Source organism: Pseudomonas sp. GM79, assembly GCF_000282495.1.
Taxonomy (GTDB): Bacteria; Pseudomonadota; Gammaproteobacteria; order Pseudomonadales; family Pseudomonadaceae; genus Aquipseudomonas.
The window spans coordinates 1-91332 of the sequence record NZ_AKJE01000114.1 but is presented as its reverse complement, the minus strand read 5'-3'; the positions used below and the strand labels follow the sequence as shown (position 1 = coordinate 91332).

The following is a 91332-nucleotide window of genomic DNA, read 5'->3' as shown; positions in this document are numbered from 1 at the left end:
CGGCACAGTCAACATTGATGTTGCCTGACACATCGCCTTCGCGAGCAAGCCCGCTCCCACAGGTTTCGCACCTTAACTGACTGGCATTAGGCTATATCAGCCGGTTTTTTTACGTCCGAAATAAACTTATGCACCTTTTTCGACGTTTTATTTGCTTAAGAAATATGTATGTAAATCATAAGCTTAAAAACTAAAAACGACGTTTTTCAACAAAACGGTACACAGGTTATCCACAGAATCTCAGACAGCCACTTGATCGGTCGCATTCGGGGCCGCCGGGGCTGCTGGCAGCGAGCCCATCTCGCGCTGCATCTGTTCGTTCCAGGCCTGCACCCGATCATTCAGGTCGGCAATGGCTCGCGGCCCGTTACCCTCGGCGTACATCGGCGCGCCAATGATCACGGTGATCACGCCTTGCTTCTTTGCCCAACCGGTTTTTGGCCAGAACTTGCCGGCATTGTGCGCAATCGGCAGTACCGGTAATGACGCATTGACGGCCAACGCGGTGCCACCGCGGGAAAACTTGCCGATCGTGCCATAGGGAACGCGAGTCCCTTCCGGGAAGATCAGTACCCAGACCTTGTCCTTGAGCAGCTCATCGCCCTTCTTCGCCACATGCTTGAGCGCAGCTTTTGGATTGCCACGGTCGATGGCGATCGGTCGCAGCATGGCCATGGCCCAGCCGAAGAACGGAACGTAGAGCAGTTCGCGCTTGAGCACCTGGCTCAGCGGCTCGAAGTAGGCCGAGAGAAAGAATGTCTCCCAGGTGCTCTGGTGGTTCGACTGAATCACGCAGGGCTGGTCAGGCACGTTCTCGGCACCCTTCACTTCGTAACGGATACCCAGAAAGACTTTGCTCAGCCATAAGGCGCAGCGGCACCAGTACACGTTGATAAAGCGATAGCGCGCCTTGAACGGCAGAAACGGCGCGATAAAAAAGCTCAGGGTGCACCAGAGCAAAGAGCTGGTGCCCAGCAGCAGGTAAAAGAGGAAAGTTCTGATGGCCTGCAGTATCGACATGGCGACATTTACCGTTGCGGGCATTGCCCGCCTATTCAAGCGCACTCCCGATCAGTCCTTGGTCAGGATGTCAGAAGAGCCTTAGTTGTGGATAAGTTCCGCGGCAATCGCCGCCAGATCGTCAAAAATCAAGGTGCCTGCCGGTAGGGTCTTGCCCTGAGTCTTTTCGCCTTTCCCGGTCTTTACCAAAACTGGCTGACAGTCGACGGCTTTGGCGGCTTCCAGGTCACCGAGAGTATCGCCGACGAACCATAGATTCGTCAGCGAAACGTTGTAATGCGCGGCGATGGTTTTCAACATCCCGGGTTTTGGCTTGCGGCAATCGCAGCCATCGTCTGGGCCGTGCGGGCAATAGACAATTAGCCCGACTTCACCGCCCTGCTCCGCCACCAGCTCGCGCAAGCGAGCGTGCATGGCATCCAGGGTGGCGATGTCGTAATAGCCGCGAGCGATGCCCGACTGGTTGGTAGCGACCGCCACCGTCCAGCCGGCCTTGCTCAACTGCGCGATCGCTTCGATCGAACCGGGGAGCGGAATCCACTCCTCCACCGACTTGATGTACGCGTCGGAGTCGTAATTGATCACTCCGTCCCGATCGAGAATCAGCAGTTTCAACAGCAGCCCCTTAGCCCAGCAGCGAAATGTCGGCGACGCCGAGGAACAAGCCACGCAGACGCGCCAGCAGCGCATAGCGGTTGGCTCGCACCTTGGCATCTTCGGCGTTGACCATCACCGCTTCGAAGAATGCATCTACCGGCTCGCGCAAGGCGGCCAAACGTGCCAGCGATTCGCTGTACTGACGCGCAGCGGCCATTGGCTGAACAGCCTGGTCAGCCTGCTGGATCGCCGAATACAGGGAGAACTCGTTGGCGTTGTCGAAGTATTTGGCTTCAACGACCGAAGGAACGGTGCCTTCGACCTTGCTCAGCAAGTTCGAAACGCGCTTGTTCACAGCGGCCAGGGCTGCGGCTTCCGGCAATTTGCGGAACGCTTCTACCGCTTGTACACGCTGATCGAAGTCCAGCGCCGAACCCGGCTTCAGGGCACGGACCGACAGGTAAGTCCCGACATCAACGCCTTCGTCTTCATAACGGGCACGCAGACGATCGAAGATGAATTCCAGCACCGAGTCATTCAGGCCGGCAGCTTTGACCTTGGTACCGAACGCATTCACGGCAAACGCCACGGCGTCGTTCAGGTCGAGGTCGAGCTTCTTGTCGATCAGGATCCGCAACACACCCAGAGCAGCACGGCGCAGGGCGTACGGGTCTTTGCTCCCGGTTGGCAACATGCCGATACCGAAAATACCCACCAGCGTGTCGAGCTTGTCGGCGATGGCCACGGCCGCACCGGTGAGGGTCGTCGGCAATTCAGCGCCGGCACCGCGGGGCATGTACTGCTCGTTCAGCGCCAGGGCGACTTCTTCCGGCTCGCCGTCGTTGAGGGCGTAGTAGTAACCGGCGACACCTTGCATCTCCGGGAACTCACCGACCATCTCGGTCGCCAGGTCGCACTTGGACATCAGGCCGGCACGGGAAGCCCACGCCGGGTTGCCACCAATGCGTTGAGCGATGAACGCGGCGAGCCTGGAAACGCGCTCGGCCTTGTCGTAGACGCTGCCGAGTTTTTCCTGGAACACCACGTTCTGCAGACGCAGGTTGAAGTCTTCGAGTTTCTGCTTCTTGTCTTGCTTGAAGAAGAACTCGGCGTCGGTCAGGCGTGGGCGAACCACTTTCTCGTTACCGGCGATGATCTGCTGCGGGTCTTTGCTTTCGATGTTGGCCACGGTAATGAAACGAGGCAGCAACTTGCCGTCGGCATCCAGCAGGCAGAAATATTTCTGGTTGTCCTGCATGGTGGTGATCAGCGCTTCTTGCGGCACGTCGAGGAAACGTTCTTCGAACGAGCACACCAGCGGCACCGGCCATTCAACCAGCGCGGTCACTTCGTCGAGCAGGCTCGGCGGCACGATCGCCGTACCTTCCTGCAGGGTCGCCAGTTCTTCGGTGCGCTTGCTGATCAGCTCGCGACGCTCGTTGGCGTCGGCCAGCACATAAGCCGCACGCAGATCGCTCAGGTAGTTGGCCGGCGAGGTGATGCGCACGCTTTCAGGATGGTGGAAGCGGTGACCACGGGAATCGCGGCCGGACTTCTGGGCAAGGATGGTGCAGTCGATGACATGGTCACCAAGCAGCATCACCAGCCATTGGGTCGGGCGAACGAATTCTTCTTTGCGAGCACCCCAGCGCATGCGCTTGGGGATAGGCAGGTCGTTCAGGGAGTCTTCGACGATGGTCGGCATCAGGCTCGCGGTCGGCTTGCCGGCGATGCTTTGGCTGTAGCGCAGTTTTGGACCGCTCTGATCGATTTCGCTCAGGTCGACGCCGCACTTCTTGGCGAAGCCCAGGGCTGCTTGAGTCGGGTTGCCTTCGGCATCGAACGCGGCCTGACGTGGCGGGCCGTCGAGGTTGATGCTGCGATCCGGCTGCTGGGTCGCCAGCGCGGTAATCAGCACGGCCAGACGACGTGGCGCGGCGTAGACGGTTTTGGTTTCGTAGTTCAGGCCGGCAGCTTGCAGGCCTTTGTCGATACCGGCCATAAACGCTTCGGCCAGGGTGTTCAGGGCTTTGGGTGGCAGTTCTTCGGTGCCCAATTCAACCAGAAAATCTTGAGCACTCATTGTGCAGCCTCCAGCTTGGCCAGTACTTCATCACGCAGGTCCGGGGTCGCCATCGGGAAGCCCAGCTTGGCTCGAGCCAGCAGGTAGGCTTGCGCAACGGAACGCGCCAGGGTGCGTACACGCAGGATGTATTGCTGACGCGCGGTCACCGAGATCGCCCGGCGCGCATCCAGCAGGTTGAAGGTGTGGGAAGCCTTCAACACCATTTCGTAGCTCGGCAACGGCAATGGCTGATCAAGTTCGATCAGGCGCTTGGCTTCGCTTTCATAGAAGTCGAACAACTCGAACAGCTTCTCGACGTTGGCGTGTTCGAAGTTGTAGGTCGACTGCTCCACTTCGTTCTGGTGGAACACGTCGCCGTAGGTCACCTTGCCGAACGGACCGTCAGCCCAGACCAGGTCGTAGACCGAGTCCACGCCTTGCAGGTACATGGCCAGGCGCTCCAGACCGTAAGTGATCTCGCCGGTCACCGGGTAGCACTCGATGCCGCCCGCTTGCTGGAAGTAAGTGAACTGCGTCACTTCCATGCCGTTGAGCCAGACTTCCCAGCCCAGACCCCAGGCGCCCAGCGTTGGCGACTCCCAGTTGTCTTCGACGAAACGGATGTCGTGCACCAGCGGGTCGAGGCCCACGTGCTTGAGGGAGCCCAGGTACAGTTCCTGGAAGTTGTCCGGGTTCGGCTTCAGGACTACCTGAAACTGGTAGTAGTGCTGCAGACGGTTCGGGTTTTCGCCGTAGCGGCCGTCAGTCGGGCGACGACTGGGCTGCACATAAGCGGCGTTCCAGGTTTCCGGGCCAATGGCGCGCAGGAACGTGGCAGTGTGGAAAGTGCCGGCGCCTACTTCCATATCGTAGGGCTGAAGTACCACACAACCTTGCTCGGCCCAGTATTGCTGGAGGGCGAGGATCAAGTCTTGGAAGGTACGCACGGCTGGCGTAGGCTGGCTCACGAAATTCACCTGTTTCTTGGGCTGCGATTTAAAGAGCGGGAGTATACCCGATTCGGTCCTGCGCACGCCCCCTGGAGCCTTATGCCACGCTGCTTTTGGTGTACCGAAGATCCGCTGTACATGGCTTATCACGATCAGGAGTGGGGCACGCCGCTACGCGATGCGCAGGGTTTGTTCGAGTTGCTTTTGCTCGAAGGGTTCCAGGCCGGGCTTTCCTGGATCACTGTGTTGCGCAAACGAGAGCGTTATCGCGAGGTGCTGTTTGGCTTCGACGTACAGCGTGTGGCACAGATGAGCGACGCGGAAATCGATGAATTGATGCTCGATCCGGGGATCATCCGCAATCGCCTCAAACTCAATGCGGCCCGGCGTAATGCCCAAGCCTGGCTGGCGCTGGAGGACCCGGTGGTGTTTCTCTGGTCGTTCGTCGGCGGAGCGCCGGTGATCAATCATTTCAAGGATCGCAGTGAAGTGCCGGCCGTGACACCGGTTGCCGTCGAGATGAGCAAAGGCCTGAAAAAAGCCGGATTCACGTTCGTCGGCCCGACCATTTGTTACGCGTTGATGCAGGCCTCGGGCATGGTCATGGACCACACCCGGGATTGCGATCGCTACGCCACCTTGGCGAACGGCGGTTAGAATAGCCGCCTCGCGCACAGCACAAGATCAGGAGTGACCTGTGGATAAGTTGAAAGGCGCCTTGCTGGTAGGCGCTCTGCGTCTGTTTGCCCTGCTTCCTTGGCGGGCCGTGCAGGCGGTGGGTTCAGCAATTGGCTGGATCATGTGGAAAACCCCCAACCGTTCCCGCGACGTGGTGCGGATCAACCTCGCCAAGTGCTTTCCGCAGATGGACCCGGCCGAACGCGAGCGTTTAGTCGGACAGAGCCTGAAAGACATCGGCAAGTCCCTGACCGAGAGCGCTTGCGCGTGGATCTGGCCGGCCCAGCGTTCCATTGATTTGGTGCGTGAAGTCGAAGGTCTCGATGTGCTTAAAGACGCCCTCGCCTCCGGCAAAGGCGTGGTCGGCATCACCAGCCACCTGGGCAACTGGGAAGTGTTGAACCACTTCTATTGCAACCAGTGCAAACCGATCATTTTCTACCGTCCGCCCAAGCTCAAGGCGGTGGATGAGTTGCTGCGCAAGCAGCGGGTGCAATTAGGTAACCGGGTGGCCGCTTCCACCAAGGAAGGCATCCTCAGCGTGATCAAGGAAGTGCGTAAAGGGGGGGCAGTGGGCATTCCGGCTGACCCGGAACCGGCCGAATCCGCCGGGATCTTCGTGCCGTTCTTCGCCACTCAGGCCCTGACCAGTAAATTCGTGCCGAACATGCTGGCCGGCGGCAAAGCGGTCGGCGTGTTCCTGCATGCCCTGCGGCTACCGGACGGTTCGGGTTACAAAGTGATCCTCGAAGCCGCCCCGGAGGCTATGTACAGCACCGATACCGAAACCTCCTGCGCGGCCATGAGCCAAGTGGTCGAGCGCTATGTGCGGGCTTATCCGAGCCAGTACATGTGGAGCATGAAGCGCTTCAAGAAGCGTCCGCCGGGCGAAGAACGCTGGTACTGAGGCTGCTGTGGATAATCCCCGGTAAAAATCAAAAGATCGCAGGTTTCCGTAGGAGCTGCCGCAGGCTGCGATCTTTTGATCTTTTGATCTTTGGCCTGAGTTGCCTCTGATCAGTGCGCCTGACGCTCAAGCTTTTTCAAAAACACCGTCATTTCCTTCTCGGCCTGTTTGTCGCCATGGTTGCGGGCGGCTTCCAGGCCCTGGTCCCAGGCCTGACGTGCCGCCGCGTAATCCGCCAGCGCCAGATGGGCCTTGCCCAGTAGCTTCCAGGCCGCCGAATACTTCGGATCGAAATCGACGCAGCGCTGGAAATGCTCTGCGGCTTTGGCATTTTCACCCAGATCCAGATAACCCTTGCCCAGACCGAAGCGCAGCAGGGAGTTATCCACACCCTTGGCGAGCATTTTTTCCAGGGATTCGATCATGGTGGATTCCTATTGAGGTTATTCAGGGATGCCTGTTTGTTCTTGAGATTGCTTTCGCGGGCAAGCCCGCTCCCACAGGAATCTCGGTCGTACACAAGATATGTGTTCAGTGCAAAACACTGTGGGAGCGGGCTTGCCCGCGAAGAGGCCCGTCCAGCCACTGCAAATTCCGGATCAGAAGAAGCTCAACCCCACATGGAACAGCTTTTCCACATCCCGAATATGCTTTTTATCCACAAGGAACAGAATCACATGGTCGCCGGCTTCGATCACTGTGTTGTCGTGGGCGATGATCACTTCTTCGTCGCGGATGATCGCGCCAATGGTGGTTCCTGGTGGCAGGCCGATGTTTTCAATGGCCTTGCCGATCACCTTGCTCGACTTCGAATCACCGTGGGCGATGGCCTCAATGGCTTCCGCCGCACCTCGACGCAATGAGTGCACGCTGACGATATCGCCGCGCCGCACGTGGGCCAGCAACGTGCCGATGGTCGCCAATTGCGGGCTGATGGCGATGTCGATGTCGCCACCCTGGATCAGGTCGACGTAGGCCGGGTTGTTGATGATCGTCATCACCTTCTTCGCGCCCAGGCGCTTGGCCAGTAGCGACGACATGATGTTGGCTTCGTCGTCGTTGGTCAGCGCCAGGAAGATATCGGCGTCGGCGATGTTCTCCTCGATCAGCAGGTCGCGGTCGGAGGCACTGCCCTGCAACACCACGGTGCTGTCGAGGGTGTCCGAGAGATGGCGGCAGCGGGCCGGGTTCATCTCGATGATCTTCACCTGATAACGGCTTTCGATGGCCTCGGCCAAGCGCTCGCCAATCTGCCCGCCGCCAGCGATGACGATACGTTTGTAGCTCTCATCGAGGCGGCGCATTTCGCTCATCACCGCGCGAATATTCGCTTTGGCGGCGATGAAAAATACTTCATCGTCGGCCTCGATCACCGTATCGCCCTGGGGCAGGATCGGCCGGTCACGACGGAAAATCGCCGCAACGCGGGTTTCGACGTTCGGCATGTGTTCACGCAACTGGCGCAATTGCTGACCCACCAGCGGACCGCCGTAATAGGCTTTCACTGCCACCAGTTGCGCCTTGCCTTCGGCGAAGTCGATTACCTGCAACGCACCCGGATGCTGGATCAGGCGCTTGATGTAGTTGGTAACGACTTGCTCCGGACTGATCAGCACGTCGACCGGAATCGCTTCGTTATCGAACAGTTCGGCGCGGGTCAGGTACGCGGCTTCGCGGACCCGGGCGATCTTGGTCGGTGTGTGAAACAGAGTGTGAGCGACCTGACAGGCCACCATGTTGGTTTCGTCACTGTTGGTCACTGCAACCAACATGTCGGCGTCGTCGGCACCGGCCTGACGCAGGATAGTCGGCAGCGAACCGCGACCTTGCACGGTGCGGATGTCCAGCCGATCACCGAGGTCACGCAGGCGTTCGCCATCGGTGTCGACCACGGTGATGTCGTTGGCCTCGCTGGCCAAGTGTTCCGCCAGCGAACCGCCGACCTGCCCTGCGCCGAGGATGATGATTTTCATCCAGTCACTCCCTTAAAACCGGTTAACCGCGCGCGGCGGCAATCTTGATCAGCTTGGCGTAGTAGAACCCGTCGTGGCCGCCTTCCTGGGCCAGTAATTGGCGACCGTGAGGTTGCTTGATACCGGCTTGAGTCGCGAGGTCCAGTTCACGGGCGCCCGGCGTGCGAGCAAGGAACGCTTCGATGACTTCGGTGTTCTCGGTCGGCAGTGTGGAGCAAGTGGCGTAAAGCAGAATGCCGCCCACTTCCAACGTTATCCACATAGCGTCAAGCAATTCGCCCTGAAGCACCGCCAATGCGGCAATGTCGTCGGGTTGGCGAGTCAGTTTGATGTCCGGGTGACGACGAATCACACCGGTAGCCGAGCATGGCGCGTCCAGCAGAATGCGTTGGAATGGCTTGCCGTCCCACCAGGTCGCGGTGTCGCGGCCGTCGGCGGCGATCAGTTCGGCGCTCAGGCCCAGGCGTGCAAGGTTTTCCCGCACCCGCACCAGACGCTTGGCTTCCAGATCCACCGCCACCACGCCGGCGAGTGCCGGCTCGGCTTCAAGGATGTGGCAGGTCTTGCCGCCCGGTGCGCAGCAGGCGTCCAGCACCCGTTGGCCTGGCGCCAGGTCCAGCAGGTCGGCAGCCAGTTGCGCGGCTTCGTCCTGCACGCTGATCCAGCCTTCGGCGAAACCCGGGAGGCTGCGCACGTCGGCCGCTGCTTCGAGGATAATGCCGTCCTGACTGTAAATGCACGGCGTGGCAGCGATGCCCGCTTCGGTCAGCAACCCGAGATAAGCATCGCGGGTGTGATGGCGACGGTTGACCCGCAAAATCATCGGCGGGTGAGCGTTGTTCGCCGCGCAAATGGCTTCCCACTGCTCAGGCCAGAAGGCTTTGAGGGATTTTTGCAGCCAGCGCGGGTGAGCGGTGCGCACCACCGGGTCGTGCTCCAGCTCGGCCAGCAGCGCTTCGCTTTCCCGTTGGGCGCGGCGCAAAACGGCGTTGAGCAAGGCTTTGGCCCACGGTTTTTTCAGTTTGTCGGCGCAACCGACGGTTTCGCCGATGGCCGCGTGGGCCGGAACCCGGGTGTAGAGCAGTTGGTAGAGGCCGACCAGCAATAGCGCCTCGACATCGGCATCAGCCGCTTTGAACGGCTTTTGCAGCAACTTGGCCGCCAGCGCCGACAAACGTGGCTGCCAGCGAGCCGTGCCAAATGCCAGGTCCTGGGTGAAGCCGCGATCGCGGTCTTCGACCTTGTCCATTTGCGTCGGCAGAGAACTGTTGAGTGAGGCTTTTCCGTTAAGAACAGCGGCCAATGCCTTGGCGGCGGCCAGACGTGGATTCATTGAGCGTCCGCCGCTTGACCGAGAACGGTGCCGAGGGCGAATTTCTCACGACGGCTGTTGAACAAGTCGCTGAAGTTCAGCGCCTTGCCGCCGGGCAACTGCAGACGGGTCAGGCACAGTGCCTGTTCACCGCAGGCGACGACCAAGCCGTCCTTGCTGGCGCTGAGGATTTCACCCGGCGCGCCCTGCCCTTCGGCCAGGCTCGCAGCCAACACTTTCAGCGCTTCGCCGTTCAGCGTGCTGTGGGTAATCGGCCAAGGGTTGAAGGCGCGAACCAGACGCTCCAGCTCAACCGCCGGGCGGCTCCAGTCGATGCGCGCTTCGTCCTTGTTCAATTTGTGTGCGTAGGTGGCGAGGCTGTTGTCCTGCACTTCGCCTTCTAGGGTGCCCGCAGCCAGGCCGGCAATCGCCTGCACCACGGCCGGTGGGCCCATTTCTGCGAGGCGATCATGGAGGCTGCCACCGGTGTCTTCGGCACTGATCGGCGTGGTGACCTTGAGCAGCATCGGCCCGGTGTCGAGGCCCAGTTCCATACGCATCACGGTCACGCCGCTCTCGCTATCGCCCGCTTCAACGGCGCGCTGGATCGGCGCCGCACCGCGCCAGCGTGGCAGCAATGAAGCGTGGCTGTTGATGCAACCCAGGCGCGGGATATCCAGCACTACTTGCGGCAGGATCAGGCCGTAGGCGACCACCACCAGCAAATCCGGTTTCAGTGCGGCCAGTTCAGCCTGAGCGTCTTCGTTGCGCAGGGTCGGTGGTTGCAATACCTGGATGTTGTGCTCCAGAGCCAACTGCTTGACCGGGCTCGGCATCAGCTTCTGCCCACGGCCTGCCGGACGGTCCGGTTGGGTGTAGACCGCAACGATCTCGTAAGGACTGTCGAGCAGAGCCTTGAGGTGTTCGGCGGCGAATTCCGGGGTACCGGCAAAGACAATGCGCAGTGGCTCAGTCATGGGAAGCTCTCAATTACAAAGCAGTCGCAAAAGAAAAAGGCTTGCCGCAGCAAGCCTTTGAAAGAAGGGCATCAAGCGTTCTGGCGATGGAGCTTTTCCAGTTTCTTCTTGATCCGGTCGCGTTTGAGCGTGGACAGGTAATCAACGAACAATTTGCCGTTGAGGTGGTCGCATTCATGCTGGATGCATACCGCAAGCAGGCCTTCGGCGATCAGTTCGTACGGTTGGCCGTCGCGGTCCTGGGCCTTGATCTTGACCTTTTGCGGGCGATCGACGTTTTCGTAGAAGCCCGGCACCGAGAGGCAGCCTTCCTGGTACTGGTCCACCTCGTCAGTCAGGACTTCGAACTCGGGGTTGATGAACACTCGCGGTTCGCTGCGGTCTTCGGAGAGGTCCATTACGACGATACGTTTGTGCACGTTGACCTGGGTCGCGGCGAGGCCGATGCCTGGCGCTTCATACATTGTTTCAAACATATCATCGACCAACTGACGCACTTCGTCGTCCACTACAGCCACTGGTTTGGCGATAGTACGCAGGCGCGAGTCGGGGAATTCGAGGATGTCTAAAATGGCCATAAGCTCAATTGCTGCACGTGTGAGGTAAAGTCGGGTCGATGGCCTGGCGAGTCCGAGGATGCAGGCTACCGTTGTGAACGTAGCTTCCCGCTTTTCAATAATGAGCCGGAAGCGAGCCACGAGGGCTCTGGCGTTTCACGCGAACGTACATAATAAAGGGATTCACCGCATGAGGAAATCACTACTCGCCTTGCTCCTTCTGGCCTCGGCCGGTTTTGCGCATGGGCAAGTGCAACTCAGGGAAGGTTTTCCACAGCAATACACCGTAGTGGCAGGGGACACACTCTGGGACATTTCCGCCAAATACCTGCGTGAGCCGTGGGAATGGCCGCAGCTTTGGCAGGCCAATCCACAGATCGAAAACCCCAATCTCATCTATCCGGGCGATACGCTATCGCTGGTCTACGTCAACGGTCAGCCACGCCTGACCCTTAATCGCGGCGCTTCCCGGGGCACCATCAAGCTTTCGCCACGAATCCGCAGCTCGCCGGTGGCCGATGCCATTCCGAGCATCCCGCTGAAATCGATCAACAGCTTTCTGCTGAGCAATCGCATCGTCGACAAGGCGGAGGATTTCGACAAGGCGCCCTACATCGTCGCTGGCGATGCCGAACGGGTGCTCAGTGGCACCGGTGATCGAATATTCGCGCGTGGCCATTTCGACCCGGCACAACCGGTGTACGGCATCTTCCGTCAGGGCAAGGTCTACACCGATCCGCAGAGCAAGGAGTTTCTGGGGATCAACGCCGACGACATCGGTGGCGGCGAGATCATTGCCACTGAAGGCGACGTCGCCACCCTGGCCCTGCAACGCACCACTCAGGAAGTGCGACTCGGCGACCGCTTGTTCGGCGGCGAAGAACGCTCGATCAATTCGACCTTCATGCCCAGTGCGCCGGCAACCGAAATCAACGGCTTGATTATTGATGTGCCGCGTGGGGTCACCCAGATCGGCGCGCTGGATGTCGTCACGCTCAACAAAGGGCAGCGCGATGGCCTGGCCGAAGGCAATGTGCTGGTGGTGATGAAAACCGGTGAAACCGTGCGTGACCGGATTACCGGTCAGCCATTGAAAATTCCCGACGAGCGGGCCGGGCTGCTGATGGTATTCCGCACCTACGACAAGCTCAGCTACGGGCTGGTCCTTAACGCATCGCGCTCCCTGGCGGTGATGGACAAGGTGCGAAATCCTTAAGCCTGCTAACAAGTTACCAACAGAGTTATCCACAGCTTATTCCCGATTCGACGGGACTATATAACGATCAAGGATGATCCATGTCGCTGTCTGCCTGTACGTCCATTTCCCCTGCGGAACTGGAAGCCCGTTTACGCCTGCACCGTTTGCCGGAACTCGGCCCTGCGCGTTTCAAGAAGTTGCTTGAGGCCTTTGGCTCTGCCTCCAAAGCCATCAGCGCACCGGCTAGCGCCTGGCGTGCATTGGGCCTGCCACTCGCCTGCGCGGAAGCCCGGCGCTCCAGCGAAATTCGTGACGGCGCCAGTCATGCATTAGCCTGGTTAGAGCGCCAGGGCCAGCATTTACTGATGTGGGACCAACCTGACTACCCCGCGTTGCTGGCGCAAATCAGTGATGCGCCGCCGCTGTTATTCGCCGCAGGCGATCCGGGAATACTGGAAAAACCACAGCTGGCGATGGTCGGCAGCCGTCGTGCTTCGCGACCGGGCATGGACACCGCCGCCGCGTTTTCCCGCACGCTGGCCGGCGCCGGTTTTGTCATCACCAGCGGTCTGGCCCTGGGCATCGATGCTGCGGCGCATCAGGCGGCTCTGGACGTTGGCGGGCAAACGGTCGGCGTACTTGGCACGGGGCTGGAAAATTTTTATCCACAGCGAAACCGGCGACTGGCGGACGCCATGATCGCCTCGGGCAGCGCGGTCCTTTCGGAGTTCCCGCTGGACGCCGGCCCTTCCCCCAGCAACTTCCCCCGGCGCAATCGAATCATCAGCGGTTTGTCCCTCGGCGTGCTCGTGGTCGAGGCGAGTGTTGCCAGTGGTTCGTTGATCACCGCGAGGCTGGCGGCGGAACAGGGGCGTGAGGTGTATGCGATTCCAGGGTCGATCCATCACCCAGGGGCAAAGGGTTGCCATCAGCTGATCCGCGACGGTGCGGTGCTGGTGGAAACCATCGAGCACATCCTCGAAGCCTTGCGCGGCTGGCAACGGCTGCCGTTATCCACAGAAACACCGACGGAAACTCACCCGCTGCTCATATTGCTCCATGCAGCGCCCCACACCAGTGAAGCCTTGGCGGTCACCAGTGGCTGGGCGTTGTCCAAAGTGCTGGCAGCGCTGACGGAACTGGAAATGGACGGTCGGGCGGTCTGCGAAAGCGGCCGATGGTTTGCGCGGGTAAACTAGGTTTTATAAGCAAGATCGGTAAACTGCGCAGAGCCTTATTCCGGAGAATCTTTCATGGTCAATAGTTGGCGTGTGCAACAAGCCGCACGAGAAGTTCGCGCCGGGGCGGTCATTGCCTATCCAACCGAAGCTGTCTGGGGCCTGGGTTGCAACCCGTGGGACGAAGAGGCAGTGGATCGTCTGCTGCTGATCAAGGGACGGTCTGTGGATAAAGGCCTGATTCTGGTGGCCGACAATATCCGCCAGTTCGACTTCCTCTTCGAAGACTTCCCTGAATTGTGGATGGATCGCATGGCCAGCACCTGGCCAGGCCCGAACACCTGGCTGGTGCCGCATCAAAATATGTTGCCCCAGTGGATTACCGGAGTGCATGAAACGGTGGCGTTGCGGGTTAGCGATCACCCACTGGTGCGGGATTTGTGTGCGTTGGTCGGGCCGTTGGTTTCAACCTCGGCCAACCCTCAGGGGCGGCCGGCGGCGCGAACGCGGATTCGCGTGGAACAGTATTTCCGCGGGCAGGTTGATTGGGTGCTGGGTGGCAATCTGGGTGGGCGCAAGAATCCGAGCGTGATTCGCGATCTGGCGACCGGCCACGTGGTGCGCCCGGATTGAGACCTGAGGTGGTGCCATTCGCGAGCAAGCCCGCTCCCACAGTAGATCTTCAGTGAACACAAATTTTGTGTTCGACAATAATCGAGTGTGGGAGCGGGCTTGCTCGCGAAGAGGCCCCTATAGACACCAAAGATCTCAAGGCAACAAAACAGTCGAGCCAGTCGTGCGCCGCGCCGACAATTCGGTCTGTGCTTTCGCCGCTTCTGCCAATGGATAGCGCTGGCTGATGTCCACCGTAAGCTTCCCGCTGATGATCATCTCGAACAACTCATCGGCCATGCTTTGCAGGTTTTCAGCGTTGTTGGCGTAGGTCGCCAGGGTTGGCCGGGTCACGTACAGCGAACCCTTCCCCGCGAGAATCCCCAGGTTCACTCCGTCTACTGCGCCCGAAGCATTACCGAAACTCACCACCAGCCCCCGAGGCGCGACGCTATCGAGCGACGTCAGCCAGGTGTCTTTGCCTACGCCGTCGTACACCACCGGCACTTTTTTACCGTCAGTCAATTCCAGCACGCGTTGTGCGACGTTTTCATGGCTGTAATCGATGGTCGCCCAGGCACCATTGGCTTTCGCCAGGGTGGCTTTCTCTGCTGAACTGACCGTGCCAATCAGCTTCACGCCCAAGGCCTTGGCCCATTGGCAGGCCAGGGAACCGACGCCCCCCGCCGCTGCGTGAAACAGGATGGTTTCGCCACCCTTGAGTTCATATGTCTGACGCAGCAGGTACTGCACGGTCAGGCCTTTGAGCATCACGCCGGCGGCTTGTTCGAAGCTGATGGCATCTGGCAGATGTACCAGATTGGCTTCCGGCAATACATGAACGTCGCTATAAGCGCCCAATGGGCCACTGCCGTACGCCACGCGATCGCCAATTTTGAAGCGGGTGACTTCGCTGCCGACTGCTTCGACCACGCCCGCGCCTTCAGCGCCCAGGCCCGACGGCAAGGTAGGTGGCGCATAAAGGCCACCGCGGTAATAGGTGTCAATGAAGTTCAGGCCGATGGCCTTGTTGGTCACGCGCACCTGCAGCGGGCCGGGTTCGGCGGGCTGGTAATCGACATGCTCGAGTACTTCGGGGCCGCCATGGGCGCGGAACTGGATACGCTTTGCCATCTGCACTTTCCTTGGGTCTTGGATTCTAGAGTTGTAGCGCGAAGCGTTCTATCGAACTCCCAAGCTTGACCTTCGTCAACTGTGGCGGCACAAGGTGCAGTGTTATCCTACGCAGCAATTTGCCGCCGGCCTGTATGAGCGCCGCGTAGCTTTGCCCGATTCAAGGTGATGCCATGACTACCCGCACCGAGGCCGTAAAAGCCTACCTGCTCGACCTGCAAGACCGCATTTGCGCTGCCCTGGAAGCTGAAGACGGCGGCGCGCATTTCGTCGAAGACGCCTGGACCCGCCCTGCCGGCGGTGGCGGTCGCACCCGGGTGATCGAAAACGGCGCGGTCATCGAAAAGGGCGGCGTCAACTTTTCCCACGTCTTTGGCAGCGGACTCCCACCCTCCGCCAGTGCTCATCGGCCAGAACTGGCCGGCCGAGGCTTCGAAGCCTTGGGCGTGTCTTTGGTAATTCACCCGCACAACCCCCATGTACCGACGTCCCACGCCAATGTGCGCTTTTTCATCGCTGAAAAAGAAGGTGAAGAGCCGGTCTGGTGGTTCGGTGGCGGCTTCGACCTGACCCCTTATTACGGTAATGAGGAGGACTGTGTGCACTGGCACCGCGTCGCCGAACAGGCCTGCGCGCCGTTCGGGCCAGACGTCTACCCGCGCTACAAGGCCTGGTGCGACAGTTACTTCCACATCAAGCATCGCCACGAGCCGCGTGGCATTGGCGGCCTGTTTTTCGATGACTTGAACGAGTGGGACTTCGACACCAGCTTCGCCTTCATGCGCGCCATCGGCGATGCATTCATCGACGCGTACCTGCCGATCGTGCAGCGCCGCAAGAACGATGCGTTCACGGCCAAGCAGCGTGAATTCCAGGAGTTTCGCCGTGGCCGTTACGTCGAGTTCAACCTGGTCTATGACCGCGGCACGCTGTTCGGCCTGCAATCGGGCGGGCGTACCGAGTCGATCCTGATGTCGCTGCCGCCGCAAGTGCGCTGGGCCTACGACTGGAAGGCCGAGCCGGGCAGTGAAGAAGCGCGCCTGACCGAGTACTTCCTGCAAGATCGCGATTGGTTGGCCAAGGCCTGATTCCAGGGTTTGAGTTTTTGCATCGTCGGGGTTGCCGTCAAGATCGCAGCCTTCGGCAGCTCCTACGGTTGAGGAATGTAGATGGATCGTTACGTCGTATTCGGTAACCCGATTGGCCACAGCAAGTCGCCGCTGATCCACCGTTTGTTCGCCGAGCAGACGGGGCAAAAACTGGACTACAGCACTTTGCTGGCGCCCCTCGATGATTTTTCCGGCTGTGCCCAGGAATTTTTCCGTGAAGGGCGTGGGGCGAATGTGACGGTGCCGTTCAAGGAAGACGCCTATCGTTTGGCGAACAGCTTGACCAAGCGGGCGCAGCGGGCTGGCGCGGTGAATACCCTGAGCAAACTGGCCGATGGCAGCCTGCTGGGCGACAACACCGATGGCGCCGGGTTGGTACGGGACCTGACGGTCAATGCCGGATTCAGCCTTGCAGGTAAACGCATCCTGCTGCTCGGGGCCGGCGGTGCGGTGCGCGGTGCGCTGGAGCCGCTGCTAGCGGAGCAACCGGCGTCAGTGATCATCGCCAACCGCACGGTGGAAAAGGCCGAATTGCTGGCCGAATTGTTCGCGGATCTGGGGCCGGTATCGGCCAGTGGTTTCGATTGGTTGCAGGAGCCGGTGGACCTGATCATCAACGCTACGTCGGCGAGCTTGTCAGGCGATGTACCGCCGATTGCCAGCAGCTTGATCGAGCCGGGCAAGACGGTTTGCTACGACATGATGTACGGCAAGGACCCGACCTCCTTCTGCCGCTGGGCCAGCGAGCACGGCGCGGCGGTGGCGATGGATGGCTTGGGAATGTTGGCCGAGCAGGCGGCGGAAGCTTTTTACCTGTGGCGCGGCGTGCGCCCGGACACAGCGCCGGTGCTGGCCGAGCTCCGACGCCAGCTAGCCGCTTAGTTCTCTGTGGCGAGGGAGCTTGCTCCCGTTGGGTTGCGAAGCGACCCTAAAATCTGCGGGCGCTTCGCACCCGAGCGGGAGCAAGCTCCCTCGCCACAGTGGTTGGTGTTTATTCCAGGGTTGGGTGTTTCAATCCTCGAAGCGTATCGGGCATTTCTCCGCGCCTTCGAGCTTTCTCAACTCCTCCACCACCTGCGGCCGCGCCCGCCGCAGGGTCAGGCTGCGATCCTGGCGCAACAGCCGCCGCGCTTCCTGATGCAGCATCTCCACGCCCGAATAGTCGATGAAGTTGATCTGCTGCGCCTCGATCACTACCCGCGCGCCGTGCATCCGTTGCAAACGCACTTGCAGGTAATGGCTGGCGCCGAAAAAGATCGAACCGCCGACTCGCAGAATGTCTTCGTCGCCCTCACGCCAATGCTGCACCCGAGGTTGCGAGGTGCGTTTGAGGTAGAAGAACAGCGAGGCCAGCACGCCGGCGTAGATCGCTGTTTGCAACTCCAGCAACAGCGTCGCGACACAGGTCAGCGCCATGACCAGAAACTCGGCACGGCTTACCCGCAACAGCGCGCGAATGCCGCGATGGTCGACCAATCCCCAGGCGATCAACAAAATGCTACCGGCCATGGCCGGGATCGGGATGTGCGCGATCAATACCGCGCCGAAGATCGCGAACAGTGCCACCCACATCGCGGAAAAGACTCCCGCCAACGGTGAGCAGGCACCGGCGTCATAGCTCAGGGCCGAGCGGGTGAAGGAACCGGCTGACAGCGAGCCGGAAAAAAACGCACCGACCATGTTCGAAAAACCCTGGGCGCGGACTTCTTGATTGGCGTCGAGCAGCTGTTGCGAACGCGCCGACAAGGAGCGGGCAATCGACAGGCTCGTCACCAGCCCGAGCATGCCGACCGCCACCGCGCTGGGCAGCAGACGCAACACCAGATCCAGATCCAGCGGCAACGGGCTGAAGGGCGGCAGCCGCCCGACAAAGGCGCTCACCAACTGCACATGGCCGAACATCGCTGGCCACAGCCACACCAGCAATCCGCTCAGGGCCAGAGCGATCAACAACGTCGGCCAGCGCGGCACCAGCAGTTTCAGCGCGATGCCCACCCCGACCGTGGCCAGACCCAGTACCAGCGAGGGTTTGTCCACCTCACTGAGATGACTGAACAACAGCAGCAGGCTGTTCAGCGCCGTGGCCTGGTTGGGCACATCCAGCCCAAGCAAGTTCGGCAGTTGCCCAATGGCAATCACCACCGCTGCGCCGAGGGTGAAGCCCAGCACCACCGAGTGAGAGACGAAATTCACCAGGGCGCCGAAACGCAGCAAACCCAGCAGCCACTGGAAAATGCCCGCCAGGAGTGTCAGAAGCAGGATCAGCGTGACGTAGTCCTGCGACGCGGGGACGGCCAGAGGACTGACGCTGGCGTACAGGACGATGGAAATGGCCGCCGTAGGACCGCAGATCAAATGCCACGACGAACCCCAGAGGCAGGCGATCAGCACCGGGATAATCGCGGCGTACAACCCGTATTCCGGTGGGAGACCGGCGATCAGGGCGTAGGCAATGGATTGTGGCAACGCGAGAATCGCACCGCTCAGGCCGACGATCAGGTCACGACCGACGCTGGCGCGGGTTTGCCGGGGCAACCAGGTCAGGAAGGGGAAGAGTGAATGGCGGCTGGGGAAGGCCATGGGTCCTCTCGGGTGGGATTTTGCGCAAGGGTATCAGGACCGACGCGGATCGTTCTCACTGTGGGAGCGGGCTTGCTCGCGAATGCGGGGTGTCAGTCGACACAAATGCCGGATTTGATGACCCCTTCGCGAGCAAGCCCGCTCCCACATTAACTTAGAGTTTGGCTTTCACTGCCGGCAACGCATCCTTCCCATCCACGGTCTTCACACCGTCCAGCCACTTATCCAGCACCGCCGGATTAGCCTTGATCCACGCCTTGGCCGCCTCGGCATTGCTGACCTTTTTGTTCACCACCTCGGCCATGATGCTGTTTTCCATTTCCTGGGTAAAACTCAGGTTGGTGAGCAACTTGCCGACATTCGGGCAGGCCTGTGCATAACCTTTGCGGGTCAGTGTATAAACGCTGCCGGTGTCACCGAAGTACTTCTCGCCGCCCTTCAGGTAATGCATTTTCAGCTGCACGTTCATCGGGTGGGGCGTCCAGCCGAGGAAGGTTACGAACTTCTGTTTCTTCACCGCGCGAGACACTTCGGCCAGCATCGCCTGTTCGCTGGACTCGATCAGCTTCCACTGACCCAGGTCGAAGTCGTTCTTCTTGATGATCTCTTGCAGCGAAATGTTCGCCGGGGCGCCTGAGCCGATGCCATAGATCTTCTTGTCGACTTCTTTTGGGTGTAGCTCGGCGTACTTGTTCAAGTCATTAAAGTTATGCACACCCGCGTCCCAAACGTAATCCGGGACCGCCAGCGTAAACTCGGTGCCGTCGAGGTTCTTCGCCAGTTGAGTAACGTCGCCATTGGCCACGAACTTGTCGTAGAAGCCCTGCTGCGCCGGCATCCAGTTACCCAGGAACACGTCCACCTGGCCATCCTTCAGGCCGCCAAAGGTGATTGGCACTGCCAGCGTGTCGACCTTGGCCTTGTAGCCCATGCCGTCCAGCAGAAACCCGGTGATGGCGTTGGTTGCAGCGATGTCGCTCCAGCCAGGGTCGGCCATTTTCACCGTCTCGCAGCTTTGCTCGGCGTAGGCCGAGGCACTGCCCAGAGCCAGAAGCCCGACCGTCAGTACTGTGGATAACCTTTGCATGGACTTCCCCTTAACGTTATTGGTTTTGGCAGGGTTGTGGATAACGTGCTTTACGTTCCAGATCGTCGAGGTCGATGTGGTTGCGCATGTATTGCTGACTGGCGTCTACCAGCGGCTGGTGATCCCAGCTCTTCAGCTTGCCGATGGTCAGGGCGTCGGCGACGAAACGCCGGCGTCGCTGACTGGCGAGCACCTGTTGGTGGATCGCCGGGATATCCCATTTGGCCCGCGCTTCGGCGAGAAACTCATCGAAAAGCTGCCGATATTGCGGCGATTGGCTGAGTTCTTCCTGTTCCTTCGGGTCGTTATGTACATCGAAGAGTAGGCACGGGTCGTCTTCGCTGTAGATGAATTTGTAGGCGCCACGGCGAATCATCATCAACGGGCTGATGGTGCCTTCGGCCATGTACTCACCGAAAACTTCGTCGTGACCGCCCTGCCCTTGCAGATGCGCAACCAGCGAGCGGCCGTCCAACGGCAGACCAGGCTCCAGTGAGCCACCGGCCAGTTCGACAAACGTCGGCAGCAGGTCGGCAGTGGACACCGCCGCGCTGACCCGCCCAGCCCCGAATTGCCCTGGTGCACTGATCAGCAGCGGTACACGGGCAGCCATTTCGTACCAGTGCATTTTGTACCAGAGGCCGCGCTCGCCGAGCATGTCGCCGTGGTCACCGGAGAATACGATGATGGTGTCATCGATCAGCCCGGTTTCCTCGAGTGTTTGCAGAAGTTTGCCGACGTTGCTATCGATATAGCTGCACGCACCGAAGTAGGCGCGGCGCGCGTCGCGAATCTTATCCACAGGCAGCGGCTTGTCCCACAGGTCATAGACTTTGAGTAATCGCTGGGAGTGAGGATCAAGTTGATCCTGTGCAGGTGTTTCGGGCAAAGGGATGTCGGCGTCGTCGTACAAATCCCAAAAAGCCTTGGGAATCGTGTACGGATCGTGTGGGTGAGTCATCGACACGGTGAGGCAAAACGGCTGATCGCCCTCCTCGCGGATGTGGTCGAACAGGTATTGCTGGGCCTTGAACACCACCTCTTCGTCGAAATCCAGCTGATTGGTGCGCACGCACGGCCCGGCTTGCAGCACCGACGACATGTTGTGGTACCAGGTTGGGCGCACGTCCGGCTCGTCCCAGTTCACCGCCCAACCATAATCGGCCGGGTAGATGTCGCTGGTCAGGCGTTCTTCGTAACCGTGTAATTGGTCCGGGCCGCAGAAATGCATCTTGCCCGACAGCGCGGTGCGATAACCGAGGCGCCGCAAGTAGTGGGCATAGGTCGGAACATCGGCGGGGAAGTCGGCCGCGTTATCGTAGGCGCCGATCTTGCTCGGCAACTGACCACTGACCAGGGTGAAACGCGACGGCGCGCAGAGTGGGCTATTGCAGTACGCGGCATCGAACACCACGCTTTCGGCGGCGAGGCGGCTGAGATTCGGCAGTTTGATCGGCGAAGGGCCGTAGAACGGCAACATTGGCGCGGCCATTTGATCGGCCATGATGAAAAGAATATTTTTGCGCTTCATGTGATCGCGGCATTCCATAGTGGATATTTATGCGAGAGTGCTGTGATCGAGCATGGAGTCCATAATCTTTGTGGTAAAGCCCATGCCAGGCAATGACTAGGATAAGCACAGCTTATGTATGACGCCCTCGGTGATTTGTCCCTGGACCTGCTGCGTGCCTTTGAAGCCGCGGCCCGACAGCGCAGTTTCACCGCCGCCGCGGTGGAGCTCGGCACCACGCAACCGGCCATCAGTCAGCAGATCAAGCGATTGGAAGAACAGCTCGCTACCCGGTTGTTCGACCGTATCTATCGCGGTATTGAGCTGACTGAAGCCGGGACCATTCTGTTCGAGCAAGTTCAGCTCGGTTTGCAGAATATCGAAGCAGGATTGAGCGCGATCAGCGCACAGCAGCAACACGAAGTGTTGCAGGTGGCCACTGACTTCGCCTTCGCCGCGTACTGGCTGATGCCGCGTCTGCACCGCTTCCATACTGCCAACCCTCAAGTAGACGTCAGCCTGGTCACCAGCGAACGCAGCCACAACATGCTGCGTACCGATATTGATGTGGCGGTGCTGTTTGGCGATGGCCGGTTCAAGCAGGGTGAGAGCCACTGGCTGTTCAGCGAAGAGGTGTTTCCGGTGTGCAGCCCGCTGCTATTGAAGGACCGTGCCCTGCCCTTGCCGGCCCAGTCATTGCTGGAGTTTCCGCTGCTGCACCTGCGAGGAGAACACAGCAGTAACTGGTTCGACTGGAGCGGCGTGTTTCGCGAGCTGGGGATCACCTCGGCCCCGGCTCCGGGGCAACTGCGCTTCGACAATTACACCTTGCTGATTCAGGCGGCGATTGGCGGTCAGGGCGTTGCGATCGGTTGGCGGCACCTTGTGGATAACTTGTTGGCGCAAGGTCTGTTGTGTCGCCCGATTGCCGACACGGTGATTTCCAGGCTGGGGTATTACGTGGTCCTGCCCCAGCGCAAACGGCGTGGGGCGTTGATTCAGCTGTTTGTGGATTGGTTGATGGCGGAACAGGCCAGCAGTGCGCAATCGCTCAATGGTCTCCCTTTGCCTTCGATTGCGGTGTAAAGCGAAAAGATCGCAGCCTTCGGCAGCTCCTACGCGCCTGTGGGCGCTGCCGAAGGCTGCGATCTTTTACTATTCCGACGTCGCAATAAAACTCACGTGCTCACCCACATGCAGGTTCAGGTGCAGCTCATCGGCAATCCCTACGGCTACCCTGTTCAGCCGTTCCAGCGCTGTGGCCAGGCCAGGTTCCAGGCTACTGCTGACGTGACTGAAATGCTCGATGGTCAGCCCGGGCACGCGCCGAGGTGCATTCACCAAGGTCCAGTGCAACGAGCTGCTTTGCAGAGACTCGCGGATTTCTTCGGCGGCGTGGCGTTGCAACGGGTCTTCTATTTCCGGGTCGTCCAGCACCTCGAAATCGCCCACCACAAACAGCCGGGCAATGCCTGCGGCCTGCATGCCGTCGATCAGTGCATCCACCGCCAGCACCTCCTCGACCGGGCCGGGCACGATGGATTTTTCGATGTGTTCACTGTTCATCGGCAACCCTGGCGCATCGAGCAGGCAGATCACCGCCGAACAGCCGGCCACGCTCTGCTTGACCCGCTTGGCATCGAACAGATCGCCGGTCTTGGTACGCAAACCCGGGCGCGGCGCGAGCGCGTTCAGGTCATCGAGAATCGCGATCACTTCATGCTGGCGTCGCAGCATTTCAGCCATCAGCGCACTGCCCAGGCTACTCATGGCACCATAAAGCACCACCTTCACCACTGGGGTTTCGGCATTTTTCATGGATGTGCTCCGTACTTGCTGCCTATATAGCGTGTGACCTGCGGGAGGTGGGGTGGGTTCGACAAGTAGTTTTAGGGGGTTTGAGATGCAACAGATCAAGGGTTACCACGCCCATGTCTACTTCGATGCCAATACCCTGCCACAGGCACGGGCCTTGTGTGAGCAGGCCGCGCAATTGTTTCCACTGAAGATGGGGCGCGTGCACGAGCGCCCGGTCGGCCCGCACCCGGACTGGAGCTGCCAATTGGCTTTCGAGCCGCAATACATTGGCGAGGTGTTGCCGTGGCTGGCGCTCAACCGCAAGGGTTTGGTGGTGTTCCTGCACCCGGACACGGGCGACGATCTGCTCGACCACACCGAACATGCGATCTGGATGGGCGCGATCCGGCCGCTGAACCTGTCTATTTTCTAATCAGAGTTGTTCTTGGGCCTCACCGGGCAAGTGCTCGTCCAGATGCAGCCAGGGCAAACGACTGTTGGTCCAGATATGCCGTTCGGCCGGTGCTTGCTCGGGATGGTCAAGGGTGGCGATGGTCACGTCGATGCTCTCGGGGCTGAGCTTCGTCACCAGCGCCAGTTGTGCCCCACAATTGCGGCAGAAATACCGCACGCAGGTGGACGAAGACTCATACCGGGACGGCGTACCCGCCATCCATTCAAATGCTGAGGCGGGCACGGTGATCCAGGTGGTCACGATTCCACCGCTGACTCGCCGGCAAATTGAGCAATGGCAGTGCGCGATATCGTGCAATGGCCCGCTGAATTGATAGCGCATTTGTCCGCAGTGGCAGCCGCCGGTGTGAAATTCGCCCATGTCTTTTGCTCCTGACCCCGTGTTTACGGAGTCTCAACCCGGCCGACGACCGGTCGTACATTCGGTCAATGCTTTCACTCGCGAAAGCTGGCTGAAAGCTTCCCCGATTAGGATCGCCCTCACTGCCGGCAACAGACCGGTTGGCCAATGCGAGTGTTTTATCGCCCGCCCGGTCCATTAAACAACAACAATGGTGATTCTGATGTCCGCTACTACCCGCCTCTTCGCTGTCACTCCGCCCGTACGTCTCGTGCTTCCCGTTCTGCGCTGACCCCATCCGGTTCGCCATTCCCTAGCCGCGCTACGCCTGGAGTATTCCTATGCTGACTTTCCTTGGCTTCGCCATGGTCATCACGTTCATGTTCCTGATCATGACCAAGCGCCTGTCCGCGCTGATCGCTCTGATCATCATCCCGATTATCTTCGCCCTGTTCGGCGGTTTCTCGCCGAAGATCGGTCCGATGATGCTTGAAGGCATCACCAAGCTCGCGCCGACCGGCGTGATGCTGATGTTCGCCATTCTCTACTTCGCCCTGATGATCGACTCCGGTCTGTTCGACCCGGCCGTGCGCAAAATCCTCAAACTGGTCAAGGGCGACCCGCTGAAAGTTTCGGTCGGTACCGCCGTACTGGCGCTGATCGTGTCCATGGACGGTGACGGCGCGACCACTTACATGATCTGCGTAGCCGCCATGCTGCCGCTCTACAGCCGCATCGGCATGAGCCCGCGGATCATGGCCGGTCTGATCATCCTCGCCGGCGGCGTGATGAACATGACCCCTTGGGGCGGCCCGACGGCTCGTGCGGCCAGTGCGCTGCATGTCGATCCGTCCGACATCTTTGTGCCAATGATTCCAGCAATGCTGGCCGGCGTGGTGGCTATCCTGGCGATTGCCTACTTCTACGGTAAACGCGAGCGTGCGCGTCTGGGTGAACTGCACCTGGTCGGTGATGAAGTCGATCACAGCGAAATCAGCGTTTCGCAGTTCCCGGATGCCCGTCGTCCAAAGCTGATCTGGTTCAACGGCGCCTTGACCCTGGGCCTGATGTGCACGCTGGTCGCCGGCCTGTTGCCGCTGCCAGTGCTGTTCATGGTGGCGTTCAGTATTGCGATGATCGTCAACTACCCGTGCCTGCAACAGCAGAAGGACCGCGTTGCGGCCCACGCCGGTAGCGTACTGGCGGTGGTCGGGTTGATCTTTGCCGCGGGTATCTTCACCGGTATCCTGTCGGGCACCGGCATGGTCGATGCCATGTCGAAAAGCCTGCTGGCGGTTATCCCCGATTTCCTCGGCCCGTACCTGGCTGTGATTACCGCGCTGGTCAGCATGCCGTTCACGTTCTTTATGTCGAACGATGCATTTTATTACGGCGTGTTACCGGTACTTGCCGAAGCCGCCAGTCATTACGGTATAACCGCGGTGGAAATGGCACGTGCCTCGATCGTCGGTCAGCCCGTCCACTTGCTGAGCCCGCTGGTACCATCGACTTACCTGTTGGTGGCCCTGGCCGGTATCGAATTCGGTGATCATCAGCGGTTCACCTTGAAGTGGGCAGTGCTGGTTTGCCTGTGCATACTGGTCGCTGCATTGCTGATGGGGATTTTCCCGCTGTTCAGCACTCTATAAGCCCAAGACTCACCATGACGGGTCCAGGCTTTGTTGTTTGAAGCCTGGGCCCTTTGTGGTTTAAACACTCGCTCAAAGGAATACACATGGAATGGCTGACCAACCCTGAAATCTGGGTTGCCTTCTTCACCCTGACTGCCCTGGAGATCGTCCTGGGCATCGACAACATCATCATGATCTCGATCCTGGTCAGCCGCATGCCCAAGCACATGCAGGCGCGCACCCGGATTTTCGGCCTGGCGCTGGCCATGATCACGCGGATCCTGTTGCTGCTGTCGATCACCTGGGTCATGCGTCTCACCGCCGACCTGTTCGAAGTGTTCGGCCAGGGTATTTCCGGGCGTGACCTGATCCTGTTCTTCGGTGGTCTGTTCCTGCTGTGGAAGAGCTCGCAAGAGATGTACCACGCACTGGAAGGTGAAGATGAAGTCGGCGACGAGCCTTCGGGCAAGGGCGGCAACTTCCTGTACACCATCATCCAGATCGCGATCATCGACATCGTGTTCTCGCTGGACTCGGTGATCACCGCGGTGGGCATGGTGTCCCACGTACCGGTCATGGTCGCGGCAATTGTCGTTGCAGTGCTAGTGATGATGTGGGCTTCTGGCACCATCAGCGAGTTCATCGACAAGCACCCGTCGTTGAAGATGCTGGCGCTGTCGTTCCTGTTGCTGGTGGGTACCGTGCTGATCGCCGAATCGCTCGACGTGCACTTGCCAAAAGGCTACGTCTACTTCGCCATGGCGTTCTCGCTGGCGGTGGAAGCGATCAACATCAAGATGCGCACCGCGATGATGAAAAAGAGGAAGCAGCAGGAGCCGGTAAAACTGCGCAAGGATGTTCCGGGGCAGTAACCGGTCCCAATGGGGTCTCTGTGGCGAGGGAGCTTGCTCCCGCTGGGCCGCGAAGCGGCCCTGAAACCAGTCACTGCGATTACTCAATAAAATCGCGGAGGCCTATATTGCGGCTGCTTCGCAACCGAGCGGGAGCAAGCTCCCTCGCCACAAGAACAAAGGGCCTACGGCCCTTTGTTCGTTTTTGAAGCAAACTGTTTTATGACGGTTTTGTTTCAATCGCCTCTTTAGCTATGCGATGCTGGCGCCCAGACCGTTAGCCAACTACAGCTTATGTACAGAACGTAGAAAAACGCGCGGCACCGTCGACTTGCCCCACTGGGGCGCTACCACCACAGGGGGCCTGTATGCTCACCCTGCTCAATCTGTTATCCGCCGTGGCCCTTTTGATCTGGGGCACGCACATCGTCCGAACCGGCATCCTGCGGGTTTATGGCTCCAATTTGCGCCATGTGATCGCCCATAACATGTCCAGGCGCTGGCTGGCGTTTGTCGCCGGGATCATGGTGACCGCCATGGTCCAGAGCAGCAATGCCACCGCCATGCTCGTGACCTCGTTTGTCGGTCAGGGCCTGATGGCGCTGACGCCGGCCCTGGCGACCATGCTCGGCGCCGACGTGGGTACCGCGCTGATGGCGCGGGTACTGACCCTCGACTTGTCGTGGCTGTCGCCGCTGCTGATTTTCCTCGGGGTGATTTTCTTTCTGTCGCGCAAGCAGACCCGGGTCGGGCAGATGGGCCGGGTCGGCATTGGTCTGGGGCTGATCATTCTGGCGCTGCAACTGATCGTCGAGGCCGCCGCGCCGATCACTCAGGCGCAAGGGGTGAAGGTCATCTTCGCCTCCCTGACCGGCGACATCCTGCTCGATGCCTTGGTCGGCGCGCTGTTCGCGATGATTTCCTACTCCAGCCTGGCCGCCGTTTTGCTGACCGCGACCCTCGCCGGTGCCAGCGTGATCAGTCTGCCAGTGGCCATCGGCCTGGTGATCGGCGCCAACATCGGCAGCGGCATTCTGGCTTTCCTCAGCACCAGCATGCAGAACGCGGCCGGCCGTCAGGTGGCGCTCGGCAGTCTGCTGTACAAACTGATCGGCCTGCTGCTGATCATTCCGGTGCTCGACCCGTTGGTGCACTGGATCGACAGCCTCGACTTCAGCCCTCAGGAAATGGTCATCGGCTTCCACCTGCTCTACAACACCGTGCGTTGCCTGATCCTGTTGCCCAGCGTCGGGCCGATGGCCAAGCTCTGTGCGTGGTTGCTGCCAGAGCGGCCGGACATCAATGGCACGGCCAAACCACGGCATCTTGACCCGACGGCATTGGTCACCCCGAGTCTGGCGCTGGCCAATGCTGCCCGGGAAACCCTGCGCATCGGCGATCTGGTCGACAGCATGCTCGAAGCCATGCTCGCCGTGCTGCGCGGCAAGCAGACCGCCGTCACCCAGGAAATTCGTCGCCTGACCGATGATGTTGAAGCGCTCTACAGCGCCATCAAACTCTATCTGGCGCAAATGCCCCGCGAAGACCTCAGCGAGCAGGACAGTCGGCGCTGGGCGGAAACCATCGAGCTGGCGATCAATCTGAAACTCTCCAGCGACCTGATCGAACGTATGCTGCGCAAGGTTCAGCAGCAGAAAACCTCGCAACGCCGGTCTTTTTCCGAGGTGGGCCTGGAGGAGTTGGCGGGGCTGCACAGTCAGCTGATTGCCAACCTGCGTCTGGGGTTGTCGGTATTTCTCAGTGCCGACCCGGAAAGTGCTCGCCAGTTACTGCGTGAGAAACGTCGCTTTCGCGCACAGGAACGCCGCCTGGCCCACGCTCATGTCAGCCGTTTAAACCGTAAGATCGTGCAAAGTATCGAGACCAGTTCGCTGCATCTGGAACTGATTGCTGACATGAGACGCTTGAACTCGCTGTTCTGCAGCAGCGCCTATGCAGTGTTGGGCACTTCGGACACCGGCGCTCTGGCGGTTGACGATTTGACTGACATCACTCATTCACCCTGAACGTCCACAGTTGCTTGAAGTCTGTTGAACTTACGCTGGTCGTACGGAAATTCGTTATGCGTTGTCTGCTGTTTGCTTGTCTGCTGCTTGGTTCACTGCCTTCAATTGCCCTGGATCGCTTCCAGGTCGAGGGCTACACGTTGCGCAACGGCCTGCAATTGGTCTTCAAACCGGGCACCGAGCGCGGGCATGTGGCGATCCGGTTGGTGGTTGGCGTAGGCCTGGATGATTTCAGCTGCGCCGACAAGGAGCTGCCGCATCTGCTCGAACACTTGCTGTTCAGCGGCATCGACGCCACCGGCGAAGGCGGCCTGGAAGAACGCATGCAGGCCTTGGGCGGTGAATGGAATGCCTACACCAGCAATGCCGACACGACTTTCGTCATCGAAGCCCCGGCGAAAAACCAGCGCAAGGTCCTCGACCTGCTGTTGGCGCTGCTGACCCAGACCCGTATCGACGACAATGCCATCAACGTCGCCAAGCAAGTGGTCGAGCGCGAAGACGGTGGTCATTACTCGCACCTGCAACGCTGGCTGGATCGCCAGGATCTGGGGCACACCGCGAGTAATCAGTTGGCGGTGGAACTGGGCCTCAAATGCCCCGAGCGCGCGCAAGTCGATCACCTGACCCGCGAGCAATTGGAGAAGGTGCGCAAGGCTTGGTACGCGCCCAACAACATGACCCTGATCGTGGTCGGCGACCTCGACCGCTTGCTGCCGGCCTATCTGGAACGGGCCTATGGCGCGCTCGAAGCGGTTGAGCCTAGCACTCACCTGCCGCTGCCAGACATTCAGGCCAGCGCGGACCATGAGCGCAATTTGAGTAACGGTTTCGTCGGTGGCGGTGCCAAATTGCATTGGCTGGTGCCAGAACCGGTGCTGGAAGACCAGCACGACGAAACCTTCGACTTGCTCAAGGACTATCTGGACTGGGCGCTCTATCGCCAATTGCGCCTGGCCCATGGGTTGTCCTACGGTCCCTCGGCCGAGCGCGAGGTATTTGGCGGGGTGGGCTTCATGAGCCTGAACGCCGACCTTGATCGCGACGATGTGCTGGCAGCGGAACAGGTGCTGGATGAGCTTAAAGCCGATCTGCTCAAGAACGGCCTCGATGCCGCCACCTTCGCCCGTCTCAAGCAAGCCGCCATCGCTCGCCAGGCCTGGGCCGTGCAAGGCAACAGCGCCCTGGCGGACTATTACTGGAGCGCTCTTGGCGACTACGAGGATGGCCATTTCGTCAACCCGGCCAAGGCACTGCAGGATGTAACACTGGCCGAGGCGAACAAGGCGATGCGCGAATTGCTGCTGCAACCGGGATATCTGCGGATCGAGAAGCCGCTGATGAGTTATGACCAGGTGATGTGGGCGATTGTCGGGGGATTTGGACTGATGGTGCTTGGAATATTGGGTTGGCACGTTCACCGCAGAAAGAAATGATTTCTCTGTGGCGAGGGAGCTGTGTGGCGAGGGAGCTTGCTCCCGTTGGGCTGCGAAGCGGCCCTGAAAAACGGCACCCCGGTTTATCAGACACACCGCATTCACCGATATTGCGACTGCTGCGCAGCCGAGCGGGAGCAAGCTCCCTCGCCACAGGGTTTTGGGTTCGATCAAAGTGACCGCAAGCCTCGCCACAGGGCCCCTCGGGCGGTACCCTGTCGAGGATTTTCCCCACGACTATTGTGAATCGCCGAATGCCGAACCTGACCCTGTACGTACAGCGCCTCCTGGAGTTGATCAAGCGCTATCCCGGGGTCATTGCGCTCGGCGGCTTCATTTCAGGGGTCGGCAGCTTCATGCTGGTGGATCGCCAACAAGGTCTGGCGACGTGGATCACCACCATCATGCTGATCAGCTGGGTCTGGTTGATGCTGGAAAACAGCCTCACCAAGCTGTTCGCCAGGGTCTTCAAGCGCGAAATACCCCAGCCACTGCTGCGTTACGCAACGCAGATGATCCATCAGGAAAGCCTGTTCTTCGTCCTGCCGTTCTTTTTAATCACCACCACCTGGAACAGCGGCCAGTTGTTCTTCACTGGATTACTGAGCATGGCGGCGCTGATTTCGATCATCGACCCGCTCTACTACAAATGGCTGGCACCGCGCCGCTGGGCGTTCCTGGCACTGCACACCCTGACCCTGTTCGCGGCCCTGTTGACCGCCCTGCCCGTCATCCTGCACCTGACCACCGCCCAAAGCTTCAAGCTGGCGCTAGGCATTGCCATGCTGCTGTCGTTCCCGAGCCTGGCCTCGATCTTCCCGATTCGCACTGTGCGCAATGCGCTGGCGATCCTCAGCATCACCGTCGGCATCGGCGCCTCTGGTTGGGTGCTGCGCTCCTGGGTTCCACCGGCGACGCTGTGGATGACCGAGGTGGCGATCAGCACTCAAATGCAGGATCGAACACCCGGCAAGAGCCTGGAAGAAGTCAGCACCGAACAGATTCGTGGGGGTGGGCTGTATGCGTACACCGCGATCAATGCTCCGCGAGGTCTGGCCGAACGGATTTATCACGTCTGGATGTTCAACGGTAAAGAAGTCGACCGTATCCCGCTGGATATCAACGGGGGGCGCAAGGAAGGCTACCGTGCGTGGACTCACAAGCAGAACTTCCCCGGCAACCCCGCAGGCAAATGGCAGGTTCGGGTGCTGACTGAAGACGGTCAGTTGATTGGCGTGTTGCGCTTCAAAGTCATGGACAGCACACCCATCAAAGAAAAGTAACGCGGTTCGTGCTATTAGTCAGATCTGCGTAATAGCCGAACAAGCACGGAGCTTATGACTAGCAGCACAATGCCTGGCAGTGCCCGACTGGACACCTCGCACAGCCCTGCCCTGTTGCGGGTCACGGGTGACTGGACGCTCGCCCATTACGCCGATCTCAGCCGCCTGAGCGAAAAGCTCCGTGGCCAATACGACAACAACACCCACATCGATCTCAATGGCCTCGGCGCGCTCGATACGGCGGGTGCGTCATTGTTGGTGGAGCTGCTGGGGGCCGAGCGTCTGGGCAAATCTGCCGAACACCCCGATTGCACCCTTTCCTCCGCGGATCGCGCCTTGTTGCAGACGGTGTACTGCTCGCTGACCGATTTCTGCGTGCCGATCAAAGAACCGGAAATCAGCGTCGGCATTCAACTGCTGACCCGCATCGGCCGCGCGGTCGACGCGGTCTGGCAGGACACGTTGCAACTGTTGGGTTTCGTCGGCCTGATCCTGGAAACCATCGCTCGCGGGTTGTTTCGGCCCAAACGCTGGCGTCTCACACCGATGGTCGCCCACATCGAACAGACCGGCCTCGACGCCGCCCCCATCGTCGCCTTGCTGACGTTTTTGGTGGGAGCTGTGGTGGCGTTTCTCGGGGCGACGGTGCTGGCGAGTTTCGGTGCGAGTATTTTCACCGTGGACCTGGTGGCGTTCTCTTTTCTGCGAGAGTTCGGCGTGTTGCTCACGGCGATCCTGATGGCGGGCCGCACCGCCAGTGCGTTCACCGCGCAGATCGGTTCGATGAAGGCCAACGAAGAAATCGACGCGATCCGCACCCTCGGCCTCGACCCGATGGAGTTGCTGGTAGTCCCCCGCGTCCTGGCGTTGCTGGTGGCGCTGCCGATGTTGACCTTTCTGGCGATGGTGTCAGGGATTGTCGGCGGTGGCGTGGTCTGCGCGCTGTCGCTGGATATCTCACCGGCGATGTTCCTGTCACTGCTGCAATCGGACATCGGCGTTCAGCACTTTCTGGTGGGGATCGTCAAAGCGCCGATTTTTGCGTTCCTGATTGCCGCCATCGGCTGCCTCGAGGGCTTCAAGGTTAGCGGCAGCGCCGAGTCCGTCGGCGCGCACACCACGTCCAGTGTGGTGCAGTCGATTTTCGTGGTGATCGTGCTCGACGCCGTGGCTGCGTTGTTTTTCATGGAGATGGACTGGTGAGTCGTTTACCCCGAGCGCCTTCAGAGGCAGTGATCGAAGTCCGTGGGCTGTGCAATCGCTTCGGCCACCAGAGCGTGCACGAGAACCTCGACCTGGACTTGTACAAGGGCGAGATTCTGGCGGTGGTCGGCGGTTCTGGCAGCGGCAAATCGGTGCTGCTGCGCAGCATTGTCGGCCTGCGTCAGCCCAGCGAAGGGCTGGTGAAGGTCTTCGGCAAGAACTTGCCGAGCCTGTCGGAGCACGAGCGCTCGCTGGTCGAACGGCGGTTCGGTGTGTTGTTCCAGAAAGGCGCCTTGTTCTCTTCGCTCACCGTGACCGAGAACGTCGCCCTGCCCCTGATTGAACACGCCGGCCTGAGCCGTGCCGACGCCGAGCACCTGGCGGCAGTGAAAATGGCGTTGGCCGGGCTGCCGTTGTCGGCGGCCGACAAATACCCTGCTTCACTGTCCGGCGGCATGATCAAGCGCGCGGCCCTGGCCCGAGCGCTGGCGCTGGACCCGGACATCCTGTTCCTCGACGAGCCCACCGCCGGTCTAGACCCGATTGGCGCCGCAGGCTTCGATCAACTGATCCTGACTCTGCGCGATGCCTTGGGCCTGAGCGTGTTTCTGGTGACCCACGACCTCGACACGCTCTACACCATCACCGACCGAGTGGCGGTGCTGGCGCAGAAGAAAGTGCTGGTGGCGGACGCCATCGACAAGGTGTCGGAAACCGATGATGCGTGGATTCACGAATACTTCCATGGCCCTCGCGGCCGCGCGGCGCTGACGGCCGCTAACCAGCTCAACGAGGTCTGACATGGAAACCCGAGCTCATCATGTATTGATCGGCCTGTTCACCGTCATAGTGGTGGCAGGCGCCCTGCTCTTCGGTCTGTGGCTGGCCAAATCCAGCGTCGATACCGAATTCAAGGATTACGAAATCGTCTTCAACGAGGCGGTCAGCGGCCTGTCCAAGGGCAGCGCCGTGCAGTACAGCGGGATCAAGGTCGGCGACGTGGTGATACTGCGCCTGGACCCGAACGATCCGCGCCGGGTGTTGGCGCGGATTCGCCTGGGCGGAGACACTCCGATCAAAGAAGACACTCAGGCCAAGCTGGCGCTGACCGGGATCACCGGGACCTCGATCATCCAGCTCAGCGGCGGCACGCCACAAAGTCCGACGCTCAAGGGCGAGGACGGCAATTTGCCGACAATCGTTGCATCGCCCTCGCCCATTGCCCGGTTGATGAATGACAGCAACGATCTGATGGCGGGCGTGAACGTGTTGATGCACAACGCCAATCAGTTGTTTTCCTCGGAGAACGTCGAGCGCATCAGCAAGACCCTTGAGCATCTGGAGCAAACCACCGGCACCATCGCTGACCAGCGCGGCGATATTCGCCAGGCGATGCAGCAACTGGCCTCGGTCGGCAAACAGGCCGGCGCCATGCTGGAACAGACGTCGGCGCTGATGCGCAACGCCAATGGCATGCTCAACGATCAAGGCAAGCAGATGTTCGGCAGTGCCGAGCAGGCGATGAAGTCGCTGGAACAGAGCAGCGCGACCATCAACACGTTGCTCACGACCAATCAGGATTCGCTCAACAGCGGCATGCAAGGCCTCAATGGCCTGGCGCCGGCGGTGCGTGAGCTGCGCGATACCTTGAGTTCGTTGCGGACCATTTCCCAGCGGCTTGAGGCCAACCCCAGCGGTTACCTGCTGGGCAGCGACAAAAACAAGGAGTTCACGCCATGAAACTGGCTCATCTCGCCCTCCTCGCCGGTTTTGCGTTGATCGCTTCCTGTTCGATTTTCCCCAAGGCCGAGCCGTCCGATGTCTATCGACTGCCGTCGGCACAGCGCGACGCATCGGCCCAACACGGCACGCCGCAGCGCTGGTCGTTGCGGCTGGCCAAGCCTCAAACCAGCGAAGCCTTGAACAACCCGAAAATCGCCGTAATCCCTCAGGGTGATCTGATCAGCAGCTACAAGGCTTCACGCTGGAGCGATCCGGCACCGGTGCTGTTGCGCAATCGTCTGCTCGATGGTTTCCAGCGTGACGGTCGCGTGCCGTTGCTCAGCACCGATGACAGTAATTTCCAGGCAGACCTGGAACTGGGCGGCAACCTGCAAGCGTTCCAGACCGAGTACCAAGGTACGGCTGCGAGCGTGGTCGTGCGCCTGGATGCGTTGTTGGTGCGTGGGTATGACCAGCGAATCCTCGCCAGCCGACGCTTTGAAGTGCGTCAGCCGTTGAGCGATGTGAAGGTGCCGGCGGTGGTGACCGGTTTTGGTCAGGCCAGCGATCAATTGACGGCGCAGGTGGTGGCCTGGACGGTGGAGCAAGGTCAGAAAGTTGCGCCGCCGCTGAGGCCATAAAAGTCGGACGCACATCTAATGTGGGAGCGGGCTTGCTCGCGAAGGCGGTGTGTCAGTCAACAGGGATGTTGAATGTACCGGCCTCTTCGCGAGCAAGCCCGCTCCCACAGGGTTTTCGGTCAACCGAAGAACCAGTAGCACACCCCGATCGCGCCAAGAACACCCGCCAATTCCGCCAGCAACGCACACCCCACCGCATGCCGTGCACGCTGAATGCCCACCGCGCCGAAGTACACCGCCAATACATAAAAGGTTGTTTCAGTACTGCCCTGAATCGTCGCCGCCACCAGCGCCGGGAAGCTGTCGACTCCAGAGGTTTTCATGGTTTCGATCAGCATTGCCCGTGCGGCGCTGCCGGAGAAGGGTTTGACCATGGCCGTTGGCAGCGCGTCGACAAAGCGGGTGTCCCAACCGGCCCACTCCACCAGATGACGGATCCCGTCCAGACCGAAATCCAGTGCCCCGGATGCTCGCAGCACGCCCACGGCACAGAGCATCGCCACCAGATACGGCAGCAGGTTCTTGGCCACGTCGAAGCCTTCTTTCGCGCCTTCGATGAACGCCTCGTAGACCTTCACTTTGCGTAATGCGCCGATCACCAGAAACAGCATGATCAGCCCGAACAGCGTCACGTTGCCGAGGATCGATGACAGGCTCGCCAGAGCGGTCGCCGAGAGCGTCGCCAGCAGCGCCATGAACGCACCGAGGGCCAAGGCACCGGGAATGAAGTAGGCGAGCACCACCGGGTCCCACAGGCGCAGACGCTGCATGAACGCCACCGACAACAAGCCCACCAGGGTCGAACAACTGGTGGCCAGCAGGATTGGCAGGAACACCAGGGTCGGATCGGGCGCACCTTGCTGGGCGCGGTACATGAAGATGGTCACCGGCAGCAGGGTCAGGGACGAGGCGTTGAGCACCAGGAAGAGGATCTGCGCGTTGCTGGCGATGGTGTCGCTGGGGTTTAGCTCTTGCAGCGCCTTCATGGCTTTGAGGCCGATCGGTGTGGCGGCGTTGTCCAGCCCCAGGCCGTTGGCGGCGAAGTTCAGCGTGATCAGGCCGATGGCCGGATGCCCGGGCGGCACCTCCGGCATCAGGCGCAGGAACAGCGGGCCCAGCGCCTTGGCCAGCCATTCGACGATGCCGGCCTTCTCGGCAATTCGCAGAAAGCCCAGCCAGAGAGTGAGGGTGCCGAACAACAGGACCATGACCTCGACCGACAATTTGGCCATGGCGAAAATGCTTTCCACCATCGCCGCAAAGATCCCGGCGTTACCGCCGATCAGCCATTGCGCCAGCGCCGAAACGGCAGCCACGATGAAGAAGCCAAGCCACAGGCCATTAAGCATCAGTCAAATCCCCCGGAAGATGCGGCGAATGATAGCGGGGTAGACAGAAACGACAAACCCCGGATTTCTCCGGGGTTTGTTTAGTACCGCTAGCAAAAGACCAATGTGCGAGCGGGCTTGCTCGCGAAAGCGGTGGATCAGTCAACAAAGATGTTGAATGTACCGGCCTCTTCGCGAGCAAGCCCGCTCCCACAGGTTTTTGCATCAGTTGCTGGAAATTTCACCAACCGGCAACTTTTCCTTGCTGCGCCAGTGCGGCAGGGAGTTCCAGTAGCGCTCGCCCTTGGCGTCGTCGTACATACCTTCCCAACGTGCGATGACCAGCACGGCCAAGGCGTTACCGATCACGTTCAGCGCGGTACGGGCCATGTCCATGATGCGGTCGACACCGGCAATGAACGCCAAGCCTTCCAGCGGAATACCAACGCTGCCCAGAGTCGCCAGCAGCACCACGAAGGACACGCCCGGTACGCCGGCGATGCCTTTGGAGGTGACCATCAGCGTCAGCACCAGCAGCAACTGTTGGCTGATGGACAGGTCGATGCCGTAGAGCTGGGCAATGAAGATTGCCGCGATGCTCTGGTACAGGGTCGAACCGTCGAGGTTGAACGAGTAGCCGGTCGGCACCACGAAGCTGCAAATGGCTTTCGGCGCGCCGTAGGCTTCCATCTTCTCGATCACGCGCGGCAGCACGGTTTCGGAACTGGCGGTGGAGTAGGCCAGTACCAGCTCATCCTTGAAGATGCGCATCAGCTTGATCACCGAGAAACCGAACAGGCGAGCGATCAGGCCCAGCACCACAAAGGCGAAGAAGGCGACGGCGAAGTAAACCAGGACGACCAGTTTGGCCAACGGCAGCAGAGAGGCGAAACCGAAGTTGGCCACGGTCACCGCGATCAGTGCGAACACGCCGATCGGGGCGTAGTTCATGATCATGTGGGTGACCTTGAACATGCTTTCCGATACACCCTGGAACATCTTCACCAGCGGCTCGCGCAGGTCCGATTGCAGGCTCGACAGACCGAGACCGAACAACACGGAGAAGAAGATGATCGGCAGCATCTCGCCGCGGGCCATGGCCGCAAAGATGTTCGACGGGATCAGGTTGAGGATGGTCTGGATGAACGCGTGTTCATGCTGCACCTCGGCGGCAGTGGCCTGGTACTTGGAAATATCCACCGTACCCAGGGTGCTCATGTCGATGCCGCTGCCCGGATGGACCACGTTGGCCAGCACCAGACCGACCAGAATGGCGATGGTGGTGACGATCTCGAAGTAAATGATGGTCTTCAGACCGATGCGACCGAGTTTCTTCGCGTCACCCACGCCAGCAATGCCGACGATCAGCGAGGAGATCACGATCGGGATCACGATCATCTTGATCAGACGGATAAAGATATCGCCTGCCGGTTGCAGTACGTTGCTGATCCACCAGGCTTTTTCGGCACTGAAATGGTTGAGCAGTGCACCAATTGCTATCCCCAGAACCAGACCGATGAGGATCTGCCAGGCGAGGCTAAGCTTTGCCTTCTTCATATCTTTACCCTTACTTGCGTTTGACTCAGGCTGATGCATGAACTGAAACGCGCAATGGCGAACAAGTCTTGCATCGGCCCCCGTATAAGGTCCCCGCGAGCGAGCATTTACAGCTCTCAGGCAGCGAAAAAGGCGCAACTATTCCGATGCAGGGAAGCGCCGTCTAATGCCGTAAACGCCTACCCTATGCCGAATCGGCATGAGATTTTCCAACTGAAACCCGCGTCCCAACCGGTTTGAATGCGACATTCAGGCGGGCATAAGTGCCGTATGCCGGCCATTTCAGCGCAGGACGAAGGTTTTTAAATAAGCGGAAATTTAGGAAAAAGCCTACGTTTGGCTGCGAATTCTCTTATCGAGAAAGTCGGAGCTTTCTCGATATACGGTCACGAAGAAACACCGCGAAACGGTTTTGCGGGGAATATGCACCAAGAACAGATGAGCTGAATGCTCTAGATCAACGTTTTGCACGTTGAAGCTCTCCGCAAGTTCGTCGAGCCGCTCTGGTCCCGGCGAACTTGCGTCGCAGCTTTGCCTGACCCGGCCCTTGCGCAGGTACTCCCTGTACCCGTAGGTCACTCCGACCCTGAAACAGTCAGAACGTCCCGACCCCTTGGTCATGCGTCTACCGTCCTCGGGTAGCGCAGTGGAAAAAGGCGCTGTGGCCTCTTTCGTGTTTCGAAACTCAATACCGGTGGATCTTTTTTAATTGGCACTGCCGCCCAGAAGCAGGGCGGCTGCCACTGTCTTTAACGAAATGCTCATGTTCAGCCTCGACCGCGGCGGCCAAAGAAGAAGGAAGCGATGAACATCACCAGGAATACGACAAAGAGAATCTTGGCGATACCCGTGGCGGTGCCCGCGATACCACCGAAGCCCAATACTGCAGCGATGATGGCAATGATCAGGAATGTGATTGCCCAGCTCAACATGGTGATTCTCCTTACGGCTTCTATTTAAAGGTGTTGCTGGTGGTGCTTATCCCGGCGCGTTAAGCGCGCCAAGTTCGTTTATTTAAAACACCCAACGCTCCTGAGGCGTTTCATCCACAGGCTGGGCCTGGTCAACATCCATCATTCGCATCGAGTCGCTGTCAGCCAGGTTGCTGCTGACGGCGCTGAAGTGGGTTTGGGGGGCGTGTGGAATCGACAGGTGCGGCGTCTCTGGCTGCTGGCTCTGTTCCCAACGCAAGAACTGCTGGCCGCCAATCAAGGTGATCAACAATGCCAGCAGGGCAAACAAACCTTGCTGGATATGCAGTGGCGAGATACGCAATCGGGCGGCACCTTGGCGATTCATCCTGAAGTTCCTCCCTCTTTGGGTAGGTTGGCGGGCACTGATTTATTAAATGCCCTGATTACTCAGGCACTTGCAGCCTGCATGCCACCTTTTTTGTCAGGTTTAATATGATTTAAATCAATGAGTTACACGATTTGTGAAAATAGGTTTGGACGCATCCTGCACGATGGCCCATTCAAGGCCGTGCGTAATGCACGATGGATTCGCCAAAACGTTCAATATTTTTGGAATTGAAGGAAGGGCGCGGATGTCAGAAAGGGACGCAGGCAATTACCGAAGGACGGTTCATTAATAAAAAATTAAATAAATCAGCGAGTTATCTTGTGATGACGTAGATAGCACCGCTGATATGGTCGAAATCGGCCACAATCAATCATGCAACTTGCCCGATTTTTCCGGGCTTAACCCATTTCAACAATTAAAGGAGCGCAGGAACATGGAATCAGCCACTGAGCATCAAGGCCGCATTCTGCTGGTAGACGACGAGTCCGCCATCCTTCGAACCTTTCGCTATTGCCTCGAAGATGAAGGCTATAGCGTGGCTACGGCGACCAGCGCGGCTCAGGCTGAAGCCTTGTTGCAGCGCCAGGTTTTTGATCTGTGCTTCCTCGATTTGCGTCTGGGCGAAGATAATGGCCTTGATGTGCTGGCTCAGATGCGCATCCAGGCGCCCTGGATGCGGGTGGTGATCGTCACTGCTCACTCGGCCGTGGACACTGCCGTGGATGCGATTCAGGCCGGTGCCGCCGACTATCTGGTCAAACCTTGCAGCCCCGATCAGTTACGCCTGGCCACTGCCAAACAGCTGGAAGTTCGGCAACTCTCGGCGCGCCTGGAAGCTCTCGAAGGTGAAGTGCGCAAACCCAAGGAGGGGCTGGATTCCCACAGTCCGGCGATGAAAGTGGTGCTCGAAACTGCACGCCAGGTCGCCAGTACTGACGCCAACATCCTGATTCTCGGCGAGTCCGGCACCGGTAAAGGTGAACTGTCACGGGCAATTCACGGCTGGAGCAAACGCCAGAAGAAGTCCTGCGTCACCATCAATTGCCCGTCCCTGACTGCCGAATTAATGGACAGCGAGCTTTTCGGCCACAGCCGCGGAGCATTCACCGGTGCCAGCGAAAGTACCTTGGGGCGGGTCAACCAGGCCGACGGCGGAACGTTGTTTCTCGACGAGATCGGCGATTTTCCCCTGACTTTGCAGCCAAAATTGCTGCGTTTTATTCAGGACAAGGAATACGAGCGCGTGGGCGACCCGGTGACCCGTCGCGCCGATGTGCGAATCCTCGCCGCCACGAACCTCAACCTGGAAGACATGGTTCGCGATGGTCGTTTTCGTGAGGACTTGCTCTATCGTCTCAACGTCATCACCTTGCACCTGCCACCGCTTCGCGAGCGCAGGGAAGACATTTTGAACCTGGCTGACCGCTTCCTGGCGCGCTTCGTCAAGGAGTACTCGCGTCCAGCCCGGCGTTTCAGCGACGAGGCGCGCGAAGCGCTGCTCAGCTACCGCTGGCCGGGCAACATTCGCGAGCTGCGCAACGTGGTGGAGCGCGCGAGCATTATTTGTCCGCAGGAGCGGGTAGAGCTCAGCCACTTGGGCATGGCCGAAACCCCGACCAACCACACGCCACGAATTGGTGCTGCGCTGAGCCTGGATGAATTGGAAAAAGCTCACATTGGCGCGGTTCTCGCCACGGCCGACACGCTGGATCAGGCGGCCAAAACCTTGGGTATCGATGCCTCGACCCTGTACCGCAAACGCAAGCAGTACAACTTGTGAGTCGTAACCGATGAAACTGGCGATGACGTTGCGCACCCGGCTGTTTCTGAGTATTTCCGCACTGATTACTGTGGCGCTGCTTGGGCTCTTGCTCGGGCTGGTCAGCGTGATGCAGATGGCAGGGACTCAGGAAGCCCTGATCCGTGACAACTTCGTCACGCTGGATCTGGGATTGAAGCTGCGTCAGACCCTGGGTGATCAACTGATCATCATGCTCGATGAGCAACCGGACCCTGCGGCGTTCGAGGCGTCCAAACAGCATTCCCTTGAATTGTTTGACGAAGGCATTGCTCGCGAACCGTCCAGCGAGGGTGCCCAGTATGGTTTCAAAAAGGCGAAGGCTGATTATCAGAACCTACTGCGGTCCTTTGATCTTTCCAGTGCTCCTATCCAGGTAGTCGGTGGTGAAGGGGATCTCGCGGAAAAATTCAACGCGCTGCGTAACGGTTTGATCTTTGAACAAAAACGCGCACTGGATAACATCACCGAGATCGAACGCAAGGCCCGGGAGCGAGCACTGTTGATTGCCGGCCTGCTTGGGTTAGTCGGGGTGGGGGTGCTGTTCATCGGCTTCATTACCGCCCATGGGATCGCCCGGCGGTTCGGGGCTCCGATCGAGGCCTTGGCCGCAGCGGCTGACAACATCGGCCAGGGTAATTTCGAAGTGACCCTGCCGATTTCTTCCGCGGTGGAAATCAACCAACTGACCCACCGCTTCGGCATCATGGCCGAGGCCTTGCGTGAGCACCAGGCTACCAATATCGACGAACTGCTCGCCGGTCAGCAACGCTTGCAAGCGGTGCTCGACAGCATCGACGACGGTTTGCTGATCATTGATCGTCAAGGTCATCTTGAGCACCTCAACCCGGTGGCTCAGCGTCAGTTAGGCTGGGACACCGATCGTCTCGGCCAAGGGCTGGGTACGGCGCTTGAGCGTCCCGAACTGGATGAACAACTGCAACTGGTATTACGCGGTGGCACCCTGGAACGAGCGCCGGACGACCTGAGTATCGAGGTCGATGGCGAGTCGCGATTGCTGACGTATAGCCTGACGCCGGTCAGCCATACCCAGGGGCATATTCTCGGCGCCGTGATGGTGTTGCATGACGTTACCGAACAGCGTGCCTTCGAACGGGTACGCAGTGAGTTCGTCCTGCGCGCTTCCCATGAGTTGCGCACACCGGTTACCGGGATGCACATGGCGTTCGGCCTGTTCCGCGAGCGGACGCATTTTGCCGCAGACTCCCGCGAAGCTGACCTGCTGGACACCGTCAACGAAGAAATGCAGCGCCTGATGCAGTTGATCAACGACTTGCTGAATTTCTCTCGCTATCAAAACGGCCTGCAAAAACTCACCCTGGCACCATGCTCCATCGAAGACTTGCTGGATCAGGCCCAGACACGTTTTGCCCGCTCGGCGCAGGAAAAAGGTATCGAGCTGCTGGTGGAAGTGCAGGGGCCGTTGCCGCGGTTGCAAGCCGATCAGGCGCAGCTGGAACGGGTGCTCGACAACCTGATCGACAACGCCTTGCGCCATACCGCCCACGACGGACTGATACGTTTGCAGGCCCGGCGCCATGGTGAACGGATGATTATCAGCGTCGAGGACAACGGCGAAGGCATTGCCTACGGCCAGCAGGGACGGATCTTCGAACCCTTCGTTCAGGTCGGTCGCAAAAAGGGCGGTGCCGGGCTGGGTCTGGCGCTGTGCAAGGAAATCGTGCAGTTGCACGGTGGACGGATGGGTGTCTATTCGCGGCCGGGGCAGGGGACGCAGTTCTACATGGCGCTGGCGATATAAGCCGGTGCCCTCTCAGGCTTCGTCATCCTGGCGTCGCGTAGTCAGTCGGCGGCCACGGGTAATCAGTTCGATGAACTGCACGGCGCTCAGGGCGTGGGCGAACAGCCAACCCTGACCGAATTTCACCCCTTCGCTGCTCAGAAACACCGCTTGGGCTTCATGTTCAATGCCTTCGGCAATCACCTTGAGTTGCAGGGCCTGAGCCATGCGAATGATGTGCGGTGCCACGCCGCTGCTGGCGGCGTCATGCCCCAGCGCGTCGATAAATGCCTTGTCGATTTTCAGGCAGTCCACCGGTAGGGTTTGCAGGTAGGCGAGGCTGCAATAGCCGGTGCCAAAATCGTCGATCAGCACTTGATGCCCGACATCCCGCAGGGCTTGCAGGTTTTCTCTGGCCACCACCACGTCCACCAATCCGCGCTCGGTCACTTCAAAGGCAATTTGCCTGGCTGCTACCCGGTGCATGCTCAGCAGGCGCGCCATCACCTGACCGATACGCGGCACCATGACATCGCAGGCCGCCAGGTTGACCGAGATGTAAAGCTGCGGATTGGACCGCAACAGTTGCCCGAGCTGTTCCAGCAGGCGCTGTAACACGAAGTCGGTCATCTGGCGAATCTGGCCGGTATTCTCCGCCATCGGAATGAACAGGTCGGGACTGGTCAGCGTGCCGTCCGGCCTGCGCCAGCGCAGCAGGGCTTCAGCGCCGACGCAGTTGCGGCTGTCGAGGTCGAAGATCGGTTGATACAACACCTGTAGCTCGCCTCGCCGCATGGCGCCTTGCAGTTCGGCATCCAGCGACTGACGCTGGCGTACCAGCAAAAACACCAGAATGCCTACACAGGCACTCAGCGCCAGGCTGGCCGGTAGTAGCCACCACCATACCGCCGGTACATGCATTCCGGTACGTGGGGTGATCAGTACCAGCTGGTATTCGCGGGTGTTAGTGGGCATTCGGTAAATCAGGCGGGTAGGGGTGACTTGCAACGCATTGGGGCTTTTCGGGGGCCAGGGTTCTGTGGGAGGCCAGGCCTGAGCGACACCGAGCACTGGAATCGCCCGGGCGCCATGGTCGAGCACCACCAACAGGCTGCTCCCCGGAGACAGATCGACCATGTCGGTCAAATGCCCGCGGGACGTCGCAACCCGGAAATTGCCACGCCCAAGCATCAGTGCTGCGCGGTTCTCATCGGGTTCGGTGGTGGTGTTCAGCCAATAGCTGTAGATGGGCCCCTTGATGTCCGGCGGTCGGATCAGCGATACCCCTTCCTGGCGGGGGCGGTTGGAGCAGGTTCGAGCCGTGTCCATATAAGCGGCTTCATAAACGAAGCGGTAATTGAAGCTGACCTGCTGCAGGGTGGCGATCATTTCGTCATCGCAACCTCGCAGCGGTTGGGCTTGCAGGTCATCGAGGCTTTCGCGCAATTGCCCGAACAGCTGCTCCAGCCGGACCAGAAAGCGTTCTCCCTGGGCATTCATTTCCTGGCTTTCGTTTTGCTCAACCTGATGCATCGCCACGAACAAACTGCCGACCGTTAGAAGCGTTGCGCTCAAGGCAGTAGCCAGCATCGCCAAAAACCAAGGGCGATAGAACCAGCTATGCAGTCTCTCCCGAGCAGCAGGCATCATGGAATATCCGAAGAATTACCAATGAGTTATAGCTGCTGATTTGGAAAAAGCGCTGACCGTCGGGCGGGCGTCATTATTTTGTCTGATTCAACACCTGAAGAATCGCCGCGGTCTGGGCGTCCGGTGTCCCATCGAAACGGGAGGGGCGAAAATGCAGCTGGAAGGCCGCCAGCACATTGCGTGTCGCTACATCCAGTTCGCCGGTTTGCGGCGTGGCATAGCCCAAGCGGGCAAGCTGCGCCTGAAACCAACTGATGCTGGGTAATTGCACCGCGAACTGCGCTTGCTGTCGCGCCACGGCCTGCTCGTTCGGCCATATTCCCAGGCCTTCGGCGGCCAGGCGCTTCCAGGGAAACAGCGGGCCGGGGTCGAGTTTGCGCATCGGGGCGATGTCGCTATGGCCAATGATATGACGGGGGCTGATGCCTTGGCGCTTACTGATGTCTTTGAGCAGGAAGATCATCGACTGAATCTGGGCTTCGCTGTAGGGATACCAAAGACGCCCGTTCGGGGTGTCCTCAAAGCCCTGATTGACGATCTCGATACCAATGGAACTGGAGTTCAGCCAGGTCCGGCCTTGCCATTCGCTTTCGCCTGCGTGCCAGGCCCGGGAATTTTCATCCATCAGCTTATAAATAGTGGCGCGCTTGTCGTCGCTAATCAGGTAGTGGCTGCTGACCTCGCCATGGGTCAGCAATTGCAGCGAGGTTTCCAGGGATGCGGAGGTGTAATGCATCACCACGAACTGAATACGACTGTCGTAATTAGCTGAACGGTGACTGGTATCGATTCGGGGGCCGCTGGCACAACCGGCCAATAGAAGCAGCGAGGCAATAAAAACAAGACATTTCATGGTGGGAGGCAGTACACGCAAGACAATAATGCAACAGTGTAACGGTATTGCCTTGCGCGCAGATGGCAAAAAATGCTGTTTTAAACAAAATGGAACAATTAGCTATCAGCCCGGTTCTACTCGATTTCGGCCATTGTTTTTCGCCCGATATAGCGCCTGATCGGCTCTTTTAAGCACCAGATCGCTGTGTTCGCCTGGTCTGAAGGCAGTCAATCCCATGGAAATGGTGATGGTGACTCGCTCGCCCTTGAAGTGGAATGGGCAGGCTTCGATCGATGCGCGCAAGGTTTCCAGTAGTTTCGCGCCGACCATAGGAAGTGTGGCAGGCATCAATAGCACAAACTCCTCACCTCCAAATCGGGCAATGAAATCAGTCCCACGCAGACGCTTGCGTAGCACGTTGGCGATGATTTTCAGTACCTTGTCGCCCGCCAGATGGCCATAGTTGTCGTTGATGCGTTTGAAATGGTCGAGGTCGAGCATTGCCAGCAACAGGGTATTGCCATGTTGTTGCCATTGACCTATTTCGTGCTCCAGGCGTTCGCTCCAGGCTGCTCGATTGGGTAGACCCGTCAGTGGATCGATCAGCGCCTTCTGACGCTGTTCTTCGAGATGCTCACGGTAGCCCAGGGCTTCCTGCTCCATGTGGGCAACCCTTTCGGCCAGGCTTTGCAGGCGGGCCGCTACTTCCTGCTCACGCTCATCACGCTGCTTCTGGTGTTGGTCCATGGTGCCGAGCAGGCCTTCAAGATGGTTTTCCAGCACATGCTTGAGATCATCAAGGTCGGCCGCTTCCTGCATGCTGCTTTGCAAGCCGTCGACTTGCTCGCGAATCTGCGTGTCCATATCCCGCGCGGCTGAGCGGTTGTCGGCGTGGCCTTCGCTCGCGGCTTGCAGGTTGCTCTGGAAAGACTCGAGGCGTTCGTTGAGTTGCTTCAAATAGGCTTCGAATTCGTGCTGGCCGCTGTCGGTGATTGCCAGCATCAATGTGGCCAGGTCATCGAGAATTGGCAGCAGTTCGTACCAGTTCAAGCCATTTTGAAGACGATCGCGCATCGCCTCGGCTTGCGGACGATGGCGCTCAGGCAGCGCCAGGTCATCGAGAAGGCCCAGCAGGGTGTCTTCGATGTGCTTGGCGACAGAGCTATAGGACGGCTCCGGCGAGTCCGGCAGGGCATACAGAATATCGTGCCCGGACGGCTCTGGATCGATGGCCACCGGAGTGAGCTCATCGGGATTGATTGCCGACAGAAGAGTGGCCGGTAGGGCGATCGCCGGAACCGGCTCTTGTGGTTGCTCGATATCGGGCCGGGTTGGTAGCTCCGTGACTTGGCTGCTCGTAGCTTCTGGCTCAAGGATGGGTGGCTCAAACGCCACGACTTCAGCCGCAGGTGCCATTGCTATGGGCGCCTCAATTTGCGCTGGCTCGGGGGGTGCAGCGGCGGGCATCGCGGCTTCGACGGTTGGCAATACCCCTTGCGGTTTATCGGCGGCTGGCGCGAGATTGACCGTCGCTTGTGGGGGCTCGGCCGGCGAGGCTGCAACCGGTTCGACAGGTTGCGGGGCAGGCATTTGCGATTCGGGCACGGCGAGCTGTGGCGCGGTCTCTTCCGTTTCCCTACTGAACAACCGCTGCAGAAAACCCGGACGATCAGGTTCGGCAGGGTTCTCCAGCAGGTTCAAGGCTTTGCCTTGCAAGCCGCTCAGCTCACTGAGCAGCAACGGGATTTCGCGAGCCTGGCTTACGCGTCCGTCCAGTTGCTTGGCGAAATGCTTCAGTGGCCGGCTCACTTCCCGGGGCAGCGGCAATGCTTGCAACTGAGAGACCAGCGCTGTCAGGGCGGCACTGACTTGATTGACCCTGGTTTCCCGGCGCTGCTCGGAGTCGAGCACGGCTCTTTCCAGGCGTGGCAGCAAGGCAGCCAGGCCGGCGTCCATGTCATCGGTGCGTACGACTTCACGCATTTCCTTCATGCATTGATCAACGGTGCGATCGGTACCTTCTGCGGCCAGGGTGCTGCGCACCAGCCCACGACGCAACAAATCAAGCCGGGCGTCCCATCGACGTTCCAGTTTTTCTTGTTGTTCGATGCTTTTGAGGTATTTCTCTTTCCAGCGCTGTGCTTCGTCGCTCATTCAGGCAGGACTCAACGCGGGCAATGCATCGGCCGTGAGCGAACCCGGCAGACGAATCTCTACCGCGACCGGCAGGTGATCGGAAATGGGCTGTGCCAGCACTTCGACCTTTTCAAGGGTCAGGGTGGGGCTGAGCAGAATATGGTCCAGGCAACGCTGCGGGCGCCAGCTGGGAAAGGTCGCTTCCAGTTGCGGCGCGAGCAGGCCTAGATCACGCAACGGGGAGTTTTGCAGCAAGTCACTGGCATGGGTATTCATGTCGCCCATCAGCACCTGGTGTTTATAACCGCCAATCAGCTCGCGGATGTAGGCCAGTTGCAGGCTACGGGCTCGAGCGCCCAGCGCCAGGTGCATCATCACCACCACGAGTGCCTCCGGACCTTCGCCGAAGCGCACCAGAATGGCCCCGCGCCCCTTGGGCCCCGGCAGCGGATGATCTTCAATCGCCCACGGGCGCAGGCGGCTGAGTACACCATTGCTGTGCTGACCGAGATGACCGAGGTTGCGATTGAGTTGTTGATACCAGTAGGGGAAGGCGCCGAGCTGCGCCAGGTGTTCGACCTGATTGACGTAACCTGATCGCAGGCTGCCGCCATCGGCTTCCTGCAAGGCGACCAGATCGAAGTCGCCCAGCAGATTACCGATTTTTTGCAGGTTGTCGGCACGCCCGGTGTGCGGCAGCAGATGCTGCCAGCCGCGGGTCAGATAGTGCCGATAGCGCTCGGTACTGATACCAACCTGGATATTGAAACTGAGCAAACGCAGACGGCTGTCCACGGGCAACCCCGTTGATTCCAGGTGATGCTCGTTGACCTGCGGATCATGCAGGCCAACGATGCGTTCAGTTCCCCAGCGGCGCATGGCAGGTGCCGCGCTTAGTTGGCGACGGCCTTGGTTGCCGCTCGCTCTTTGGCAACCAGTTGGTCGGCCAGTTTCAGCGCTTGTTCGGCACCGCCGGCAGAGCCGATGTCAAAGCGATACTTGCCATTGACGATCATGGTAGGCACGCCGGAGATTTCATATTTCTTTGCAAGCTCTTTGGCTTTGTTGATTTGGCCCTTGATGGCGAAGGAGTCGAAGGTGGCCAGGAACTTGTCCTTGTCTACACCTTGGGTCGCCAGGAAGTCCGCCATGTCGTCTTTGTCGGTCAGTTTCTTGTGTTCTTTCTGAATCGCTTCGAAAACTGCCGCGTGAACCTTGCTTTCGACGCCCATGGCTTCAAGGGTCAGGAACATCTGGCCGTGTGCGTCCCAAGGGCCGCCAAACATGGCCGGAATGCGCACGAAGTTCACGTCGGAAGGCAGTTTTTCAACCCATGGGTTAATGACGGGTTCGAAGGCATAGCAATGCGGGCAGCCGTACCAGAACAGCTCCACGACTTCGATTTTGCCAGGTGCGGCCACCGGGACCGGATTGCTCAGTTCGACATAGGGCGCTTCAGGTTTTTCGGCGGCTTGGGCAGTCATGCCGAACAGGCTGGCAGCGACGAGTGCGGCGCTGATGATCAGATTACGCATGCTTTACTCCTGGACAAATTGGACGCCTCGCGCGACCTGTTTTCAGACAGATCCTGGCGGGCTGAGTTTGTAGTGTAACGGCAGCGGCCACAAAAAAGGGCAGCCAAAGCCACCCTTTTTATGTTTGCATCGACGGATTAATCGAGTGTTAACGTTGCTAGAGATGTACATCTCTAGCAACGCTTGTTCGATCGATCTCAGTGCAAGCCTTGAATATAGCTGGAGACTGCGGCGATATCTTCGTCGCTCAGCTTTTTAGCGATGCTCTGCATCGGTTTGGTATCGCCGTCGTTGGTGCGGCCACCTTCTTCTTTTCTGAAGTCGGTCAGTTGCTTGCCGACGTACTGGGCATGCTGGCCGCCCAGATGCGGGAAGCCGGCAGCGGCGTTACCGGTACCGTTAGGCGAGTGGCAACCAGTGCAAGCTGGCAGGCCCTTGGCCAGATCACCGCCACGGAACAGTGCTTCACCGCGAGCCACGACTTTCGGGTCGGCGGCGCCAACGCTGCCTTTCTGGCTGGCGAAGTAGGCGGAGATATCAGCCAGGTCCTGATCGCTCAGGTTGGTCAGCAGGCCGGTCATTTCCAGTACCGTGCGTTTGCCGGACTTGATGTCGTGCAGCTGCTTGTTCAGATAACGCTCGCCCTGACCTGCCAGTTTCGGAAAGTTAGGCGCCATGCTATTGCCATCCGGGCCATGACAGGCGCCACATACTGCGGCTTTCGCCTGACCAGCAGTCGCATCACCTGCAGCATGGGCAATACCGGAGATCCCCACGGTCAACAGCAGACTCACGATCAATTTGTTCATCAGCTAATCCAACTACGGCTAAGGGTTAAAGAGTTATGGACCGGGTTTACTCGCTCATCCACTGGATGATGGCTCGGTAATCCTCGGCACTGCAGTCCATGCACAAACCACGCGGCGGCATCGCCTTGAAACCCTGGGTCACGTGTTGCACCAGCGTCTCCATACCTTTCGCCAACCTCGGCGTCCAAGCTTCCTGATCGCCCTTGCGGGGCGCCATGGGTAGTTGGCCGGAATGACAGGCACCACAAACACGGTTGTACACAGCTTCCGGATCCTGTGTAGCCTGAGCGCTGTAAAGCGGCATCAAGACACCGGCAGCTAGCAGCCATTTCGTCATAAAACGACCTTTTCAGGGTTGAGAGCGTGCTGCGTTCTAATGCGCAATCAAGGTTAATCGCTCTCGTGAACTTCATCCTACGCTGGGACAAAGCGCACACAAAATCTGCGGCATTATATACTGGCGTCACTGAAACGGAAACGACACTGCTTGCCGCGTCCATTCCCGGCGCCGCCCACATCGGAAATCCCATGCAACTCAAGAACCCCATCCTCGGTCTGTGCCAACAGTCCACCTTCATGCTCAGCGCCGCCAAAGTCGATCAATGCCCCGACGACGAAGGCTTTGAAGTGGCCTTCGCCGGGCGTTCCAACGCCGGCAAGTCCAGCGCATTGAACACCCTGACACACGCCAGCCTGGCGCGTACCTCGAAAACTCCGGGTCGCACGCAGCTGTTGAACTTCTTCAAGCTAGACGATGAACGCCGTCTGGTCGACCTGCCGGGTTACGGTTACGCAAAAGTACCAATTCCGTTGAAGATGCACTGGCAGCGTCACCTCGAAGCCTATCTGGGCGGCCGCGAGAGTTTGAAAGGTTTGATTCTGATGATGGACATCCGTCATCCAATGACCGATTTCGACCTGCTGATGCTCGATTGGGCTGTCGCCAGCGGCATGCCGATGCATATTTTGCTGACCAAGGCAGACAAGCTGACCTACGGTGCGGCGAAAAACGTGCTGCTCAAGGTTCAGTCGGAAATCCGCAAGGGCTGGGGCGATACGATCACTATCCAGCTGTTTTCGGCACCCAAACGCATGGGGCTGGAAGACGCCTACACTGTACTGGCGGGCTGGATGGAGTTGGCGGACAAGGGCAGCGAGGCTGCCGAGTAAGGCTTTACAGGTGAAAAGCCAGGCAAAAAAAACCCCGGACTTCATATGGGGAGGGAGAAGTTCCGGGGTTCAAGTTCCGGACCGCTAGGGCGGGGTCCAGATATCTGCCAACACTTAACACAACATAGGAGCATCGAAGGGCTTCACCAGCCATTCAGTATCTCTGAGTGGCGGTTCACGGATTTAGTTCAGACTATTTTCAAAAACCATTGGAAATAATCGATGTCATTTTCCGCACTATAGCCCTTCGTTATTTTGTGCTGCGGCATAAGGCCGCAGCACAGGCGTCGTTCAGGCTGATCAGTGCGCTTCATCCCAGTTGTTGCCTACGCCTACCTCGACCAGAAGCGGTACATCCAGTTGGGCGGCGCTGCTCATGTGCATGCGAATGTCCTCACGCACCTGATCGATCAGATCCTCACGTACCTCAAGCACCAATTCATCGTGTACCTGCAAGATGACTTTGGCGTCCAGGCCTGACGAAGTCAGCCAGTTATCCACCGTTACCATGGCTTTCTTGATAATGTCCGCCGCGGTGCCTTGCATTGGGGCATTGATTGCCGTGCGCTCGGCAGCTTTGCGCAGAGCCTGGTTTTTCGCGTTGATTTCCGGCAGGTAGAGACGACGGCCGAAGATGGTTTCGACGAAACCTTGCTCGGCGGCCTGGGCGCGCGTGCGCTCCATGTATTCCAGTACGCCGGGATAACGGGCGAAGTAGCGGTCGATGTAGGCTTGGGACTGTTTACGGTCCACGCCGATCTGCTTGGCCAGGCCAAACGCGCTCATGCCGTAGATCAAACCGAAGTTGATGGCTTTCGCGCTGCGACGCTGATCGTTGGTGACTGCGTCCAGCTCGACGCCAAACACCTCTGCGGCCGTTGCCCGGTGTACATCGAGGTTGTTGCGGAAGGCGTGCAGCAAACCTTCGTCCTTGGCCAGATGCGCCATGATCCGCAGTTCGATTTGCGAGTAGTCCGCGGCCAGCAGCTTGTAGCCTTTCGGCGCGACGAACGCCTGACGAATCCGACGACCTTCGGCAGTGCGAATCGGAATGTTCTGCAGGTTCGGGTCGATGGACGACAAACGTCCGGTGGCGGCGACGGCTTGCTGGTAAGACGTATGAATGCGCCCGGTGCGAGTGTTGATCTGCTCTGGCAAACGGTCGGTATAGGTGCTTTTGAGCTTGCTCAGCGAGCGGTATTGCATCAGCACCTTGGGCAGCGGGTAGTCCTGTTCGGCCAATTCGGCCAACACCGCTTCGGCGGTCGAGGCCTGGCCCTTGGCGGTTTTGCTGAGTACGGGCAAGCCGAGCTTTTCGTAGAGGATCACGCCCAGTTGCTTTGGCGAGCCCAGGTTGAATTCCTCACCGGCAATGGCAAAGGCCTCGCGCTCAAGGGCGACCAGTTTCTCGCCCAGTTCGACACTCTGGATGCCCAGCAGGTTGGCATCCACGAGCGCGCCCTGGCGTTCGATTCGGGCCAGAACCGGCATCAGCGGCATTTCAATCTCGTTGAGCACTTTGCCCAGGCTTGGCGTTGCTGCCAGTTTATCCTGCAATGCCAGGTGCAGACGGAAGGTAACGTCAGCGTCTTCGGCGGCATAGGGGCCTGCCAGCTCAAGAGATATCTGGTCGAAAGTCAGCTGTTTGACGCCTTTGCCCGCGATCCCTTGAATGTCGCTCTTGCTTTGGCCCAGGTACTTGAGCGCCAGGCTGTCCATGTCGTGGCGGGTGGCCGTCGAGTCCAGGACGTAAGACTCGAGCATGGTGTCGTAGGCAATGCCCTGAACAATAATCCCGTTGCTCTGATCGCCACCGATGGCGCAGTTGGCGAGGATATTGGTTTCGAACTTGGCGTGTTGGCCGACTTTCAGCTTATTCGGGTTTTCCAGCAGCGGCTTCAGCGCCAGCAGCACAGTGTCGCGATCCAGTTGCTCCGGCACACCCATGTAGGAATGGGTCAGCGGAATGTAGGCCGCTTCGTTGGCCGCGACGGAAAACGACAGGCCCACCAGTTGTGCATGTTGGGCATCGCTGCCGTTGGTTTCGGTGACGAAGGCAATCAACGGCGCCTTGTCGAGCTTGTCCAGCCAGGCCTCGAAGTGCTTTTGGTCGAGGATGGTTTCGTACTTCGCTTCGGCGGCGCCCGGCTGTTCCTGGGTGACCTCGACAATTTCCTGACCCGAGCGCTTCGCGTCACGCTGGTTCTCTTCGAACCAGCTTTTGAATTCCAGCAGGGTGTAGAGCTCGGCGAGTTTGTCGTGATCCGGCTGGCCCATTTGCAGGTCATCGAGACCGATGTCCAGCGGCACGTCGATCTTGATGGTTGCCAGTTGATAGGAGAGGAACGCCATCTCCTTATGCTCTTCGAGCTTGGCCGGCAAGGTTTTGGCGCCGCGAATCGGCAGGGTCGGGACGATGTCGAGCTGTGCATAGAGCTCGGTCAGGCCGCCATTCACGCCGACCAGCAGGCCGGAAGCGGTCTTGGGACCGATACCCGGAACGCCCGGGATGTTGTCGGACGAATCGCCCATCAGTGCCAGATAATCGATGATCTGCTCGGGAGCGACGCCGAATTTCTCCTTCACGCCTTCCACGTCCAGCGCGCTACCGGTCATCGTATTGACCAAGGTAATGTGCCCGTCGACCAGTTGCGCCATGTCCTTGTCGCCGGTGGAGATCACCACCGGACGGTCGGCAGCCGCGCTGCTGCGGGCCAGGGTGCCAATCACGTCGTCGGCTTCGACGTTGTCCACGCACAGCAATGGAAAGCCCAAGGCCTTGACGCTGGCGTGCAACGGTTCGATCTGAACCCGCATGTCATCGGGCATGCTTGGGCGATTGGCCTTGTATTCGGCGAACATTGCGTCGCGGAACGTCCCGCCCTTGGCGTCGAATACCACGGCGAACGGGCTGTCCGGGTACTGCTTGCGCAGACTCTTGAGCATGTTCAAAACGCCTTTGACCGCACCGGTCGGCAGGCCTTTGGACGTAGTCAGCGGTGGCAGCGCGTGAAAGGCGCGGTACAGATAAGAAGAACCGTCCACCAGGACGAGGGGGGCTTGGCTCATGAGCAGGATCAACCTTTTCGGCGGGTCCGGCGCTAGAATAGCGGGACCGTTGACGACAAAGGGACAAGGTTATCATGCGCACACTAAATCGCTTGTTGCTGGCTGGCTTGTTTGCAATCACTCCATTGGCTGTCATGGCGGCGGACGATGCGCCCTCGGCAGACCCGGATGTAACAATCCGCACGGAAGGCGATAAAACCATTCAGGAGTATCGGCAAAATGGTTTTTTGTATGCCATCAAGGTGACCCCGAAAGTCGGCAAACCGTATTTCCTGGTGCGCGCTGATGGCTCCGACGGTAACTTCATCCGCTCGGACCAGCCGGATATGCTGATTCCGTCGTGGAAAATATTCGAGTGGTAAACCGCTCCTAACTTAAATCGGCGCCGGCAGTCGCGGCGCCCGTACTGGCAGTTTTAACCATGTCTGTGTTCACCCCCCTGGCTCGGCCCGAGCTGGAAACCTTTCTCGCCCCTTACGGGCTTGGCCGCCTGCTTGATTTCCAGGGGATCGCCGCCGGTAGCGAAAACACCAATTTCTTTATCAGCCTGGAGCAGGGTGAGTTTGTCCTGACCCTGGTCGAGCGCGGTCCGGTGCAGGAGATGCCGTTTTTCATCGAACTGCTCGACGTGCTGCACGACGCCAACCTGCCGGTGCCTTATGCCCTGCGCACCACCGACGGCGTCGCGTTGCGCGAACTGGCCGGTAAACCTGCGCTGTTGCAGCCCCGTCTGGCGGGCAAGCACATCAAGGACGCCAACGCGCAGCATTGCGCTCAGGTCGGCGAGCTGCTGGCTCATCTGCACCTGGCGACCCAGGCCAACATGATCAAACGCAAAACCGATCGCGGCCTGGACTGGATGCTGGAAGAGGGCACGCAGTTGCTTTCGCACCTGAATGCCGAGCAAAGCGATTTGCTGCAACGGGCGCTGGATGAAATCACACAGCAGAAGACGAAAATTCTGGCGCTGCCGCGGGCCAACATCCACGCCGACCTGTTCCGCGATAACGCAATGTTCGAAGGCACGCACCTGACCGGGTTGATCGACTTCTATAACGCGTGTTCGGGGCCGATGCTCTATGACGTGGCGATTGCCTTGAACGATTGGTGTTCGGACGAGCAAGGGCAGCTTGATGGCGCTCGGGCGCGGGCATTGCTGGGCGCTTATGCCGCGCTTCGACCGTTTACCGCTGCTGAAGCCGAGCTATGGCCGACCATGCTGCGCGTGGCGTGCGTACGGTTCTGGTTGTCGCGGTTGATCGCCGCGGAGTCTTTCGCCGGGCAGGACGTGTTGATTCACGATCCGATGGAATTTCAGTTGCGGCTGATGCAGCGGCAGAAGGTCCACACACCGCTGCCTTTCGCCCTCTAAAAGCATCGCGGGCAAGCCACGCTCCCACAGAATTTGTGCCGTTCATAATATTGGCGAACGATACAAACTCTGGGGGAGCGTGGCTTGCCCGCGATTGGGGGCGACACAATTTTCGGAACTACAGCGACTCCAGACACCCCGCCAAATCATTCCCCAGCTTTTCCAGCAGTTGCTCATACCCTTGAGCGGTCGCTGGCGTGTACCCGCCGAGCGCATCCAGTTCCGCCAGTTTCACCGGCAGCCCGGCCACCAGGGTTTCTGCCAGACGTGGGCGCAGCGGTGGTTCGCTGAACACGCAAGTCTTGCCGACTTCCTGCAACCGCGTGCGCATCGCCGCGACGTGCTGGGCACCGGGTTGTACTTCGGCTGCGACACTGAATACGCCAGTGTGCTTGAGGCCGTAAGCGTCTTCGAAGTAGTCGAAGGCTTCGTGGAACACGAAATATGGCTTGCCCGCGATACCCGCCAGACGGGCCTTCAGGCGCAGGTCTAAAGCATCCAGGCGTTCATCGAATGCCTTGAGGTTGCTCTGGTAGCGCGCCGCGTTGGCCGGATCGGCGGCGCTCAGATCGGTGGCCATTTTGGTGGCGATCACTCGGGCGTTGATCGGTGACAACCACAAGTGTGCATCCAGGCTACCGGGGCGGTGATCGTGGTCATGCTCGTCGGCTTCGTCGGCTTCGTCGGCTTCGTCGGCTTCGTCGGCTTCTTCGGCGTGGGAATGGTTATCTTCGGCGAAATGTCGCAGTTTCAGGCCCGGCAAATCCTGCACCGCGACGCTGGGCAGCGCACGACCTTTCAGCACGCGAGGCAGGAAACCTTCCATGTCCGGGCCGATCCAGTACAGCAGATCCACCGATTGCACTTTCCGTACATCGGATGGGCGCAAGGCATAGTTATGGGGCGAGGCGCCGGGCGGCAGCAAAACTTCCGGAACCGCTACGCCGTCCTGCACCGCCGCGGCTATCAGCTGCAGAGGTTTGACGCTGGTGAGGACTTTAACCTCTGCTTGAGCTGAGCCGATCAGCAGAAAACTGGCGACAAATGCGACAAAGATAGAAAAAAGTCGGGACACGATGACCACTCGAAGAGGCGAGAACGGGTAACATAATAACGTCTCTCACAAAACTCGTCGCCGCTCATGCCTAAAACACCGATTGCCAGCCGTCCCCACGACCACTCTCATTGCGTACATAGCGCATTGTCTGAGGCCGATGTCTTGTGCGCACGTCAGGGGCTGCGCCTGACCGCTTTGCGCCGACGAGTGCTGGAACTGGTGTGGCAAAGCCACAAACCGTTGGGCGCCTATGACATTCTGGCGGTGCTCAGCGAGCAGGACGGCCGTCGCGCCGCGCCTCCTACCGTTTACCGCGCGCTGGATTTCCTGCTGGAAAACGGCTTGGTACATCGCATCTCCTCGTTGAACGCCTTCGTCGGCTGCAATCACCCGGAACACGCCCACCAGGGGCAGTTTCTGATTTGCCGCGAATGCCACGCCGCCATCGAACTCGAACAGAAATCCATCAGCGACGCGATCATCGATAGCGCCAAAGATGTCGGATTTATCGTCGAAGCCCAGACCGTTGAAGTCATCGGTCTCTGCTCGGGTTGCCAGGGGGCTTGATGAGCAACGCGCTGATTCGCCTCGAGCAGGTGGCCGTCACCTTTGCCGGGCAAAACGTGCTGGACAACATCGAGCTGAGTGTCGAGCCGGGGCAGATCGTTACCTTGATCGGCCCTAACGGTGCCGGCAAAACCACGCTGGTGCGCGCGGTACTTGGCCTGTTGAAACCGGACAGCGGTAGCGTCTGGCGCAAGCCGAAGTTGCGCGTCGGTTACATGCCGCAAAAGCTCCATGTCGATCCGACTCTGCCGCTTTCGGTGCTGCGTTTTTTGCGTCTGGTCCCGGGGGTGGACCGCGCTCGAGCGTTAGCCGCCCTCAAGGAAGTCGGTGCCGAGCAGGTGATCGACAGTCCGGTGCAAAGTGTTTCCGGTGGCGAAATGCAGCGGGTGCTGCTGGCGCGGGCATTGCTGCGCGAACCGGAATTGCTGGTGCTTGATGAGCCGGTACAAGGCGTCGACGTGGCCGGTCAAGCCGAGCTCTACAGCCTGATCACACGCTTGCGTGATCGTCATGGTTGCGGCGTTTTGATGGTCTCTCACGATTTGCATCTGGTGATGAGCACCACCGACCAGGTGGTGTGCCTGAATCGTCATGTCTGCTGTTCCGGGCATCCCGAGCAAGTCAGCGGCGATCCGGCGTTCGTCGAGCTGTTCGGAAAAAACGCGCAAAGCCTGGCGATTTATCACCACCATCACGACCACGCCCACGACCTGCATGGCTCGGTGGTCAGCGCGGTCCCGTCCACTCACGTTCATGGAGATAGCTGCAAGCATGGCTGATTTTCTGCTCTTTGCCCTGCTTGCAGGTCTGGCCCTGGCGCTGGTCGCGGGCCCGCTGGGTTCGTTCGTGGTCTGGCGACGCATGGCCTATTTCGGCGACACGCTATCCCATGCCGCATTGCTCGGCGTGGCACTGGGTTTTCTGCTGGATGTCAGCCCGACCGTTGCCGTTACGGTAGGCTGCTTGTTGCTGGCGGTATTGCTGGTGACGTTGCAACAACGGCAACCGTTGGCGTCCGACACGCTGTTGGGAATTCTCGCACCGAGTACGCTCTCGCTTGGCTTGGTGGTACTAAGCTTCATGCATGAAGTGCGGATCGACCTGATGGCCTATCTGTTCGGCGATTTGCTGGCGATCAGCCCGACCGATCTGGCCTGGATCCTCGGCGGCAGCGCGGCGGTGCTGGTATTACTTGTAACGCTATGGCGACCCTTGCTGGCGATCACGGTGCATGAAGAGCTGGCCAAGGTGGAAGGTTTGCCGGTGGCGGCGTTGCGTCTGGTCCTGATGTTGCTGATCGCCGTGGTGATCGCCGTGGCGATGAAAATCGTCGGCGTGTTGCTGATTACTTCGTTACTGATTATTCCGGCGGCTGCGGCACAGCGTCACGCCCGCTCGCCGGAGCAGATGGCACTGGGCGCGAGCCTGCTGGGCATGCTCGCGGTGTGTGGCGGGCTGGCGTTGTCCTGGTTCAAGGACACCCCGGCCGGCCCGTCGATTGTGGTGGCGGCCGCTGCGCTGTTTCTGCTGAGTTTTGTCCTGCCCCGTCGAGGGGTGTAGACTTGCTCGTTTTTTGCGCAAATAGAGAGTCGCAGGAATGAAGCCGTTCGCCTCCCGTTATCTGCTCCTTGTCGCATTTTCGCTGCTGCTGGGCGCTTGCCAAAGCACGTCACCGGCGGCCACCGAGGCCCCCGATGCGCGGGCCACGGCGATCGCACAGCTGGAACAAAGCCTGGCCAGCAGCGAACTGGCCACCGCCGAAGGACAATTGGCGGCTTTGCAGGCCGAGTCGCCCAACGATCAATCCCTCGAGCAATACCAGCGGCAACTGGCCGAAGCTTATTTGCTGCGTAGCCAGATCGTGCTGCAAAAAGGTGATGTGAATGCAGCAGCCACCGCCCTCAGCCGTGCCCGGGTGCTGATGCCCAAGGCCCCGGCGCTGACCGGTGGCGTCAACAGTGCCATTGTCCATGCGCGCAAGGCTGAACTGGATAAAGCCGAAGCAGCTCTCAAGGCTGCCGAAGCCAAACCTCAGGCCAAAGTCATCGACCCGACGGCTGAAAGCACTACGGTGGCGTTGAACCTCACCGATATGAGCAAGCTTCGTCGTCAACTGGATGCCATCGCCGCCGATGTGGTGAATTATCAGTGCGACGTGAGCATTCAGGCACCGCGCACTCAGGATTACCCATGGCTGGCCACGCTGCTGACCAAACGGGTGAAGAAGCTGGATTCGGAGTTTGATCTGAAGCTGGAGAAGCAGATTCTGCGCAACATTCCGGCGCAGATGGTTTTGAGTCCGCGCAAGCCTTAAAAGCTTCGCGGGCAAGCCTCGTTCCTACAGGTGCAGCGTAAACCCGGTAGGAGCGAGGCTTGCCCGCGAAGGCGTCCTCCTGTTCGATAAAGATCCTCAAGCCGGAATCGCCTTGGCCTTTGGCTCCCTATCCCAAACCCGATGCTGTCCGATCGCGGCAAAAAACGCCTCGAACAGCTTGGCATCGTTACCCACGATTACCCCCGCATCCACTTCCAGCTTCAACACATCCAACAACTGCCTGGCCTCGCTGTGCAGCGCAATCGCTTTCAAGTGCTTATAGGCTTCCAGCAGGTAATGCAGCGCTACACCATCAGTACTCAGCGCCTTGATCGACGCCGCGCCACCTGGCACGAACACGGCGTCGAACGCTACAGAAGGCAGCCCTTCCATCGACGCATCCACCGGCAGCGCTTTGCCATCGGCGGTTGTCACGGGGGCCGAGGTCGGGCCGAGCAGTTTGGCGTGCGCGCCTTCGGCCATCAGAGCCCTCTTCATCGCATCGATCGCCGCGCCGTCCACCCCGTTGGCCGCCAGAATGGCCACTTTTCGGGTTTTGATGTCCCCCGACAGCAGGTTGGCCTGGCTCAGGGCGGGGGAATGGTCGAGTGACGTTTTACGCACCTCGACCGTTCCGGCCTTCGGTACCGGCAAGCCCAGGTTCTGCGCCACGCGTTTGGCCAGTTCCAGATCGATATTGGCCAGGATCTCATTCACCTGCCGGGTACGAATAAATTCGCGTTCGACCTTGCCCAGCTCGAAGCTGTAGGCCGCGATGATGTGTTCCTGCTCGTGCGTGCTCATGCTGTGAAAGAACAGCCGCGCCTGAGAGAAGTGGTCGCTGAACGACTCACTGCGCTGACGGATTTTCGCAGCGTCGATGCGCTCTGGATAAGTCTCGAAGCCGCCGTCCTGCGCTGCCGGTGGGGTTTCTTTGGGCCAGCCGCTGTCGATGGAGTTTGGTTCGTAGGAAGCGCGTCCCTTGTCGATGGTGGTGCGATGTTGGGCATCCCGTTGACCGTTATGGAAGGGTGCTACCGGGCGGTTGATCGGGATCTCATGAAAATTCGGCCCGCCCAGTCGGCTGATCTGCGTATCGGTGTAGGAAAACAACCGGCCTTGCAGCAACGGGTCATTGGAGAAATCGATCCCCGGCACGATATGCCCAGGGCAGAAGGCGACCTGCTCGGTCTCGGCGAAGAAGTTATCCGGGTTACGGTTGAGCACCATCTTGCCCAGCGGAGTGATGGGGACGACTTCTTCGGGAATGATTTTGGTCGGATCAAGCAGGTCGAAATCAAAGGCATGTTCGCTTTCTTCCTCGACGACCTGTACGCCCAATTCCCATTCCGGGTAGTCCCCTATCTCGATGGACTCCCAGAGATCGCGACGGTGGAAGTCGGTGTCTTTGCCGGCGAGCTTCTGCGCCTCATCCCACACCAGGGAGCAGGTGCCGGCGGCGGGGCGCCAGTGGAATTTGACGAAGCGCGCCTTGCCTTCGGCGTTGATCATGCGAAACGTGTGCACGCCGAAGCCCTGCATGGTGCGCAGGCTTTTGGGGATCGCCCGGTCGGACATGGTCCACATCACCATGTGCGCGGATTCCGGCACCAGAGAAACAAAGTCCCAGAACGTATCGTGGGCCGAACCACCGGTAGGAATATCGTTGTGGGGTTCGGGTTTTACCGCATGTACGAAGTCAGGAAACTTGACCGCATCCTGAATGAAGAACACCGGCATGTTGTTGCCCACCAGATCGAAGTTGCCTTCGTCGGTAAAAAACTTCACCGCGAAACCTCGTACGTCCCGCACGGTATCGCCTGACCCGCGCGGACCTTGCACCGTGGAAAACCTCACAAAAACCGGCGTTTTTTGGCTTGGGTCTTGTAGGAACCCGGCCTTGGTCAGTGAGGAATGGGTTTCGTATGGCTGGAAGTAACCGTGGGCACCGGTACCACGGGCATGGACGATCCGCTCGGGAATGCGTTCATGGTCAAAGTGCGTGATCTTTTCACGCATGATGAAGTCTTCCAGCAACGACGGCCCGCGCGCGCCGCCCTTTAACGTGTTCTGATTGTCCGCGACCTTCACACCCTGGTTGGTGCGCAAGGCCTGTTCGGTGGCATCGGAGCGAAATTTTTCCAGGCTTTCGAGCTTGGCATTGGTGTTGCTGCGGTCCAGGGTAGCGGTCCCGGCCAGTGCGCTTTTGGGGGCGGCAGGCTTTTTAGTACTCATCAGACATAAACTCCTCGTTGCGATTCCCGTCGTGGCCAAGGCTTATGAGCCATTGGGCAGACACGGCATCCAGGCATTCTCGAGTTGCTTAATCAGTGACCGATGGCGCGTTGGCGCCGTTCCCTTTTTCTGACCTTTGATCGCGTTATTGCCAAATCGCTGGTTGAATGCGGAATAAATGCTAATAACCTCTATACGGACAGGCTAAAATGCCCGCCCGGCTAACCGCTGATCCTTTTCTAACGCGCCCCACAAGGTTCGCTACGTGATCGAGTTTCAAAACGTCCACAAAACTTACCGCGTCGCCGGTAAGGATATTCCCGCCCTGCATCCGACCAGTCTGACGATTGAGAATGGTCAGGTCTTTGGCCTGATCGGCCATTCCGGCGCGGGAAAAAGTACCCTGCTGCGTCTGATCAACCGCCTGGAAAACTCCAGTGGGGGCAAGATCATCGTCGATGGTGAAGAAGTCACCGCGCTGGACGCCAATAGCCTGCGGCGTTTCCGTCAGCAGGTCGGGATGATTTTCCAGCACTTCAACCTGCTGGCGTCCAAAACCGTGGCCGACAATGTCGCGCTGCCGCTGACCCTCGCCGGTGAACTGTCCCGTAGCGAAATCGACCGGCGTGTGGCGGAGTTGCTGGCGCGGGTCGGCCTGGCTGACCATGCGAAAAAGTACCCGGCGCAATTGTCCGGTGGTCAGAAACAGCGTGTCGGCATCGCCCGCGCCCTGGCAACCAAACCGAAAATCCTGTTGTGCGATGAAGCCACCAGTGCCCTGGACCCGCAAACCACGGCGTCGGTCCTGCAACTGCTGGCCGAGATCAACCGCGAGCTGAAACTGACCATCGTCCTGATCACCCACGAAATGGATGTGATCCGTCGGGTCTGCGATCAGGTGGCGGTGATGGACGCCGGCAAGATCGTCGAACAGGGCCCGGTGGCCGAGGTGTTCCTGCATCCCAAGCATCCGACCACCAAGCGCTTCGTGCAGGAAGACGAGCAAATCGACGAAAGCGAACAGCGCGACGACTTCGCTCACGTACCGGGGCGCATCGTGCGTCTGACCTTCCAGGGCGAAGCGACCTACGCGCCGTTGCTGGGAACCGTTGCTCGGGAAACGGGCGTGGACTACAGCATCCTGGCCGGTCGCATCGATCGCATCAAAGACGTCCCTTACGGGCAATTGACCCTGGCCGTCACCGGTGGCGACATGGAAGCGGCGTTTGCCCGCTTCACCGCAGCTGACGTCCACATGGAGGTGCTGCGCTGATGGAAGTGCTGATGAGTTTCTTCTCCAATATCGATTGGTACGAAATCTGGCTGGCCACCGGCGACACCCTGCTGATGCTCGGCGGTTCGCTGTTGTTCACCGTACTGTTGGGCCTGCCGCTGGGCGTGTTGTTGTTTCTGTGCAGCCCGCGCCAGTTGCTGGAAGCCAAAGGTGTCTACGCGATGCTGTCGTTGGTGGTGAACATTCTGCGTTCGCTGCCGTTCATCATTTTGCTGATCGTGATGATTCCGTTCACCGTGTTGATCACTGGCACCTCCCTGGGTGTCGCCGGTGCGATTCCACCGCTGGTGGTGGGCGCGACTCCGTTTTTCGCACGACTGGTGGAAACCGCCCTGCGTGAAGTGGATCGCGGCATCATCGAGGCAACCCAGGCCATGGGCGCGACGACACGTCAGATCATCACCAACGCCTTGTTGCCGGAAGCCCGTCCCGGCATCTTCGCGGCGATTACGGTGACAGCGATTACACTGGTGTCCTACACGGCAATGGCCGGTGTGGTCGGCGCTGGCGGTCTGGGCGACCTGGCGATCCGTTTCGGTTACCAGCGCTTCCAGACGGATGTGATGGTTGTGACGGTGGTGTTGCTGCTGATGCTGGTTCAAGTGCTGCAAACGGTTGGCGACAAATTGGTTGTCCACTTCTCACGTAAATAAGTCATGAGCCGGCCATTCGCTGGCAGGCGCCATACGGGCGTCTCACAAGGAGTTAGCTGAATGAAAAAACTACTCGTCGCGTTCGCTGCCGTTGCAGCCTTTTCCGCACACGCTGCCGACACCCTGACCGTCGCGGCTACCCCGGTACCTCACGCGGAAATCCTCGAGTTCGTTAAACCGGCCCTGGCCAAAGAAGGCGTGGACCTGAAGGTCAAAGTCTTCACCGACTACATCCAGCCGAACGTGCAGGTGGCCGAGAAGCGTCTGGACGCCAACTTCTTCCAGCACCAGCCGTACCTGGATGAGTTCAACAAGGCCAAGGGCACCAACCTTGTCAGCGTTGCCGGCGTGCACCTGGAGCCGCTGGGCGCTTACTCCAGCAAGTACAAAGCGCTGACCGAGCTGCCGGGCGGCGCCAACGTGGTGATCCCGAACGACGCCACCAACGGTGGTCGTGCGCTGTTGCTGCTGGCGAAGGCTGGCCTGATCAAGTTGAAGGATTCGAACAACATCCTGTCGACCGTCAAGGACATCACCGAGAACACCAAGGACCTGAAATTCCGTGAACTGGAAGCCGCGACCATCCCGCGCGTGCTGACTCAGGTCGACCTGGCGCTGATCAACACCAACTACGCGCTGGAAGCCAAGCTTGACCCATCCAAGGATGCGCTGGTTATCGAAGGCAGCGACTCGCCGTACGTGAACATCCTCGTTGCCCGTCCGGACGACAAGGACAGCGCTGCGATGCAGAAACTGGTTGCTGCCCTGCACAGCCCGGAAGTGAAAGCTTTCATTCTCGAGAAGTACAAAGGTGCGGTATTGCCGGCGTTCTGATCAGCTAAATGAAAAAAGGGGCGCAATCAATCACTGCGCCCCTTTTTTGTGCCTGAAACACCGTACCTGTGGGAGCGGGCTTGCTCGCGAAGAGGCCATAACATCCAACATCAATGTTGACTGTTACACCGCTTTCGCGAGCAAGCCCGCTCCCACAGGGTATTGTGTTGGTTATTCGCGCTTGAGCATTACCGGCAACTGCGCCACCAGTTTCTGGTTGTTCAACGGTGCACGAATGAACCCACGCTGCGTCCCGTCCGGCCCGATCACCGCCAGATTACCGCTGTGATCAACGGTGTAGTTAGGCTTGCTGGTGTCCGCCGGAATAAACGGAATGCTCACCGCGTTGGCCAGCTTCTGAAGGTCTTCGACCGAGGATGCCGTCAGCCCGATGAATTGCGGATCGAAATAGCCCAGGTATTGCTTGAGTTGCTTGGGCGTATCGCGATTCGGGTCGACGCTGACCAAAACGACCTGCAACTTGTCCACAGCATCCGCCGGCAGTTCACTCTTGATCTGCCGCAGTTGGGCGAGGGTGGTTGGGCAGATGTCCGGGCAGAAGGTGTAGCCGAAGAACAACACACTCCATTTGCCTTTCAGCTCGTTGATCGCCACCGGCTTGCCGTCCTGATCGGTCATCTTCACGTCCGGCAGGTTACGGCTTTGGGGCAACAGGATGATCCCCGCATCGATCAGTGCCGTCGGGTCGCCCTGGCTTTTTCCGGTCAGTACTTTGTTGATGGTCAGGCCCAGGATCAGCGCGATCAAGGCGACGAGAATGAAGACGGTTTTCTGGGTTCGAGTCATAGGTTCAACAGTAAGTAGTGGTCTACGAGCAGCGCGATAAACAGCAGGAACAAGTAGTAAATAGAGTACTTGAACGTGTTGATCGCCGCGTGCGGCCGAGTGCCACGGTACAGCACCACGGCCCATTGCAGAAACCTCGCGCCCAGTGCGAGGGCACAAATCAGGTAGAGCACGCCGCTCATGTGGATCACGTAGGGCATCAGGCTGACGGCCAGTAGCGCAAAGGTATAAAGCAGGATGTGAACTTTGGTGTAGTGCTCGCCATGGGTCACCGGCAGCATCGGAATGTCAGCCTTGGCGTATTCCTCTTTGCGGTGAATCGCCAGCGCCCAGAAATGCGGTGGAGTCCAGGCGAAGATAATCAGCACCAACAGCAATGGTTCGGCGCTGACATGGCCGGTGGCGGCGGTCCAGCCGAGCAGCGGCGGGGCCGCACCGGCAAGGCCGCCGATGACGATGTTCTGCGGCGTCGCGCGTTTCAGGAAGCCGGTGTAAACCACGGCATAACCGAGCAAGGAGGCGAGGGTCAGCCATGCCGTCAACGGGTTGGTGAAGGCTAGCAGCAGAGCTTGGCCGAGCACCGCCAGCACCAGCGCGAAAGTCAGCGCAGCGGTTGGAGAAACCCGGCCTTCGGCCAAGGGCCGTTTGTGGGTCCGGGCCATGACGGCGTCTATGCGCCGGTCCACCACATGGTTGACCGCCGCCGCACCGCCGGCACACAAGGCGATCCCCAGATTGCCGAACACCAGCACCGTCCACGGCACCCCGGCGCGGGTCGCGAGAAACATGCCGACCAGCGAGGTGATGAGCATCAGCACCACCACTTTCGGCTTGGTCAGCTCCAGGTAATCGCGCCAGATGGCCTGACTGTGACGTTCGCCGATCAGGGTCGCCATGGCATTTCTCCTTTTATTGTTATGGGCCCGGCCGAGTGTTTACGCAGGCTGAGGCGCCAGCGTACCGGGGGCTGATGCTTGACCCGAACCAGGCTGGTTCGCGCGTGATAATTGACCAGCACCATCGTCAGCAGCAGCGCTGCGCCCCCGGCGTTGTGGGCGACGGCCACCGGCAGCGGTAAGTGAAACACCACGTTGCTGATACCCAGGGTGATTTGTGCGGCAAGGACGATCAGCACCATGGCGGCCAGGCGCGTCATGCCGACGACCTTCAATTGCCAGGCCAGGCCGAGCAGCACGAGGGTGACCAGCAATGCGCCGATGCGATGAGTCAGGTGAATCGCGGTGCGGGCATCGCTGTCCAGCTGCCCGCCCAGGTAATTGGGGCCGATGTGTTGGGTCAGGTGAAAGCCGTTGGCGAAATCAGTCGGTGGCAGCCATTGCCCGTGGCAGGTTGGAAAGTCGATGCAGGCCACCGCCGCGTAATTGGAGCTGACCCAGCCACCAAGGGCAATTTGCAGGATCACCAGCAACAAGCCGGCGGTCGCCCAGTGCTGCAAACGCCGTGGCACGGTTAGCGCCGGCAACACGCCGGACAGTCGCAAGGTCAGCAGAAACAATAGGCTCAAGGTCGCAAAGCCGCCAAGTAAATGCCCGGTGACCACTTGCGGCCAGAGCTTGAGCGTCACCGTCCACATGCCGAACGCCGCTTGGGCGAACACCACCGCCAGCACAAACAACGGTAATTTCACTGGCTGCCCCGGGTGATGACGATGGGTCCAGGCGCGTCCCGCCAACACTGCGATCAGCAGCCCCAATGTGCCGGCGAAGTAGCGATGAAGCATCTCGTTCCAGCCTTTGTTGGCTTCCACCGGTGCGTCGGGAAAATGCAGTTCGGCATGGGCCAATTGGGCTTCGCTGTTCGGCACGCTGATAAAGCTGTAGCAGCCGGGCCAGTCCGGACAGCCAAGGCCAGCGTGAGTCAGGCGTGTGTAGGCGCCGAGCAACACCACAATCAGTGCCAGCAAGGTGGCAAACAGCGCGAGGCGAAATCCAGGTTTGGCCATGACGATGCCCTTATCCGATGTTCGACAGTTTCAGCAAATGGCGCAGGTCGTTGAGCAGGTCCTTGCCCTTCACCGTCGGGTCGTAGCGCAGCACCAGGTTGCCGTGAGGGTCGATGATCCACAGGTGCGGCGTGTCATTGCTCTGAGCGCCTTTGCTGTAGGTCGGCGGGTCCAGGGAATAACGTTGTAGCTGCGGGTACTCACGTTGAAGTTTAGTCTCGTAATCGCTGTTCAGCGGCTGTGCGACGGCCAGCGCATGGCTGGCGCGGGAGGCATCGCGACCGAGGCCGATCTGGATCTGGCGCGCCAGATACACCAGCTGCTGGCAGTCCACTGAACAGTCCTTGGGCGCTGTCACCAGTAACTGCCAGCGGTCCTCTTGCGCTGGTACGCCGATGTCGGCGCGGGTCTGGCCGTTGCCGATCAGTTCGCCGTGATAACTGCGGCCCTCCGGCACCCAGAACTGCAATTTGTACATGCCGGTGGCGAGGATCATCGGACCCACCACCCCCAACAGGATCAGCAACAACTGCAAGCGCCCGCGCCGACGATTTACCGGCGTTTTCGCCTCAGACATGCCGGGTGGATTCATGGCCGCTCCCATTATTGTTCTCCTTTGCGTTGTGCCAACCGAGATAGAGGTAAAGGCCGAGCAGGGCTATCGACAGGGCGAACCACTGCACGGCATAAGCCAAGTGTTTTTCCGGCCCCGTAGCAACCACCGGCCAATCGGCCTGGTAGGTCGCGGGACCGCTTTGTGCGCGTAATTCGTAGGCGAAACCCTCACGGTCAAGCGCCGCCCAGAGCCTGGCCGGTTCAATGGCGGTGACCAGTTGTGGCCAGGTCGTGGCGTCTGGGTCGGTATGCAACTGGAACGTTGCGCCGGGGGAAACGTAGACCCAGGCGTCGAGGTTCAATGCCTGAGTCGGTGTGGTGAATGACGGCGGTGTGCGCCGATCCGGCCACGGCAACCAGCCGCGATTGACCAGCAGCCAGAGTCCGGTTGCCCGGTCCTGAAACGGTTGCAGCAGCTCGACCCCGACCTTGCCGTCGCGTTGACGGTTGTCCAGCAGCAGGCTGTGTTCGGCATCGAACTGGCCGTGCAGGCGAACCCGACGGAAGGCCGGATCTTCGGTGTGTTGCAGTTCAGTGCTGGCCATCGGTTCGGCCACCCGGCGCTCGGCGTAGCTTTGCAGCAGCGCGCTTTTCTCCGCGCCCCGGCTCAACTGCCAAAACCCGAGTGATACCAGCAAAGGCAGCAGCATCGCGACCACCAGGGTCGGCACGAGGCCCGGCCGGAAGCGTTTCATGGCATTGCCAGAAAGTCGGTAATCGCGATAGCTATACTCAAATGCATCGCCTGTCCCCCGGAGTGTCACCATGCTCAAAGCAGCCATCGTCCTGATGCTGATTGCCACGGTTGTCAGCCTGTTCAGCGGCCTGTTTTTTCTGGTCAAGGACGACAGCCACTCGAATCGCCTGGTCATCGCCTTGAGTATTCGTGTTGCGCTGGCCGCCACCACTGTCGGTTTGATCGCCTGGGGTTTTTTCAGCGGCCAGTTGGTGTCTCACGTGCCTTGGTAGTCATGAAAGCCAAGGTTCAGAGCACGTAGACGAAAACGAACAGACCGATCCACACCACGTCCACGAAGTGCCAGTACCAGCTCGCCGCCTCGAAGGCGAATTGATGGTCGGCATCGAAGTGCCCGCGCATGATCCGCATCAGCATGACGAACAGAATGATGGTGCCGATGGTCACGTGGGCGCCGTGGAAACCGGTGAGCATGAAGAACGTTGCGCCATAGATGCCTGAACCCAGGGTCAGGCCCAGTTCGTGGTAGGCGTGCAGGTATTCTTCGGCCTGGAAACCGAGGAACGCGCAGCCGAGCAACACGGTCAGCGCCAGCCAGATTTTCAGTGCGCCGCGATGGCCTTTTTTCAAGGCGTGGTGAGCAATGGTCACGGTGACGCTGGAACTCACCAGCAGCACGGTATTGAGCAGCGGCAGGCCCCAGGGGCTGATGACTTCCTTGGGTGGAGGAAAGAGTTTCGGGTCCGGGTTGTTCAACAGCGGCCAGGTGAATTCAAACGTCGGCCACAGCATGTGAGCGAGGCCTTTGGTGCCTTCACCGCCCAGCGCCGGGCCCGTGATGTTGCGCACATAAAACAGCGCACCGAAAAAGGCGATGAAAAACATCACCTCCGAGAAAATGAACCAGCTCATGCCCCAGCGGAACGAGCGGTCCATCTGTGCACTGTACAACCCTGCGCGACTTTCCTTGATCACCGTACCGAACCAGCCGAACAGCATGTAGGCCAACAGCAGTCCGCCGACAAAAAAGATCAGCGGGCCGTGGGATTCCGGCCGCGCAGCCTTCAGGTCGTTGAACCAGGTGGCCAGGCCGAACACCGTGACGAACATGCCGACCGTGGCGATAATCGGCCATTTGCTCTGGGCCGGAACGTAATAATGTTCATGAGTTGCCATTTATTGTTCTCCTTATCGGGCACGCTTTAACGTCTAGCCGCCGGTGCTTGCTGCAACAGCCACGGGCGGATGACGTGCGGTGATATCGAACAGCGTGTAGGACAGCGTCAGGTGCTTCACTTCCTTGGGCATGTCGCGGTCAACAATGAACCGAACCGGCATCTCGATTCGCTGACCGGGCTGCAGCACTTGCTGGGTAAAGCAGAAACATTCGGTCTTGTGGAAGTACGCGGCTGCGTTGCTGGGCGCGATGCTCGGTACTGCCTGGGCGCTCATCGGGCGATCAGTCGGGTTATGGGCGATAAAAATCATCTCGTTCACCGCCCCGGGGTGCGCGACCAGTTCATCGCCCTTGGGATAGAAATCCCAGGCCATGTCGGCGGCGTTGGTCGACAGAAACTGCACGCGAACCTGCCGCGAAACGTCGACCGTTTGCTCGCCTTCATACTGCCCGGAGGTTTTGCCATTGATGCCGAACGCCTTGCACATCACGTCGTAGATCGGCACCAGGGCAAAGCCGAAGACAAACATCGCCACCACCACCAGCAACAGGCGGGTGACCAGTTTCTTCATCGAGATTGAATCAGCCATGGTGCTCAACCTCCACCGAGAACCCTGTGGGAGCGGGCTTGCTCGCGAAGCAGGCGCTGCGGTTTAACAGAAACACCGCGTCATCGTTCTTCGCGAGCAAGCCCGCTCCCACAAAGGCTAGAGCGTTCATTTCACTTCCGGCGGTGTGGTGAAGGTGTGATACGGCGCCGGCGACGGAATGCTCCACTCCAGGCCTTCGGCCCCATCCCACGGTTTGGCCGGTGCCGGCTCGCCGCCACGAATGGTCTTGATCACGATGAACAGGAAGAAGATCTGTGTGGCGCCAAACATGAACGCGCCGATCGACGACACCATATTGAAGTCGGCGAATTGCAGGTTGTAGTCCGGAATCCGCCGCGGCATGCCCGCCAGGCCCACGAAGTGCATCGGGAAGAACGCCAGGTTCATGCCGATGAATGACAGCCAGAAGTGCAGCTTGCCGAGGGTTTCGTCGTACATGTGGCCGGTCCATTTCGGCATCCAGTAGTAGGCCGAGGCGAAGATCCCGAAGATCGCCCCCGGCACCAGCACGTAGTGGAAATGCGCGACCACGAAGTAGGTGTCCTGGTACTGGAAGTCCGCCGGGGCAATGGCCAGCATCAACCCGGAGAACCCGCCAATGGAGAACAGAATGACGAACGCCACGGCGAACAGCATCGGCGTCTCGAAGGTCAGCGAGCCTTGCCACATAGTGCTGGCCCAGTTGAACACCTTGACCCCGGTGGGCACCGCGATCAGCAGCGTGGCGTACATGAAGAACAACTCGCCCACCAACGGAATGCCGACCACAAACATGTGGTGCGCCCAGACGATGAACGACAGGAACGCAATACTCGCCGTGGCGTAGACCATCGAGGTGTAGCCAAACAGCGGCTTGCGCGAAAAGGCCGGAATGATCGAGCTGACGGCACCGAAGGCCGGCAGGATCATGATGTACACCTCGGGGTGACCGAAGAACCAGAACACATGCTGGAACAACACCGGGTCACCGCCACCGGCGGCACTGAAGAAGCTGGTGCCGAAGTGGATGTCCATCAGCATCATGGTCACGCAGCCGGCCAATACCGGCATCACCGCGATCAGCAGGAACGCGGTGATCAGCCAGGTCCAGACGAACAGCGGCATTTTCATCAACGTCATGCCGGGGGCACGCAGGTTGAGGATGGTCGCGATCACGTTGATCGCCCCCATGATCGAACTGATCCCCATCAAGTGGATGGCGAAAATGAAGAACGTCACGCTTTCCGGCGCGTAGGTCGTCGACAGCGGGGCATAGAAGGTCCAGCCGAAATTCGGCCCGCCGCCAGGGGTGAAGAGGGTCGATACCAGTAGCAGGAATGCTGCCGGCAACAGCCAGAAGCTGAAGTTGTTCATCCTCGGCAAGGCCATGTCCGGCGCGCCGATCATCAACGGGATCATCCAGTTGGCGAGGCCTACGAAAGCCGGCATAACCGCACCGAACACCATCACCAGACCGTGCATAGTGGTCATCTGGTTAAAGAATTCCGGCTGGACGATTTGCAGTCCCGGCTGGAACAATTCGGCACGGATGACCATGGCGAACGAGCCACCCAGCAGGAACATGGAGAACGCAAACCACAGGTACAGCGTGCCGATATCCTTGTGGTTGGTGGTCAGCACCCAGCGCATCAGGCCTTTGGCGGGGCCGTGGGCGTGGGCGGTGCCGGTATGAACATGGTCATCGACTACAGCAGTCATGTCCTGTCTCCTGCAAACGGATGGGCTGGGCGGGCCGGGGCGTCATGCCCCGAGCGGTTCCTTACATGCGCAATTAACCGGGTCATTTGCTTTCCGCCTGTTTCAGCTCCAGCACTTCTTTAGGGGTGACCATGTCGCCTTTGTTGTTGCCCCAGGCGTTACGTTCGTAGGTCACGACCGCTGCGATATCGACTTCCGAGAGTTGCTTGCCGAAGGCCGCCATGGCGGTACCGGGCTTGCCGTGGAAGACAATGCTCAGGTGATCCTTGATCGGTCCGGTGGCAATTTTCGAGCCCTTGAGTGCCGGGAACATCGGCGGCAGGCCCTGGCCTTCAGCCTGGTGACAGGCCACACAGGTGGTGTGATAGACCTTGTCACCGCGCTCCTTGAGCTCCTCGAGGGTCCATTCCTTGCTGGTCAGCTCTTTGAGCTGCGCAGCTTCCGCCTTGCGCTCGCCCAGCCAGGTTTCGTAATCGGCCTTTTCCTTGACCTCGACCACGATCGGCATGAAGCCGTGATCCTTGCCGCACAGTTCGGCGCATTGGCCACGGTAGATGCCGGGCTTTTCGACACGGGTCCAGGATTCATTGACGAAGCCCGGGATCGCATCGCGCTTGACCGCGAAGGCCGGCACCCACCAGGAGTGGATGACGTCGGCGGAAGTCACCAGGAAGCGCACCTTGGCACCGATCGGCAGCACCAGCGGCTTGTCGACCTCCAGCAGGTAATGCTCGCCCTTGGTTTCCTTGTTGTGGATCTGATCGGCGGGGGTGTTCAGGTTGCTGAAGAATTCGACGTCCTGACCCAGGTATTTGTAGTGCCACTTCCACTGGTAACCGGTGACCTGGATATCGATATCCGGCTCAGTGTTGTCGTACATCTGGATCAGGGTGGCGGTTGCGGGGACCGCCATGGCCACCAGAATGAGCAGGGGCACGATGGTCCAGAGAATTTCGACGGTGGTGCTTTCATGAAATTTTGCGGCCACCTGCCCCGTAGAGCGGCGGTGGACCATCATCGACCAGAACATGGCGCCGAAGACGATGATGCCGATCACTACACAGATCCAGAAAATGGTCATGTGCAGGTCGAATACTGCGTGACTGATTTCAGTCGCTCCAGGCGCCATATTCACAGTCCAGGCCGCTTGTGCCTGACTGAAAATCGACCACAACAGGAGGCCCATCCAGACATGTGGATGTCGCATCATTGCGGGTTCCCCTTATAGTTCTTTTTATCCCGCCGGCTTTCACCTGCGGCAAGGGAGCGGCATTTTCAGACTACGAACTTGAATCGCCGAGCCTTGCTGCATATGCAGTCGGGCGTCATCAGCTAACTCCATTCAGATGCGAGTATAGACAGCGACTGCCACCTCGCAATGCGATGACGTAAATCGACTGAAACAGGTTGGACTTGCGTTCCATGTCACGAATGGAGAAGGATGCAGACGAGTGGTGGCAAATCGATATAACGTAGACGTCTCAAGGATGAAATAATTATGACAAATGCGTCTTAGGCTTTTTCATAAGCCAGCTAAGTTATGTCTTCCCTATTTCATTGCCTTGTTTCCTGGAGTTTTCATGAACACCGCCGCATTGCGCGAGCAGATCCAAAAAGCCCAACAACACGAGGCCGAGACCGGCCTGTTAACTCGACAACTGGAAACCCAACTGCCGCACCTTCACTCCGCCATCCAATTGCCGGATGTCGATGCCAATGGCGTAATGACGCGTTTTGTGGCCGCGTATATAGAACAAGTGCCGGACCTGCTGGACGCAGCCAATGAAGTCGCCAGGGAAGCGGGCATTGAGTCACAGATCAAACCGGTGCTGAAAATCGCCGAGCAGTTCTTCCTCCAGCCACCGGCAATCATGGCCGGTCACGTCGGCCTGGACAGCCTGCTGGACGAAGCCTATCTGGCGCATCGGTTGGTCGAAGAGGTCAACGATCTGTACATCAAGCATTTTGAACAGCCATTGATCCCCTTGGACATGACTGTTGCCAACTTGATTGCCCATCAACTGATCGGCGAAGAATTTGCCAATCAACTGGATGAGGCGGTGCATCACGCTGTGGACGAGATGCTTAACGATGAAAGTTTTGCGCTGGAGTCAGTAGAGGCCTACCGCGAGAAACTCAACAGCCCGGACACCGGCGCTGCGTGGAAGCGCTGGCCGTGCCTGTCGCGCCAATTGGGCGTGGGCCTTGAGCTGGATCAGCCAGCGGCTTGATTTAACGGTAGCAATTGAACACCTGTGGGAGCGGGCTTGGTCGCGAAAGCGGCGGATCAGTCGACATTAATGTTGAATGATTGACCGCATTCGCGAGCAAGCCCGCTCCCACATTGTTTTTAAGCGGCTGAGCCTACTCCGGTTGTGGTCCGTAACCGTCCTTCAAGCCTGCGCTTCAACCCCCGCGCTTCGATCAACAGCTTCGAACCCTTGGCCGCATTTGCCCGGCCCCACTCCTCAAGCAACTCCAGACACGAGTGATCGATGTAGCTCAGGTTATTGAGCGGCACATGCACCGTTGCACCTGCCGGAATGCTCCCCAGCACTTGGGTCAGCGCCGGTACCTTGAGGAAGGTCGCCGCCCCCACCAGTCGCAGCTCCATCTCGCCGTCCGCCGGCAGATCGATCAGGCTGATTTTCAGGCGCGAAGCCTTCCAGGCCAGTTTGGCCAGTGTCAGGCCGAAGCCTATCAGCACGCCGGTCAGCAGGTCGGTGAAGATGATTGCCAAAGCGGTTGCCGCATAGGTGAACATCGGCATCCGGCCATAACGGCCCAGACCGCGAAAGGCCTTGAGGTCCACCAGTTTGAAGCCGGTGTAAACCAGCACGCCTGCCAGGCTTGCCACCGGAATGCTTTGCAGCACGCTCGACAGCAGCAACACGAAAGCCAACAACCACAGACCATGAAACACCGTCGACAGTCGGGTGGTGGCGCCGGCCTGGACGTTGGCCGAACTGCGCACGATCACCCCGGTCATCGGAAGCGCACCGAGCAACCCGCAGAGCATGTTACCTACACCTTGCGCCGACAATTCGCGGTCAAAGTCCGAGCGCTGGCCGCTGTGCATACGGTCCACGGCAGCGGCCGAGAGCAGGGTTTCGGCGCTGGCGATAAAGGCCACGGCGAAGGCAGCGATCAGCAAGGCCGGGTCTGCGAGATTGAGCAAGTCTGCCGGGCGTAGCCAGTCGATGGCTTGCGCCAGGTTGGCGGGGACTTCCACGCGTTTGACCTGCAATGCGAGCATCAGACTGGCGACCGTTGCCAGACCGACCCCCAGTAATGCTCCCGGAATGAAACGCAGAGAGTGCGGGCGAAATTTTTCCCACAGCCACATCACGGCGATGGTGGACAACCCGAGCAAACCCGCCTGCCAGCCAAACGACGGCAAAGCCTGAATCACTGCAGCGGGGAAGGCCGCCAGGTTATCGAGCCCAGAAGGCTTGGGCACAGCGTCGAGCATCACATGCACCTGTGACAGCACGATCAGCACTCCAATCCCGGCGAGCATGCCGTACACCACCGCTGGAGCGGTGACCCGAAACCAGCAACCCAGTTTCAAACGCCCGGCCACCAGTTGCAGAAAACCCGCCAGTAGCAGGATCGGCCCGAGCATCGCGATACCATGCTGGCGCACCAGTTCGAACACCAACACCGCCAGACCCGCTGCCGGGCCGCTGACTTGCAGCGGCGAACCGGCAAGCCAGCCGACCACCAGGCCACCGATAATGCCGGTGATCAAGCCTTTGGACGGCGGCAGCCCCGAGGCGATGGCGATGCCCATGCACAAGGGCAGGGCGACCAGAAATACAACCACCGAAGCCAACAGCTCCCGTGGCAGAACAGCTTTTAGTTGAGCGGCACGCATTGTGGCTCTCCCGGAGTTTTTTTCAGGCGTGGCAAAGCCGTGCCGCCAGATCGGCAGCCTCGGCTAAACCATACTTAGGAGGATTTAGAAGCGCGCTTTGGGCGTCGCCACCGGAATGGGATGGCTGCCATCGAGCGGCAGGAAACAACCCTGATCCGCATCGTAAGCCTGGATTTCGCTGGTTTCGATGTTGTAGACCCAACCATGGATAAACAGCTGACCGTTTGCCATGCGCGAGGCCACTGATGGGTGCGTTCGCAAATGTTGCAACTGAGCAATCACATTCTCTTCGGTGAGGATGTGCATGCTCTCGTTTTCATCCGTGCAATGGCAGTTGTCCTGGACCATGGTTTTTGCCACTTCGGCATGACGCAGCCAGGCCTTTACCGTCGGCATCTTTTCCAGACTCTGCGGGTTGAGCACCGCGCGCATGGCGCCACAGTCGGAGTGCCCACAGATGATGATGTGCTGTACGCCGAGAGCCAGCACCGCGTATTCGATGGCCGTGGAAACACCGCCGTTCATTTGCCCATAGGGCGGCACGACGTTTCCGACGTTGCGGGTCACGAACAAGTCGCCGGGAGCGCTTTGGGTAATCAGTTCGGGAACGATGCGTGAATCGGCACACGCGATGAACATCGCCCGAGGCCGCTGGGCCGTGGCGAGTTTTTTGAAGAGTTCTTCCTGCTGCGGAAAGATCTCGTGATGAAAGTGCAAAAAGCCGTCAACGATATGCTGCAGCGCTGCATCGGCGGTTTCCGCCTCGGGTTGGGCTGAAGCCGACGCAGCCAACGGCTGTTTATCCTTGTCACTCATGATTCATCCTCTTTGGCGGAGTCAGGGAATTTTCCCGTTTTGTCCGGTTGAAGCCAGTGGCTGTTTAAAAAACATCCAGGTCGAAGAGCCAGACCCGTCAGTCACTCGATGAACAAGGTAGCCGTTGAAACTTAACTCAAACTGAATAAAAACGCTCTAGAACGAGTATTCCAAGTAACAAAAAACGTGACCGGCGCGAAACGCGGTGTCGTGTTCACTACTCAACCATAGGGCCAATTGTCCTTAAATCAACGACATTTGGCGGCCCGGCGGACAAAAGGATTCGCAATCCAGATTGAAACCTTCCCGACGATTGAGCCCCAGACGCTTGATGGTTTTGGCAAAGCGTTGTGCCAACAGGTCGGCAAACGGACCTTCACCGCGCATTCTGGCACCAAACCGACTGTCGTAAAGCTCGCCACCACGGCTTTGACGGATCAGGCTCAACACATGAGCTGCACGCTGAGGATAGTGGGCGGCCAGCCACTCTTCGAACAGCGGCGCCACTTCCAGCGGCAGGCGCAACATCATGTAGGCCGCACTCTGGGCACCCGCAGCATGAGCTTCGGCCAGCAGGCTTTCGAGTTCGCTGTCGTTGATCATCGGAATCATGGGTGAACACAAGACACCCACCGGAATTCCGGCTTCGCGCATCACCCGGATCGCCCGCAGCCGTGCCTTGGGTGCCGCGGCGCGCGGTTCGAGGATACGTTTGAGTTCATCATCCAGCGTGGTCAGGCTGATCATTACCGCCACCAGCCTTTGCTCGGCGAGTTCAGCCAGCAGGTCCAGATCGCGAAGAATCAGCGAGCCTTTAGTGATGATGGTCACCGGGTGGCGGTAACGCAGCAGCACTTCCAGGGTTTTACGGGTGATTTTGTGTTCGCGCTCGATCGGCTGATAAGGGTCAGTGTTGGAGCCCAGGTTGATCGGCGCGCATTGATAGCCACGCTTGGACAGTTGTTCTTCCAGCACATCGGCGGCGTTAGTCTTGGCGATCAGTCTGGTTTCGAAATCCAGCCCCGGGGACAGATCCCAATAGGCGTGGCTGGGTCGTGCGTAGCAATAGATGCAGCCATGCTCGCAGCCTCGATAGGGGTTGATCGAGCGATCGAACGGCAGGTCTGGCGAGTTATTGCGGGTGATGATGGTTTTTGCCGTCTCGATGCGCACCTCGGTGCCTTGGGTGATTGGCGCTTCCTGATACCAGCCGTCATCCTCGGCCACGGAACGGTTAGGCGCGAAGCGGTTGTGCGGATTGGTGGCGGTGCCGCGACTGCGGGGTGGCAAGGGAGTGTTCATCGATTAATGCTCTTAACTGTATGTGCATACAGTAAACGAGGCGGGGAAAAGCGGCCAGTGCCGTTCGGCACCTGAGCATTTGATCAGCGTCGAGCGCCTGTATTAACTGTTCAATAATGCATCTTGCTGCAACTCGATGAAATATATAACGGATAGTCTGAAATTAATAAGCTCAGTATTATCGACTGCACACGAAGTCATCGTGGATACTTATTAAAAGGAATTAATCTATGTCGTTTTTTAATCAGCGTGGTATCTTTTTGCAATTGCTGGCCCCCAGTGTTGTCAATCCAAATGAAGCGCGAGTATCGATGCAACTTGCCCGTAAAGAGTTGGGTTGGGATGAGGTCAACGAGGTACAGACAGAGGCCCTGGTCGATTCCGTCTACGTAGAGGCCGTCTCCAGCGATGGCGGCGGGTCGTTCAGCATAAAGTCGGTCAACAGCGATGTGGACGGCGATGGTGATATCGACAGCGACGACAAGGCAAAACTGTTGGCTTTGGCCAAGGCTTATTCCAGTATTGTAAATCCTTGACTTTATAGTGCCAGGCCTGCATGAAAGTTCATGCAGGATTGGTTTGTTTTATTTAACGCTTAGAGGCGTGATTGCAAGGTGCAGTTGGTTAAGTGCTGAAGATAAACCGAGTTGACGGATAAAACCTGGATTTCCCGCCAATGCAGCTTCAAAAGACTGATTCACATTTCTTTGACGGTCAGCTCACAGACCTTTGACCGTTCAGGACTGAAGCTGGGTGCCATCTTCCCACCTCTTCCTGAACAGTTATCCAAACATGCCTCTAGCGCGTTATATATCTGCGATGTGTTTGTCGCTGGTCTCATTGTTCAACCTGACGTTGGCCCTCGCTGACGACAGCTCCTCGCCCCGTCCGGCGGAGTGGGCTCAACCAGTGGAGAGGCAACACAATCTCTTTGAGATGTCCCCGATGCTCTATCGCAGCGCATTGCCTGACGCTGGCTCGGTGCAATTGCTGGAAAAACTCAACGTCGGGACTGTAATCAACTTCCTGCCCGAACCGGACTCAAGCTGGTTGTCCGCACCCGGTATCACTCAAGTACACCTGCCTTATCGCACCAATCATGTGGATGATGCGGATGTACTCAAGGTGCTGCGTGCGATTCAAACTGCCGAATCAAAAGGGCCGGTGCTTATGCACTGCAAACACGGCTCGGACCGCACTGGCCTGATGGCCGCGATGTACCGGGTGGTGGTGCAAGGCTGGAGCAAGGAAGATGCCCTGAGCGAAATGACCCAAGGCGGCTTTGGTGACAGCACGCATTTCAAGGATGGTGTGCGTTACATGATGCAGGCCGATATCGACAAACTTCGTACGGCGCTGGCCAATGGTGATTGCAGCACCAGTCCGTTTGCCAGTTGTTCGATGAAGAACTGGTTCAAATCGGCCCATGTCGAGTAAGGCCTCCCACTGCATTGCGCAGTGGAAGGTGATTTCCAGAATTCAGTGTTGCTCGTCTGGCTTTTTTTTCAGCTTCGGGTTCGGGAAGAATTGCACCGCCTGAACCTTTGCATCTGGCACTTTCAATGCCGAAGTATTGACCCGCGTGCCCAATTCCTTGGGCACCGACAGACCTTGTTCATTCAGCGTATCGGAATAACCGCAGGCCACGCACTCGCGATGCGGAACTGTGTCCTCGCTCCACATCATCAACTTGTCCGGCTCGCTGCAGGCCGGGCAGACCGCCCCGGCGATAAAGCGCTTTTTGGTGATCACAGATCCCTCACTCATGCTGCTGCGTCCTCACTCAGGCCGCTATGGCGCAAGAGTGCGTCAATCGATGGCGCACGACCACGGAAGTCGACGAACAGCACCATTGGTTCCTGAGAACCGCCCCGTGCCAGGATCGCTTCGCGGAAGGCGCGACCGGTCTCTGCATTGAGCACGCCGTCTTCTTCGAATTTCGAGAAGGCATCGGCCGACAATACTTCAGCCCACTTATAACTGTAGTAACCCGCCGCGTAACCACCGGCAAAGATGTGGGCGAAGCTGTTGGGGAAGCGGTTGTAGGCCGGCGGACGCATGACCGAGACCTCGTCACGCACGCCTTCGAGCACTTGCAGCACGCTGCGGCCGTCGCCGTGGGTGGCGTGCAATTCGAAGTCGAACAGCGAGAACTCCAGTTGGCGGACCATCATCAGGCCGGACTGGAAGTTCTTCGCCGCGAGCATTTTCTCCAGCAGATCCTGAGGCAACGGCTCGCCAGTTTCGTAGTGACCGGAAATCAGCGCCAGACCTTCCGGCTCCCAGCACCAGTTTTCCATGAACTGGCTTGGCAGCTCGACCGCATCCCAAGCCACGCCATTGATGCCGGACACACCAGCATGCTCGACGCGGGTCAGCAGGTGATGCAGGCCGTGACCGAATTCGTGGAACAGGGTGGTCACTTCATCGTGGGTCAGCAGGGCCGGTTTACCGCTGTCGGCCGGGGTGAAGTTGCACACCAGATTCGCCACCGGGCTTTGCAGCACGCCGTTGATCGTACGGCGATGATCGCGGGCGCCGTCCATCCAGGCCCCGCCGCGTTTGTTGGCGCGGGCGTACAGGTCGAAGAAGAAACGACCGACGTGCTGGCCGTTTTCCTTGATTTCGAACAGGCGAACGTCCGGATGCCAGGTGTCGAAGCCCTTCAGCTCGGCGATCTCGATGCCGTACAGGCGCTGGACGATGCTGAACAGCCCACCCAGCACCTTGTCGATCGGGAAGTACGCGCGAAGGGTTTCCTGGGCGACGCTGTAGCGCTGTTCGCGAAGTTTTTCCCCGTAGAAACCGCTGTCCCAGCTTTGCAGGTCCGGGCAACCTTGTTCGGCGGCGTAGGCCTTGAGCTGTTGCAGATCCTGGACGGCGAACGGTTTGCTGCGCTTGGCCAGGTCACGCAGGAAACTCAGCACCTGATCGTTGGACTCGGCCATTTTGGTGGCCAGGCTCAGCTCCGAGAAGCTGGTGAAGCCCAATAGTTTTGCCAGTTCCTGACGCAGGTCGAGAATTTCTTCCATGACCGGGCCGTTGTCATTCTGACCGGCATTCGGGCCTTGGTCCGACGCACGGGTGCAGTAGGCGGCATAGACTTCTTCACGCAGGGCGCGGTCCTGGGCGTAGGTCATCACCGCGTAGTAACTCGGGAATTCCAGGGTGATCAACCAGCCATCCAGCTCTTTGGCTTGTGCGGCAGCGGCCATTTGCGCCTTGGCCGACTCGGTCAGGCCGGCGAGGGCGGCTTCGTCGATGACGTGCTTGGTCCAGGCCTGGGTGGCGTCGAGCAACTGGTTGGAGAAGCGGCTGCCCAGCTCCGACAGTTTGCTCTGCACGTCGGCGTAACGCTTTTGTTCGGCTTCAGGCAGGTCGATACCCGACAGACGGAAGTCACGCAGGGCGTGTTCCAGGATGGTTTTCTGTGCCACGTCGAAACCGGCGGCCTCCGGGCTGTTGGCCAGCGCTTCATAGGCCTGAAACAGTTCACGGTTCTGGCCCAGCTCGGTGGCGTAGGCGCTCAGGGCCGGCAGGCAGGACTCATAGGCTTCGCGCAACTCGGCGCTGTTGCACACGGCGTTGAGATGGCTGACCGGGCTCCAGGCGGCGCCCAGACGATCGTTGAGTTCATCCATCGCCAGCACCAGGCCGGCCCAGGTCGGTTGTGTGCCTTGGGTTTGGAGGATATCGACGATGGCGGCGCGGTTGTCAGCCAGGATCTTTTCAATGGCCGGTTGTACGTGTTCGGCACGGATCGCCGAGAACGGTGGCAGGTCGTAGGACTGCAGAAGAGGGTTGTTCACGCTCACGGTTGGCACCTTGGCTGGAAAACATGCGGGAAGAAACATGGCCCCATCTTAATTACAATCGACGCTCACCGCAGCTATCAGCAAAAGAGAGAGAGCCTATCGTGACCCTTCGCAAGTATCAGAACCACACGCCGCTGCTGGGCAAAGGCGCCTTTGTCGACGGCTCGGCAGTGGTGATCGGCGACGTCGAAATCGGCGAAGACAGCTCCGTCTGGCCGCTGACAGTGATCCGCGGCGACATGCACCGCATCCGTATCGGTGCGCGCACCAGCGTGCAGGACGGCTGCGTGTTGCACATTACCCACGCCGGACCCTTCAACCCCGATGGCTTCCCGCTGCTGATCGGTGACGATGTGACCATCGCGCATAAAGTCATGCTTCATGGCTGCGCCGTGGGTAACCGGATTCTGATCGGCATGGGCAGCATCGTCATGGACGGTGCGGTGGTCGAGGACGATGTGATCATCGGCGCCGGCAGCCTGGTCCCCCCGGGCAAGCGCCTGGAAAGCGGGTTTCTCTATGTCGGTAGCCCGGTGAAACAGATCCGACCGCTGACTGACAAGGAAAAAGCCTTTTTCACCTACAGCGCGGCGAACTACGTGAAGCTCAAGGATCTGCATCTGGCCGAAGGTTACGACCAACTCTAAGCCGCTTGATAATGGAAAGTGCCTCCCTATTGCCCAGGAATTTTCATGCATTACCAAACCGTACTGTTCGACCTCGATGGCACGCTGACCGACCCGCGTGAAGGCATTACCCGCTCCATCCAGTTCGCCCTGAGCAAACTGGGGATCGATGAACCGGACCTGACAAGGCTTGAACATTTCATAGGCCCGCCGTTGTTGCAGGCGTTCATGCAGTTCTACGACTTCGACGAGCCCAAAGCCTGGGAAGCGGTGAATTTCTATCGCGAGCGCTTCAAAGTCACCGGTCTGTATGAAAACCGTGTGTTCGAAGGCGTCACGCCGCTGCTGGAAACCCTCGGTGGGCAAGGACGACAGCTGTACATCGCAACTTCCAAGCCATGGGTTTTCGCCCGGGAAATCGCCCGGCACTTCGACTTCGCCAGGCATTTCAAAGTGATTTACGGCAGTGAGCTGGACGGCACGCGAACCAATAAGGTCGAGCTGATTGCGCACTTGATGAACGAAGAAGGCCTGGACCCGGCCAATACTCTGATGATTGGCGACCGTAAACACGATCTGATCGGCGCTCGCAGCAATGGACTGGACGCAGCGGCGGTGGGTTATGGATTTGGCAGTCGGGAAGAATTGAGCGCAGAAGCCCCGGCGTATCACTTCGAGACGCTAGAGGAGATGCATCAGGCGTTTTTGCAGCGTTAGTTGAATTGCCTTCGCGGGCAAGCCTCGCTCCCACAGGGTTTTATGTCTGGCCAAAGGGCATTGGCATACACCGATCTAATGTGGGAGCGGGCTTGCCCGCGAAGAGGCCCGCTCAGCCACCGGAGCTCGCTGATCCGGCCAACACTTTCAACGCCGCCTTACGCTCCCCAACCGGTAACGCGCCCAATTTCTCCACCGCCGCATAAAACCTCACCCAATCCCCCTCGACCTGTCTGAATAGCGCGGCAAACGCCGGCACCCATTGGTCATACAAACCAAACGGCAACAGTCGAGCATTGTTCATCGGGGTGTTGATCCAGGCATCGTAGCGTTTGTTCCCCGCCCATTGGCTGTCGCGTAGCGTCTGGTAATCACGGCGCAATTGTTCGAACTCTGCTGCTTTTCGCTCGCGCATTTGCTCGGCAGGCAGTGGCAAGGCGTAAAGTTGCTCCAGTCTCTTGCGTGCGTCCAAAACCAATTGGATGAACTGGTCGCGTTGCTGTGCCAACGCTCGGTTATCCGGTGGCAGGCCTCGGAATGCGCGCCATTGGCGAGTGCCCTCCTGCTCGACGAACGTGGCGAAGGACTCGTTGAACTCGGTGTCGTCTTTCACATAGACACGTTGATGGGCGAGTTCGTGAAAAATCAGCGTGGCTAACCGTTCGTCGCCCCAACCCATCATCGAGCTCATGATCGGGTCGTTGAACCAACCGAGCGTCGAATAGGCCTCGACGCCGCCAATCGACACGTCCATACCTTGCAGACGCTGCAACGCGGCCTCTCCGCGGGCAGCACTCTGGCTGTAATAACCGCGATAGGCGACGCAGCCAGCGATGGGGAAGCAATGGTTGTGCGGCTTCAACGAAAATTCCGGCGTGGCAAAGACGTTCCAGACTACAAACGGTCGGCCAATGTCGGCGTACAGGCGGTAGCTCTGGTTGTCCGGCAGGTGCAGGTGTTGGCTGGCAAATGTCCGGGCCTTTTGTGATTGGGCCAGATGCGCGCGCAATTGCTGATCGCGGTCCGGATCGGCAATCACACTGGAAACCGGCTCCCGTGCCCGCAGCAAGTGCAGCTGACCACTGGCCAATTGGCCGTAATAGCTGATGCTGGTGCAGCCGTTCAATAACAAAAGAAACATCCCCGGAAACAAAATGCGTAAAACGCGATCAAGTAACCCAAGGCTTGGACGCGGCCTGATCAAAATGAATCATCCCTGGAAAGTCTGCCCGCAAGACTATCCCGCCTATTGGAGCTCCGCTATGCGCAAGTTGATGCTGACGGGAGGCCTGCTGATGCTGGCCGGTTGTGCTGGACTGCCCACCCCTGATCCTTCGCAGGCATGGATCGATCTGGATTCACGGCAGGAAGACACCGCGCTGCAAGCGGTGGAAGTCGATGACAAGGCTTCCATCGATAAGCGCTACTTCGAGGTGCAGCCGGGTAGCCATGAGCTGACGGTTCGCTACTTGTTCGCAGTCCAGCCGACCAACATTGGCCCTGACGCCGAGCCGCTGTGGCGCGACTGCCAGTTGAATGTGAAATTCAAGGACTTCAACGCCGGTCAGCGATATCAGCTGCAAGCAGGGTATATAGGCTTTCGGCCGTGGGCGAAGCTCTATGATCAACAGCGAAAAGTGATTGGACAGGGCAAACCGGCAGGCTGCCAACGTACTTGATCGACGCTATGCTGAATTATCAGTCCTTGGGAAATTCATCATGCGCAGGTTGTTGCTGTTGCTCGCTGCAGGCGCCTTTGTCGGTTGCACGAGTCCGTTACCGGCGGTCAATCCGCAGATGGCCTGGGTCGACTTCGCTACGCCGAGCCCCGGCGGGAAACTGCTGATGGCCGACCGGCTGGACAATCAGCGGCTGAGCGACGGGCGTTACTTCCAGGTCACCCCGGGTAGCCATGAACTAAGGGTACGTTTCGATTTTGAAGTGTTTGGTGGCGGCTCGGGCTTGATGAATGCTCCGCTGGAGCGGCTGTGCTACCTGACCATCAACTACGACCATTTCGAGGCCGGCCAGCGTTACCTGCTGGAAGCGCGTTCTATAGCGTTCACCCCTAGCGCCCGGCTCTACAATGCCAAGCGGGAAATTGTCGCCGAAGATCGGCTGGCCAACTGCGTCATGTGAGACGAATCAGCGATCATTTTTTTGGTAGATGATTTTTTTGGTGCCGTTTTCGCACGTGCCGACCACCATGTTCTGATCGTGGACTTCGTCGTTGGTGACGATTTCCAGGGTGTAGGACGAGACGTTATTGGCCTGGATCTTGGCTTCGATCTCGGCCTTGAGTTCCTCACAGGATTTCGGTGCCGCGAGGGCCGATGTGGCCAGCGTGCAACAGATAACCGCCAAGGCAAAACGTTTCATGGTTGAAGCTCCCTTGAGGCAGCGCGCATGGTGATGCGCTGAAGCTGCTGTCATTTATTCGACCACAGTTTTGTCAGTCTGGTTATGTTTCAGGACAAAAAAAGACCGCAACCTGCGCAAGGGAGCCCGCGAAGGCTGCGATCTCTTATCAGCTAGCGTATCAACCCATTATCAGCTGACCAACGTCGCATCCAGGCTGATTTTCGCATTCAACACTTTGGACACCGGGCAGCCTTCTTTGGCCTTGTTGCTCAGTTCCTCGAATTGCGCTTGGGTCGCTCCGGGGATTTTCGCCTTGAGAATCAGTTTTACCGCTGTGATTGAAAAGCCACCGTCTACCTGGTCCAGGGTAACCTCGACATTGGTGTCGATACTGTCGGCCTTAAGGTTGGCCTCGCCAAGAATCATTGAAAACGCCATGGAGAAACAGCCCGCGTGAGCCGCGCCGATCAGCTCTTCCGGATTGGTGCCTTTACCCCCTTCGAAACGGGCCTTGAAGCCGTAGGGCGCGTCTCTGAGGACACCGGTTTCCGTGGAAATCGAGCCGATGCCGGTTTTCAGATCACCTTCCCAATGAGCCGATGCTTTCTTTGTGATAGCCATGTCTGCCTCCTCAAGATCCGGCGCGGGACGTCGCGCCTTCGTGGTTTTCGGTTACCAGGGTTCTGAGGATAGACCGTCCGGCAAAGTTCACCTCATCTGATCGGTCCTCTAATCGTGTAGGAATTTTGTCTCTCCTATTGAAACTCGGGTATATGCCCTCATTGCATAGAACACGCTTATAGACTCGGCAGGTTTTCGTTCGTGAAAAAACCTGCTTACCCATTGGAGAAGCAGGTTTATGAAACGACTATCCGATATCAAGTTCTCGACCCTCGATCTGGTGCCCGTGCGGGAGAACGGCAGTGCGGCCCAGTCCCTGCACAATTCCCTGGACCTGGCGCAGCACGTCGAAAAATTCGGCTACAACCGCTTCTGGGTTGCCGAACACCACAACATGGACGGGATTGCCAGTTCGGCGACCTCGGTCCTGCTGGGCTACTTGGCTGGCGGCACTTCGAGCATTCGTGTCGGTTCGGGTGGTGTGATGCTGCCCAACCACGCGCCACTGGTGATCGCCGAGCAGTTCGGTACCCTTGAAAGTCTATACCCGGGACGGATCGATCTGGGCCTGGGGCGCGCCCCCGGCTCCGATCAGATGACCGCCCGTGCCTTGCGTCGTGAGCGCTCGGGCAGTGCCGACGACTTCCCGCAAGACGTGACTGAACTGATGCGCTACCTCGGCCCACGCACGCCGGATCAGCGGATCATTGCCATGCCGGGTACCGGCACCAATGTCCCGGTCTGGTTGCTGGGTTCGAGCTTGTTCAGTGCTCAGCTGGCCGGTGAACGCGGTTTGCCCTACGCCTTCGCCTCACATTTCGCACCGCGCTTCATGCATGAGGCGATTCGCGTCTACCGCAACCACTTCAAGCCTTCAGCGGTTTTGGATAAGCCTTACGTGATGCTCGGCGTGCCACTGGTGGCTGCAGACACTGATGAGCAGGCCGATTACCTGGCCACTTCGGTCTACCAGCGGATTCTCGCGTTGATGCGTGGCCAGAGCCTGGTGCAACGTCCGCCAGTGAAGACTATGGACGGTCTGTGGCTGCCTCATGAGAAAGAAGCGGTCGGTGATTTCCTTGGCCTTGCCATGGTCGGCAGCCCGCAGAAAATTCGCGCCAAGCTGGAAGTGCTGATCGAGCAAACTCAGGCGGATGAGCTGATTTTCACCTGCGACCTGTACGAACATGCTGATCGTATTCACTCCTATGAGTTGCTGGCGCAGGTCATGAAGGGCTGAGGCGCAAACAGCGCCTACAAAAAAGCCGACGCCATTGCGTCGGCTTTTTCATTTTCGAGGGCGGTCAGCCCTGTTTGTAGACGATTTGCCTGGAGCCTTTTTCACAGGTGCCGACGACTTTTCCGTCAGCAACAGCGCCTTTGTCGATGATCTCCAGTGTGTAATTGGAAATGCCCTTGGCATCCAGTTTCGCGGTGATTTCGGCTTTCAGCTCGTCGCACGACTTGCCTTGGGCAAAGGCTGTTCCCGCAAGGCTCAACAAGCCTACTGCCAAAATAAACTTCTTCATGGGTTGCACTCTCTGGTCGGATCAATAGGGGAGAGCATCCAGCTATCGGCTGGATGCGCTCACCGCGTAGCGCTCTGCCATTCCCTATGGCATTCGGCCAGCGCGCAAGTTCAGAAGACTAGCTCAAACTCAGCTACTGGCAATCCGGAATCCGACTTTGAGCGTCACCTGGAAGTGTGCTGCTTTGCCGTCCTTGATGTGCCCGCGGGTTTCGGTCACTTCAAACCATTCCATGTACTTCAGGCTTTTGTTGGCTTCGGCCAGGGCATTGTTGATGGCGTCTTCAATGCTGGTGGTGGATGAGCCGACCAGCTCGACTTTCTTGTAGGTGTGATGGTCAGTCATGGCGTTCTCCTAAGGGTGTGAATTACAGCCTAGCAGTGATTTTTCTTATTTCTTCTGTCGACCAATCCGGATGGAAGTTCAGATTTACTGCACTTTCTCAAACCCCTGAAGTCCCAACCAACACACGCAACTCAAACAATGCAGGAGATTCACCATGGCCAACACCTCGTTACGTAAAGCCTCATTGCAAAGCATGGAAGCCGAGATCGAGAGTCTGCTGAAATCGTTGGAAAGCCTGAAGGACGACGCCTCGGACGAATCGCGTAAAACCCTTAAAATGCTGAAAATCAACGCCGAAAACGCGCTGAAGCATTCGCGTCATCTGCTCTCCGATGCCTATGAAGAGGTCAAGGTCAAAACCCGTGAAACCGGGATCGCGACACGTGACTACGCCCAGGAACACCCTTGGACTACAGCCGGTGTCGCAGTCGGTGCGCTGGGTCTTCTGGCGGCCTATCTGCTGTGCAAGCGCGGAAATTAAGGTGCCTGACGCAGTTCGTTTTTAAGCCACTGCGCCAATTGCCGAGCGCGGCCGTCCGCGGCGCGCTTGGGTAGCCACAACGCCAGTTGCGCCGGGGTTTCACAGAAACCCCATGGCGCAACCAGGCGACCGGCTTTCAAATCCTCGGCCACCAGCGGCTCGGGCGCGATGGCCACACCCAGCCCGGCCACTGCCGCCTCCAGCAAATAATACAAATGCTCGAACCCCTGACCATACTTCAGCGCCTTGCCGTCGAGGCCGCTTTGCTGTGCCCAACTCGGCCAGGCTTGCGGACGTGAGGTGGTATGCAGCAAGGGTTCGGTCAGCAGGGCGTTTGCCGGTGCACTCTGCAGTGCTTCGTAACCGACGAATCGTGGGCTCATGACCGGGCCGATGCGTTCGCTGGCCAATTCGTAGACCTGCATGTCCGCCGGCCATGGCGGCTCAGCAAATACCAACAGAGCATCCAGGCCGGGCCGCCGAGGGTCTAGATCGCCTTCGCCAGCCGACAGATGCAAGCGCAGATCCGGCAGGTCCGCATTGAGTCGCCCCAAGCGCGGAATGAACCAGCGCGCCAGCAGGCTGCCCGAACAGCCGAGCACGAACGGCGCATCGGCGGTGCTTTGGGTCAATTCGGCGCAAACGCTGCGCAATCGCTCGAAGGCCTCACCGCTGACATCGCGCAAACGGACACCGGCATCTGTGAGTTTCAGGCCGCGCCCATCCTTGATGAACAGACTCACGCCGAGGTGTTCTTCCAGCGCCTTGAGTTGTCGGCTGACCGCACCATGAGTGACGTGCAACTGTTCGGCGGCCTGACTGACGCTATTCAGGCGGGCAGTGGCTTCGAAGGCGCGAAGGGCGTTCAGCGGAGGAAGGTCATGGCTCATGGGATCTGTGAGTTTTCCTGACAGGTTGTGGCGATCTTATCGGTTTTCAGTGCGGGACGTCAGGGGTAAAGTGAACCCCATCGTCACCTCTCGACTACAACTGGAGCGACCCATGACCCAGACTAATCTGCGCAACGGCCCCGACGCCAACGGCCTGTTCGGCGCGTTCGGTGGCCGTTACGTCGCCGAAACCCTGATGCCGTTGATCCTCGATCTGGCCCGCGAATACGAAGCGGCCAAGGAAGATCCGGCGTTCAAAGAAGAATTGGCCTACTTCCAGCGAGATTACGTCGGACGCCCAAGCCCACTGTATTTCGCCGAGCGTCTGACAGAGTTCTGTGGCGGCGCGAAGATTTACCTCAAGCGCGAAGAGCTGAACCACACCGGCGCGCACAAGATCAACAACTGCATCGGCCAGATCCTGCTGGCGCGGCGCATGGGCAAGAAACGCATCATTGCCGAGACCGGCGCCGGCATGCACGGCGTGGCGACCGCCACCGTGGCCGCGCGTTTCGGCCTCGATTGCGTGATCTACATGGGCACCACTGACATCGAACGTCAGCAAGCCAACGTGTTTCGCATGAAGTTGTTGGGCGCCGAAGTGATTCCGGTGGTCGCCGGCACCGGCACCCTTAAAGATGCGATGAACGAAGCTCTGCGTGACTGGGTGACCAACGTCGACAGCACTTTCTATCTGATCGGCACCGTGGCCGGTCCGCACCCGTACCCGGCCATGGTTCGTGACTTCCAGGCTGTGATCGGCAAGGAAACCCGCGAGCAGTTGCAAGCCCAGGAAGGCCGTCTGCCAGACAGTCTGGTGGCGTGCATCGGTGGTGGTTCCAACGCCATGGGTCTGTTCCACCCGTTCCTCGATGACAAGAGCGTCGAGATCATCGGCGTCGAAGCCGCCGGTTACGGCATCGAAACCGGCAAGCACGCGGCCAGCCTGAACGGCGGCGTACCGGGTGTGCTGCACGGCAACCGAACTTTCCTGTTGCAGGACGAAGATGGTCAGATCATCGACGCTCACTCGATCTCTGCCGGCCTCGACTATCCAGGCATTGGCCCGGAACACGCCTGGTTGCATGACATCGGCCGCGTCCAGTACACCTCGGTGACCGACGACGAAGCCCTCGATGCGTTCCACAAATGCTGTCGTCTGGAAGGGATTATTCCTGCACTGGAAAGCGCCCATGCCCTGGCGGAAGTGTTCAAACGCGCACCGACCCTGCCGAAAGATCACCTGATGGTGGTCAACTTGTCCGGTCGTGGCGACAAAGACATGCAGACCGTGATGCACCACATGGAACACTCTCAGCAATCCAAGCAGGAGAAACACTGATGAGCCGCCTGCAAACGCGTTTTGCCGAACTCAAGGAACAGAACCGCGCCGCCCTGGTGACCTTCGTGACCGCTGGCGATCCGAGCTACGACACGTCGCTGGCGATCCTCAAAGGCTTGCCGGGAGCGGGTGCCGACGTAATCGAGTTGGGCATGCCTTTCACCGATCCAATGGCCGATGGCCCGGCGATTCAATTGGCCAACATTCGTGCTTTGGGCGCCAAACAGAACCTGGCGAAAACCCTGCAAATGGTTCGCGAGTTCCGCGAAGGCAATACCGATACGCCGCTGGTGCTGATGGGTTACTTCAACCCGATTCACATGTACGGCGTGCCGCGTTTCATCGCTGAAGCCAAAGAGGCCGGTGTCGATGGCCTGATCGTGGTCGACATGCCGCCGGAGCATAACGCCGAGCTGTGCGACCCGGCACAGGCGGCGGGCCTGGACTTCATCCGTCTGACCACTCCGACGACTGATGACGTGCGCTTGCCGACTGTATTGAACGGCAGTTCCGGCTTTGTTTACTACGTATCGGTGGCGGGTGTGACCGGTGCGGGCGCGGCGACTCTGGAACATGTCGAAGAAGCCGTCACCCGTCTGCGTCGCCATACCGATCTGCCGATCAGCATCGGTTTTGGTATCCGCACACCGGAGCAAGCGGCGTCCATCGCGCGTCTGGCCGACGGTGTGGTGGTGGGGTCGGCATTGATCGATCACATCGCCAATGCCTCGACGCCGGATCAGGCTGTGGAGGGTGTACTCAGCTTGTGCGCAGCCTTGTCTGACGGCGTACGTAAAGCGCGGGTAAGTTCCTGATACAGAGGAATTAGAGCTTCGCAGCACAGACTAAACAGCAAGACCGAGGGCTTCAGGGCTACGTTCTGAAGCCATTTTTGATACAAAAAGATCGCAGCCTT

Annotated in this window: 91 protein-coding genes; 42 read left to right on the top strand and 49 right to left on the bottom strand. The window is 59.1% G+C overall.

Translation table 11 applies throughout. The annotated features are described in order from the left end of the window. Nucleotides 1-240: 240 nt before the first annotated feature. The 4 genes from PMI36_RS01080 to glyQ all read right to left on the bottom strand — a co-directional run bounded on the left by PMI36_RS01080 (nt 241) and on the right by glyQ (nt 4650). Nucleotides 241-1020 carry a lysophospholipid acyltransferase family protein gene (locus PMI36_RS01080; protein WP_032830766.1) on the bottom strand — a complete coding sequence of 260 codons (780 nt, stop codon included), beginning with the start codon at nt 1018-1020 and terminating at the stop codon, nt 241-243. An 81-nt stretch (nt 1021-1101) separates the two neighbouring features. Then, the gene (gene gmhB, locus PMI36_RS01085) at nt 1102-1641 is read right to left on the bottom strand and encodes a D-glycero-beta-D-manno-heptose 1,7-bisphosphate 7-phosphatase (RefSeq protein ID WP_162830932.1); all 540 of its coding nucleotides are present in this window, start codon (nt 1639-1641) and stop codon (nt 1102-1104) included. A gap of 4 nt (nt 1642-1645) precedes the next feature. Continuing rightward, nucleotides 1646-3700 carry a glycine--tRNA ligase subunit beta gene (gene glyS / locus PMI36_RS01090; RefSeq protein WP_008076325.1) on the bottom strand — a complete coding sequence of 685 codons (2055 nt, stop codon included), beginning with the start codon at nt 3698-3700 and terminating at the stop codon, nt 1646-1648. Continuing rightward, nucleotides 3697-4650, bottom strand: a complete 954-nt coding sequence (glyQ, locus tag PMI36_RS01095) for a glycine--tRNA ligase subunit alpha (RefSeq protein ID WP_003213601.1) — start codon at nt 4648-4650, stop codon at nt 3697-3699. Before glyQ ends, glyS begins: the two co-directional genes overlap by 4 nt. Nucleotides 4651-4731: 81 nt before the next feature. On the opposite strand from glyQ, the gene tag reads away from it, so the two are divergent. Together tag and PMI36_RS01105 are read left to right on the top strand one after the other, a co-directional pair. Continuing rightward, a complete protein-coding gene (gene tag, locus PMI36_RS01100; protein WP_008076319.1) occupies nt 4732-5289 on the top strand; it encodes a DNA-3-methyladenine glycosylase I in 558 nt (185 codons plus the stop codon). Between the two features lie 40 nt (nt 5290-5329). Next, the gene (locus PMI36_RS01105) at nt 5330-6217 is read left to right on the top strand and encodes a lysophospholipid acyltransferase (protein WP_008007909.1); all 888 of its coding nucleotides are present in this window, start codon (nt 5330-5332) and stop codon (nt 6215-6217) included. A 110-nt stretch (nt 6218-6327) separates the two neighbouring features. Here PMI36_RS01105 and PMI36_RS01110 read toward each other — a convergent pair whose 3' ends face one another. The 5 genes from PMI36_RS01110 to def all read right to left on the bottom strand — a co-directional run bounded on the left by PMI36_RS01110 (nt 6328) and on the right by def (nt 11057). After that, the gene (locus PMI36_RS01110; RefSeq protein WP_008076317.1) at nt 6328-6642 is read right to left on the bottom strand and encodes a tetratricopeptide repeat protein; all 315 of its coding nucleotides are present in this window, start codon (nt 6640-6642) and stop codon (nt 6328-6330) included. A 174-nt stretch (nt 6643-6816) separates the two neighbouring features. Continuing rightward, nucleotides 6817-8190, bottom strand: a complete 1374-nt coding sequence (gene trkA, locus PMI36_RS01115) for a Trk system potassium transporter TrkA (protein ID WP_008076315.1) — start codon at nt 8188-8190, stop codon at nt 6817-6819. 22 nt (nt 8191-8212) lie between these two features. Next, nucleotides 8213-9523 (bottom strand): 16S rRNA (cytosine(967)-C(5))-methyltransferase RsmB, encoded by a 1311-nt coding sequence (rsmB, locus tag PMI36_RS01120; protein ID WP_008076313.1) that lies wholly within the window; start codon nt 9521-9523, stop codon nt 8213-8215. Next, a complete protein-coding gene (gene fmt, locus PMI36_RS01125; RefSeq protein ID WP_008076306.1) occupies nt 9520-10479 on the bottom strand; it encodes a methionyl-tRNA formyltransferase in 960 nt (319 codons plus the stop codon). The genes rsmB and fmt overlap by 4 nt, the downstream gene beginning before the upstream one ends. A 71-nt stretch (nt 10480-10550) precedes the next feature. Next, a complete protein-coding gene (gene def / locus PMI36_RS01130) occupies nt 10551-11057 on the bottom strand; it encodes a peptide deformylase (RefSeq protein WP_007902944.1) in 507 nt (168 codons plus the stop codon). A gap of 169 nt (nt 11058-11226) precedes the next feature. Between def and PMI36_RS01135 the strand changes: the two genes are divergently transcribed. The 3 genes from PMI36_RS01135 to PMI36_RS01145 all read left to right on the top strand — a co-directional run bounded on the left by PMI36_RS01135 (nt 11227) and on the right by PMI36_RS01145 (nt 14045). Further along, complete coding sequence (locus tag PMI36_RS01135) at nt 11227-12252, top strand: LysM peptidoglycan-binding domain-containing protein (protein ID WP_008076305.1); 1026 nt, start codon at nt 11227-11229, stop codon at nt 12250-12252. A gap of 80 nt (nt 12253-12332) precedes the next feature. Beyond that, nucleotides 12333-13433 (top strand): DNA-processing protein DprA, encoded by a 1101-nt coding sequence (gene dprA, locus PMI36_RS01140; protein ID WP_008076304.1) that lies wholly within the window; start codon nt 12333-12335, stop codon nt 13431-13433. A gap of 54 nt (nt 13434-13487) precedes the next feature. Then, nucleotides 13488-14045 carry an L-threonylcarbamoyladenylate synthase gene (locus tag PMI36_RS01145; RefSeq protein ID WP_007902933.1) on the top strand — a complete coding sequence of 186 codons (558 nt, stop codon included), beginning with the start codon at nt 13488-13490 and terminating at the stop codon, nt 14043-14045. Between the two features lie 135 nt (nt 14046-14180). Here PMI36_RS01145 and PMI36_RS01150 read toward each other — a convergent pair whose 3' ends face one another. After that, nucleotides 14181-15158, bottom strand: coding sequence for an NADPH:quinone reductase (locus PMI36_RS01150; protein WP_008076303.1), 978 nt, complete (start codon nt 15156-15158; stop codon nt 14181-14183). A 173-nt stretch (nt 15159-15331) separates the two neighbouring features. Between PMI36_RS01150 and hemF the strand changes: the two genes are divergently transcribed. Continuing rightward, nucleotides 15332-16246, top strand: a complete 915-nt coding sequence (gene hemF, locus PMI36_RS01155) for an oxygen-dependent coproporphyrinogen oxidase (protein WP_008076302.1) — start codon at nt 15332-15334, stop codon at nt 16244-16246. 81 nt (nt 16247-16327) lie between these two features. After that, on the top strand, nt 16328-17149 hold the full coding sequence (gene aroE / locus PMI36_RS01160; RefSeq protein WP_008076301.1) for a shikimate dehydrogenase: 822 nt from the start codon (nt 16328-16330) through the stop codon (nt 17147-17149). 129 nt (nt 17150-17278) lie between these two features. On the opposite strand, the gene PMI36_RS01165 is transcribed toward aroE, so the two are convergent. The 3 genes from PMI36_RS01165 to betC form a co-directional block, all read right to left on the bottom strand. Continuing rightward, complete coding sequence (locus PMI36_RS01165; RefSeq protein WP_008076300.1) at nt 17279-18847, bottom strand: SulP family inorganic anion transporter; 1569 nt, start codon at nt 18845-18847, stop codon at nt 17279-17281. Nucleotides 18848-19001: 154 nt separating this feature from the next. After that, on the bottom strand, nt 19002-19934 hold the full coding sequence (gene choX, locus PMI36_RS01170; protein ID WP_008076298.1) for a choline ABC transporter substrate-binding protein: 933 nt from the start codon (nt 19932-19934) through the stop codon (nt 19002-19004). A 16-nt stretch (nt 19935-19950) separates the two neighbouring features. Next, on the bottom strand, nt 19951-21465 hold the full coding sequence (gene betC / locus PMI36_RS01175; protein ID WP_008076296.1) for a choline-sulfatase: 1515 nt from the start codon (nt 21463-21465) through the stop codon (nt 19951-19953). 114 nt (nt 21466-21579) lie between these two features. On the opposite strand from betC, the gene PMI36_RS01180 reads away from it, so the two are divergent. Further along, nucleotides 21580-22530, top strand: a complete 951-nt coding sequence (locus PMI36_RS01180; RefSeq protein WP_008076294.1) for a choline sulfate utilization transcriptional regulator — start codon at nt 21580-21582, stop codon at nt 22528-22530. 69 nt (nt 22531-22599) lie between these two features. On the opposite strand, the gene PMI36_RS01185 is transcribed toward PMI36_RS01180, so the two are convergent. Continuing rightward, nucleotides 22600-23262 (bottom strand): NAD(P)-dependent oxidoreductase, encoded by a 663-nt coding sequence (locus tag PMI36_RS01185; RefSeq protein ID WP_008076292.1) that lies wholly within the window; start codon nt 23260-23262, stop codon nt 22600-22602. A gap of 85 nt (nt 23263-23347) precedes the next feature. Here PMI36_RS01185 and PMI36_RS01190 point away from each other — a divergent pair, with 85 nt between their 5' ends. Next, nucleotides 23348-23674: a DOPA 4,5-dioxygenase family protein gene (locus PMI36_RS01190; protein WP_008076290.1), complete on the top strand. Its 327-nt coding sequence runs from the start codon at nt 23348-23350 to the stop codon at nt 23672-23674. On the opposite strand, the gene PMI36_RS01195 is transcribed toward PMI36_RS01190, so the two are convergent. Next, a complete protein-coding gene (locus PMI36_RS01195) occupies nt 23675-24076 on the bottom strand; it encodes a GFA family protein (protein WP_008076288.1) in 402 nt (133 codons plus the stop codon). A gap of 320 nt (nt 24077-24396) precedes the next feature. Here PMI36_RS01195 and PMI36_RS01200 point away from each other — a divergent pair, with 320 nt between their 5' ends. The 9 genes from PMI36_RS01200 (at nt 24397) to PMI36_RS01240 (ending at nt 34849) form a co-directional block, all read left to right on the top strand. Continuing rightward, a complete protein-coding gene (locus PMI36_RS01200) occupies nt 24397-25704 on the top strand; it encodes a CitMHS family transporter (protein WP_008076284.1) in 1308 nt (435 codons plus the stop codon). Between the two features lie 86 nt (nt 25705-25790). Next, nucleotides 25791-26558 (top strand): TerC family protein, encoded by a 768-nt coding sequence (locus PMI36_RS01205; RefSeq protein ID WP_008076283.1) that lies wholly within the window; start codon nt 25791-25793, stop codon nt 26556-26558. A 347-nt stretch (nt 26559-26905) separates the two neighbouring features. After that, a complete protein-coding gene (locus tag PMI36_RS01210; protein ID WP_008076282.1) occupies nt 26906-28564 on the top strand; it encodes a Na/Pi cotransporter family protein in 1659 nt (552 codons plus the stop codon). A gap of 56 nt (nt 28565-28620) precedes the next feature. Further along, nucleotides 28621-30000 (top strand): M16 family metallopeptidase, encoded by a 1380-nt coding sequence (locus tag PMI36_RS01215; RefSeq protein WP_008076281.1) that lies wholly within the window; start codon nt 28621-28623, stop codon nt 29998-30000. Nucleotides 30001-30254: 254 nt separating this feature from the next. Next, complete coding sequence (locus PMI36_RS01220) at nt 30255-31283, top strand: DUF5924 family protein (protein WP_008076280.1); 1029 nt, start codon at nt 30255-30257, stop codon at nt 31281-31283. Between the two features lie 54 nt (nt 31284-31337). Further along, nucleotides 31338-32486 carry an ABC transporter permease gene (locus PMI36_RS01225; RefSeq protein WP_032830765.1) on the top strand — a complete coding sequence of 383 codons (1149 nt, stop codon included), beginning with the start codon at nt 31338-31340 and terminating at the stop codon, nt 32484-32486. Continuing rightward, nucleotides 32483-33286 carry an ABC transporter ATP-binding protein gene (locus PMI36_RS01230; protein ID WP_008076277.1) on the top strand — a complete coding sequence of 268 codons (804 nt, stop codon included), beginning with the start codon at nt 32483-32485 and terminating at the stop codon, nt 33284-33286. The genes PMI36_RS01225 and PMI36_RS01230 overlap by 4 nt, the downstream gene beginning before the upstream one ends. Before the next feature lies 1 nt (nt 33287). Then, entirely contained in the window at nt 33288-34226 is a 939-nt protein-coding gene (locus tag PMI36_RS01235; RefSeq protein ID WP_008076276.1) for an MlaD family protein, read from the top strand. Beyond that, the gene (locus PMI36_RS01240) at nt 34223-34849 is read left to right on the top strand and encodes an ABC-type transport auxiliary lipoprotein family protein (protein ID WP_008076275.1); all 627 of its coding nucleotides are present in this window, start codon (nt 34223-34225) and stop codon (nt 34847-34849) included. Before PMI36_RS01235 ends, PMI36_RS01240 begins: the two co-directional genes overlap by 4 nt. 119 nt (nt 34850-34968) lie before the next feature. On the opposite strand, the gene PMI36_RS01245 is transcribed toward PMI36_RS01240, so the two are convergent. The 4 genes from PMI36_RS01245 to PMI36_RS01260 all read right to left on the bottom strand — a co-directional run bounded on the left by PMI36_RS01245 (nt 34969) and on the right by PMI36_RS01260 (nt 39033). Then, on the bottom strand, nt 34969-36198 hold the full coding sequence (locus PMI36_RS01245; RefSeq protein WP_008076274.1) for a nucleoside recognition domain-containing protein: 1230 nt from the start codon (nt 36196-36198) through the stop codon (nt 34969-34971). Nucleotides 36199-36402: 204 nt separating this feature from the next. Continuing rightward, complete coding sequence (gene gltP / locus PMI36_RS01250; RefSeq protein ID WP_008076273.1) at nt 36403-37734, bottom strand: glutamate/aspartate:proton symporter GltP; 1332 nt, start codon at nt 37732-37734, stop codon at nt 36403-36405. A 767-nt stretch (nt 37735-38501) separates the two neighbouring features. Then, nucleotides 38502-38666, bottom strand: a complete 165-nt coding sequence (locus tag PMI36_RS31140; RefSeq protein WP_003177151.1) for a DUF1328 domain-containing protein — start codon at nt 38664-38666, stop codon at nt 38502-38504. An 82-nt stretch (nt 38667-38748) separates the two neighbouring features. Next, on the bottom strand, nt 38749-39033 hold the full coding sequence (locus tag PMI36_RS01260) for a hypothetical protein (protein ID WP_008076271.1): 285 nt from the start codon (nt 39031-39033) through the stop codon (nt 38749-38751). Nucleotides 39034-39469: 436 nt separating this feature from the next. Here PMI36_RS01260 and algB point away from each other — a divergent pair, with 436 nt between their 5' ends. Further along, nucleotides 39470-40816 carry a sigma-54-dependent response regulator transcription factor AlgB gene (algB, locus tag PMI36_RS01265; RefSeq protein ID WP_008076269.1) on the top strand — a complete coding sequence of 449 codons (1347 nt, stop codon included), beginning with the start codon at nt 39470-39472 and terminating at the stop codon, nt 40814-40816. A gap of 10 nt (nt 40817-40826) precedes the next feature. Next, nucleotides 40827-42617, top strand: a complete 1791-nt coding sequence (locus tag PMI36_RS01270; protein ID WP_008076268.1) for an ATP-binding protein — start codon at nt 40827-40829, stop codon at nt 42615-42617. A gap of 12 nt (nt 42618-42629) precedes the next feature. Here the strand turns inward: PMI36_RS01270 and PMI36_RS01275 are convergent, their stop codons facing one another. The 7 genes from PMI36_RS01275 to PMI36_RS01305 all read right to left on the bottom strand — a co-directional run bounded on the left by PMI36_RS01275 (nt 42630) and on the right by PMI36_RS01305 (nt 49898). Next, nucleotides 42630-44246, bottom strand: coding sequence for an EAL domain-containing protein (locus PMI36_RS01275; RefSeq protein WP_008076262.1), 1617 nt, complete (start codon nt 44244-44246; stop codon nt 42630-42632). A gap of 73 nt (nt 44247-44319) precedes the next feature. Beyond that, nucleotides 44320-45099, bottom strand: coding sequence for an N-acetylmuramoyl-L-alanine amidase (locus PMI36_RS01280; protein WP_008076261.1), 780 nt, complete (start codon nt 45097-45099; stop codon nt 44320-44322). 105 nt (nt 45100-45204) lie between these two features. Beyond that, the gene (locus PMI36_RS01285; RefSeq protein WP_008076260.1) at nt 45205-47235 is read right to left on the bottom strand and encodes a GGDEF domain-containing protein; all 2031 of its coding nucleotides are present in this window, start codon (nt 47233-47235) and stop codon (nt 45205-45207) included. Further along, nucleotides 47236-48096, bottom strand: a complete 861-nt coding sequence (locus PMI36_RS01290) for an endonuclease/exonuclease/phosphatase family protein (RefSeq protein WP_008076259.1) — start codon at nt 48094-48096, stop codon at nt 47236-47238. Between the two features lie 14 nt (nt 48097-48110). After that, nucleotides 48111-48752 carry a thiol:disulfide interchange protein DsbA/DsbL gene (locus tag PMI36_RS01295; protein ID WP_008076258.1) on the bottom strand — a complete coding sequence of 214 codons (642 nt, stop codon included), beginning with the start codon at nt 48750-48752 and terminating at the stop codon, nt 48111-48113. Nucleotides 48753-48949: 197 nt separating this feature from the next. Next, the gene (locus PMI36_RS01300) at nt 48950-49561 is read right to left on the bottom strand and encodes a c-type cytochrome (RefSeq protein ID WP_008076257.1); all 612 of its coding nucleotides are present in this window, start codon (nt 49559-49561) and stop codon (nt 48950-48952) included. A gap of 46 nt (nt 49562-49607) precedes the next feature. Beyond that, a complete protein-coding gene (locus PMI36_RS01305; protein WP_003196231.1) occupies nt 49608-49898 on the bottom strand; it encodes a c-type cytochrome in 291 nt (96 codons plus the stop codon). Between the two features lie 191 nt (nt 49899-50089). On the opposite strand from PMI36_RS01305, the gene yihA reads away from it, so the two are divergent. After that, entirely contained in the window at nt 50090-50731 is a 642-nt protein-coding gene (gene yihA, locus PMI36_RS01310; protein ID WP_008076256.1) for a ribosome biogenesis GTP-binding protein YihA/YsxC, read from the top strand. 300 nt (nt 50732-51031) lie between these two features. On the opposite strand, the gene polA is transcribed toward yihA, so the two are convergent. After that, nucleotides 51032-53800, bottom strand: a complete 2769-nt coding sequence (gene polA, locus PMI36_RS01315) for a DNA polymerase I (RefSeq protein ID WP_008076255.1) — start codon at nt 53798-53800, stop codon at nt 51032-51034. Nucleotides 53801-53874: 74 nt separating this feature from the next. On the opposite strand from polA, the gene PMI36_RS01320 reads away from it, so the two are divergent. Both PMI36_RS01320 and PMI36_RS01325 read left to right on the top strand, forming a co-directional pair. Then, nucleotides 53875-54162, top strand: a complete 288-nt coding sequence (locus tag PMI36_RS01320; protein ID WP_008076254.1) for a DUF2782 domain-containing protein — start codon at nt 53875-53877, stop codon at nt 54160-54162. Between the two features lie 59 nt (nt 54163-54221). Continuing rightward, a complete protein-coding gene (locus PMI36_RS01325) occupies nt 54222-55172 on the top strand; it encodes a homoserine kinase (protein ID WP_008076252.1) in 951 nt (316 codons plus the stop codon). A gap of 118 nt (nt 55173-55290) precedes the next feature. Here the strand turns inward: PMI36_RS01325 and znuA are convergent, their stop codons facing one another. Continuing rightward, nucleotides 55291-56247: a zinc ABC transporter substrate-binding protein ZnuA gene (znuA, locus tag PMI36_RS01330; protein WP_008076251.1), complete on the bottom strand. Its 957-nt coding sequence runs from the start codon at nt 56245-56247 to the stop codon at nt 55291-55293. Nucleotides 56248-56313: 66 nt separating this feature from the next. Here znuA and zur point away from each other — a divergent pair, with 66 nt between their 5' ends. The 4 genes from zur to PMI36_RS01350 are packed head-to-tail and all read left to right on the top strand — an operon-like array spanning nt 56314 to nt 59110. Then, nucleotides 56314-56796, top strand: a complete 483-nt coding sequence (gene zur, locus PMI36_RS01335; RefSeq protein ID WP_008076248.1) for a zinc uptake transcriptional repressor Zur — start codon at nt 56314-56316, stop codon at nt 56794-56796. Further along, on the top strand, nt 56796-57575 hold the full coding sequence (gene znuC, locus PMI36_RS01340; RefSeq protein ID WP_008076246.1) for a zinc ABC transporter ATP-binding protein ZnuC: 780 nt from the start codon (nt 56796-56798) through the stop codon (nt 57573-57575). Before zur ends, znuC begins: the two co-directional genes overlap by 1 nt. Then, complete coding sequence (gene znuB, locus PMI36_RS01345) at nt 57568-58356, top strand: zinc ABC transporter permease subunit ZnuB (protein WP_008076244.1); 789 nt, start codon at nt 57568-57570, stop codon at nt 58354-58356. Before znuC ends, znuB begins: the two co-directional genes overlap by 8 nt. Before the next feature lie 37 nt (nt 58357-58393). Then, the gene (locus PMI36_RS01350; protein WP_008076242.1) at nt 58394-59110 is read left to right on the top strand and encodes a PA5502 family lipoprotein; all 717 of its coding nucleotides are present in this window, start codon (nt 58394-58396) and stop codon (nt 59108-59110) included. A 96-nt stretch (nt 59111-59206) separates the two neighbouring features. On the opposite strand, the gene katE is transcribed toward PMI36_RS01350, so the two are convergent. Then, nucleotides 59207-61345: a catalase HPII gene (katE, locus tag PMI36_RS01355; protein ID WP_008076240.1), complete on the bottom strand. Its 2139-nt coding sequence runs from the start codon at nt 61343-61345 to the stop codon at nt 59207-59209. A gap of 265 nt (nt 61346-61610) precedes the next feature. Between katE and PMI36_RS01360 the strand changes: the two genes are divergently transcribed. The 3 genes from PMI36_RS01360 to PMI36_RS01370 are packed head-to-tail and all read left to right on the top strand — an operon-like array spanning nt 61611 to nt 64126. Beyond that, nucleotides 61611-62618 (top strand): methionine ABC transporter ATP-binding protein, encoded by a 1008-nt coding sequence (locus PMI36_RS01360; RefSeq protein ID WP_008076237.1) that lies wholly within the window; start codon nt 61611-61613, stop codon nt 62616-62618. Further along, nucleotides 62618-63292 carry a methionine ABC transporter permease gene (locus PMI36_RS01365; protein ID WP_008007981.1) on the top strand — a complete coding sequence of 225 codons (675 nt, stop codon included), beginning with the start codon at nt 62618-62620 and terminating at the stop codon, nt 63290-63292. Before PMI36_RS01360 ends, PMI36_RS01365 begins: the two co-directional genes overlap by 1 nt. 60 nt (nt 63293-63352) lie before the next feature. Next, nucleotides 63353-64126 carry a MetQ/NlpA family ABC transporter substrate-binding protein gene (locus PMI36_RS01370; protein WP_008076235.1) on the top strand — a complete coding sequence of 258 codons (774 nt, stop codon included), beginning with the start codon at nt 63353-63355 and terminating at the stop codon, nt 64124-64126. 171 nt (nt 64127-64297) lie between these two features. Here PMI36_RS01370 and PMI36_RS01375 read toward each other — a convergent pair whose 3' ends face one another. The 5 genes from PMI36_RS01375 to PMI36_RS01395 are packed head-to-tail and all read right to left on the bottom strand — an operon-like array spanning nt 64298 to nt 68206. Beyond that, nucleotides 64298-64933 (bottom strand): SCO family protein, encoded by a 636-nt coding sequence (locus PMI36_RS01375; protein WP_008076233.1) that lies wholly within the window; start codon nt 64931-64933, stop codon nt 64298-64300. Beyond that, the gene (gene cyoE / locus PMI36_RS01380; RefSeq protein WP_007902827.1) at nt 64930-65829 is read right to left on the bottom strand and encodes a heme o synthase; all 900 of its coding nucleotides are present in this window, start codon (nt 65827-65829) and stop codon (nt 64930-64932) included. The genes PMI36_RS01375 and cyoE overlap by 4 nt, the downstream gene beginning before the upstream one ends. Beyond that, nucleotides 65817-66896, bottom strand: a complete 1080-nt coding sequence (locus PMI36_RS01385; RefSeq protein WP_008076230.1) for a COX15/CtaA family protein — start codon at nt 66894-66896, stop codon at nt 65817-65819. Before PMI36_RS01385 ends, cyoE begins: the two co-directional genes overlap by 13 nt. A gap of 10 nt (nt 66897-66906) precedes the next feature. Next, a complete protein-coding gene (locus PMI36_RS01390) occupies nt 66907-67500 on the bottom strand; it encodes a hypothetical protein (protein WP_008076228.1) in 594 nt (197 codons plus the stop codon). After that, entirely contained in the window at nt 67466-68206 is a 741-nt protein-coding gene (locus tag PMI36_RS01395; RefSeq protein ID WP_008076226.1) for an SURF1 family protein, read from the bottom strand. Before PMI36_RS01395 ends, PMI36_RS01390 begins: the two co-directional genes overlap by 35 nt. Before the next feature lie 70 nt (nt 68207-68276). Between PMI36_RS01395 and PMI36_RS01400 the strand changes: the two genes are divergently transcribed. Continuing rightward, the gene (locus tag PMI36_RS01400; protein ID WP_008076224.1) at nt 68277-68480 is read left to right on the top strand and encodes a twin transmembrane helix small protein; all 204 of its coding nucleotides are present in this window, start codon (nt 68277-68279) and stop codon (nt 68478-68480) included. Nucleotides 68481-68496: 16 nt separating this feature from the next. On the opposite strand, the gene PMI36_RS01405 is transcribed toward PMI36_RS01400, so the two are convergent. From PMI36_RS01405 to coxB, 4 genes are all read right to left on the bottom strand, one after another. Beyond that, a complete protein-coding gene (locus tag PMI36_RS01405; RefSeq protein WP_008076223.1) occupies nt 68497-69384 on the bottom strand; it encodes a cytochrome c oxidase subunit 3 in 888 nt (295 codons plus the stop codon). A 33-nt stretch (nt 69385-69417) separates the two neighbouring features. Continuing rightward, a complete protein-coding gene (locus PMI36_RS01410; RefSeq protein ID WP_008076221.1) occupies nt 69418-69975 on the bottom strand; it encodes a cytochrome c oxidase assembly protein in 558 nt (185 codons plus the stop codon). A 126-nt stretch (nt 69976-70101) separates the two neighbouring features. Further along, the gene (gene ctaD / locus PMI36_RS01415) at nt 70102-71694 is read right to left on the bottom strand and encodes a cytochrome c oxidase subunit I (protein WP_008076217.1); all 1593 of its coding nucleotides are present in this window, start codon (nt 71692-71694) and stop codon (nt 70102-70104) included. Nucleotides 71695-71776: 82 nt separating this feature from the next. Then, nucleotides 71777-72904: a cytochrome c oxidase subunit II gene (coxB, locus tag PMI36_RS01420; RefSeq protein ID WP_008076215.1), complete on the bottom strand. Its 1128-nt coding sequence runs from the start codon at nt 72902-72904 to the stop codon at nt 71777-71779. Between the two features lie 370 nt (nt 72905-73274). Here coxB and PMI36_RS01425 point away from each other — a divergent pair, with 370 nt between their 5' ends. After that, nucleotides 73275-73925, top strand: coding sequence for a hypothetical protein (locus PMI36_RS01425; RefSeq protein WP_008076213.1), 651 nt, complete (start codon nt 73275-73277; stop codon nt 73923-73925). A 119-nt stretch (nt 73926-74044) separates the two neighbouring features. Here the strand turns inward: PMI36_RS01425 and PMI36_RS01430 are convergent, their stop codons facing one another. The 3 genes from PMI36_RS01430 to PMI36_RS01440 all read right to left on the bottom strand — a co-directional run bounded on the left by PMI36_RS01430 (nt 74045) and on the right by PMI36_RS01440 (nt 77689). Next, a complete protein-coding gene (locus PMI36_RS01430) occupies nt 74045-75571 on the bottom strand; it encodes a SulP family inorganic anion transporter (RefSeq protein WP_008076211.1) in 1527 nt (508 codons plus the stop codon). Nucleotides 75572-75655: 84 nt separating this feature from the next. Further along, a complete protein-coding gene (locus PMI36_RS01435) occupies nt 75656-76387 on the bottom strand; it encodes a carbonic anhydrase (protein WP_008076209.1) in 732 nt (243 codons plus the stop codon). Between the two features lie 243 nt (nt 76388-76630). After that, entirely contained in the window at nt 76631-77689 is a 1059-nt protein-coding gene (locus PMI36_RS01440) for a PA0069 family radical SAM protein (RefSeq protein WP_008076207.1), read from the bottom strand. Between the two features lie 230 nt (nt 77690-77919). On the opposite strand from PMI36_RS01440, the gene PMI36_RS01445 reads away from it, so the two are divergent. Continuing rightward, complete coding sequence (locus PMI36_RS01445) at nt 77920-78225, top strand: hypothetical protein (RefSeq protein WP_008076205.1); 306 nt, start codon at nt 77920-77922, stop codon at nt 78223-78225. Nucleotides 78226-78481: 256 nt separating this feature from the next. After that, nucleotides 78482-79126, top strand: coding sequence for a dual specificity protein phosphatase family protein (locus tag PMI36_RS01450; protein ID WP_081499326.1), 645 nt, complete (start codon nt 78482-78484; stop codon nt 79124-79126). Between the two features lie 42 nt (nt 79127-79168). Here PMI36_RS01450 and PMI36_RS01455 read toward each other — a convergent pair whose 3' ends face one another. Next, nucleotides 79169-79456, bottom strand: a complete 288-nt coding sequence (locus PMI36_RS01455) for a YheV family putative zinc ribbon protein (RefSeq protein WP_008076201.1) — start codon at nt 79454-79456, stop codon at nt 79169-79171. After that, complete coding sequence (gene prlC / locus PMI36_RS01460) at nt 79453-81543, bottom strand: oligopeptidase A (protein ID WP_162830931.1); 2091 nt, start codon at nt 81541-81543, stop codon at nt 79453-79455. The genes PMI36_RS01455 and prlC overlap by 4 nt, the downstream gene beginning before the upstream one ends. Nucleotides 81544-81605: 62 nt before the next feature. Between prlC and PMI36_RS01465 the strand changes: the two genes are divergently transcribed. After that, a complete protein-coding gene (locus PMI36_RS01465; RefSeq protein ID WP_007902790.1) occupies nt 81606-82151 on the top strand; it encodes a gamma carbonic anhydrase family protein in 546 nt (181 codons plus the stop codon). Between the two features lie 45 nt (nt 82152-82196). After that, nucleotides 82197-82847 (top strand): HAD family hydrolase, encoded by a 651-nt coding sequence (locus PMI36_RS01470; RefSeq protein WP_008076195.1) that lies wholly within the window; start codon nt 82197-82199, stop codon nt 82845-82847. A 112-nt stretch (nt 82848-82959) separates the two neighbouring features. Here PMI36_RS01470 and PMI36_RS01475 read toward each other — a convergent pair whose 3' ends face one another. Next, complete coding sequence (locus PMI36_RS01475; RefSeq protein ID WP_032830763.1) at nt 82960-84051, bottom strand: aminopeptidase; 1092 nt, start codon at nt 84049-84051, stop codon at nt 82960-82962. A gap of 58 nt (nt 84052-84109) precedes the next feature. Here PMI36_RS01475 and PMI36_RS01480 point away from each other — a divergent pair, with 58 nt between their 5' ends. Then, the gene (locus PMI36_RS01480; RefSeq protein WP_008076191.1) at nt 84110-84526 is read left to right on the top strand and encodes a PA0061/PA0062 family lipoprotein; all 417 of its coding nucleotides are present in this window, start codon (nt 84110-84112) and stop codon (nt 84524-84526) included. A 40-nt stretch (nt 84527-84566) separates the two neighbouring features. Beyond that, entirely contained in the window at nt 84567-84986 is a 420-nt protein-coding gene (locus PMI36_RS01485; RefSeq protein ID WP_007902779.1) for a PA0061/PA0062 family lipoprotein, read from the top strand. Nucleotides 84987-84992: 6 nt separating this feature from the next. Here the strand turns inward: PMI36_RS01485 and PMI36_RS01490 are convergent, their stop codons facing one another. Both PMI36_RS01490 and PMI36_RS01495 read right to left on the bottom strand, forming a co-directional pair. Next, nucleotides 84993-85226, bottom strand: coding sequence for a DUF1161 domain-containing protein (locus PMI36_RS01490; RefSeq protein WP_007902778.1), 234 nt, complete (start codon nt 85224-85226; stop codon nt 84993-84995). Between the two features lie 171 nt (nt 85227-85397). Next, on the bottom strand, nt 85398-85829 hold the full coding sequence (locus PMI36_RS01495) for an OsmC family protein (protein ID WP_008076189.1): 432 nt from the start codon (nt 85827-85829) through the stop codon (nt 85398-85400). A gap of 238 nt (nt 85830-86067) precedes the next feature. On the opposite strand from PMI36_RS01495, the gene PMI36_RS01500 reads away from it, so the two are divergent. Continuing rightward, nucleotides 86068-87069: an LLM class flavin-dependent oxidoreductase gene (locus tag PMI36_RS01500; RefSeq protein WP_008076188.1), complete on the top strand. Its 1002-nt coding sequence runs from the start codon at nt 86068-86070 to the stop codon at nt 87067-87069. A 64-nt stretch (nt 87070-87133) separates the two neighbouring features. Here PMI36_RS01500 and PMI36_RS01505 read toward each other — a convergent pair whose 3' ends face one another. After that, nucleotides 87134-87358 carry a DUF1161 domain-containing protein gene (locus PMI36_RS01505; RefSeq protein ID WP_008076187.1) on the bottom strand — a complete coding sequence of 75 codons (225 nt, stop codon included), beginning with the start codon at nt 87356-87358 and terminating at the stop codon, nt 87134-87136. A gap of 129 nt (nt 87359-87487) precedes the next feature. Beyond that, nucleotides 87488-87703: a dodecin gene (locus PMI36_RS01510; RefSeq protein WP_007902773.1), complete on the bottom strand. Its 216-nt coding sequence runs from the start codon at nt 87701-87703 to the stop codon at nt 87488-87490. A gap of 154 nt (nt 87704-87857) precedes the next feature. On the opposite strand from PMI36_RS01510, the gene PMI36_RS01515 reads away from it, so the two are divergent. Next, the gene (locus PMI36_RS01515) at nt 87858-88184 is read left to right on the top strand and encodes a DUF883 family protein (protein ID WP_008076186.1); all 327 of its coding nucleotides are present in this window, start codon (nt 87858-87860) and stop codon (nt 88182-88184) included. Here the strand turns inward: PMI36_RS01515 and PMI36_RS01520 are convergent. Next, the gene (locus PMI36_RS01520; RefSeq protein ID WP_008076185.1) at nt 88181-89074 is read right to left on the bottom strand and encodes a LysR family transcriptional regulator; all 894 of its coding nucleotides are present in this window, start codon (nt 89072-89074) and stop codon (nt 88181-88183) included. The two genes, PMI36_RS01515 and PMI36_RS01520, sit on opposite strands and share 4 nt — an antisense overlap. 112 nt (nt 89075-89186) lie before the next feature. On the opposite strand from PMI36_RS01520, the gene trpB reads away from it, so the two are divergent. Together trpB and trpA are read left to right on the top strand one after the other, a co-directional pair. Further along, nucleotides 89187-90416 carry a tryptophan synthase subunit beta gene (trpB, locus tag PMI36_RS01525; RefSeq protein ID WP_008076184.1) on the top strand — a complete coding sequence of 410 codons (1230 nt, stop codon included), beginning with the start codon at nt 89187-89189 and terminating at the stop codon, nt 90414-90416. After that, nucleotides 90416-91231, top strand: coding sequence for a tryptophan synthase subunit alpha (trpA, locus tag PMI36_RS01530; protein WP_008076183.1), 816 nt, complete (start codon nt 90416-90418; stop codon nt 91229-91231). The genes trpB and trpA overlap by 1 nt, the downstream gene beginning before the upstream one ends. Nucleotides 91232-91332: the final 101 nt, after the last annotated feature.

What these genes read in the sequence shown, in the direction of transcription:
- PMI36_RS01080 (WP_032830766.1), bottom strand. Translation starts at nt 1,020, where the DNA reads ATGTCGATACTGCAGGCCATCAGAACTTTCCTCTTTTACCTGCTGCTG.
- glyS (WP_008076325.1), bottom strand. Translation starts at nt 3,700, where the DNA reads ATGAGTGCTCAAGATTTTCTGGTTGAATTGGGCACCGAAGAACTGCCA.
- tag (WP_008076319.1), top strand. Translation starts at nt 4,732, where the DNA reads ATGCCACGCTGCTTTTGGTGTACCGAAGATCCGCTGTACATGGCTTAT.
- PMI36_RS01110 (WP_008076317.1), bottom strand. Translation starts at nt 6,642, where the DNA reads ATGATCGAATCCCTGGAAAAAATGCTCGCCAAGGGTGTGGATAACTCC.
- trkA (WP_008076315.1), bottom strand. Translation starts at nt 8,190, where the DNA reads ATGAAAATCATCATCCTCGGCGCAGGGCAGGTCGGCGGTTCGCTGGCG.
- rsmB (WP_008076313.1), bottom strand. Translation starts at nt 9,523, where the DNA reads ATGAATCCACGTCTGGCCGCCGCCAAGGCATTGGCCGCTGTTCTTAAC.
- fmt (WP_008076306.1), bottom strand. Translation starts at nt 10,479, where the DNA reads ATGACTGAGCCACTGCGCATTGTCTTTGCCGGTACCCCGGAATTCGCC.
- def (WP_007902944.1), bottom strand. Translation starts at nt 11,057, where the DNA reads ATGGCCATTTTAGACATCCTCGAATTCCCCGACTCGCGCCTGCGTACT.
- PMI36_RS01135 (WP_008076305.1), top strand. Translation starts at nt 11,227, where the DNA reads ATGAGGAAATCACTACTCGCCTTGCTCCTTCTGGCCTCGGCCGGTTTT.
- dprA (WP_008076304.1), top strand. Translation starts at nt 12,333, where the DNA reads ATGTCGCTGTCTGCCTGTACGTCCATTTCCCCTGCGGAACTGGAAGCC.
- PMI36_RS01145 (WP_007902933.1), top strand. Translation starts at nt 13,488, where the DNA reads ATGGTCAATAGTTGGCGTGTGCAACAAGCCGCACGAGAAGTTCGCGCC.
- PMI36_RS01150 (WP_008076303.1), bottom strand. Translation starts at nt 15,158, where the DNA reads ATGGCAAAGCGTATCCAGTTCCGCGCCCATGGCGGCCCCGAAGTACTC.
- hemF (WP_008076302.1), top strand. Translation starts at nt 15,332, where the DNA reads ATGACTACCCGCACCGAGGCCGTAAAAGCCTACCTGCTCGACCTGCAA.
- aroE (WP_008076301.1), top strand. Translation starts at nt 16,328, where the DNA reads ATGGATCGTTACGTCGTATTCGGTAACCCGATTGGCCACAGCAAGTCG.
- PMI36_RS01165 (WP_008076300.1), bottom strand. Translation starts at nt 18,847, where the DNA reads ATGGCCTTCCCCAGCCGCCATTCACTCTTCCCCTTCCTGACCTGGTTG.
- choX (WP_008076298.1), bottom strand. Translation starts at nt 19,934, where the DNA reads ATGCAAAGGTTATCCACAGTACTGACGGTCGGGCTTCTGGCTCTGGGC.
- betC (WP_008076296.1), bottom strand. Translation starts at nt 21,465, where the DNA reads ATGAAGCGCAAAAATATTCTTTTCATCATGGCCGATCAAATGGCCGCG.
- PMI36_RS01180 (WP_008076294.1), top strand. Translation starts at nt 21,580, where the DNA reads ATGTATGACGCCCTCGGTGATTTGTCCCTGGACCTGCTGCGTGCCTTT.
- PMI36_RS01185 (WP_008076292.1), bottom strand. Translation starts at nt 23,262, where the DNA reads ATGAAAAATGCCGAAACCCCAGTGGTGAAGGTGGTGCTTTATGGTGCC.
- PMI36_RS01190 (WP_008076290.1), top strand. Translation starts at nt 23,348, where the DNA reads ATGCAACAGATCAAGGGTTACCACGCCCATGTCTACTTCGATGCCAAT.
- PMI36_RS01195 (WP_008076288.1), bottom strand. Translation starts at nt 24,076, where the DNA reads ATGGGCGAATTTCACACCGGCGGCTGCCACTGCGGACAAATGCGCTAT.
- PMI36_RS01200 (WP_008076284.1), top strand. Translation starts at nt 24,397, where the DNA reads ATGCTGACTTTCCTTGGCTTCGCCATGGTCATCACGTTCATGTTCCTG.
- PMI36_RS01205 (WP_008076283.1), top strand. Translation starts at nt 25,791, where the DNA reads ATGGAATGGCTGACCAACCCTGAAATCTGGGTTGCCTTCTTCACCCTG.
- PMI36_RS01210 (WP_008076282.1), top strand. Translation starts at nt 26,906, where the DNA reads ATGCTCACCCTGCTCAATCTGTTATCCGCCGTGGCCCTTTTGATCTGG.
- PMI36_RS01215 (WP_008076281.1), top strand. Translation starts at nt 28,621, where the DNA reads ATGCGTTGTCTGCTGTTTGCTTGTCTGCTGCTTGGTTCACTGCCTTCA.
- PMI36_RS01220 (WP_008076280.1), top strand. Translation starts at nt 30,255, where the DNA reads ATGCCGAACCTGACCCTGTACGTACAGCGCCTCCTGGAGTTGATCAAG.
- PMI36_RS01225 (WP_032830765.1), top strand. Translation starts at nt 31,338, where the DNA reads ATGACTAGCAGCACAATGCCTGGCAGTGCCCGACTGGACACCTCGCAC.
- PMI36_RS01235 (WP_008076276.1), top strand. Translation starts at nt 33,288, where the DNA reads ATGGAAACCCGAGCTCATCATGTATTGATCGGCCTGTTCACCGTCATA.
- PMI36_RS01240 (WP_008076275.1), top strand. Translation starts at nt 34,223, where the DNA reads ATGAAACTGGCTCATCTCGCCCTCCTCGCCGGTTTTGCGTTGATCGCT.
- PMI36_RS01245 (WP_008076274.1), bottom strand. Translation starts at nt 36,198, where the DNA reads ATGCTTAATGGCCTGTGGCTTGGCTTCTTCATCGTGGCTGCCGTTTCG.
- gltP (WP_008076273.1), bottom strand. Translation starts at nt 37,734, where the DNA reads ATGAAGAAGGCAAAGCTTAGCCTCGCCTGGCAGATCCTCATCGGTCTG.
- PMI36_RS31140 (WP_003177151.1), bottom strand. Translation starts at nt 38,666, where the DNA reads ATGTTGAGCTGGGCAATCACATTCCTGATCATTGCCATCATCGCTGCA.
- PMI36_RS01260 (WP_008076271.1), bottom strand. Translation starts at nt 39,033, where the DNA reads ATGAATCGCCAAGGTGCCGCCCGATTGCGTATCTCGCCACTGCATATC.
- algB (WP_008076269.1), top strand. Translation starts at nt 39,470, where the DNA reads ATGGAATCAGCCACTGAGCATCAAGGCCGCATTCTGCTGGTAGACGAC.
- PMI36_RS01270 (WP_008076268.1), top strand. Translation starts at nt 40,827, where the DNA reads ATGAAACTGGCGATGACGTTGCGCACCCGGCTGTTTCTGAGTATTTCC.
- PMI36_RS01275 (WP_008076262.1), bottom strand. Translation starts at nt 44,246, where the DNA reads ATGATGCCTGCTGCTCGGGAGAGACTGCATAGCTGGTTCTATCGCCCT.
- PMI36_RS01280 (WP_008076261.1), bottom strand. Translation starts at nt 45,099, where the DNA reads ATGAAATGTCTTGTTTTTATTGCCTCGCTGCTTCTATTGGCCGGTTGT.
- PMI36_RS01285 (WP_008076260.1), bottom strand. Translation starts at nt 47,235, where the DNA reads ATGAGCGACGAAGCACAGCGCTGGAAAGAGAAATACCTCAAAAGCATC.
- PMI36_RS01290 (WP_008076259.1), bottom strand. Translation starts at nt 48,096, where the DNA reads ATGCGCCGCTGGGGAACTGAACGCATCGTTGGCCTGCATGATCCGCAG.
- PMI36_RS01295 (WP_008076258.1), bottom strand. Translation starts at nt 48,752, where the DNA reads ATGCGTAATCTGATCATCAGCGCCGCACTCGTCGCTGCCAGCCTGTTC.
- PMI36_RS01300 (WP_008076257.1), bottom strand. Translation starts at nt 49,561, where the DNA reads ATGAACAAATTGATCGTGAGTCTGCTGTTGACCGTGGGGATCTCCGGT.
- PMI36_RS01305 (WP_003196231.1), bottom strand. Translation starts at nt 49,898, where the DNA reads ATGACGAAATGGCTGCTAGCTGCCGGTGTCTTGATGCCGCTTTACAGC.
- yihA (WP_008076256.1), top strand. Translation starts at nt 50,090, where the DNA reads ATGCAACTCAAGAACCCCATCCTCGGTCTGTGCCAACAGTCCACCTTC.
- polA (WP_008076255.1), bottom strand. Translation starts at nt 53,800, where the DNA reads ATGAGCCAAGCCCCCCTCGTCCTGGTGGACGGTTCTTCTTATCTGTAC.
- PMI36_RS01320 (WP_008076254.1), top strand. Translation starts at nt 53,875, where the DNA reads ATGCGCACACTAAATCGCTTGTTGCTGGCTGGCTTGTTTGCAATCACT.
- PMI36_RS01325 (WP_008076252.1), top strand. Translation starts at nt 54,222, where the DNA reads ATGTCTGTGTTCACCCCCCTGGCTCGGCCCGAGCTGGAAACCTTTCTC.
- zur (WP_008076248.1), top strand. Translation starts at nt 56,314, where the DNA reads ATGCCTAAAACACCGATTGCCAGCCGTCCCCACGACCACTCTCATTGC.
- znuC (WP_008076246.1), top strand. Translation starts at nt 56,796, where the DNA reads ATGAGCAACGCGCTGATTCGCCTCGAGCAGGTGGCCGTCACCTTTGCC.
- znuB (WP_008076244.1), top strand. Translation starts at nt 57,568, where the DNA reads ATGGCTGATTTTCTGCTCTTTGCCCTGCTTGCAGGTCTGGCCCTGGCG.
- PMI36_RS01350 (WP_008076242.1), top strand. Translation starts at nt 58,394, where the DNA reads ATGAAGCCGTTCGCCTCCCGTTATCTGCTCCTTGTCGCATTTTCGCTG.
- katE (WP_008076240.1), bottom strand. Translation starts at nt 61,345, where the DNA reads ATGAGTACTAAAAAGCCTGCCGCCCCCAAAAGCGCACTGGCCGGGACC.
- PMI36_RS01365 (WP_008007981.1), top strand. Translation starts at nt 62,618, where the DNA reads ATGGAAGTGCTGATGAGTTTCTTCTCCAATATCGATTGGTACGAAATC.
- PMI36_RS01370 (WP_008076235.1), top strand. Translation starts at nt 63,353, where the DNA reads ATGAAAAAACTACTCGTCGCGTTCGCTGCCGTTGCAGCCTTTTCCGCA.
- PMI36_RS01375 (WP_008076233.1), bottom strand. Translation starts at nt 64,933, where the DNA reads ATGACTCGAACCCAGAAAACCGTCTTCATTCTCGTCGCCTTGATCGCG.
- cyoE (WP_007902827.1), bottom strand. Translation starts at nt 65,829, where the DNA reads ATGGCGACCCTGATCGGCGAACGTCACAGTCAGGCCATCTGGCGCGAT.
- PMI36_RS01385 (WP_008076230.1), bottom strand. Translation starts at nt 66,896, where the DNA reads ATGGCCAAACCTGGATTTCGCCTCGCGCTGTTTGCCACCTTGCTGGCA.
- PMI36_RS01390 (WP_008076228.1), bottom strand. Translation starts at nt 67,500, where the DNA reads ATGGGAGCGGCCATGAATCCACCCGGCATGTCTGAGGCGAAAACGCCG.
- PMI36_RS01395 (WP_008076226.1), bottom strand. Translation starts at nt 68,206, where the DNA reads ATGAAACGCTTCCGGCCGGGCCTCGTGCCGACCCTGGTGGTCGCGATG.
- PMI36_RS01400 (WP_008076224.1), top strand. Translation starts at nt 68,277, where the DNA reads ATGCTCAAAGCAGCCATCGTCCTGATGCTGATTGCCACGGTTGTCAGC.
- PMI36_RS01405 (WP_008076223.1), bottom strand. Translation starts at nt 69,384, where the DNA reads ATGGCAACTCATGAACATTATTACGTTCCGGCCCAGAGCAAATGGCCG.
- PMI36_RS01410 (WP_008076221.1), bottom strand. Translation starts at nt 69,975, where the DNA reads ATGGCTGATTCAATCTCGATGAAGAAACTGGTCACCCGCCTGTTGCTG.
- ctaD (WP_008076217.1), bottom strand. Translation starts at nt 71,694, where the DNA reads ATGACTGCTGTAGTCGATGACCATGTTCATACCGGCACCGCCCACGCC.
- coxB (WP_008076215.1), bottom strand. Translation starts at nt 72,904, where the DNA reads ATGATGCGACATCCACATGTCTGGATGGGCCTCCTGTTGTGGTCGATT.
- PMI36_RS01425 (WP_008076213.1), top strand. Translation starts at nt 73,275, where the DNA reads ATGAACACCGCCGCATTGCGCGAGCAGATCCAAAAAGCCCAACAACAC.
- PMI36_RS01430 (WP_008076211.1), bottom strand. Translation starts at nt 75,571, where the DNA reads ATGCGTGCCGCTCAACTAAAAGCTGTTCTGCCACGGGAGCTGTTGGCT.
- PMI36_RS01435 (WP_008076209.1), bottom strand. Translation starts at nt 76,387, where the DNA reads ATGAGTGACAAGGATAAACAGCCGTTGGCTGCGTCGGCTTCAGCCCAA.
- PMI36_RS01440 (WP_008076207.1), bottom strand. Translation starts at nt 77,689, where the DNA reads ATGAACACTCCCTTGCCACCCCGCAGTCGCGGCACCGCCACCAATCCG.
- PMI36_RS01445 (WP_008076205.1), top strand. Translation starts at nt 77,920, where the DNA reads ATGTCGTTTTTTAATCAGCGTGGTATCTTTTTGCAATTGCTGGCCCCC.
- PMI36_RS01450 (WP_081499326.1), top strand. Translation starts at nt 78,482, where the DNA reads ATGCCTCTAGCGCGTTATATATCTGCGATGTGTTTGTCGCTGGTCTCA.
- PMI36_RS01455 (WP_008076201.1), bottom strand. Translation starts at nt 79,456, where the DNA reads ATGAGTGAGGGATCTGTGATCACCAAAAAGCGCTTTATCGCCGGGGCG.
- prlC (WP_162830931.1), bottom strand. Translation starts at nt 81,543, where the DNA reads ATGTTTCTTCCCGCATGTTTTCCAGCCAAGGTGCCAACCGTGAGCGTG.
- PMI36_RS01470 (WP_008076195.1), top strand. Translation starts at nt 82,197, where the DNA reads ATGCATTACCAAACCGTACTGTTCGACCTCGATGGCACGCTGACCGAC.
- PMI36_RS01480 (WP_008076191.1), top strand. Translation starts at nt 84,110, where the DNA reads ATGCGCAAGTTGATGCTGACGGGAGGCCTGCTGATGCTGGCCGGTTGT.
- PMI36_RS01485 (WP_007902779.1), top strand. Translation starts at nt 84,567, where the DNA reads ATGCGCAGGTTGTTGCTGTTGCTCGCTGCAGGCGCCTTTGTCGGTTGC.
- PMI36_RS01490 (WP_007902778.1), bottom strand. Translation starts at nt 85,226, where the DNA reads ATGAAACGTTTTGCCTTGGCGGTTATCTGTTGCACGCTGGCCACATCG.
- PMI36_RS01495 (WP_008076189.1), bottom strand. Translation starts at nt 85,829, where the DNA reads ATGGCTATCACAAAGAAAGCATCGGCTCATTGGGAAGGTGATCTGAAA.
- PMI36_RS01500 (WP_008076188.1), top strand. Translation starts at nt 86,068, where the DNA reads ATGAAACGACTATCCGATATCAAGTTCTCGACCCTCGATCTGGTGCCC.
- PMI36_RS01505 (WP_008076187.1), bottom strand. Translation starts at nt 87,358, where the DNA reads ATGAAGAAGTTTATTTTGGCAGTAGGCTTGTTGAGCCTTGCGGGAACA.
- PMI36_RS01510 (WP_007902773.1), bottom strand. Translation starts at nt 87,703, where the DNA reads ATGACTGACCATCACACCTACAAGAAAGTCGAGCTGGTCGGCTCATCC.
- PMI36_RS01515 (WP_008076186.1), top strand. Translation starts at nt 87,858, where the DNA reads ATGGCCAACACCTCGTTACGTAAAGCCTCATTGCAAAGCATGGAAGCC.
- PMI36_RS01520 (WP_008076185.1), bottom strand. Translation starts at nt 89,074, where the DNA reads ATGAGCCATGACCTTCCTCCGCTGAACGCCCTTCGCGCCTTCGAAGCC.
- trpB (WP_008076184.1), top strand. Translation starts at nt 89,187, where the DNA reads ATGACCCAGACTAATCTGCGCAACGGCCCCGACGCCAACGGCCTGTTC.
- trpA (WP_008076183.1), top strand. Translation starts at nt 90,416, where the DNA reads ATGAGCCGCCTGCAAACGCGTTTTGCCGAACTCAAGGAACAGAACCGC.